This is a genomic window from Enterococcus sp. AZ091 (assembly GCF_051714805.1).
Classification (GTDB): Bacteria; Bacillota; Bacilli; order Lactobacillales; family Enterococcaceae; genus Enterococcus_D; species Enterococcus_D gallinarum.
Window position 1 is genome coordinate 920,767 of record NZ_JBIOSO010000002.1, and the last position, 115,343, is coordinate 1,036,109.

Genomic DNA, 115,343 nt, shown 5'->3' on the forward strand with positions numbered 1-115,343 from the left:
GAAGAGAAGACAGAAGCACCTGTAGTGGCTATTGACACGAAAGAAACGACGTTATCGGAGAAAGAAGTAGAAGAAACGTTCGTTGTCACGCAACCTCGGTCTACTCGTGTTCGCCGTGCTGCAATTTCTACACGTGCCACGAATGATAATATTGTTCGTGAAAATCTTGTTGGCCAAGGAATTAACTGGGCAATCGTTGATGATCCAGGACGTAAAGGTTTTACATTCGATGCCATTCCGATGTTTACGGTCAATGGGCAAGCCGCATTTTGTATTCAACCAGGAGTTGATTTTAATGGAAATGGGCAAGTCCATTCTACTGAGGCATTGGATACGTATTTGAAAGATGCCTCTAAGCGTCATAAGATTACATTGATTTCTTATTTTGGCTATGTCAATAATCCGGATAAATCGAAAGAACAATATTTTACGACGCAATTAATGATTGGAGAAGTATTAGGGCGTAAAGTCACTTGGACATATGCTCCTCTGAATTACAATGCACGTAAAGCTGCGATAAATAAATTAGTAACTGATTTTGATAATAAAACTTCTTTTAATAATCAAACAAAGACGGTAAAAGTTGGCGAAACAATTGAAGTACCAGATACCAATAATGTTTTAAAGAATATTGCGAACATTAATGTTCCAGAAGGTATTACCGCAAAGATTCAAGGAAACAACTTAGTCATCACTGCAACTAAAGCTGCACCTGAAAAAGCAAAAATTACTTTAGATCGATTAACAGTTCAAGGGGTTCCCATGGTATATAAGAAACCAGGATCACAAACAATAGGGGTATTGAATCCTATAGAGCCTGGCTCTTCTGTTTTAAACATAAATGTCTTAAAACAAGGCAACCTTGAAATTTTAAAGATTGATGCAGACACAAAAGAACCTTTAGCCAATGCAGAAATCAAAGTGACGATCAACGGCAAAGACCAAACCGTGAAAACCAATGATAAAGGAATTGCGACGATCAAGAATATAACGCATGGCACAAAAGGCACCCTTGTAGAGATCAAAGCTCCAACGGGCTACGTGTTGAATAAAACAAGCAAAAACTTCACGATCGAAGCGAATAAAACAATCAAAGTGACCCTTGAAAACAAAGAACAATTAGGCATTGCGCGCATTTTCAAACAAGATGCCGAAACTGGAAACAACGCACAAGGTGCTGCGACTTTAGAAGGCGCAGTCTATGGATTGTACCAAGCAGATGGCACAAAAATCAAATCTGTTACATTAAAAAATATCAATGGCAAAGTTCAAGCAGAAGTGAGAGATCTGAAACTCGGAGCTTATTACTTTTTAGAAGAAAAAGCGCCAGCTGGATACAATCTCAATACGAATAAGATTCATTTTGAGTTAGTCTATGGAGATCAAGACAAAGAAACCGTCACAAAAGAAGTTACGGCAAAAGACCAAGTGATCAAAGGAACGATTGAAGGGGTCAAAGTCGGTAATAAAGACTTTGTGGACACGAAAGATCCTGACAATAAACTAAAATTAGAAGGTATTGAAATTTCACTGACCTCGAAAACAACAGGTAAAGTCGTTAAAGCGGTATTGACTGACCAAGACGGTTACTTTACATTCGGTAAAAATGCGGTTGTCGTTGATACCTATATTGTTTCTGAAACGAAAGGCAAGGAAGGATACAAATTGTTTGAACCGTTCGAAGTAACGATTTCTGAACAAGGTCAAACCTTCCGTTATGTGTTAGAAGACCAAATCATTGAACAACAGCTGAAAATTGTCAAAGTCGATCAAGAAACAGGCAAAGTGATTCCACTTGCTAATACGGAGTTCAAGATCTTTGACACCTTAGCGAATGAGTATGTTACTTTTGCGATTCCAAACGATACCGAAGTAACAGATATTTTCCGAACAAATGACAAAGGCTATCTTGTTACGAACGGTACATTTACGTATGGAAACAATCGGTACCGTATCGAAGAAATCAACGCACCCAAAAACTATGTGTTGAACAAAACACCGTTGGTGTTCTCGATTACCGATGATACAGAACCGATCAAAGTAATCAATTTTGCGAACCGTCAAGCACGAAAAAACGTGAAATTGTTCAAGTATGAAGAATGGAACAAGAAGAAAACACCGCTTGCCGGTGTCACGTTTACGCTGTATAACAGCGAAGGAAAAGCTTTAGGGGAATACACCACTGATACCAACGGTGAACTTCTAGTCAAAGGCTTAGTAGCCGGGGCTTACTATTTTACCGAAAAAGCACCATTAGAAAGCTTCCAACCAAATACAGACAAACAAGCATTCACCGTCGCATTCAAACAAAATGCGCCAGATGATGGCGAAACCTTGTTGGTGTCTGTACGCAACTATTTGATTCCACCAACATTGGAAACACAAGCGTCGAATAAAGAAGATGGGGAAAAAGTGGTTGATCCGTTAGAAACGATCGTCATTAAAGACAGTGTTTCTTATACGAATTTGTTTGTCGGCAAAGAATACACCATTTCCGGCGTCTTGATGAATAAAGCCACAAATGAACCGATCTTGCAAGATGGCAAAGAAATCAGAAAAACGTTGACCTTTATTGCAGACAAAGCCAATGGCACAAAAGACCTGGAATTTGTGGTCAATGCCAGCGTCTTAAAAGGTCAAACAATCGTTGTTTTTGAAAAACTTTTCCGTGACGGTATTGAAGTTGTGGCACATGAAGATATTACCGATGAAAATCAAAGTGTTCGGGTAAACAATCCAACGGTTCATACGACTGCTGTCTTTGAAGATGGCTTGACGGTCGCAGACCCAACGGGGCTGTTCACCTTAAACGATACCGTTGAAATTACCGAGATCCTTCCAGGAAAAGCTTACTTGGTCAAAGGAATCCTAATGGACAAAGCAACCGGCAAAGCATTGCTTGTGCATGGAAATACGGTAGAAACTAGTGTTGGCTTTATTGCCAAAGCAGAAAATGAAACGGTGATCGTACCATTTACTTTTGATTTAACCGACTTAAATGGTCGTGAAATTGTTGTGTTTGAAAGCTTATTCAGAAATGACGAAGAACTGACAAATCACAAAGACATCAATGATAAAGGGCAAACGGTACGGGTAACGAATCCAGGTGTTCGTACAACGGCTACACATAAATCAACTGGCTTGAAAGTGGTCAATCCGTTAACGAAAGTGACCATTACAGACGCTGTGAAATACCATGATTTGATTGTTGGGAAAACTTACACAGTCAACGGTATTCTAATGGATAAAGCAACAGAAAAACCAGTGTTAGTGGACGACAAAGAAATCACAAGTACGTTAACGTTTGTGGCAGAAAGTACCGATGGTACAGTTAATTTAGACTTTATCCTAGACGCACGTGCGTTACGTGGAAAAGAAGTGGTTGTCTTTGAAAATCTCTTCAGAGAAGGCGTACTATTAGCCTCTCATGCGGATATTACTGACAAAGACCAAACCATCAAAATTGTTAATCCAACCATTACTACCAAAGCCACCAATGAAAATGGCGGAAAAGAGATCTTGGCCTTGCCAAATCAAACAGTATTGGAATGGGTCAAAGTAGACGGTCTAGCAATTGGTCAGTTGTACAAGCTGATTGTTCAAGGCTACTTAACACCAGACGGCATGCCATTTGAAGGCACCCATGCAGAAAAAATCTTTACGGCAGACAAAGAAACCATGGAATTCTTGTTTGAATTCTTGGTAGATGGTCGTAATCTTGCTGGAAAAGGCTTGAGTTTTGCGGAATGGCTTCAAGCGAAAACAGAAGATGAGGAAGAAACGTTCGAAGAGGTGGCGAAACACAATGTGGATCTAACGAATAAAGATCAAACCGTTCAAATTGTGGAAGCACCAAAACCGCCACAACCAGTAAAAGCAGCTTCTGTAGTGCCTATGTTGCCAAAAACAGGATCTGAAGATAACCATGTATGGGTTGTGATTGGATTAATCTTTGTCCTTGCGGCAGGATTGATTGGTTATGACTTATACAAGGTCAAAGACTAAAAAGGACGAACAAGCGGTTAGACAACTAGCCGCTTGTTTGATTGCTAAAAAGTTGAATTTGTTTCCTTTAAAAATTGGACAATTTTTTGATATTTTTTAATAGTTGCTTCGTGTATATTTAGAAAAAGTTGTTTAGTTTTTTCGGGTTTATCAGACAAACTTTTTTCCCAGAAATCAATGTCATAAATTTGTAAATCTGTAAAAGAAATTAATGTATCTGTATGATTTTCTTCTTTTGTTCCTATTTTTTGTAGAAGAGTAAGGATTTGAGTGTTATTATTGTTACCTTTTAAAACCAAAAAAGCGGTGGATATGCTATCTCTAGTAGCACCAGCATGGATTTTTGGATAAAAAATATAAACAGAATTATGCGATGTATTCCATAGCAATTTAGAACTAGAATCATAATCGAGATCTTCTATTTTTAAACTAAGGGTAGGCGTATTTTGATATTTTTGATAGAGTGTATCTAAATTGTCTGGTGTTACACTTATGGATTGTTGTGTATGAACTCGGACTTTTTCATTTCTATCGAGAGTAAGCAAAAACATATTAGTTAGTGTGCCTCCGGTATTTTTATGAAGCTTGTAATGGACAAAGGCGGACAAAGAGAAGAAGATATTATCATTTAAATCTGGATAGTATTTAGGAATATCTTCTGTTTTTGTAATAGAATAATTTAATGGTAATAATGATTCCGAATAATTTCGATTCATATTGAGGGTGACAAGGGAAATAACTATAGATATTAGAGTCGGTGCCAAATATTTCAACTTATATTTGAATGTTTTGCTTTGGGCTGCATTTTCATCTTTAAATTTTTGGACGATGTTTGCAGGAATTTTTTTAGTTGTTTTTAGTAAATCTGTTAATAAATCAATTTGTTTCCTTGATTGACTTTGTTTTTTATTTTGTATTTGAATTGCGGCTTCTTGTTTATTTTTATTTTTTTGATTCTTTTTCATAGCTTTTTATTTTTATCCTTTCTTTTTTATATTATTGTGTAGTGATTTTGTAGTTTTGTAAATATAAGTTTGTACTAAAAAAGTTAAAGTGAGGGATAATAAATGAGAGAAATGTTTTCTTGTTGTGATTGTTATACAGCAGAGGAATTACTTGAAGGCATTCGAATGTACCAAGAAGAGAATGAGTGGGCAGAGTCGCTCATGTTGTCATGGGAATATGAACCAATTTCGCTTTCCGTGATCCAAGCCATCGAAGAAGCGGGCTATTTTTGTGAAGCGCATTTTGGTGCGGATCACAAAATTATTTATTACAATTGCTACTTCATTTCTATCCCAGAAAAGCAACGAGTGTGTAACCAACAACGAATCAAAGAACAAGAAGAACAGCGCAAGAAGGAACGACGATGGGATATTCTAGAAACGTCGTTGACGATCTTTGTCCTTCTTTTTTTCATTGTCATGGGTTATGTTTTATGTGTTTAGAACAACGAGATGAGTGAAAAAGAGCTGTATTTTGCGATTTGAGACGTTTTAGTCGATCGATGAATAATTAGTCGAAAATGTTTTTAAAACGTCGGAGAAAGTGATTCTCGAGGTCGTTTTTTGGTAAAATGCAAATTTTTATTTAGAAGGAGGAGGGAAACAAATGATTGCTTTCTCAGGATTATTTTTATTTGGTATAGGATTATTTGGCGGCTATCAATTAGCCCATCTGCCTAAATGGCAGACCTTACAAAAAGAACGAGCGATTCGAGAGTATTTTGAGGTCAAACCAAATGATTATACGTATGTGGAAGAAGGACTTGATAGTTATATTCTTTCGCTAGACAATCAAGAATACCGCATCAAATTTTCAAAGAATCACCCTATACAAGTTGTTTATGCGGAAGCGCTTGGAGTGGAACCAGAGTGAAAACAAAAGAAACGATTTTTATGGCGTTTGAGACAGTGGAAACATCGATCCTTTTCGATTTACCGACCCATTGTTTATTTCCTGTGAAAAAAGGGATCCTCTTTCTCGAAAAGGCCAATCAAGAACTTTTCGCTTCTGGAAAGAATGAGGAAATCACGTGTTTTTTGTATGAAAGTGCCGAACAATCACTCCCAACATGTGAAGGTCAGATACAGTTGCCGATGACAAATGAGCCCATGTCAGAGTATTTACGGAGGACGTTTCAATCAGTCGCTCAAGAATCTGAAGAGGCAAATGCGTTTTTTCTGGCGTTTGAGCGCAGTTTGCTTAAAAAAAGAAATGAGATGCCACCTCCTAAGAAGAAACAAAAGCCATCCTTTTCGGAAGGGGGGCGTCCTCCGGAAAGAGAACCGCCTTTTTCGCACAAGATTCGAGGAGGGCGGCTTTTTTTCTTCCTTTTGATGGCCATAGTGTTGTTAGGAATCGGGGTGTGGGTAGGAAAAAATGCGGACGTCTTCCTGCCTGCTACGGATGAAACCCAAGAACGTGTCGTTTTAGAACATCAACTACAATCGCAAGGGAAACGTGATACGTTTAGTCGCTATTTTTTGACCAATTATTATACAGGTACCACGGAAAAAGAACAGGTCCAAGAAAAAGTTCGGCGATTTGTCTCCGAAGAGTTACTTGATCAGATTTCTGGGCAAGAAGCACAACTAAAAAGTGCGTTTCCTTGGGAAACGAAGGGTCAAAAAGAATCCTGGCTAGTGAGTTATATTGTGGTATTACAGACCGGAAAAGAAACGGTAACGACAAAAAAAGTGACGTTTCAATTGAAAGAAAAACAAGAAAAACTTTTTGTAACGACAATTCCAAAAGAAGAACCTTTTGAGATTAATCAATAAGTGTCAACACTTTCAATAGGAGTGTTGACACTTTTTATATTCAAATGAAGATGGAGGAATAGATAATGAAAAAAATCCTTTTTTTAAGCTTATTTAGTACGACCATTTTACTTGGAACAGCTGGTGTGGCTGCTTCGGCAGAAGAGACGACCACTGACAGTAGTCCGGCTGTTGAAATTCCTAGTGATCCTGTCGTTCCTTCGGAACCCACACCGACAACACCTAGCGTAGAACCTCCAACAGATCCTGTTGTTCCACCGACTAGTGGCGGAGAGAACCAACCAACGGTCCCAGATACTCCGGAAGTTCCTGTGACACCACCGAGTGAGCCATCAGGAGGGGAAACAGTGCCGACAACCCCAACAGATCCTGGAACAAGCACGACGGAGACACCAGGGACAACAGAAACACCAGGCAGTACAACGGGTTCTTCTACGACCGAACAGCCAACAACGCCTTCGACGAGTGAAGAGCCCGAACAACCAACAGAAGAACCGACGCAACCGTCTGAAGAACAGCCAACAGAAGAACCAAAAGAAGACAAAGACACCAAACCGAAAGAAGACAAACCAGCAGCTCCGGCAAAAGAAGTCACGGTGTCGGTGGATGCTTCTGGAAAGATTGCGACGGGTGCTGCACAAGGGACAAGTGTACCGATCGTAACCAGTGATGTGAAAGAAATCAGTCATGTACCAACGCCAACAACACCATTAAAAGCCGCAAGCGGGCAAACGATTGTTGGGGTAAAAGACGGCGTGCCATTGGTACAAGATACGCAAGGGAATTTAGTAGAGGATCCATCGATCCCTGTGAAAAAACTCCCTAGTGGGAATATTGAAGTGAAAACAGCGGATGGAAATATGAAAGTTTTACCAAAAACTGGGGAAGAAGTACAAGCGGCGTTATCACTACTAGGGGTGCTTTTGACGAGTGTTGCTGGCTTCTTTGGCTATAAGAAGAAATGTAAAGGCTAAGGCAAGTGAAGAAAAAAATCATACTTGGGGTTGCCGGGTTTCTTTTGCCCTTGTTTTTACTATTTAGTTTTTTCTTATTTGTGACGTTGTTTGTCAGCAGTTGGGATGACAAAGAGCCGCTATGCTTGGAGTTGGAACCGTATGAGGTAGAAGAATCTGATACGGTTCCACATTCAATTGATGAATTTGTCAAGACGCATAAAGATGCCTATATTCTTTCCTGGAAAGCAGGGGGATTTTTGCCGTCGGCAAGTATTGCGCAGACGATGGTGGAAAATGGGTTCAAATTTACGAATCCTTTGGGAACCAGTTTTTGGAAAGCCCACAACATGGGCGGAGGTGCGACACGTTTCTCTATAAGCGCAGATGTGTGAAACGAGAGGGTTTATCTTTAAAAAGATAAATTACAACTAATGATTCGACAGTTGGAATGAAAGCCGTCATGTTGGCTGAAACAACTGGTTTAATACTCCTGCATGCGTTCATGTGTGACAGCACATGAGGGTATGAAGCCAGGTGAAGTCGGCTGAACAATACCTAAGTGAATTGCGCAATTCATATGGTAAAGGATAAGCCGGAACGCTACAAACTATCTATGGTGAGAATGTTTCAAAGAAGAAACTGACGAACTTGCGAATGTACAGGTCTAAACCATGACGTATTGGAAACAATATTAGGTTGCGTGCGCAACGAGCATTACCGAAAAGTAAGAGTCGCCACTATGAAATTCGGGATAAGGAACAATGACTTTATAATCATGCTCAGGCTTAAAGGAAGCACCTACGGATAGATGCATAGCTAGAATCATTGGAACGTGGAAAACAAGAAATACCTATCTAAACGACTGTTATCGGGGTATTGGATATAAGGAAATATTTCCGAAATTCCTTTATTCTTGTGAGAGTAGGGGCATAGTACCGATGAAGCGAGTAATAAACGTGGAGGGATAGCCCTAAGTCTTTCAAATATAAAACACCTCGGCTAGCGAGGTTCTTCTGTTTTAAGAACTTGCTATAAAGGCAGCAATTAATATGCCTATTACAAGGGTTACTAGGATAAAATTGATATAGGTTAAGAGTGTAATAATTCCCAGTAATCCAATGCCAGTTCCTGTAATCGACCAACTAGACATATAATTAGCCATTCTAGGAATACAATTTTTCAGAAGTAGGAAAGCGATAAAAAGCAAAATAATACTAATTACCAATGCTTTTGATCCAACTATTCCTTTTTCTAAAATATCCATAGAAGCAAATTCACTAGGTGTAGAAAACATTATTTTCACCTCCTTATAGCAAGATATTTTTATTATAAAATAGCTCGAAATAGAAGACAAAAACTGAAAGATAGAACGCCGTATGAAGTGAAAATTTCATGTACGGTGTGGAGCAGGGGAAAAGCTGGAGACTACGATGATTCATTACAGAATGACTCCATTTTTTAAGGCTTACCTATTGCTATTTAAGACATCAAAACTTAGCGATTTTCCACTTACTTTGGCTACTTTTGGTCAAGATGCTGTAGATATTACAGGGACAAAACCAGGTACAAGTGTAGGAGACAATACAGGCGGTGCCTACACTTGGTTTAAAAATTATAGTGCGGGGATTGTTGGTAAAGCCGAATTCATGGCTCATCAAAGCCTTTATAAAGGCGCCATTAATAATACGGACGGCATAGGCGCACTTACGGCTATTTATCATGGTGGTTGGGCAACTGATCCAACCTATCTCGTAAAACTAATAACAACCTACAACAATTTAGGCAAAAAGTTCCAATGGTTAGATCAAGAAGCAATCGAAAAACATGGAACAACGCCTTACCAAGCAAAGGCAGATCTTCACGATGGATGGATTGATTTACCAGAAAAGCAGAGTCAAGCGACAATCAATGCATCCAAACGAAATAAGATTGTCGAATTGGCGAAAAGTCGGATTGGTGTGCCTTATGTATGGGGTGGTCGTGATTGGGAAACTGGGATGGATTGTAGCGGCTTGACGATGTTGGTGTATCAAAGAATCGGGATTGACTTGCCTCCGACTGCTGAAACACAATCAAGCGCAGTAAAAAGAATCGAACAAGACCAGGCTAAGTCAGGAGATTTGGTCTTTTGGGGACCTGCAGGACAGTCTCATCATGTGGCAATTTACATTGGAGATGGCAAGATCATTGAAGAACCGCAACCAGGTGAAACCTGTAAAGAAAATGCGTTGTATGGGGACTATTGGTTTGGTTCGCTGGATGGGTTGTCAAACGATTTAGATAGCGAAGCCGATGAAGAGGGATGTATTTTACCAAGTGCCACAGAAACCGCAACGACACAAGTAGTAGGCCAAAATTCTGCGCCGACATTAGAAGTACCAGCAGAATATAAAGGCAAATTAACGTTACCGCCACCAGATAATAAAAACTATGCTGGGAATAATTATCCTTTTGCTCAATGCACTTGGGGAGCGTATAATCGTATGGCACAGCTTGGTACACCAATTGAATGGTTTTCAGGCGACGGAGGAAATGGCGGCTCCTGGGGCGCTTCTGCACGTGCAAGAGGCTATACCGTGGTGAAAGGGAAACCACAAGTTGGTTGGGCAGCCAGTTTCTATGGCGGTTTAGCTGGATCAACGCCACCGTATGGGCATATATGTGTTGTGGAATATGTCAATCCAGATGGCAGTATGTTAGTCAGTGAAACCAATGTTGTGAATCCAGGATCTGGGATACGCTCTTGGCGAGTGATTAATAAAGAAACTGTCGCACAAACAGAATTCATTCAAGGAAGAGGAGGATAGTTGAACGATGAAGACGCGAATAAAAAAAGGCGGATTGTTTCTCCTGGGGATACTTGCGGTTTTATTCGGCGTATGGCAGATGAACACTCTCTCGCAAGAAAAGGCGACTGTTCGTCAATACGAACAGGTCATCGACAAACAAAAACAAACGGTACATGCGTTACAGAAAGAGATCGATCATCTGAGAAATCAACTAGACACGCAGGATCAAAAGGAGCGTTCAAAAAAGACGGAACCATCAGAGGATATTGCCAAAACAAGTGCTCGCTTGACGGAGACATTGTTTACGATTCTTTATTCGTATCAGAGTGAGGAGTCAAGTGTTCGTGAACGAAAAGAAAAAGTCAGTCAATTGGTGACTTCTTCTGTTTTGGAGGAGTTGTTTCCAGGAGATGTAGAGAAGCTTCCTTCTACTGTTTCTACGGTTTCTCAGTTAGAACATGCCCCAATCATTTATCTGGATCCAACAAGTAAAGAGGAGTGGAAAGGGATTGTTTTGGTAGACTACAGTGTTTCAATTGCTGGAAGTGAAACACAATCCGGTCGTTTTTTGTATCAAGTGACGATCGATCCAAAGACACAGCAATTCACTTCAATCCTCAATTTAGGAGAAGGAAATGGGTACTAGAAAAAAGAGAAGGGTGCTATGTTTGATTCTTTTCTTTGTATGTTGTTTTATTGCGCTTGGTCTAGGTGGATTTATGATTCGGATGAAGGCGCAAGAACACTCACGGGAAGTGGTTATTCTTCAAAAGGAAGAACCGCAGGTGCTCTTTTTTTATCGAGAGGACTGTCCAGATTGTCAGAAAGTCTTTCCATGGATCTATTGGCAAAGTTTATGGAAAAAAGAGGTTGTTTTTATTAATTTAAACCAGCCAAAAAATCGAAACTACATTACTGAGTATCAGTTGACCTCTGTCCCCACAGTGATGACCTCTTATGGGCGATACGCTGGAACGGATAGAAAAAAGATTGAAAAATTATGGAAGGAATGATCGTATGTATGAAGAAGAAAATCAGTTGTTGATACAGGAAAAAGGCCCATCCATTGCTAGTACCTATGCATATCAACGCCCCGCGATTCAAGCAGCACTCTTTGTTTTGTGGCGGATTCATAACAAAGTGTATCAGACAGGCGCTCGATTATTCTACGAAGAAATTCATCAACAAATTCAGACAACAAAAGGATCCTATAAAGAAGCGCTTGCATTTTTGGAAGGGGCAGGTGTCGTGGTCAATGAAGTGGTGGTAGAAAATAAAGTCCCGGCGGTATTGATTCAACGATACGGAATTCTTGAACATGACTGAACGAAAACCTGTATTTAATCCGCATGCAGCAAGCAGTAAAAAAACGACGATAAAGAAAAAAAGAATACGCGGAACCCGTATTTTTTTCTCTAAGAGACCAAAGAAACAAGCGCCCAATACAAGAACGATTCGTTTTGCGCCACGAAGTGCGCAAAGCGTGATTTCGTTCTTATTTTTTGGGTTCTTTTTGGTGATGTGTGTCGTTGTTTTAATGACTTTTGGTCGGGTAGATACCTTGTCTAGAATTGCGATGAGTAAGCAAGTAAACAAACAAGAGTTGGTAACAAACATCAATAACGCGTTAACAGATACGGAACAATTGCGTTATGAGGGCATGAAATTAGTTGATCGGTTATTTACCATTTCTCATAAAGACGAAGGGAAGAAGGTTTGGGAAGAGCAATTGTCCCCTTTTTTAGCAACTGGATTAACTCCTAGTGATCTAGGCTTTCAGACAACAAGCGTAGACCGTATTGCACGAACGGTTCGTTTTATTAAGATGGACACCATTGATGAAAAAGAATCGATCTATCGTTTGTATTACGATGTTCAGTTTACAGAAGGGGAGACGTGGCAACAAGTACAACTCATTCTTCCAGTCAGTTACGAGGGCCGAGCAATCAAATTACTAGATGTTCCCTCTTTTGTGAATCTTACACCAACTTCCGAAAAAAATACGAGTACCTACCAAGAAACTCGTTTTACGCCAAAAGGGAAAGACGTTACAGACGAAGAAAAAGAGAAAATGATCGAGTTTGTCCAACGATTCTTTGAATTGTATGTGTCTAATGATGAAAAGTTAGCTTTGATTACGAATGTTCAAGGATTAGGAAGGGCGGAATTAGTGAACGTCGAACCAAAACAAGTGCTAAAAATAGCCAATGGCAATTACTACGTTCAAGGCGTTTACACGTTTACTTTTGATGAAGGGAACCCATTAACGTCTAAGTTTACGTTAGAAATTAAACCCACCAAAGAAAGTTATTATGTGACTAAAATGAATGGAGAGTGAAACGATGTTTGATTTTAGACCCATTTGGGAGAATGTATCCGGACAAGTGATTATTATATTGTCGATTGTTGCTTTATTTTTGATTGTGGTAGGCTTGTGTACACAAGGATTTGCCCGTACGATTTGTACCGTTCTAGGTGTGTTGGTGTTAATTGCGTTGATTTTGATATTATCTGATGCAGAAAGAATAGGGATTTGGATTAGGGATAAGATATTTAACCCTAATGCAGGAATTATTTTACCACCGAAAGGAAGGATCGACGGATGGAGTATAACTATACAAGAGAGTTTAAACAGCCTATCAAGATTTATTCTATAAAGGGTCATGCGATTCCGTTAGCCCCTAATGGCATACGGTTTGAGCATATTGTTGTTGGTGGCGTGTTTCTCTTTTTAGCTTTGTTGATTTGGTTATTAGGGTTTATTGCCAAGGTGTCCTTTATCCAATCCTTGTTTACGAATTATTGGTTGATCATCATTGCAGGAGTCGGTGTTCTGGTTTGGACACTCTTTTCATTGAAATGGGATAACAAGAATTTTTTGGATTACATTCTAGGTCGGGGAAGCTACGTTCTACAGAAAAAGAAACGGTACGAGCATGAACTGTTCGTACCGTTTTTTCATGAAAAGGTGACCTATCAGGTGAAAAATTCAAGGAGGTGACTAGAGTGTTTCATATAAACAGTGTTCCTAAAGACAAAAAATTAAAGTTTCTCGTACCGAATACTTATCGAAAAGAATTAGTGAAATCAACGTCCAACGCCTTAATATACGAACGTTTAAGCAAATTGTCGTCAGACTCTCTTTAGGTTGGCTAATATGAAATAAGAAACGGGGTGATAGAGTGGCAGTGAAAATGAAAGAACCTCGCTTAGCGTTTCCAATAGAAGCAATGACCCAAAATTTTGTTTTTACAAACACACAAGATGTTTGGGCAGGATACAAAATCGCTCACCAAGTGTTTTCTTTAAACGATTTGGATTTTTTTAAGGAATACATTGAAGATGGAGAAGGGGTATTTGAACACGATAACTATGAATATCATTTTATGAATATTCCAGAATATTTTGATCTGGATGAACATATTGAAGAAACGATTGACAAACTGGTACGCGGCAGTTTTTCTGATCTTGGAAAAGTCTATTTTCGTCAAGCAGGAGAAATCATGCAAGACGAAGTCCAAATGAATCAGTATTGTACCTATTTATTTGTTCGATTTACTACCCCGATTCAAGTGGCGAATCCTTTAGAATATGTGGAATTATTTAAAGACATGTGTGTACGATTGATTCACCGTTTGACGGGTCAAAGAGTACCAAGAAGTGTGTTGCTATCCACGTTTCGCAAAGCAGAAAAACAGCTATACAATGATTTGTCCAATTACAAATCGATTGAGCGTTTAGACACGAAAACGGTGGGACGATTGTTTTATTATTTCTTCCACCGAGCCAATACACGTTTGCCCCAACGTGACTTGCTTGTAGAAGAAATGACCGAGGGAGTGATTGAAAATCATAGTGGGTATCTTACGATTGAACAGATAGGAAAGACCCATTATTTATCTTTTTTAACATTAACGGATGTTCCGACCAGTATGTTTGGCAGTGCATTTGTTCAAAACCTTCAAGACAGCTTGTCCTCGCCGATTGAAACGCATACCCGTGTGACATTTGACCATGTAGACAAAGACCGACGACATGTGCATAAGATGCGGAAGCGGATTTTTGAACAAGATAAAGATCAAGAAACCGTTGACGGTATTTTAGACGATGATGAGGTAGTGCTATTCGGGGAAGAACGACTACGAGACCTAAATGAACGATTGAAAACAAAAGAGCGACGCTTATGCCGGATGACCCTCACGTTTGTCTTAGCGGCAAAAAGTAAAAGGGAACTAGAAGAACGTGTCAAAGAAGTTGATTTTGTCCTTGATGGAACAGCGTATAAGTTGTATCGTCCGATTGTCGATCAGCTGACGCTTTTCAATCAGTGTTTAATTGGTAGTTCACAAACATTCAAAAGCTATGAACAAGTAGTAACCACAGGCTATGTTGCGGATCTGGGAATGGATTTGGAAAAAGAGGTAGGGAATCGGTATGGATTGCCTTTAGGACGTGTGATCACGTCCAAAAAGATTAAATCTGTTCAACAGGCCCTTTCATTGTCCAGTAAAATTGTTTGGTTTTTCCCAAACTTAACCAAACGTGCCATTGAGGGGGCGCAACATACTAACGGAAATACGCTGATCATTGGACCGCCAGGGCAAGGAAAGTCCGTGTTGGTAAAATATATTTTCTTGTGGTTAACATTTTTAGGACAAAAAATTCTTTATGTCGATCCAAAAAATGAAACAGAGATTTTCTTCCGAAAAGCGTTGGAAAAATTTGGGTATATCCCAGAATTTAAAGCATTGTATGAGCGGATCAATTTTATTTCTCTATCGAATGAAGAACGATATCGAGGAATGCTTGATCCGCTTTTATTTTTGCCACGAGAACAAGCGATTCAAACGGCTCGTAATGTGTTAGAAAATTTTGGAGAAGTCAATACAGACAGCCATACAGCAAGTGACAAAAAAACGTTAATTTTAGAAGCAGTAGAAAGGGTGATGAATGGCAAAGGGAAAAAGCATTTGACCAAGGTGATTGAAGTCATTCGAGAAAAAGATCCTCAGTTAGCGAAATTGATTTCGGGCCATCATATGGGATTAGGGAAAATCCTTTTAGGAAATGATTATAGCGAACCGATTCGTTTTGAAAATCAAATCAATGTTTTAGGTACGCAAGGCTTGATGATTCCAACACAAGCAGAAATCGATAGCGGACGATTGAACAATGAACAAATTGCTGGAATGTCTATTATGGAAGTCATTATGAAGATGACGTATATTTTCTCTACAGACAAAAATGAAGATGCAGCGATTATTTTTGATGAAGCCAAAGGGTTTGAAGATACCGCTCAGGGACAATTCCTTATCGAAGATAGTTTACGTAAAGGGCGGGCAAATGTGACAGATATTTACCTGGTAACGCAAGCATTTATGGATTATGACAGAGAAGATAAGAAGGAATTGTTATCGTATAAATTTGCTTTTCGTCCGAATCAAAAAGAAGCGCAAGAAAAAGTGTTAAATTTCTTCGGGATGGAATCGAACAGTGCCAATCTACAATTAATCAACGAACTCAAATCAGGTACTTGTTTGTTTCAAGACCACAGAGGACGGAATCAACCGATTGCCATTGATGTCTTATTTGATAGCTGGTTATTGGCGATTTCCTCTACGAATAAAGAAGATGAAGCCACGCAACAAGCGCTTAAGCTGGAACAAGGAGGATAAGAGGTGAGGTGTATTTGATGAAGAAATTCTTTATTGGCAGTTTTCTTTTCGTGGGTTTATTTTTGTTTACTGCTTGTGGACATTCGATGATCCAAACGTTAACAGATCAAGGTGGCACGTGGGAAGCAGATGGATTTGGGGTAGAGACGGAACTTTATTTTGTCGATGAGCATCAAGTGATCGTGACAGAAGAGGGGAGAAGTTATCCAGGTGAGTATCATTATGAAGAGGATACGCAACGTCTAACGATTTCTCTTCCTGGAATTTCCGCGACTATTTTAACGGATGTCGTTGAAAAAGATGGCATGATTCAAGCAAAAAATAATCAAAAATCGGTCTCTTTCACACGAATAGAACAAGGGGAGTGAGCGCATGAAAAAAATGAGTCGCCTCTGCCTTTTATTTTTTAGCTGTCTCTTGCTTCTATCTATTTCTACGCCAGTGTTTGCCTCTCCAGAAGGGGATAGAAATGGTGTGGTTGTGCAAGAAACGATAACGGATGTCGATCGGATTTATGAACGTTATAAAGACAATTCGTTTGAATTAATGACAAAAGAAATGCCTAAGGAATCTCTAACGGGGTTTAAAGAAACGTTGACAAATGCGACAGGAACCATGAAAAATATGGTTTGGGGAATGGTGAAAGGAATCGGGCAATTTAACGCAGAGATGGTGAAGTTTCTTTTCACATTGGACGTCATTACACCCATTAAAGAGCCGGTACAACAATTGACTGCCAGTATCGCTAGTAATATGTTAAGTATCGCTGGAAGTATCGGTATTGGGTTCGTGACGTTGATTATGGGAATCAAATTTATCGGTGAGCAGCGTTTTCGAAAAGCATTTCGTGTATTTGGCATGACGATTTTGATTTTTACAGGTCTTTCTGTTTGTAAGGATGCCACTACGTCTGATTCATTGTTTAATCAAATGTTTGAAGCAGATAAACAAATCGAAGCCGCATTTGTAAAAGTGAATCCTGTATTAAATGGCGAAAGTGTTCCGGAAAGTAAAGATGGGAACGTCGATGACCGTATGAAAAGTGCCGGTGAATTGATGGCTTCACGTATTTTTTATACAAACGTGTACGAGCCGTATTTATTGATGAATTATGGTTCGTCTGTTCCTGAGTCTATTCGAAAGAAATCCGTCGAATACAAAGGGGAATCCTATGATCGGATTCAAATTCTTTTAGATAATGACGTCAATCAGGGCAAAAATATTGAATTGCATGAAGAAGTGACGAAGTATGAGGCAGAAGAACTGAACAATCGAACCGTCCAATATTTTAAGAATTTAGACAATATGTTTTATGGTTGTTTTTACTTGATCGTTAATCTGATTCAAACGGTGGTTTATTTTCTTTTCTGTTTTATCCGACTGATCATTGCGGTGATGCAGGTGTTTTTATTGCCTTTATTACCTATTCTTTTGTTGGTAGGACTGTTTATGACAGAGATGAATGTATTTGCGAATTATTTTAAGGCATTTGGCATGACGATCTTTATGAAGGGGATGATGGGCTTTGCCTGTGTCTTTTTTGCGACATTTTTATCTTTAGGCTTTCAATTGAGTAATAAAGTAAGCAATCCATGGCAGAAGATTCTGACGATGTTGGTGTATTTATTTATGCCGTTTGGGTTATATATTTTCCGTCGATTCTTAGGCAGTTTGTTTACTGGACGTGTCTCCTTAGCGAATGCACTGGCGTTTGCGACACATCCATTTAGTACCGAAAAGAAACTGCGTACAGCGGCAAAAGAACGGGAAAAAGAAAATAAACTTCGGCGAAAAACGGCACAAGAAGAACGAAAAGATGCACTGAGAAAACGACAAGAAGAAGCACAAAAGCAAGGAAAAACCGAGCTTGGCTTAAAACAACAACCCGTGAAAGAACGAGAAGCCAAGCGCAGTGTCTTGCGACGGGAATTAAACCAAAAAGCGCAGCATAAAGCCCCAAATCGTGTAGAAAAAGCGCAACAGAACTTGCAAAATCTACACGAAAAAGGCCGTCAACAGGAATTGAAGGAACACCAACAGCTTGCCCGACAACGGCAGCGTGAGCGCTACGACAAGGAGAACCTAAAAACAGCCGCTGCACTAGTGGCCGCAAATCAACACTTGAGAAAAGGTACACCGTTAGCAGATAGCAAATCTGATCCAAGGGAGAACCCACAAGGGACACAAATCCGTCAATCCAACCGACGGATAGGACAATCAAGGAAAGGAAGAGTAGACGGTCAACGATCAACGGCACGCCGGCAAGGGCAAAAACAAGCGCCAGCTAAGACAGAAGGTACACAGACGGGAATCAAGCAGCGTCAAGCGACAAACAATCGATCCGTCGCCCGCAGTCAACATCGAACGAGTGGGCAAAAACCGATCAAACCAACCACTACACCAAACACCAACAGCCAATTAAGAGGGCGTTCTTTAAATGGCGCAGGAGGCAGTCCACTGCGACAGAAAGCACCTGTTCGTCAAAAGATGCAAGCTGTTCAACAAGTGATCCATCAACAAGCTCCGAAGAGCCAACCAACAGAACAGCGGGAAACGCCAACCATTGCCCCACCGATTACACGTATAGCCAAACGGAATGTTCCACCAATAAAAGCGAAAAAAGCAAGGAGCGGGATCGCTGTTCGTCGAACCATTAAAACGAAGACAAAACATCTTTCTGCAAGAAATCAAACGAAGGGAATGAGACAACCTCGTGCAAGAAAATAATTTTTTTAATGGACTGTTTCAGCCCAAAAAACAAAAAGGGACCAACCTCCCCCCACAACGGACAAGATACCAGCAGCTACTCGTTGGGTTCTGTTTTGTAGGTGTGATGCTCTATCCATTTTCATTTGCGGGCGTGATTCCGTTGTTAGTGGTACAACTAATTGATAAAAAGGATCAAGCAGCCCATGTCTATGATAGGAACTATGAGAGCTTCCTAAAGCGCGGAAGCTCTCTTTTTTTTGCTGTTTCTTTTGTTTTATCGATAGTAAATCTGTGTTGCTTTATCTTCTGGATTCCTCGGGGTTATTTTTCTGCGTATCTCTTTTTTCCATTGAATTTGTTGGAAACCAGCCTAACATTTAACTGGCAGACAGTGATTGCCTTAGTTCTTGGTGGTTGTGGTATGGGCAGTATTTTTCTTTCGTTTTCGGCATTTATTGCCAAACGAAAAGTCCTATCCAAGGAAGAAGAACAGAAACATATTTTGGCATCTAAAGCGTATAAAGAAAGGCGAAAAGATAAATTCAATGAATCTCAGCGATTTACAGAAGAATACGAACAAGATTATGAACAAGCGATAAAAGAAGCAGATGTAGTTCGCTACGAAGCTCTCAAACAACAATTTTTATTAGGAACTAGCGAGTATGGCTTACCTTGTATTCTTAACTTTAAAGAATTTAATCAGCACGCGATTGTTGCAGGAACGACTGGTTCAGGGAAGACAACGTTCCTTCAGTTACTCATTCAACATGCGGCGAAATTTGACATTCCGTTGATTTTAATTGACGGAAAAGGGGCGCAAGATACGTATGAAGTCATGAAAAAAGTGGCAGGAAAATACAACAGACGGGTGAAAAAATTCACCGATGAAGGAGATATGCTATACAACCCTGTAGCGAATGGAAATGCGATTTCTGTGCGTGATAAATTGGTTACTTTGGCGGAAACAGAGAGTGTGTTCTACTCCGGTGCGGCAAAGTCTTTATTGCAAGCAACAGTACAATTGCTTGATGCTTTCAAAGGAACAGCCATTAAAAAGAGAGAGAAAAACGGAAGAGAAGTAGAGAAAAAGATTGAGCGAAGCTTGCCTTTTATTCAACATTATTTACTTCCTAGAAACGTATTGGATTTATTTGCGGATGCTATATTACCAAATAATCCTAAGTTGTTTGAGGTTGAAGTAGAAGTTACAATTCCTAAAAATACAAAAAACAAACTATCAAAGGAAAAAGAGAAAGTACACGAGGATCTTATAGAAGATACCGAAGAAAATGAAACAGAAGAACCAATAGCCAATAAGCGCCACGATGACTTAGTTGAGACGGAACATACGCCTGTCGAAACGAAAATCATTCATTTAGATCGCAATATAATCCCTTTGGAAGACTATTATTTATTAGTAAAACGCAACTTGCAGTACCTTTTAAAAAAGGAAAACAATGTAGCAAATGAACCAAAGGAAGAAAGAGAGCAGCACAAAATGATTGTTGATTCTGTAAAAAAAGAATTATTCGAACGTTTATTTGTACGATACGAACATAAAAATTCTCCGTTTTATTTGTATGCCACATCGGAGGCGCTTCAAAACAATATCAATATGTTATTAGACAGTGAATTGGGACGATTATTTGACACATCAGAGCATCAAAATATCTTAAGTATTCAACAAATTGTGCGGCAAAAAGACATTGTGTATGTCTCTTTGAATGGATTGATTTACAAAGAATATATACGAACATTGGCACAAATGTTGGTGGGAGATATTAATTACTATTTGTCTGAAATGTATCAAATGAATCACCAAAAAGAACTCATTGTCCTTTTTGATGAACCAAGTTCGTATCTCAATGAGACATTTATTGATCTAGTAAATAAAGGGCGTGGTGCAGGAATGCATGCGATTTTTTCTCCACAAACAATGGCTGATATTGCGAAACTTGGGGATAAATTACAAGAACAACTCGTTGGAAATGTGAATACATTGATTATTGGAAAAACGAATGAACCAGGAGAAGCCGAGTATTGGAGTAACACGATCGGGACGTATGAAGATATCGAGTTGACGACAATGACGGAACAAGAAGATGGATATTCGGATGTTGGAAAAATCGATTGGGCAGGTCAACGTGGGACAAAACGAAACGTGAATAAGTTCAAAATCAGTCCTGATCGGATCAAAGAATTACGCAAAGGAGAGTTTATTGTCCATCGAACCGCTACAGATGAAGATATTCCACCGCAAATGGTTTATGTGCGAAATGTCCTTGAATGGTTAGAAAAAAACAAGTAATTGCGCCAAAGTATGATGAACTAGAAACCCAAAATAATTCATAAGATACAATCAATTGACAATCGTTTTGACGTCAATCCGCGATTTATTTTCATCGATTTGACAGAAAAGCGATCAACGATTCGCAGATGATTAATGTGTGAATCATCTGTCAATCGTCATCAATTTATCTGTATTTTGCATGTCAAAGGTTGATAATTTGTTATTTATTTTGTAGCAAAAAGCGCCCAAAAGGGGAATGAGGAATACGTCAAATGACTGTAACTGAGAGAGAGTTTTAATACGGGTAAGCTGTTGGTTCACTAGAAAAAAGATTATTGTTTTGTGTGTAAATCGCATGCGAATCCTCTAAAAAACATCGTTTTTTTATCTTGCTTAAAAGGGGATAAACCGGGGGTAGAAATAGGGGATAGAATAGAGGCAGAAATAAGGGATAAAATAGGGGGGAATCATTAAATCCAGAATGTTCCCGGCGCTTGGTATAAAAGGCTTTCTTCGCCTTGGCAATTCCTGACCACTTTCACTCAACGTGGGGCAAAAACCCCTCTTATGAGTGAAAGTGGTCAGGAATTGCCAAACTCCGAAAAAAATACCAAGCGCCGGGAACTGCCAAATACTAAGAGAAGGTAGGCGCATTTTTTTACTGGTAAAGGGAAGGAAAAGAAAAAGAGATCAACCCCCACCCCAATCATGGGGCCTCAAAACTATCACCCTCCGCCCTCTTTCATCCTCTTTTGAAAGAGGGAACTTACAACTTCCCCTTGCGACAACGCCCCCTCACCAATTCTTGAGAGGGCTGTCGCTAAAACCAGAAACCCATACGAGTAGTTCTATTTGAAGGATAGTGAAATATTGTTAATTCCTTTAAAGCAACAATTCCCTAAATCCCTCACCAAATCTTGAGGGACTTCAACTCCGAAAAAGAATTTCTGCACGTTGTTCCGAATTTCTTTTTCAATGAACAAATAGGCTTAGCCTATTTGTACCTTTTGAAAGGATGTGTTTGTTTGAATCTTCTATTATACAATTATTATATAGATCCAAAATCAAAATACATGAATAAATATAAAATTCTTTGTTTATTACATGAATTACGAATTGCTTCAAGGAAACAATTGTTAAACCTGATGAATACCGCTGATCATTTATGTAAAAATAATTTTGATAAAAATATTAAGTATTTAGAGAAAATGGAATTAATTGATTCTATAATAGATAAAACTAAGTCTGGAATTCCGAAATATTATTTTCTTACAAAAAAAGGATATGATAGTATCGGCGGATATTATTCGTTACCAAAGGTACCGGAATATAATTTGCAACATCATTTACAAATCAACGATTATTTAATTAAGATGCTAAAAATTTGTGAAGGGCACCCACACTTAAATGCAGTAATAAGTGAGCGAAGACAAGTATATGAGACAAAAGACTTTACGAAAAAAACAAAAGGGAAAAAATATTTTGTCGCAGATTTCATTTTCCGTTTTCGAGATAAAGAACTCGCAGATATTAATTGGTCATTTGAAATCGAATTGACGTTAAAAACAAAACGAAGATATCGAGAAGGAATTTTCCCGAAATATATTCGTGAATTAAAACGAAGAGAAGAAGCAAGACTTATTTATGTCACACCGAGTCCCATTATAAAAGATGAACTTTGGAAATTTAAAGACTATTTTATTTACGAAAACGGAAAAGAGCATGAGAAAATTTTTGATCGTCTCCATATTTTTACGGCAAATGAATTTGAAGAAGAAATGATCCGTTTGGTGAAAGAAGATCGATTTATTAATTGGTGAAAAACGGTCACCGTTTTTCATTTCCTGGTACTACGGTTCTTACGAACCTGGAACAGGAAAAAATGAGAAATAGGAAAGAGGGAAAAGAAATGATTACTGTACAAGCTACAGGGAGATTAACCAAGGAACCGCAATTGCGGTATACCAATGAAAATGGAGTTGCAGTTGCGAATTTTACACTTGCGTGCAAAAGAAATCGTCCCAATAAAGAAGGAGAAACAGAAACGACTTTTTTACAGTGTGTACTATGGGGAAATCCTGCGGAGGTTTTAGCCAAATATGTTCATAAAGGAAATTTGATTGCGGTACATGGGGAATTACAAAATCGGAGTTTTGATGACCGTCAAGGAGTTACTCGTTATGTTACGTCGTTGCTTGTTGAAAATTTTGAATTTTTAGAGAAGAAAAAGACTAGTCAAGAAAACGAAAATATGGAAAAATAGGAACAAAAAAAGAAGGGATACTTGTGAAAAAAGTTTTTATTGTTCTTATTGCCGGATTGACAATCATAGGGAGTGGTTTGTTTGTAGGAAATCTCTTTTTTTCAAAAGAGGAAGAGAAGGAACCTTCTACCATAGCTACTACAGAAGAACTAAAGCCCGAACTGCTTCTAGACATTGAAATTTTAGAGCCAAATCAAGAAGAAAGCCAACAAGAAACAACCATCAACGAGCTCTATCGAGGGGAACTGGATTTCCAACATGCCGATCCAACAAAACCGTATCTTATTACAGTTCAGTTTACAGATAAAGAAAAACGGGAATTTTTGGGACCAGATAAACAATCTTTAAGACTGGAAAAAGAAGTCACTTTAGGGAAAGAACAGGGAACCGTTTTTCTTGCAGTGAAGGGGAATAAACCGATGTTGGCACATATTCAGAAATTAAAAGATGTACAAGTTTCCGCATCATTAAAAGAAAAGGAGTAGGAGAAGATGGAGATGATGGATGATAAGAAATTTTATCAACAAATGGAACGCTTAAAACAAGGAACATTTTGGGAATACTTGTCTCATTCTTATCGATTCTTTGCTTTTGTTCCGCTCTTATGCTTGCTTGATTTTTTAATCTATCTACATTTTTCATGGTGGTTTATTCTAAAATTGTTTTTATTGTTGCTTTCTTTATTCCTTTATGTTTATTGGATATATGTTTTTTATAGAAGGATAGCTCAAAAGAGAACGATTTCTCTTCTCTTTCTTCGATTATTTTTTATGCATGCCGTATGTAATAGTGGATTCATGATGATCGTTATGACAAATTTCTATCGAACCTATGTGGAAAAAGTGGTTCTTCTTTATCATTTTATTGGTGCAGCTGTTTTTGGGATAATTGTAGGTGTTGTCTATGCAGGATGTTCTTATGAACGAATAATAGAATATTTAGGATATAATAAAAAGTAAGGTGAATTTACGTTGGATAATGAAAAAAATCGACTGGTTTATTCCTACAAAATTCTGATTAGTAAAGAGGCAGTAAGAGAAAAATATGATTCGTATTTGTTGAAAAATCATATTAGTTTTCAGTTACATGGCTATACGTATAACCCGTATGATCGGATCAACTATACGATCAAACTTTCTCTAAGAAAAATGATAGTAACGATGACTAAAAAAGATGGAAGTCCATTTTCCGCAAATGAATGGGCATTTTTTGATCGAATCCTTCCGGAATTTTTTGAGGAATTAGAAATAGCGTTCATACAAGAAAAAGAAATAAGAGGTGAATGAACGGATCGAAGCGAATGCTTCGGTCTTTTTTATTATTGTTGTAAAAATAGAGTATACTTAAACGTTACAAAACAGAACCTTGATAAATCAAGCTTCTGTTTGTAAATTATAAGTGTCAATTAATTGGAGGGAAAAATTATGCGTATTGGCTATATTCGTGTGTCCTCAAAAGACCAAAATGAACAACGCCAAATAGAAGAAATGAAAAAATTCTCAGTTGAGAAATGGTTTGTGGAGAAACAATCTGGCGCCACCATCAAAAAGCGTCCAGTGTTTCAAGAAGCAATTTTATTTGTGAGAGAAGGAGATACCTTTTTTGTCGAAGCAATCGATCGGTTAGGCAGAAATTATGACGAGATCATCGGCGTTGTCAACTATCTAAAAGAGAAAAATGTTCAACTGATTATTACTAGTTTGCCAATTATGACTGAAGCCATTGGCAATCCTTTGTTAGATAAATTTATCAAAGATTTGATCATTCAAATTTTGGCTATGGTAGCGGAACGCGAACGGGCGGAAATCAAACGAAGACAAGCACAAGGAATCGCATTAGCGCATGAAAAAGGACTGTTTAGAGGGAGAAAGCCGGATTATTCTCCAACAAGTAGAAATCGACAAAAACAAATTATTTATTATCAAATCGTCGAAATGCTAGAACAAGGAATGGGGATTTCGGAAATTTCCAGAAGAGCAGGTGTCTGTCGACCAACTGTTTATAGGATCAAAGAAAATTTAGAGAAAAACGAGACCCAGGTGGAGTAAGCGCCACCTGGGTTATCTGTTTTTTCTATAATTTTTAAATAACAAATATAATTAAATGGCTTTAAAATAAAAATAAATTAAATATTACAATTAATTTAATTATACAGTAAAAAAATAAAAATAAAAGACTGTTTTTAAAAGTATTTTTATGGAATACTTCAATTGTAAAAACTATCACAAGGATAGGAAGGAGGCGAATTAGTGAGGACAATTATTCTTGTTGATAGTAAAAGATAACAAAAAATAAACTATAGAAAGTGGGCGATAGTATGAATTTACGAGTATCACAATGTTTAAAGTTTCTTTATTTGGTAATTGGATTAGTAGCGACAGTAAGCATATTATTCGGAGTTTCTATAAAAGGATATGCTGATGAAAACTTTGTTGAAACAGAGGTTAATATTGAGAGCTTGAAGAAATATTTATATAATGAAAATGAAAAAATTTATTTTGATGTTGGTAAAGCTGAACAATATGGAGAATCAGAATTTATTTTAGAAATAGGAAATACGTACAATTTATTAGCAAAGCTTGATGATAGCACTACAGAAGGAAAACGAAGAGTTGTACGTGCTATCAGTATTCCAATATATGGGAATTACTGTGGACCAGGTACAGATTTTAACAATGCAGGAAATCCAAAAGATCAACTAGATAAGTATTGTATGTATCATGATCTGTGTTATGGTGCAAGAGGGTGGGGAAATAAACAATGTGACAAAGAGTTTGTCGCAAATCTTAAAACAGGGTTACGTAATGGTACAATAAAAGGAACTTGGGCAAAAACAGTAGCTAATGCTGCTATTTTATACTTTTCTTAATGAATAGGTTGTGATATGCGCATGAAAATATTGAAGTATATAGCTGTAAGCACTATTATCATCAATATTATTCTCAACCTTTTATTTTTCACTAGGACAACTATTGATGTCACCATACTATTATTTAGTTTTCCTATAGGAATTGTGGGGATTATAGCTAGTTGTTATCTAGAAAATAAACATATGAGGGTAGTTTTTGTTTTAGTTAATTTCTTATTGGCTATAAGCTTTTTGTATCCGTTTTTATTATGGAAATTAGCAAGTGAGCCGTGAGAAAGTAGATGAAAAATGTCAATATTTATTTGGGTTACATTGTTATTTATATTGTTCGGGCTGGTCTATAGACATTCCAATAAGACGATGACAGAGCATCAAAAAAGAATCTTGAATATTTTTTTGATTATTATTCTTTTATTGGAAATAGGGATTGTAGTAGGTGTTTGGTTTCTATAAGTATCAAAGAAAGACTTCGTTTGTATCTGAAGAGTAAGCGAAGTCTTTATTTATGATACGAGGTAGGGATAAAAGTGTTGAAAAAAATGATCGGGAAAATGGTGCCAGGAGGAATCCCATCATAAATTATTTTTAGTGCAGGGAAATGTGGGATAAAAGCTGTATGGAAATGATAAAAAAAGTGCTTGTTTTTATACTTTCGTGTACAGTAATAGCTTTGATTCTTCCACTAGGCTATTTTTTCATCAATCTGTTATTTCTAAGGGCTTCTTTTTCGGAAGCGTTTGATGATTTTCTTTTGACGTTTGGACTCATGTTTGTGGTTACGTTTATCGGATTATTATGGAGCAAAAAAATGAATAGCAACTAAAAGGAGATGTGACATAAGTTAACTGGTTACGCTCTTTAAAAACAAGGGTCACTCGAAAATCATGCGATTTTTCGAATGTTCCTTGTTTTTCTATTGATTTTTGTGTTAAATTTTACTTAAAAAAGATTTGACAAAGGAGAGACAGATGGTACTCTTGAGCACAGCACAGCACAGCACAGCACAGCACAGCACAGCACAGCACAGCACAGCACAGCACAGCACAGCACAGCACAGCACAGCACAGCACAAAACAATGGTGGACTGCGTTCTAATTTAGACTACAACGATAGTGTTAAAGCTAACACTGACTTTTTGAATACCCTAAAAGACAAACTCCCTGAGTTCTTCACGAACTCAGGGTCTTTTGACTTGGATAAATTTAAGGATAGCTTAAAAGAAAACAATGTAGAGGAATTATCTAGCGGTTACCGACTTGATTTCATTGGGAAGAATTATGCCAAGAAACAAGCTGGGGAACGCCCTACTACAGTGATTGTACCTGACCTCGAACACAATGCTAAGGACGAAAACAAAGATAGTAAGAATCTGTTCTTCACTGGTGATAACCTTGAAGTGTTGCGTCACTTGCGACAAAATTATCAAAACTCAATTGATGTAATCTATATTGATCCACCTTACAACACTGGGGCGGACGGATTTGTTTACCCTGACAAATTTGAATATAGTGATGAAAAACTCAAAGACATGTTTGGACTTGACGATGATGGGTTGCGGAGATTGAAATCTATTCAAGGTCGGGCAAGTCATTCTGCATGGTTAGCTTTCATGTATCCTAGGATATATTTAGCACGTAAATTACTTAAGGATACAGGCGTAATCTTTATCTCAATTGATGATAATGAACAAGCGAATCTGAAACTTTTGATGGATGAGGTTTTTGGTGAAGGTGAGTTGGTTTCAGAATTTGTTATCATCCGTTCAGAAGGAGGTGGACTAGCTAAACAGGCAATTATAGGTCATGATTATTTGATTAGCTATGCAAGAAGCACAAAGTCGTTTAGACCCTTGGGAAAGCCAAAAGATATTCGTGGAAAAATTGTCGAAAAAGATGGTGAACAATATTGGATTGAAACCGACTGGCTCAGAAAAGAGTTCGGCAAATATGGAACTCTGCATTACGAAGACATACTAGAAATCAAGGGTCAAGAGAAATTGGATGAGATTAATGAGGGATTAGCTTCTGGAGAATATACTCTTATTGACAAAGGAGATTTTCATATTGTTGGTCGGCTCAGAAAAGTCGCGGATGATACTACAAAATTCTATACAGTATTGAAACACTTGAACAAAGACGGAAATGCTGACCTTGAAAAGCTTGGTTTTAATGGTGAATTTTCATATCCAAAACCAGTTTCTTTGATTAAGGAATTTGTTCAAGGTGCTACTATACATTCTAAAAAAGGACTGATATTAGACTTCTTTGCAGGCTCATCAACCACAGCTGATGCCGTTATGCAACTAAATGCTGAGGATGGCGGAAATCGACAATTCATTATGGTCACTTTGCCAGAACCTACATTTTCAATCGACAAAAATGGAAATGAGGCACCTACAAAAGGTGGGAAAATTGCTTACGCTAAAGGATATCGGACGATTGATGAGATTTCGCGGAAACGTATCGAGAAAGCTGCAAAAAAAATCAAAACAGATAATCCATTGTTGTCTGATTCACTAGACCTCGGTTTCAAACATTATCGTGTAGAAGAAGTCGCAGTTAACACGATTGATAGAATGGAAGAATTCGACCCCAATGTAATGTTCACAGAAGATTTGGTTGCTGATATCCAAGGTGGCGTAGATACAATGCTTACCACCTGGATGGTCGTTGATGGTTATAAATTTGATGAACCTGTTCAAAAAGTGAGCTTTGGTGGTGCTGATGCTTATTACCTTGGTAACCAATTACTCTATATCTTGGATAATAAGTGGAATGCTACGAGCACCAAAGAATTACTTAATCAAATTGGCAATCACAAAATCAATATCAACACAATCATTGTCAGTGAGTATGCTCTGACCTTTAACCGTATGAGCGAACTCAAAACCAACATCAAACTATTAAAGGATAAAGACTTTAACGTCAAGGTGGAGGTGCGTGGCTAATGGCAAGCACCGATTTAAAAATCAATTTAGAAGAACTGGAACATCAGCGTGAAGCACTTGATGCAATTCATGATGCGTTTCCAAATTTAGACAAAGTTAGTCAAGTTGATAATAATGGATTGGTTGCTAACTCAATGTACGCTAATCCATTGATAATGAATGCTTTTACTGAAAATAAATTCATTGATGTCAAAATGGAAACTGGTACAGGTAAAACTTACACCTATACTCGCATGATGTATGAGTTGCACCGTGATTATGGAATGTTCAAGTTTATCGTAATTGTTCCAAGTTCTGCAATTAAGGAAGGTGCTAAATCTTTCTTGACCGCTGACTATGCTCGCCAGCACTTCAAAAAGTTCTTTCCAAATACTGAAATGAATGTCGGCCTCATCAATTCTGGTGATTTCTCAGCTAAAAAAGGTCGTAAAGAAATTCCAAATATCATTCGTGAATTTGCAGAAGCTGACACCAACGACCGCAACCAAATACAAGTATTGTTGCTTAATTACAGAGGGTTCTTGGATAAAGCCACATCATCACTGTTCAAAGATGATTATGATACTAACCTATTTGGTGGTGAGTCTAGCCCAGCCAACATGATTTCAAAGACACGTCCGATTGTAATTATTGATGAACCACATCGGATGCAACGTAAAGATAATGCTTACTCAAATACCCTTGAAAAGTTAAAACCAGAAATGATTGTCCGATTTGGGGCGACATTCCCAGATAGAACTGTTGGCACAGGACGAAATAAAGTCATCGAGACTGACTATTACCGTGGTGATGAGCCATCATTCAACTTAACAGCGGTTGATAGTTTTAATCGTGAATTAGTCAAAGGTGTCGCGGTCATTATTCCTGAGAATGCCAGCTCTGCGGATAGCTACAAGGTGAAATCAGCTACGAAGGATAAACTCGTTTTAGAACGTGGTGGGAAAGAATATGAAGTAGCAGTCGGCGAAGCATTGGCTAATGTAGACCCACGTTTTCAAGGTGGCTTAACGTACGATTCAAAAGGACTTTTATCAAATGAGCTAGAAGTTGAAACGGGGATGAAATTGGTAGCTGATACCTTTACTAATTCCTACCAAGAAGTTTTGATACGCCAAGCGTTAGATGCTCACTTTGATTCTGAACGAGCAAACTTCCTGCGTGAAGGCTATCCTGTAAAGACGAATGCTTTGTTCTTCATTGATAACATTGACTCTTACCGTGATCGAGGTACAGGACAAGCAACTTGGCTCAAAGATACCTTTGAACGCCTTTTGAAAGCCAAACTTGAAGAATTAATTGCTGATGAAAGTGACAATGACTACAAGGCTTTTTTACAAGAAAGTTTAAATCATATCACTGATACACATGGTGGGTATTTTGCGACCGATTCAACTGCTAAAAGTACGGATGATAAAGTTGCTGAAGAAGTTGATACCATCTTACGCAATAAAAACAAGTCGCTTCGTTTGCAGGACGAAAATGGTAACTGGAATATCTTACGTTTCTTCTTTTCTCAATGGACGTTACGTGAAGGCTGGGATAATCCAAATGTCTTCACTATTGCAAAACTACGTAGCTCAGGATCAGAATCAAGTAAGATTCAAGAAGTTGGACGTGGTTTACGTTTACCAGTCGATGTCATGGGTAACCGCTTATCATCACAAGAATGGTGGTTAAATTTTGTGATTGATGAAAGTGAAAGTGATTTTGCTGACCGCTTATTGGGTGAAATCAATGAGGAAGCCACAATTCCAGTGGTTGGTAATGAAGAAATATCAGACACAATCATCAATAAGTTAGTCGAAGCTAATTATGCTCCGAACAAACGAGAAGTCCGAGCAAAACTATATGATGCCAATATCATTGATGTCGATGATATTATCGTTGATGCACTTGCCTTGAAGAAACTATTACCAAAAGGAAAAAAGACTAATAAAGTCCGTAAAGGTAAGCCTGCTATTAAGAAAATTAAATTAGCAAAGGAAAATTGGAATCAAATCAAAGAGTTTTGGAAAGAAATATCAAAGCGCTATATGATTACATTTGAAGAAATTCCTGACTCACTTGATGATTTATTCCTAACTGCTATCCAACCAGATGCAATTTTTGATGATAACAAAAAATTATCAGTGTCTGTTCAGAAAACCAATAAAGGCGATGAAATTTCAATTGTCACTGAATACAAGGAAGTTTCAAACGTTGGGAATATAGGCACATTGCCATATAACAAGTTTGTATCAGGTATTTCTAACCAAACTAATTTACCAATGGTATTAATCCATAAAGTGCTTGTTAAGCGATTTGAGACGATTAGCAATGTCAATTCCATCATTAATGATAAAACGATGGCTAAAATCGTTGATAGCTGGCAGGCAACATTTGTTGAAAAGTATGCCTCAGCTTACCATTATGATGCTCTTAACCTCAGTGCTAAAACATCTATCTTAAAACAAGATGAATTTGTTGATGATATTGCGCAAAATGATGTCGGAACAATTCCCGTTGAAACGACTATTGATGCACGTAATTTGTTCAAAGAAATTTTTGTCGACAGTGAACATCCTGAAGGTGATATTGCAAAAATTGTGCCAGATAATGAAATCAAGGTCTTTGGTAAGATCCCAAGACGTGCCATTCAAGTACCAACCTATGTAGGTGGAACTACCACGCCAGACTTTGTGTATGCGACCAAGAATGATATGTACTTGCTTGTAGAAGGAAAATCAACAAGCACACGTGGAACTGAGGATATTGCCGTTAATGCCCAAAGAAACATGTTTGAAAAATTGAAAAATGTAAGTTGGGCGAAAGTCACGACCAAAGATGAAGTCGTTGACCTGTTGAGACGATTTGATAATTCAAATGGAATTATTTAATCTCTTTTTCCTTGCCCGCCACACTCCAACCGCCACCACCGTTTAGGCGGGCAAGGAAAAAAGCCGGCTTCGCCAGCTTTGCAGTTCCATAAAACATAAGAATATGCTATAATAGACATAGAAAAAGGACGTGCTGCAAACACGCCCCATGTAGAACCGTTAAAAAGACGGTAGCCATCGAAAAAATAGTTTTTTGACCATCTAAACGACCTGCTAAAGTGTTAGATGGTTATTTTTTTTGGTCTTTATGATCTGTAATCAGCAACACCAATGTCGCAAAAGCAATCATCAGCGTTAATGCTTCTTCAAATACAGACATGCCTACTCCCTTCTAGGGATAAAGCTATGAACCATAGGCATCACCCCTTTATTAAGAGATTAGCCACCATCTTTTCACTTTTCTACATAATCATTATACCATAAAAAGCCGCTAGAAACGTTGATTTTTCAGTGTTTCTAGCGGCTTTTTTGTTTTGTTTGGCCGGGTTCCTTCATCGCTCCAACCACCGCCGCCGCTCTTACGGAACCCTGATCTTGTTTTCTTTTTTTGGTACAGGAGAATGCATTGAACAGAAAGGAAGCCATCGCTGCTCGATGGCCTAAATGTCTTTCGACGTAGCCGTCGATATCGGCCGCCTAAGCGTCCGAATCTGCGCAAGCGCATGTGGTTCAGGCCCAAGTGCCTGAACCGGCTCGTTTTTCGGAAGCACTAGCTTGTTTGATTCTCAGTTTCCAAAGAAGTGGATGTTCAAGCGTCTCTAATCGTCTATCAGTCATCCGGCTAGTATAACCTAAACCATAACCTGCCAATTGCCAAGGGTAAAATGCACGCTGCGCGCCCTTGGCAACCGTCAGAACATGGTTTCGAGACGGTTATGCCGAACGACCGATATACGAAAAGGGACGCTAAAAAGCATTCCACTTTGATCTTTGAAAACTGAAAACCAAAATCAAACAAGCAGGGCTTCGTCTAAAAACGAGCCGAATCAAGACCTTGGGGGTTGCACCCCCAAAACCCCTGCGCCCCCGACGCAATGCCGAAAAGGTAGGGGGGAAAGGCGCAACTTTCAAAGAAAACAAAAAAATTTATTTTTAGGAGGAGTCACCTATGAGCACACAAACAAAAAACACCCCGTATCAAGTCGGAGACATCTTTTATAGCTCCTGGGGCTATGAACAAACCAATGTTACTTTCTGGCAGATCGTGAAATTAACGGAAAAAACCGCCTGGTTTCGACCATTAAAAAAGCAGACTGTCAAAACATATACTTCTATGAGTGGCGAAACAATGCCAATACCAAATGAATTTATCGATTATCCACTCGCAAGAACAAAAGACAGCATTGTTAGAAAACGAATCAACCCGAATCATCCAAATGAACTCTATGGCAATCGCAGTTGGGATACCTTTTACCGCTATGATGGAAAACCTGTTTATGAAAGTAGTTACTACTAAGAGGGACCTTTCCCTCTTAGTTCAAAATAAAAAATATTTTAAGGAGAGATTTCACATGATGAACAATACAAATTTAATTGGCAGACTAACAAAAGAACCAAACTTTCGCTACACGTCAACCGGGAAAGCAGTCGCGAATTTTACGCTTGCAGTGAATCGAAATTTTACGAATGATCAAGGCGAACGAGAAGCGGATTTTATTCCTTGCGTGATCTGGAATAAAAAAGCGGAAACACTTGCGGATCATGTCACAAAAGGAAGTTTGATCGGAGTCAGTGGTCGATTACAAACGCGCAATTATGAAGATACTACAGGGGCACGAATTTATGTGATAGAAGTAGTCGTTGAAACTTTTAGTTTGTTGGAACCAAAAGCAAAAACCAAAGAACGAGCAGCACAACAATAAGTTTGATTCCTCAGTGGGAAACATTGCTTTTCCCGCTGAGGCGAACGTAAAGGAGGAAAATACAATGCTACAGACAAAATCTATCGTTGATTGTTACGACCGGAATACTCACGACTATTTAGGATCTTTTGAACAAACGGATGAAAATATTGTGAATTATATTGCGGGGTTAAGTCCTTTCCAATCGGTTTATTTAGTGGAACAGCTGACAGATACACTTATTCTAAGCACTATCGGGAACTTTCTAGATCAAGTCCCTAATCAACAATGGCTCCAACAGATCTTGCCTTTACTTATTGCCAAACAAACAGGAGAAAGCCCGATGAAAAGCGTATCAATGATTCATGGTTAAGAAGAAATGGGGGGAAAAGTTTGAGAAAACGAAGAACGGGATTCTGGGGACTTCTAGTCCTTGTTGGGGTAGTTGTGGTTGGTTCGAGATGGAATCAACCACCCTCAGAATTAAGTGAAGTAGTTCATGAAGTCACACAGATGTTTACTGACAAGCCAGCACAAGAAGTTCCTGTAGGCAACGGCTTGTCACAAATGGAAACGATCAATCATAATCAGCCGAGTTTTTCATCGGACGATTTGTCTTTAGAAAAGGGCACCTGGCAAACCTTCTCGGATTTAGATCCATTCAACCGTGTAGGAGAGGCGAACGCCCTATTGCATAGAGACATGATGCCAACAGAAGAAAGAGAGCGGTTATTTATCAAGCCTACCGGCTGGAAACAAAAGAAAATGTCGAATGGGGACTATCTCTATAATCGCTGTCATTTGATCGGATTTCAGTTAACAGGTGAGAACAATAACCCGAAAAATCTGATGACAGGTACGCGTTCCTTTAACACGCCTGCCATGGTTGACATTGAAAATAAAGTTGCTGAGTATTTACGAAATACAGGGAATCATGTTCGTTATCGTGTCACACCTGATTTTCGAGGGGAAGAATTGGTCGCACGAGGGATACAAATAGAAGCACAAAGTATTGAAGATACGGGGATTTCATTGAATGTGTATATCCATAACACACAAGAAGGCTATACCATCGATTATTTGACGGGTTTATCAAGAGTAAAGGAAAGAGAGTGAAGAACATGTATCAATCAACCAATCGGGCTTGTTACAACAGCTATTATGTACCATTCCATACGATGGCTCATGCGAGTTGGCCACCGACGTATGTAAGATGCGATTGCGGGGAATTGGCCAAACATATCGTGCATTATCGGCGGTTGCCTTGTGGAGCACCGCATTTTCAAAAGACGTTTATTTGGGCATGTGAACATTGTGGGGCACGCTATCGACAAATAAAAGGCACATTTGATTTTGAACGCATAGATGAACCGGGAGAGTAATAGCAGCTGATGTCTACAAAAACAAACCGTATAGGGAGGAAAACAATATGATCGAAGAAGTACAACTAGGGATTCAAACAGCGGAGGCGTTTGGAGAATGGCTCGAACAGCTTCAAATCAAAGGAAATCAGGTCAAAAGTGCGTTGGTTTTCCAGGAAGAAGAAACAGGAATATTAGATGTTTGTTTGGAGATTACGTATGGCTCTACAGCGGAGGCGTTAACTGGATTTCCCATCGTTTCTCTGTCTTTAACGATTCTTGGCGAGGCATTTTTATACTATGTAGAAGCAGCATTGGCTGTTGCGAATGAATTTGAAGGGGCTGGGCTATTGACAGATATGTTGGTGTTAGTGAACCAACAGAAGAAAGAAAAAGCCTAGGGGCAACACAAGAGCCCTTGTCAAAAAACAAGGGCTTGTGAAAGGAATTTATAAAAGAGATTTAGTTTATGTGATTAGTCTAATATACGAAGGAGGAGCATGCAAGATGAATCAACGCTTAGGAATAGTTTTGTTTTTATTGGGAATGAGTATGCAATTTTTGCCCGTTCTTTTTCAATTAGGCATTGGTAGTGGATTGAGTGCATGTTTGTTTTTTGCCTGGGACGAGTATTTGTATAAACAATCGAAGAAAGAATGGGGGGAGAGGTATGATTCCACCGTATAAAGCGGTCTGTTTTCCAGCCCTTTCTCGTAGAGGCGAAGCACGCTTTGTCATTATTGATGTGAACACAGGGGAAATTATCGATGATGCCCAAGGCTATGGCTATAAAAGCAAAATGAGAGCCTATCGGTCATTTGGCTATCTACAAGCAAGAAAAAAACGAGTGTTGAGGAGGAAAGCACATGAAACAAGAAGCAATTGAGCGATTGATGACGCTTTGTTTTTCTGGAGTTGGCGTAACAATGATTCGCTGTTTGTTTTTAGGTCGATTACGGTATCGGATCCGCAAAGGCATTCGATGGATGATGACCATCGGTTTGTTCGTAGGGATTTGGTTTTTGTTTTACTATTTTTGGTAAAAGAGAGGAAGCGGAACCATTGGCAATAAAAAAAGAAAATAAGCGAGGGGTGACCACCCTTAATCCTACACAACAAGTGGCGCTTCAACGATTATCAAAGAAATATGTACTTTCAGAAAGCAAGATCCTTGCTCATGCGTTAGATCTTTTGATTGCACAAGAGGCGGCAAATTTTGATGTAGGATTAAAGAAAAAGTGTCGACACTTGGTTCAAAAGTGAGGACACTTTCTATAAGAAGATCAAAGGGAAAGAAGGGAACACAAAATGAGAAAAATCACCGCTGTACAGCTGGTAAATGAGTTATCCGTTTTCGATAAAATGGCTCAAGTGTCGGCGTATTCCGCTCGTTTTTGTTTAGATGATTACTTGATTGAGGAAGTGCAGGAAGCAATCAAAACATGTAATCGCATGTATCCAGCCTATCATTTTACACACGAACTCGTTTACGGTGGATTTGGTCATGATTTAGTTGTAGTTGATTATAAGAAAAAAGCAGCGTATGACAAGTTGCAAAAACCGTATACGTATGGTGACTGTTTTGATGCATTGAAGGAAGAATTTGGAAGGATATCTAGTGCTTGGTTTCATGGTTTGTGGAATCAGCGGCTCACTGAAGAAGAATATCAGGAAATGTTAACTTTCTATAGAGAGCTGCAGAAGAGATTGGAGGAAAAAAGGGGGAGATAATTGTGACGTATAAGTTATATCTAAACAATCAGTTCTATGGATGTGGAAGCAAAGAGTACATGCACGAATTGATTGAGGACTGGTTAATTTGTGGAATGTATGGACAGGAACAAGCAGTTTTTAAAATTGTAAAAGTCCATAGAGGGAAATAGATTGGATAAAAAATTTTATGTTGTGATACAGAACAAGAATATCAATAATAAAGAGAGGGAAAACCGATGACAAAATTTATCACAGTAAACAACAAAAAAGGCGGCACTGGAAAAACCAGTATCTCTTGTTTATTGGCTGTGTATCTTTCAATGTTTGGAAATACATGTTTGATTGATGCCGATGAAAGCGGCAATGCGACGAAACGCTTTACTTCAGAAATTCAAGAAGCGGCGAAGCTTTCACGACTGTTCCGAAAACAAGCAGTGTTTCCGATGGCTGTTCGGGACAACTTAGCTCTTGTCTGTGGGTCACCAGAGCTGGAACAAGTCAATACGGAACTCGTATCTCGATTGAATAATACGCTTGTCTTTGCGAGTTATTTGCGCCAACACACGACTTTTGACGACTATGCGTATGTGGTGATCGATACACGCAATGATAGCAATCTCACTACGAATAATATGTTGGTAGGTTCTGATTTGATTTTAGGGGTTTCTGATCCGAGTGCGGATGGATTTGAAGCATTAATGAATCTAGACGAACATGTGTCCTTTTTGGCCGAAGAATTGCGGGATCTATTTACGGGAGAAAGCTATGTGCGGGCAAAAGTGTTATTTGTAGGGAATAAAGTCGCCCATAATACCGACGTTTCTCGCCAGTTTAAGCAGGTGATTGCAGAAACACCGCAATTTTTAGGGTACTTTCAAGATCGAACAGCGTTTGATGAAGCGGGATTGCAACAAAAAACGGTGCTGGATTTGTTTGAAGAAGTAAAGTACCAACAAGAGAAATATCGAAGCTTTCGGGAAGAGACCGTGCAGGTGTTAGAAGCGATCAAAACAATGATTGATGATGTGGCAAGCCAGCGTTAGCGAGGCTTGCCATGTACTAGAATGATGTACTAGAATGATGTACTAGAATGATGTACTAGAATGATGTACTAGAATGATGTACTAGAATGATGTACTAGAATGATGTACTAGAATGATGTACTAGAATGATGTACTAGAATGATGTACTAGAATGATGTACTAGAATGATGTACTAGAATGATGTACTTATATTGTGCAATCAAATTACATACTTAATGATATGGTTGAGGAGGGAACTAAAATGAATCAATTTGCAAAAATCAAACAAGAAGCCCAGGAAAAAAAGAAGCATCGATCGGCACATATGCCCGCTCCACAAAGTATCAACAATATTAATAAAGGAAATTTGACTCTTTCCTTGGAAAAACTCAAAAAGAAAGAGAAGAAAAAACGTTATGTGTTTGCCTTATACCCAAAAGAACATGACTTATTGAAGGAATTGGCTTTTCAAGCTGGATTTACGAATCAATATGGTGAGGGCAATGTATCTGCTTTTCTTAGTGCGATCATTCAAGAGTTAGGAGGGGACAAGGAATGAAACAATTACGTATTGGTCAAGTCATTACTGCCAAGACGGTTCACGGAGAACAAGTTACTGGAAAAGTCGAACGATTGAATGAGCATACGGTGGTTTTAAGCATGGATTCTTCTTTAGAACGTGTGGTGGTATCTGAAAAAGAACTGAAAAAACAAGGATGGACATGGAAGAAACCGCATCGAAAAGGCTCGTTAAACAATGGAGGGAGCATTTAATGAATCAAGAGTGGATGGTGTTTACTGGAACATTATCAAGTCTGACTCGTGAACAAGCCCAAGCGTTGGTGGTTGCCCTTGGTGGGCATACGCAAACCATTGTCACAAGTCAGACGACGCAGCTGGTCATCGGTACCAGTCGCCCAACCTTATTTTCTGATCGACGATCAACGAAATGGGAAACAGCCGAAAGGAGACGCAAAGCGGGTCAATCAATTGGTTTTATGAATGAACGAATGTTTTTAGAAGCTGCGATCGATGTACTACAGAACCGAGTAAGAAATTTACAGACAACTGACAGGTAAAACGGAGGAGTAAAGAAAAGATGGACACATATTTCCAACAAATGGATCAGATTTTGGCGCATGAGACGATGGATCGGATCGAAAAAGAACGCCAACTTCAACTTTTGATGAATACATTCATTGGGTATTATTTCCAGCAATACATAAAATATAAGGAGAATAGCCAACGCTCGTATTATCTAGCCCATGGGTATCAGCCAGAAAAGAAAGCGGAGCGGACGATTCATTTTTTATTCGGGTCGATGACCTATGAACGAACACCGTGGAAAAAAGAAGGCAAAATTATTTATCCTGTAGACGAATGGTTAGGCGTTTCTGCCTATGATCGCTATTCTCCTGGTGTATCTTTTGCGATGGTGAAAGCAAGTAAAGATTGCCCTTACCGAAAAGTGTCAACGATCATTGAAGATTTTACGGTCATTTCGTGTTCAAAAGATACCGTAGGAAAAGCCGTCCAATTGTTTGGAGAAAAAGCAGAGCACTACTTTTCCTATCAACGAGAATATGGGGAAGCGGGAAATCGTAAGGTGCCGTATCTATTCATAGAAGGTGATGGCGTACTTGTGAATGAAAAAGGACTAGTTAACAGGGGACGGAAAAAGAAACAAGGGAATGGGAAAAAGAAAGAATTGAGCCATTTTGTGATTCATGAGGGAATAGAAGAAACAGGGCTTCAAGCCATTCCTCGTTTAAAACATGCGCGAACGATTATTTCGTCCAGTTATGCCGAGGCAGCTCACCAGGTCAAAGATTATTTGTATCAAACGTATGATCTAAAAGAAACGATCGTCGTCGCAAATACAGATGGGGGAAAAGGATTTACGAAAAGGAAGATCCAAGAATTATTGCCGGTAAAAATTGGCGGATTTGACTATTTTATCGATCGGTATCATGTGACCCAAAAATTGATTCAGCGTGTCTTTAAAACAGAATTGATCAATTCGTTTCAAGAGGCGATCAATGCCTATGATCCACGAAAACGAGATGTGTTGTTAACAACATTGGAGAGTTGTTGTGAAACGCAGGAACAGTTGTACCATTATACGAAGCTCAAAGGCTATTTGTATCGGAATTGGCCGTATCTGAAACCGTATCATCTACGGAATCTGTCAAAGAAAAAACAAGGGATCGGGATCATGGAAAGCCGTCATCGAAGTTTTACGTATCGGATGAAGAATCAAGGAAAATACTGGGGACGAGGATTAGAAGGAATGATTCAATTGATTGCCTCAGAGAAAAATCAAACGATCAAATCCATTTTCTTGCAAGAATGGCAAGAAGCCTTTGCGTTAGATGAACGGCTAAAACGTCAACCGTTGTGTGGGCTTGAACAGGCAGATGAAGAAACAGAAACGGGTATAACTAAGGGAGAAGTGCGTCTTCAAACCGATCGAGGAGCAGTCAAAGAGTATGTCAATTGGCTGAAAAGAGGAACCCCCCTAGACAAACTCTAGGAGGGAATCGTGAAAAAAGATCTCTCGATCTTGAAAAAAAGTGTTGTAAAGAGTGTCCGCTCTTTACAACACCAGTATAAAAGAAAATTTCTTGCGATACAATAAAAAATTTAATGTATTCTGCCATATTATTTTTTAGAAAAGAATTGACAAACGATTAAAAAGGGTGTAGAAATAAAGATAACAAAAGCGAGACAAAAAAAGGTGATGGAACCATTTGTCCATCACATCGATTTGTCAAAAGTTTTGTTTTAATGATAATTTATATTGAAGAGTTTATACTTGAAAAGCTGATTTGTCAATACTATTTTTTATTATTTTTTGATTCCATTTTTTCATCTATCGAAAGAATGACTATTTTCGAAGAGATAGACGACGCATTGTAAATAACAAAAACAAAAATAAAATAACAATCAAAAAACAAACTGCCAGAAGTTTGTTTTAATGTTAATTTAATTTTTCTTCTTCAGAAAAAGTGTCCGGGTAAAATACAGACACATACAAAAATAGTTTTCTGATTGACAAGGTATCCTTTTTCCGGTAAAGTACATTTCAACAAGAATAACTATCCGTTGATAAGGAAAGTAATCGTAGATACTTTAAAGAGAGACTCTGGTTGGTGGAAAGAGTTAAGTCTGAAACGTTGAAAAATGGCCTTGGAGGATTGATTGTCGATAAGTAGGCAATCACGGAATCTGCTCTACCGTTAAAAGGAGCACCAATCTCTTGATGGAATTTTCTTGATAGACGTTGGGTTGAGGGAAGGGAAACCTTCTGAACAAAAGGTGGTAACACGAGTGATCGTCCTTTTATCAGCAGATGCTGGTAAAAGGACTTTTTTTGTTTTCATCGATCTTTGAAAATAAAAAGCGGCATAAAAAATAGAGTCAACACGATGAATTGGTAAGTACAAAAGGAATGTTCCTAAACAGAGAGCTTCGGTAGCTGAAAAGAAGCAGGAAACGAATTTTGGAAAATGGCCAAGGAGTGATTCGTCCCGAGCAATGATGCAAGGCGGCGACGGCAGCATCCGTTATCTTGCTAGAGTATGATCGTACTCGAAGAGGAGCTATATGTGAATATAGCTTAAACTGAGGTGGTAACACGCAAAAAGGCGTCCTCAAGCAAGCCAGTTATGGCTTGCTTGAGGACGCCTTTTTGCTGTGAATCACTGCGATTGGTCAAAGACCAGAGCAGATGATGAACAGTACTAGGCGACCGGAGGGGGCGTAGTTGATCATCCCAAAAATCAACTAGTTAATCAATCGGCGATAATAAGGAGGAAAAAAATGATTTCATTAAAGGATGTATCGGTGACATTCACACAACCAAACAAGGAAACGGTCCAAGCGGTCAAAAATGTGTCACTAGAAGTAGATAAAGGCGATGTTTATGGGATCGTCGGCTACTCCGGCGCGGGTAAAAGTACTCTGGTACGCGTAATCAATTTATTGCAGCGTCCAACGTCAGGGAGTGTCATAGTCAATCAGACTGAATTGACCGCATTACCGGCTAAAGCATTAAGAGAAAAAAGGAAAACGATCGGAATGATCTTTCAGCATTTCAATTTGATGGATAGCCGGAATGTCTTTGACAACGTGGATTTTTCCTTGAAATATGCAGGAATCTCCAAACAGGAACGTCGTCAAAAAGTGACAGAATTGCTGTCCTTGGTTGGACTGGAAGAAAAGGCAAGTTCGTTTCCTAGTCAACTTTCAGGGGGACAAAAGCAGCGAGTCGCCATCGCACGAGCATTAGCCAACGACCCAGAGATCTTGCTCTGCGATGAGGCGACTAGCGCACTTGATCCTAAGACAACATTACAGATACTTGCATTATTGAAAAAACTCAATCGTAAATTAGGGTTGACGATCGTCATTATCACTCATGAGATGCAAGTGGTGAAAGAAATCTGTAATAAAGTCGCTGTAATGGAAAATGGCGAGATCATTGAACAAGGAAAGAGTGTTCAAATTTTTAGCCAGCCGGCAAAACCGCTGACAAAAGACTTTATTCGGACTGCTACTCATATTGATCAAGCGCTGGAAACGATTCTCGGCAGTGCGAAATTCTCCTCATTGGCTGCCAACGAATGGCTGGTGGAACTGTCTTATGTTGGGGATCAGACCAATGAACCATTGATCGCACAATTGTTTAGTCGTTATCAAGTAACGACGAATATCCTCTACGGAAACGTAGAGATTCTGCAAGATGTTCCCATCGGTAGTTTGATCGTTAGTTTATCAGGGGAATATGGGCAGCGCAAACGAGCATTAGATTTTCTCGCGGATCAAGGTGTTTACACGAATATCATTAAGCAAAATCACGCGGAACCATTGAATAACGTGATTGAAGGAGGATTTTAGATGAGCACTTTTTTTGAACGGTATTTTCCCAATGTCGTTGCTATCTCTGATGAATTTGTAGAAGCAACGATCCAAACATTATACATGACCTTTTGGACAGCACTGATTGCAGGGATTTTAGGAATCATTTTGGGCATTGTTCTTGTCGTGACCCGACCAGGAGGTATTTTGGAAAGCCGCGGATTATTTGAACTTTTGGATAAAATCATCAACATCGTACGTTCCATTCCTTTTATTATCCTATTGGCTTTGTTAGGAACGACGACTCGTTTGATCGTAGGAACAACGATTGGGGAAACAGCTGCTTTGGTTCCATTGATCGCAGGGATCATTCCTTTCTTTGCTCGTCAAATCGAAATTGCCCTATTAGAAGTTGATCCTGGGGTTATTGAAGCGGCAGAAGCAATGGGAACCAGTCCATTGGGAATTATTGTGCGGGTCTATTTACCCGAAGGGTTGGCTGGGATCATTCGCGTGTCTGCTTTAACGATCATCAATGTGATTGGACTGACCGCAATGGCTGGTGCAGTTGGTGCTGGCGGTTTAGGGAACTTGGCGATCACCCGCGGCTATAATCGTTTCCAAAACGACGTCACCATCATGGCGACACTGATCATTTTAATTTTGGTCTTTTTTAGTCAATTTGTCAGCAATCTGTTGGTTAAAAAAGTTAGCCACTAAAAAGGGCAAAAAAAACAAATAAAATTAAGTAGAAACTATTGGAGGAAGAAAATGAAAAAATTACTTAAAGCAATCGTGGTAGGTGCGGCATTATTATTTATTACTGGGTGCAGCAATAGCAATGCTGGAACAAAAGAGAAAGAAGTAACCGTCAAACTTGGAGTGATCGGTGCCGACACGGATGTTTGGGATGATGTCAAAGATCGTTTGAAAGATGAAGGTATCAACTTAGAATATGTTCAATTTTCTGATTATAATCAACCGAATGCGGCGTTGGCAGATGGTTCTATCGATATAAATTCTTTTCAACACCAGTTCTTTTTAGACAATTACAATAAAGAGTTTGGAACGGATCTTGTTTCTATCGGCAATACAGTCAATGCGCCGCTAGGGATTTATTCAGACAAGGTGAAAGATATCAAGGAATTGAAAGAAGGCGCGACAGTAGCAATTCCAAATGACGTCACCAATGGCGGCCGTGCGTTGTTGTTACTACAAAGCGCTGGCTTGATCAAAGTTGATGAAGCAGCAGGCCAGACGCCGACCGTTTCGGATATCACTGAAAACAAACAAAAGTTGAAAATCTCTGAGTTAGATGCTGCCCAAACTGCCCGCGCATTGTCAGATGTTGATATTTCAGTAATCAATAGCGGAATGGCTGTGGATGCTGGCTTTGTTCCGACAGAAGATGCGATCTTCTTAGAGCCTGTAGATGAAACGGCTCGCCCATACGTGAACATCATTGCTGCGCGTAAAGAAGATCAAGACAACGAAGTGTATCAAAAAGTTGTTGCTGCTTATCAAACGGACGAAACAAAGAAAGTTATCGAAGAAACATCGAAAGGTTCTAGCGTTCCAGCCTGGGAGACATTTGGCGCGAAGTAAAGAAGAGTATAGCAAGAATGCCTACCTTTCTGAGGCAGGAGCTGTGAGACCACTGACTATTCATACTTATTTATCCATATTAAAGGGAGAGAAAATCATATGACAACAACTGTAAAAACTTCTATTAAAGAATTTATCGCACAACGCTTACCGGAATACCAAGAACTAGCTTTGGATATTCATGATCATCCAGAAGTCAGCAACTATGAATTTTATTCTGCAGATGCGCTGATTGCCCAATTAGAAAAAGAAGGATTCACCGTGGAAAAAGAAGTGGCTGGTCATCGTACAGGGTTCGATGCCCGTTATCAAAGCGGCAAACCTGGACCAACATTAGCTTTTTTGGCAGAATATGATGCGCTGCCCGGCATCGGTCATGCCTGTGGGCACAATCTCTTTGGAACTTATTCTGTATTGGCTGCTAGTGTGTTGCAACCTTATGTAGATGAACTAGGAGGAGAAATCCGCGTTTATGGTACTCCTGGTGAAGAGGGGGGCGAAAATGGCTCAGCAAAGGGCAGTTTTGTGCGTGAAGGATTTTTTGAGGATGTCGATGCTGCATTGTGCGTGCATCCAGCTTATCGCTATGGCAAAACCACCGCATCTTTGGCTAATGATCCTGTCGATATCAAATTTTATGGTCGGGCATCCCATGCGGCAGCGGCACCAGAGAAAGGCATTAATGCGTTAGAGGCATTGATCCAAGTTTTTAATGGGATCAATGGGTTGCGTCTTCATTTGCCGAAAGATGTCAACATTCATGGCGTGATCACTGATGGTGGTGTGGCAGCGAATGTTGTTCCAGAATATGCAGCTGGACGTTTTTATTTACGAGCAGCCAATCGGGCGACACTAGATGAAGTCTATGAGAAAGTGGAGAATATCGTTAAAGGAGCAGCTTTAGCAACAGGAACGACTTATGAATTTGGACTCTTCCAGAATTCAGTCGACGATGTGATCGTAACACCAAGTTTTGATGAACTATTCTTTGCCCATACTCAGGAAGTTGGCGTTCCCCAAGCAGAGATCGATGTGGAAACAAAAGCAAGTTTAGGCTCTTCAGATGTAGGAAACGTCAGCCAAGTGATCCCCACGATCCAGCCAACTGTCTCAATTTCGGATGAATACATTGCTGGTCACTCCGAGGAATTTAAAGCGGCTGCTCGTAGTACCAAAGGACTGAACTCGATTGCGATCGCAGCGGAATTACTCGCATTGACTGCATTAGATCTTTATCAAAAGCCAAAATTGTTGTCTCAAATCAAAGCGGACCATCAAGCCAGCTTGGCAAAGGGAAATTAATCCTAATGAATGACGACTAAAGTAAACAAGAGCGCATTCCCACTTGGGAGTGCGCTCTTGTTTGCTAATCGTTAATCGATCACTAAAATTCCTTCATTTAATGAGAAAGGATTTTTTTCATTGATGTGATCATAGAACATGACACCATTCAAATGGTCGATTTCATGTTGCACGACGATAGCTGCATAGTTCTTCAAACGAACTTTTTGCTTCTTGCCTTGCATGTCATAATAGCTGATCGTGATTCGGGCGTGACGTACGACATAGCCTGGTACTTCCCGGTCTACAGACAGACAGCCTTCGCCTTCACCTAAACATGCCTCTTGTACGGAGTGGCTTAAGATTTTAGGATTGTACAACACATCTTTAAATTCAGGTTCTGGATTTTCAGGATCGCTACTAGGAACTAAAACAGCAGTGATTCTTTTAGAAATATCTAGTTGAGGTGCTGCTAAACCGACTCCGCCTCGTAAATTCAATTCTTCGGCTTTCACTGGGTCTTGGCTATTTTCTAGAAACTCCATCATGTCTTTCCCTAATTGAATGTCCGCTTCACTTAATGGAAAGGGGACTTCTTTTGCTACTTCCCGCAAAGTTGGGTTGCCTTCGCGAATAATATCATCCATTGTAATCATTGATGATGTGATTCCTCCTACTATGTAAAAATTACGCGCTCGTTGACTCCTTATAAAGTGTACCACAACTAATGGCCGAACCGCATTAGAAAGTTTAAGGGACAACTTTTTCTTAAAAAATACACCGTTATGAAATTATATTTCTTTTTATAATTATATATTATGAAATATAGTTGTAAAAACAAACAGGCCGTTGTATAATCATTTTGTAGAAAACGGTACCAGCAAGGAGGAATCAACAATGTTTGGGTTTTCAGTATTTATGAATGCCGATTTGACTACCACAGACATCGATGCCATCGAAGAAATGGCGCTTCAAGGTTTTTCTGGGATTTTTACATCCATGCATATACCAGAAGATGATGCCGCCAGTTATCGCCAACGATTGACAACACTTGGTGAAATAGCAAAAAAGAATCGGTTGTCATTAATGGTAGATATTTCAGGAGAGGCATTGGCTAAAGCAGGATTTTCCTATAAAGAGTTAAATGAACTGACGGATCGGGGAGTCACTGGGCTGCGAATGGATTACGCGATCGACAATCAGACCATTGCTCAATTATCTCGTAAAATAACTATTAGTTTAAATGCGAGTACATTGACTGAAAAAGATATTAACGAGTTGAACACCTATCAGGCAGATTTTTCTAATCTAGAAGCGTGGCACAATTACTATCCGCGTCCGGAGACGGGATTAGACAAAGAATGGTTTCAGGCCAAAAATCAGTGGTTGAAACAACAAGGTTTTCTTGTACAGGCCTTTGTTGCTGGGGATGCGAATAAAAGAGGTCCTCTTTACCAAGGATTGCCGACACTGGAAGCGCATCGCAGCATGAGCCCCTTCGCAGCAGCACTGGAGTTGTTGAGGGATTGTGCCGTTGATGCTGTCTACATTGGGGATGGTATCGTGACCCCTGCTTCTTTGAAGCAATTCAGTTCTTATCTAGCCGATCAGACCGTCCTTCTTCGCACAAAGGATATTGGTTCTGCCTATTATCAACATATTTTAGGAGAGCATGAGAACCGGCAAGATGAGGCAAGAGATGTGATTCGCAGTGCAAATGCCCGATTTGCTGAAGTCCCATTGATTTCCCCAGAAACTGCTCAAAAACGGGTTGTCGGAGCTGTGACTATCGATAATCAAGATTACTTGCGTTATATGGGGGAAATCCAAATTTGTAAGCGAATCCTGCCCGCAGATGACAAAGTCAATGTCGCTGCGCAAGTGATTGAAGAAGATCTACCCTTGCTCCAACAAATCAAAGCAGGAATGCGATTCAAAATAGAAAGAGATGAGAGAAATGACAATGATTAATTTAGAAAACTTAACGACTGAAAGACGAAATCAAGCAACATTTGGTTTGGATGAAATGACTGTGGCAGAGGCTTGTCAGAAAATGAATGCCGAAGACCAGAAAGTTGCTCAATCCGTTGAAAAGGAATTGCCAAGCATTGAAAAAGTAATTCAGCAAACGATTCAATCTTTCAAAAAAGGGGGACGATTGATCTATCTCGGTGCTGGTACCAGCGGACGACTAGGAGTTTTAGATGCCGCTGAATGTGTCCCTACTTTTGGGGTCTCACCGGATATGGTGATCGGTTTGATTGCTGGCGGTGAAGAAGCAATGACTGTAGCGGTTGAGGGGGCAGAAGATTCTGTTGAATTAGGGCGTCAAGACTTGATTGACCTGAAGCTGACGGAAAATGATATGGTCATTGGGATCGCAGCCAGCGGCCGCACACCTTATGTCATTGGAGCACTAGACTATGCAAATGAAATCGGGGCTACCACAGGAACGATCGCCTGCAACAAACAAGCAGAAATTTCAAAACATGCCAGCTTCCCGATCGAAGTGGATTGCGGACCAGAATTTCTGACAGGTTCTACCCGATTGAAATCAGGGACTGCTCAAAAATTGATTTTGAACATGATTTCCACGATTTCGATGGTAGGCATCGGAAAAGTGTACAATAATTTAATGGTCGATGTTAAACCAACGAACGACAAACTCGTTGAACGGGCCAAGAGAATCATCATGCAAGCTACCGAAGCAGATTATGAAACGGCGGCAGACTACTTTGAAAAAGCCGATCAAAATGTGAAGTTAGCGATCGTTATGCTGCTTACCAATAGTGAAAAAGAAGAAGCTGCTGCAAAGCTGGTACAATCAGAAGGGTTCGTTAAAGGAACGTTAGAAGGATAGGAGGAAAAAATCAATGGCAAAAGAAGAACTGACAGTTACACAACTAGCAGAAAAAATATTTCAAGAATCAGGCGGTATCGAGAATGTTGCCTCTGTCACTCATTGTATGACTCGAGTACGGATGACGGTTCGAGATCACAACAAGGTCAGCAAGCAAGGGTTACAAAACATTCCCGGAGTCTTAGGAGTAGTGGATGATGAACAACTGCAAGTGATCATCGGTCCTGGAAAAGTCAATAAAGTAGCAAATGCCATGGCGGCACAAGCGGGTGTTGATCTAGGGCAAGAAATTCCTGTGGCAGCCACCAGTGGAAAAGAGGCTGTGAATGCGAAAGCAGCAGAAATGAAAGCTGCTCAAAAAGCGAAACAAAAACAATCACCAATCAAGTCATTATTGAAAGATATTTCAAATATTTTTGTCCCAATGATCCCAGCGTTTGTCGGTGCTGGTCTCGTTGCTGGTATTGCTTCTGTTATGACGAACTTGATCACTGCAGGAAAAATCGATGGCGACACGTGGAATTATTATGTCATGATTTTAAATATCTTAAAAAACGGGATGTTTTCTTATTTAGTGATCTTCACAGGTGTCAATGCAGCTCAAGTATTTAAAGCGAACCCAACGCTAGGTGGTGTCATTGGGTCGGTCGTCTTATTGACTGGAATGAATCCAGAAGCCCCAATCACCAACCTCTTTACAGGAGATCCTCTGGCAGCTGGACAAGGAGGGATCATCGGTGTAATCTTTGCAGTCTGGTTGCTGGCTAAACTGGAAACTGTTTTGCACCGAGTGATTCCTGAAGCCATTGATATCATCGTTACCCCAACTTTGTGTTTGTTAGCGATCGGTTTGGCAGAGATCTTTTTGATCATGCCATTAGCTGGGTTTATTTCAGACAGTTTGGTTGGCTCAATCAATTGGGTATTAAATGTCGGCGGCGCATTCTCAGGTTTTGTTCTCGGAGCAACCTTCTTGCCAATGGTCATGTTTGGTCTACATCAAATCTTGACACCGATCCACATTCAAATGATCGAAGCAACTGGCAGCACACAGTTATTGCCAATCTTAGCAATGGCTGGCGCTGGTCAAGTAGGGGCGGCATTAGCCCTATGGATTCGTCTGCGAAAAGATAAAGAACTTTCTGAAATGATCAAAGGCGCTTTGCCAGTAGGGATTTTAGGTATTGGAGAACCATTGATCTACGGTGTAACACTGCCATTAGGCCGACCATTTATTACGGCATGTATCGGAGGCGGAATCGGTGGGGCGGTTATCGGCGCATTGTCGAATATCGGCGCTACCGCCATTGGACCTTCTGGAGTAGCTTTGATTCCGTTGATTGCAAACGGTCATTGGTTAGGCTATGTCTTTGGTTTATTAGCAGGATATGCAGGTGGCTTTGTGGCTACTTACTTCTTTGGGATTCCTAAAGACCGTTTAGCTGCTGTCAATGCTGTTGATGAAGAAGTACCGGCGGCTACTTCAACGGCGGCTACAACACCAGCAACGTCTGCAGCACCTGAAACCATTGAACTATATGCAGTTGCTGAAGGAACCGTTCATGCGATTACAGAGTCAAAGGATCCTGTTTTTTCTCAAAAAATGATGGGTGACGGATATTATGTAGCTCCTGCAAATGGAAAAATCTATGCACCAGCTGCAGGAACTGTAACAACGATCTTCCCAACCAAACATGCCATTGGAATCACGACACCAAATGGACTTGAGATTCTGCTGCATATGGGTGTCGATACCGTTGAGCTACAAGGCAAGCCTTTCAATATCCTCGTCCAAGAAGGGCAACAAGTGACTGCCGCTACACAAGTTGCTGAAGTTGATCTGGCAGAATTGGCAGCTAGCAATAAAGCAACTGATATGCTTGTGGTACTCACCAATATGGAACAAGTTATCTCAGAAACCATGACTGCTAAAGGAACAGTCACAAGTGCTAGTCCTGTGATGACTGTACAAGTCAAATAAGTAAAAAACAGCTAGATTCGAATGGTACAATTTTTTCTACCCATGTGTCATTCGGTGATTAAGAACGCTTCGTCCCGTACTGCTGAATGATGATCTCGTTAATGCTTCTGTTAATGTGAATCATCTGAAGTGGTTCGGGATTTTTTGTTAGGGAAGAAGCGGAGTGCATCGGAAGACATTGAATATCTTTTAAATTTCTTAAGGAAGTGCCTTTTTACATTGCGAATAATTTACTATTGTGTTACATTCGTGTTACAAAGAAAGCCTGAGAATCCTGAGGAGGTAGAGGAATGAAAAAGAGTATCTGGTTCATGAGCTGTCTATTATTTTTACCAATTACTGCCATTGCAGAGGAAACAACGGAATCATCAGAAACGATTCAATCTACGCAATCAACTGAAGAAATCATTTCGACAGAAGCGACGGTTTCGAATACTGAAATGGAATCAACCGCTGACACTGCACAAAGTAGTGAATCCGTGACGACACAGCCCGAGGATGTGGTAGAAGCCATTGTCGCTCAAACAGGCGTTCAAGCAAGTCCTGAGTCAGAAACCATTACAGAACAAAGTGATTTGCGCTCTGCTTTTACTAGAGGCATCACTGATGGAAGTGTGACAGCTTTCACGCAAGATGAGTTGGATCAATTGACCGATCAGCAATTAAAAGATGCAGAGACACTAGCATTACGATATAGCCAGGATGTGATGGGAATGGATATCGGCTATTTTGCTCGGATCGTTCGCGCTCTTTTTATCGATCATCTCTTATCTTGGGAGAAGATTGAACCGCAGCTAGCCTTTGATCCAAGCAGCTACTCTTCTTTTGCAGCGTTGATTCCAGAACTGGATCGCTTAAAAACATATCTGCAAGTTGTTTACCCAACAAATGGTGTTTATATTTCCCCGGAACAGCCAATTTCAGATGAATGGTTGACATCGATTTTGTCACACTTAGATGAAGAAGTAGCTGCCAGTGGTTCAGAAACATTGTTTCCAGGTCGGATTGGCTGGATCATTTACGCTGTGAATCAAGGTCATTATCTCCCAGCAGCTTCTGAAGTAACGGGGAATACCGAATCTTCTGATACGTCTGCTGCCAACACTTCGTCGGAACAAACAACAACTAGCAAAACAGAAGTAGCTAGTGCTACTTCGGACAGTCGAGCATTGCCAAAAACGGGAGAGACCGTCAATTGGTTTTTGCCAGTCGTTGGAGTCGTTTTGTTAGTCGGAGTAGGCTGTGTCCTGTGGGTTAGAAAGAAAAAATAGACGTTATTTAAAATCGAAAAACGGCTGTTGTGCAGTGGCTTCCTTTTTTAAGGAATAGCCGCTGCTTTTTTTGTTTTCAGAAAAAGACAATGAATCTATTTTCAATGAAATGAAATCACTAAGCGAATTTCCTTTTTATAAAGAAAATGACTTTCATAAAATATTCAAACTTTTTTACTTGCATTCTCTCATGAGGGGTGTATAATGACACAGTGTCATATGACAACCTGTCATAATAATTGTTGTCATTTATCATTTGAACTGAAAGGAGAGATGACGATGCCAACGGATACGTTTTTCCATTTGCCATTAGATAAGCAAAAACGCATTTTAAGCGCTGCTAAGAAAGAATTTTCTCGGGTCCCATTGAAGGATGCTTCGATTGCCAATATCATCAAAGACGCAGAAATCCCTCGGGGAAGTTTTTATCAGTATTTTGAAAATAAGGAAGACTTATACTACTACTATTTTCATACGTTGAAAAAAAACAGTCAGCGGGATTTGATTCGTTCCATTCAACACGAAAAGGGCGATCTGTTTGCTGGCTTTGAATGGTATTTTTCTCGGATGATCGAAGAAGTGTTAGAAGGAAAAAATGCAAAATTTTATCGCAATCTCTTCATGAGTATGGATTATCGTTCTTTGCGAAAAGTGATGCCGGATATCCACAAAAAACCACTCTACGGCTCTCACAAAGAGCATCAAGAAGCGAGACAGAAGTGGGAAGAAGAATTTTTTGCTGAGATCGACAAAGACTTATTACGGGTCAAGGATGATCATGAATTGAAAATGCTCGTCCAACTGTTGATGCACACCGTTTTTTCTACGATTGCTGAAGCATACCGAGAGTTAGCAGAAAATCATGCCTATGATCCTTCGCTAGCAACGACTGATTTCAATAACAAAATCAGCTGGCTAAGAGATGGCGCACAAAAAGAAAGAGGGGAAAAGAATGACAAAGTTGATTAAACGAGTTTCACTCGTTTCGGCACTGATGGCCGTGGCCTTTATGGTTGTACAAGTAATAGCAGATCTCTATTTACCGACATTAACGTCGAATATCATTAATAATGGCGTTGCAACTGGAGACATTGATTATATCTGGCGTACCGGCTTTTTAATGATCGGGTTTTCACTGATCAGTATTCTGGCTGCATTAGGCAATACATTCTTTGCTACTAGAGAATCACAAAAATTGGGGCAAAAATTACGGACAGATATTTATGAAAAAGTAGAAAATTTCTCCGCACGTTCTTTTGATAAATTCGGAACTGCCTCTTTGATCACTCGTACGACCAATGACGTCAACCAAATTCAAATGGTGGCACAAATGTTCTTGCGGATGATGATCAATGCACCGATCACTTTGATCGGAGCAAGCTTCTTGGCCTATCAAAAAGACGCTCAGTTAACCAAAATCTTTTTAGTCGTTATTCCAATTATGATCGTTTTGGTTGGTGGAATCATGTATTTTGCTGTACCACTTTTCAAAAGCATGCAGAAAAAAACTGACCGTCTGAATTTGGTCTTCCGTGAAGGATTGACTGGAGTGCGGGTCATTCGAGCTTTCGATAAGACCAGGTATGAAGCCAATCGCTTTGATGAAGCCAATAAAGACTATACCCACACGGCCATCAAAGTAAATACTATCGTGGCACTTATGATGCCTTTGATGACATTGATTATGAGTGGGACCAATATTGCCATCACTTGGTTTGGTGGACATTATATTGCTGAAATGACATTAGAAGTTGGAAATCTGATTGCATTCATGACGTATGCCATGCAAATCTTGATCAGTTTTATGATGCTGTCAATGATCTTTGTGATGGTCCCAAGAGCACAAGCCTCTGCAGATCGGATCAATGAAGTATTAGACGAAGAAGAAGAGATCGTTGATGATAAAGCACCTAAGATGATTCAACTGAAAGGTGATCAAGCCACACTTGCTTTTGATCACGTCAACTATCGTTACCACGGTGCAGAAAAATTAGCACTGCAAGACATTGATTTTCAAGCAAAATCGGGTGATTTTGTGGCAATCATTGGTGGTACGGGTTCTGGGAAGACGACATTGGTCAATTTGCTGCCTCGGCTCTATGATATCGAATCAGGAGCGATCCGCATCAATGGAGTGAATATCGCTGAAGTAACACAGCATAATTTGCGGGACTCAGTTGGTTTCGTCCCACAAAAAGCGGTTTTATTTACTGGTACGATTCGAGAAAACATGAAATACGGTAGACCAGATGCGACAGATGAAGAAATCTGGAAAGCACTGGAAATCGCACAAGCCAAAGAGTTTGTTTCAGAATTGAGCGAAGGCTTAGACAGTCATGTAGAACAAGGCGGCGGAAATTTCTCCGGCGGCCAACGTCAACGGTTAGCGATCGCTCGGGCATTAGTGAAACAAGCCGATGTGTATGTGTTTGATGATTCTTTCTCAGCGCTTGACTTTAAGACAGATGCACAGCTGCGAGCGGCATTGAAAAAAGACATGAAGAACAGCATTATGGTTGTAGTCGCACAACGGGTAAGTACAGTAATGGATGCAGACACGATTCTTGTCCTTGACGAAGGTCAATTGGTGGGTAAAGGAACCCATGAAGAATTGATGGCCTCAAACCAAACGTATCAAGAAATCGTATCATCTCAATTGAGAGAGGAGGATGTGGCATGAGTGAACGGAAAAACCAAGCACCTCGCGGCGGTGGACCGATGGGTGGCGGTCCAGGGCGCAACATTGGAGCGAAAGGACCAAAAGCAAAAAATTTCTGGGGAACGGTAAAACGACTTTTCGGTTATATGTCGAAACGTTCTATCGCAATCATTTCGGTATTTGTTTTAGCGATTGCCGCCGTAATCTTCCAGATTCAAACACCAAAGATCTTAGGGGAAGCAACAACCGAAATCTTTAAAGGTGTTATGATTGGTGCAGAGCAAATGAAAGCGGGAAAAACTGTCACCGAATTTCCGATCGATTTTGATAAAGTAGGACAAATCATTATGATCGCTATCGGTATGTATGTTATTTCTGCTATTTTCAATTTCTTGCAACAATTCATCATGACCCGTGTATCACAACGGACCGTCTATGAACTGCGTCGTGATTTAGAAGAAAAAATGAATCGCTTGCCGATTTCTTACTATGATACCCATTCAAACGGAGATATCATGTCACGGGCAATCAATGATATGGATAATATCGCCAGCACACTCCAACAAAACTTGACCCAATTTATTACCAGTATTGTTACTTTAGTCGGAGTGTTATGGATGATGCTAACGATTAGCTGGCAGTTGACATTGGTTGCATTAGCAACGGTGCCGCTAAGCTTGATCGTCGTAATGATCGTCGCACCAAAATCACAAAAATTCTTTGCTGCGCAACAAAAGAGCTTGGGATTACTGAATAATCAGGTTGAAGAAACCTATGGCGGCCATACCGTTGTCAAAACCTTTAACCATGAAGCGGCTGATCAAAAAGTATTTGAAGAAGAAAACGATCGTCTGTATAGTGCTGGTTGGAAAGCACAATTCATTTCCGCAATCATTATGCCATTGATGAACTTCATCAAGAACTTGGGCTATGTTTTTGTCGCAGTTCTGGGTGGGATCAAAGTAGCGAATGGGAACATGACTTTGGGGGATGTGCAAGCATTCTTGCAATACACGAACCAATTCTCACAACCGATCACTCAAATTGCTAGTTTATTGAATACGATCCAATCAACTGTTGCATCAGCAGAACGGGTCTTTGAGGTCTTGGATGAAGAAGAAATGTCAGATGAACCTTCTGGATTACCCGTGGAAGAAAGCGACTATAAAGTTCGTTTTGACCATGTTCAATTCGGTTATACACCAGACAACTTATTGATGACCGATTTTAATCTAGACGTCAAAGCTGGGGAAATGGTAGCTATCGTTGGACCTACCGGTGCCGGTAAAACGACATTGATTAATCTGTTGGAACGATTCTATGATGTTTCCGGCGGTAGTATTCGCTACGACGGTCGGGACACAAGAGATCTGACCCGTGATGAGCTTCGTAGCAACATATCAATGGTTCTACAAGATACATGGCTATTTACAGGATCAATCTATGACAATATCCATTACGGCAATGACAAAGCGACGAAAGAACAAGTAATCGAAGCCGCTAAAGCTGCTCACGTGGATGACTTTGTTCGCAAGCTGCCGGACGGATATGATACGGTCCTCAATGAAGAAGCTAGCAATATCTCTCAAGGACAACGACAATTGATTACGATCGCGCGCGCCTTCTTAGCTGATCCAGATGTGTTGATCTTGGATGAAGCAACATCTAGTGTGGATACTCGGACCGAGATTCTCATCCAAAAAGCCATGAACAAATTGTTGGAAAATCGGACAAGTTTTGTCGTTGCTCACCGCTTATCTACCATTCGGGATGCCGACAATATTATTGTGATGAATCATGGTTCGATTGTCGAAACCGGAAACCATGACACATTGATGGCTAAGAATGGTTTTTATGCGGACTTGTATAACAGCCAATTTTCAGAAGATGCGGCCTGATACAAGAAGACAACGAAAAGGATTCAACGATTTTATTCAATCGATTTTTGTGAATATAAACAAGAATGAAGGGAAGCATTAAGCTTCTCTTTTTTTGTGTTGGAATGAATATTTTTGTTATAAAATAAATAAATATTGCAATTTATTTGCTAAAAATGTATATTAATACATAAATATTCATAGGAGGTCGTTGATGGATGAGTCAGTTGTTTCCCAATTATACACGTTTGCCATTAGAGATTGCTGCAGGAAAGGGCAGCTATGTAACAGATACTCAAGGTCGGAGATATTTAGATTTTACAAGCGGTATTGGGGTCGTCAACCTTGGCTATGGGCAGCCTGAAATCCAGCAGGCAATGCTGCAGCAAGCGGACAAATTATGGCATGCGCCCAACCTCTACACCAATTCGTTACAAGAGACAGTCGCGCAAAAACTAGCAAAAGGTCCATATCTTGCCTATTTTTGCAATAGTGGGGCTGAAGCAAATGAAGCAGCCTTAAAACTAGCTCGAAAAGCAACTGGTCGGACAAAGATTTTAACTTTCGAGGGCTCGTTTCACGGACGAACATTTGGTGCCATGACAGCAACGGCTCAAGAAAGCATCCATCAGGATTTTGGTCCGCTCGTACCAGATTTTGAGTATTTGCCCTTCAATGAATTTTCCCCGCTGCAAGCAGCGTTGGATGAGGAAACAGCTGCGGTGATGATGGAACTGGTCCAAGGAGAAGGCGGCGTGATCCCAGCTGAAAAAGAATGGGTCCAAAAGGTGGCCGCGTTATGTCAAGAAGCAGGTGCACTGCTGATCATAGACGAAATTCAAACAGGAATGGGACGCACGGGGAGTTTTTATGCTTTTGAGCAATATGGGATCGAACCTGATATTTTTACATTAGCAAAAGGGTTGGGCAATGGGCTGCCGGTTGGTGCCATGCTAGGAAAAACTGACTTACAGCAGAGGTTTGGCCCTGGAAGTCACGGTTCAACTTTTGGTGGTAATTTGTTAGCGATGGCTGCAGCAAATGCCGTATGTACGGTCCTAACCGATTCCCCTGTGTTAGTAAATGTTACTGCCAGACATCAGCAGCTTATGGCAGGCTTAACGGATCTGGCACAGATCGTGGCTATTCGAGGGCAGGGCCTAATGATTGGCTTAGAGTTGAAGGATAGCGCTGCTCTCCAACAGGCGATGACAGAATTGCGTCAAGCAGGGTTACTGGTGTTGAAAGCTGGAACGAACGTCCTGCGTCTGCTGCCAGCATTGACTATAACGGAAGCAGAAATGGCTGAAGGACTCGCTGTTCTACGCCATGTTTTAGGAACGAAAGAAGAAACCACTGAAAGGCGAGAATGAAGAAAGAAGAGCTGCTTTGGTTGTTGAAAGGTTGTTGAAAAAGAATTTGAGAACAAGTGAAAAAGGGGTGTAGTAAGTGAAAGCAGCAATCGTCGGGTTTACCGGCTATACAGGATTGGAATTGGTTCGTTTGATCCAATTGCATCCTGTCTTGGAGATAGGAACGTTACATAGTCATTCAGTCCAAGAAAATTCAGTCAATGTTTATCCCCATCTGCAGCAACTGGTCAACCAAAGGATTTACCCGTTTGATCCGCTGCAGATTATGCAAGAAAATGAATTGGTCTTTTTTGCGACACCGGCTGGTATTAGCAAAGATTTGGTCTCGCCATTTGTCGAACAAGACTTTCCTGTGATGGATTTATCCGGAGATCTGCGTTTGAAAGAAGCAGGTGTTTATCAGCAATGGTACCAGCAGACGCCAGCTGCGGATCGTTTATTGCATGCTGCAACATATGCATTGCCAGAGTTTCAGACGTCCCACGGAAATTTAATGGCCAATCCAGGCTGCTATGCCACTGCCGCAATTTTAGCCGCTGCGCCTTTAGTCAGAAGAAAATGGTTGGCAGGCATTCCCATTTTTGACGGCAAATCTGGGCTTTCTGGTGCGGGGAAAAAACTGTCAGATACCAGTCATTTTGTGACGATTTCAGAAAATATGCGGACATATAAATTGAATCAGCATCAGCATATCCCAGAAATTGTCCAGCAGTTTCAACAATGGGATCCAGAATTGACGGCCATCCAATTTTCCACTAGTTTGATTCCGGTTAACAGAGGGATCATGATGACCCTTTATGTGCCTGTAGCGCCAGAAAGAACAGCGGAAGATATTTATCAGAGGTATCAAGAAGACTATCAAGAACAACCATTTATTCGCTTGCAGCCGTTAGGAAAGCTGCCAGAACTGCGGCAGGTGACAGGAACCAACTTTTGTGACATTGGGTTGGTCTTAAATCCGATGACCCACATCGTGACAGTCATTGCGGTGATCGATAATTTAGTAAAAGGGGCTGCCGGACAAGCAATCCAGAACGTCAATAAATGGGCTGGGCTGGAGGAAACAGCTGGATTACGACAGATCCCTTGGTATCCTTAACGATACTTGGGAATTCGATTAGTTCAGAATAAGGAGCGTGTAACATGAAAGAAATCATAGGGACAATTGCTTCACCAAAAGGTTTTTATGCAGATGGCATCCATTGTGGGGTGAAAAAAAGAAAAGCCGATCTTGGCTGGTTGTTCTCTGAAGTTCCGGCAAGTGCCGCCGCAGTTTTCACAACCAATCAAGTACAAGCGGCCCCCGTCCTAGTAACAAGAGAACAGTTGAAAACAGGAAAGCTTCGGGGAGTGATCGTGAATTCCGGGAATGCGAATGCTTGTACTGGAGAACAAGGAATAGCAGATGCCAGAGAAATGATCGCTTTGGCTGCAGCACAAGCCGGAGTGGCCTCAGAAGAGGTGGCGGTGGCATCTACGGGAATCATTGGTCGACCACTACCAATGGCAACGATTGCTGCTGGGATTCGTCAATTAAGTCATTCTGGCAGTCCTACCGGATTTCAGAAGGCCATTTTAACGACAGACCTTGTTGAAAAAAATCAAGTGATTCAGACGGAGATTGCGGGCCACACTGTCACCATGGCAGGTTGCGCCAAAGGCTCAGGGATGATTCATCCAAACATGGCGACAATGTTGGCATTCGTCACTACCGATGTCGCTATTGCACCGTCCCTTCTGCAGTCATTGCTGCGAAAACTCACGGAAGTCACTTTTAATCAAATCACAGTAGATGGCGATACCTCCACCAATGACATGGTATTGGTGCTGGCAAATGGGCAAGCGGGCAATCCGCCGATTGAAGAAAATACATTTGCTTATAAGCAATTTCAAAAAATGCTACAGACAGTCTTAACGACATTGGCCAAAGCCATCGCTAAAGACGGTGAAGGAGCGACAAAACTGATTGAAGCTGAAACAAAAGGGGCTCCCACCGACTTAGCTGCCCGCATGATCAGTAAAACGATCGTAGGTTCACCACTCGTGAAAACAGCAATCTATGGAAAAGACCCCAATTGGGGCCGGATCCTTTGTGCAATTGGGTATAGCGGACAAAGAATCGATCCTGCCAATGTGGCGATCGAATTAGCGGCGATCCCGGTTTTTGCAGGAGGATCCCCCCTTGACTACGATGAAACACTGATGGAAGAACGCTTGACAGCCTCAGAAGTAAAAATCAATGTCATTTTACAAGAAGGGGCCGGTCGCGGGAAAGCTTGGGGCTGTGATCTTACGTATGATTATGTCAAAATCAATGCACTCTATCATACGTAATGCCTATCTCATGGAGGTATCAAACGAATAGAATCGGAATCATTGGCTGTAAGAATCAAAAAATCGCCACAAGATCCAACAGGAGGAAGAACATATGGAAATCATTGTCATCAAGATGGGTGGTGTTGCTTCAGATAATCTGACCCCCGTTTTTTTTGAACAAGTCGCACAATGGCAAGCTCTAGGAAAGAAAATCGTGATTGTTCATGGTGGCGGACATTATATCTCGGAAATGCTGCAGAAATTGTCACTGCCGATTCAGATCAAAGAAGGCTTGAGGGTAACGGATGCGCAAACTCTTGAGATCACTCGCATGGTTTTGCTGGGACAAGTCCAGCCAATGATCACGACTTGTTTTCAGCAAGCTGGATTTCAGGCAATCGGCTTAAATGCTGGCTGTGATCAGTTGATCCAAGGGGAAATGATCAATCACGCCACACTTGGCTATGTTGGGAAGGCTAAGACTATTAATCAGCAGTTGCTTCAGCTGCTGATCAAAGGCAATCATATACCGATCCTTGCCCCACTTGGGATCACAGCCGAAGGCCAGTGGCTGAATATCAATGCGGACGAAGTCGCTTGTAAAGTTGCCAGCAGTCTGAGAGCAGAACGATTGATTCTGCTGACAGATGTACCGGGAATCAAGAAAGACTCCCAGTGGCTGCAGCAAGTCTCATTGACTGACATAAAAACATTGATCAATGAGAAGGTGATCACTGGCGGGATGTTGCCAAAGTTAGTCAGTGCTAAAAAAGCGCTTATGAGCGGAGTAGCAACTGTCAGTATCACCGACCGATTAGAAAAAAACGGTACTCAGATCAGAAGAATGAAAGAAACAGCCTTCCTTCAATGAATAAAGGTAGATTTAACCACAAAAAAAAGAAGTTCAGTGACCTTTTTTGTCGTTAAATCTATTTTTTTGTCAAAAAAAATGCTTGATAATGGTAGAATGATAAAGGATTTCATTTGCTAGTATAACGGTTTATCAGTACAATAAGGACAAATGCATAGATAAACGCATACATATATAGGGGGAGAAATAATGACAGATTTTGTATTGGGGAAGAGCACAAAGTTGCGGACAATCGCGATTCGAGTAAAAGATCGGGATAAAGCGATTGCTTTTTATCGTGATGTTCTAGGTTTTGATTTGAAACGGGAAGAAAACGAATTAGCCATTTTTGGTTTCAAAGGTGCAGAAGGTGAAGTCATCTGGCTAGAAGAAAGTCCACGGGCCAATGATCATTTTGGGGAAATCAAAAAAATGCAACGGATCCGCTTGACCGTCGCTTCCTTAGAAGAACTGGCAGCAATTTGTAAAAAAGCGAAAGAACAGTCTGCGACTTTTGAAGAATCTATTTTTGAAGGAAGTCAAATCGCAGTTGTTTTGGCTGATCCTGAAGAAAACCGAATCGAAGTTTTTTACGAAGGCACTCAAGAAACAGATTTGCCAAAAACGCTTGAAGCATTGATTGAAGCTGCACCAAGTGAGGTAGTCCTGTTATCAAGCAAAGCTCGCTTCAACCAAATTCATCTGAATGTCAGTGATGTAGCGAAAGAACGCGACTTTTTGGAAGAGCTGTTAGGTTTGACGACCAAAGAAGCAGATGGTTTCTTACATTTGAATGAAGATGATTTTCAAGTTGGTTTGATCGAAGGCCAAGGCGGAACCATCGATTTACCGACACATGAGGTATTGGGATTGGACTTTTTGAAGATCGCTATTGATAAAGAAGACTTATTGACTTTGGAAGCTCATTTGACTGACAGCAAGCAAGAATTCTTTATTGATAAAAAGAAAAACTTACTGACTACCTACGATACCATCGGGATCGAATGGTGGTTCGTTGCAAATAAATAATGCGATTCACCACTAAGATGCAGAAGAATTTCTCTGGAAATCTCTTCTGTATTTTTTTGTGCAATTAGGGCCTGACTGGTATAATCAAAACAGTTTAGAGGCGCACGAAAGGAGGAACTGGTATGTATCCAGAAACGATTCGGCTAATCGCTGAAAAGCAACAGGAGGGCGTCTTTCCGGGAGTTGTTTATCGATTCATCCATGGAGAGCAAATGGAGACTCATTGTTTAGGCTACGCGGCTCGGCAGCCCCAAATAGAATCACTTACGACGGAACACCTATTTGATGTGGCTTCTTTGACGAAAGTGGTTTGTACGACGACGGTGATTCTCAAACTATGGGAACAGGGAGTCCTAGCAATCGATGACCCTCTGGTCCGCTATTTGCCTGCTTTTACTGATCAGAAAGTAACGTTACGACATCTTTTAACCCACACCTCCGATATCCAGACTTGGATTCCTCGCCGCGATCAATTGTCTGCTGAAGAGCTGCGTCACGCGTATCTTCGAGTCCAAAGCGGACCACAGCTTGGCAAGCAAGTCCAGTACACGGATACGGGCACGATTCTTCTAGGCTTCATGTTGGAGGAACTTTTTGGCTGTTCTGTCACCGAGATCTTCCAGCAGGAGGTTCTGCAACCGCTAGAAATGACCAACAGTGGGTTTCCTCCTTTGCCGGCAGCAAGCAAGGTAGCAGCCACTCAGCGCCAAGAAGATGGGACTGTTCTGAAAGGAATCACCCATGATCCCAAAGCACGAGTTTTGGGCAAACATGCCGGAAACGCAGGGCTGTTTTCAACCATTGATGATTTGACTCAATTTGTACAAATGATGTTGAAGAAAGGTCAGACAGCGACGCAATCTTTTCTTTCAGCAGATACACTGGAAAGACTATATCTAGACCATACGCCCTCTGAAACAGGACATCGCTCAATCGGCTGGGACTTGAAAGGTACGCCTGTACACCTCTATCATACAGGGTATACAGGGACCTTCCTTTTGATTGGTTCTGATGGCAAAGCATTTATTTTTCTTTCGAATCGCGTACATCCAGAGGATCACAGAGACAGCTATCTGAAACATCGGGATCAAATTGTACAAAGTTATTTAAAAGAATCCGTTCGTTGAAGTTTTTCGTGCTATAATATTAGCGAATCAATAGAGAGGGGATCAACTATGGAACCATTATTTATGAAACCTGTTTTTCAAGAAAAAATTTGGGGCGGTAGCCGTTTACATTCTGTTTTCGGTTTTGATCTGCCAAATGATAAGATCGGTGAAGACTGGGCGATCAGTGCACATCCTCATGGTGTCAGCGTGATTGAAAACGGCCCATTTAAAGGGAAGACATTAGCAGACTTATGGCGGGATCACCAAGAATTGTTTGGTCATTCGGAGGCGCCGGTATTTCCTTTGCTGATCAAAATCTTGGATGCAGAAGACGATCTATCTGTGCAAGTGCATCCAGACGATGCGTACGGCATGGAACATGAAGGTGAACTAGGCAAGACAGAATGCTGGTACATCATTGATGCAGAACCTGGGGCAGAGATCATTTATGGCCACCACGCACAAACCAAAGAAGAATTAAAAGCAATGATCGAAGACGGCCGTTGGGATGATCTATTAACGAAAGTTCCTGTTAAAAAAGGCGACTTTTTCTATGTGCCAAGCGGAACGATCCATGCAATCGGTAAAGGCATCATGATTTTGGAAACACAACAAAGTTCAGATACCACTTATCGGGTTTATGACTATGATCGGACAGACGATCAAGGCAAGACCAGAGAACTGCATATCCAACAATCTGTTGATGTGACGACTGTGCCCGCTAAAGCACCAGAACTGTCGATTCGTGAAATCAAGCAAGGATCTTCGGCAATCGTGACGTATCTGGAAACCGAATTTTTCAATGTTTATGAATGGGAAGTTCGTGGCAAATTGAATCTGGAACAACAAGCAGACTATACTCTGATGACCGTGATTGACGGATATGGTCAACTTGTGATCGATGGTCATTCCTATGAATTGAAGATGGGAACAAGCTGTATTCTGCCTAATCCAATCAAAAAATGGACATTACAGGGAGAACTGACGGTGATCGCCTCTGAACCTGGCGAGAACGCATAAGTGATTGCTTCTTCTAAAAAAATACATTGAAGAACCAAATCATTCGCAGCAAGCAGAAGAAAACCTGCTTGCTGTTTTTTGCTATTCTTTTAAACTACCGGAAAATCAATCGTTAGGGATAGACGGTTGGTTTAGATTTGTTATAATGGCTTTAATAAAGGATAGGTGAAACGAATGGTTTATTTAGATCATGCAGCAACGACGCCGATGCACCCGGCTGTCATTCGAGCCATGAATGACACAATGACGACATTTTTTGGCAATCCTTCCAGTATCCATAGGTACGGTCGGGATGCCCATACCAAGCTAGAAGAAGCGCGACAAGTAATCGCCGATCAGTTAGGTGTCAAAGCCCACGAGATCATTTTTAATAGTGGCGGAACGGAAAGCGACAACACAGCGATCCTCGGCACCGCGTATGCAAAACAAGCAGTAGGAAAACACATCATTACTACGACGATCGAACATCCAGCAGTCATCGAAAGCATGAAGTTTTTGGAGAAGCAAGGGTTCGAGATCACTTACTTACCTGTCGATAAAAAAGGACAGCTCTTAGCAGAACAAGTAGCAGCGGCACTACGTCCAGATACGATCCTCGTTTCAATTATGTTCGCCAATAATGAAACGGGCAATATTTTGCCGATCCAAGAAATTGGCGAACTGCTAAAAGAACACGCCGCTGTTTTTCATACTGACGCCGTACAAGCTTACGGCAAGCTGCCCATTGATCCCGCTGCGTATGGCATCGATTTGTTGAGTATTTCAGCACATAAGATCAATGGACCTAAAGGCGTTGGTTTCTTGTACAAACGAGACGGCTTGTCACTACCCACTCTCTTACACGGTGGTGAGCAAGAAGAAAAGCGCCGTGCCGGTACAGAAAATTTGGCAGGGATCGTAGGTATGGCAAAAGCTGTTTCCTTGCTGACTCCAGAAGTACAGCGTGCGCACAGTGAGACGTATCAGCAATTTGCTGAGCAAGTTTTTTCTGTTTTGGAAGAGCAAAGCGTTGACTACCGTTTAAATGGAGATCCTGATAGCAAGCTGCCTCACATCATCAATCTGCAATTTCCTGGTGTTACTAGTGATCTACTGTTGATGAAATTGGATCTAAAAGGCATTGCGATCTCGACGGGTTCAGCTTGTACCGCAGGGAACGTGGAACCTTCTCATGTTTTAGAAGCAATGTATGGCAAAGAGCATCCCGCTGTGGGAGAATCTGTGCGGATCAGTTTTGGTCTTGGTAACACAGAAGAAGAGGTCCATAGTTTTGCAGAGTTACTTGCTCGAACCGTTTTAGGAACGAAGAAGTAGTACCCATAGTTTCGTGTTTTTAGAGGAATCGAAGGGGCTGCTCCTAGATAAGCGAAAAGAGTGCAGAAAGCAAAAAAAACTGGCACTCATGCAACCATTCATGATAATCTGAAGAAAGAAATACCGGATAGCAAAGAGACTTTCTCTAGAAAAAAGCACTTGTATTTTTTCTAGAGAAGCTTTTTCGGAAATCAAAACGTCGAACGAGGTGGAAAGCAAATGGCATTTGAAACAACAACAACTGTCTTAGGTGCAGAGACCCGCTACCAATTAGCACCAGAAGCAAAAAAGTATACACTGCGGGACAATGGATTTACTGAAACAAACAGTGGCAATTTCCAACTGATCCGCGGGTTGGAAGCAACTCCGCAAAGTAAAGAAGGCTTTAAATTAAAAATCACCGTCGCAAAGGACATCAAAACGTTTAAGATGTCGATTACGACAGCCAATGGATTGAAAGCAGTCAACATCTTTAAAGACCCGCAACACAAAATGCTGCAAGAAAAATTTTATTTCTTGATGGATGGGTTTATTAGTCGCGGATTATTCATCAAAGCGTAAACCATCGCGAACAAAATGATCCGTTATTTAGGAAAAGCAACCAAAAGATTTTCGTTTCAAAAGTGTATCTGGAAGACAATCATGAACAAATTATTCCGTGGACAATGTTGGATCGTCCACAGTAGCGAGTGTGGAGGCTAGCGCTAATCCACTACGTTAGCGGTTCCACACTATCAATGTGGATGTTGTTGTGACTTGTCCCTTGCTCTTTGGCAGAAATGAAATCGTTCGGTTGTTTTTTTGTTACAGTTGAAGGAAAGATCGTGACTTCAATCATGGCTTTTGTTTGCTGTTTTCTTTTTAGGCTAAGCGTATACTGACAGATATGTAAAACATTTACCCTGAGAAAGGAAGAGAAGATGCGCTATTTTACATCAGATACTCATTATTTTCATGAAAAATTATTAGGTTCGAATGATTTTGCCCCACGTCCGTTTGCGTCTGTCTCAGAGATGCATGAAGTCATGGTCGCTAATTGGAATCAGGTGGTTCAAGCACAAGATACGGTCTACCATCTAGGAGATATTGCACTCCATCCCGAACATGAAGCGGGGTTTGCAGAGCTTTTAGCGCTATTAGTACGGCTGCAAGGAAAGATCGCTTTTATCAAAGGCAACCATGATACGCGCGCACTCTTTCGTTATCTAGCAAAGCACGATCCCGGAATTTCCGGAGAGCCGAAGTTTTCTTTTGCGGATGTCGGTCTGTTGTTAAAATTTGATCATCACCAGTATTATTTGAGTCATTATCCGATGCTATTGGGAATGACAAAGAATAGCCGTAACCTTCATGGGCATATCCATCATCATAGTTTGCCTATCGCTGAGAATATCAATGTCGGTGTCGATGCGCCGGAATTAGCATTCCTTCCTCAACCTTGGCCGTTTGGACGACCAATTTCCGAAAACCAATTAGAAAGGATCTTTCAAGCCAAACAAGCAGAAATATACCAAACGTTTCATTGAGAAATAACAAGGAAAACAGTCGGTTAAAGAATTATAGTCATATATCTTTTTAACAATAGTTATAATAGCAAGACAAAATTTCTGCTTCTAGTAAGCTGAACATTGGTCATAGAATGAAAAAATAATCGGTTTCAAGGTTTATCATTTGAAGGATATTTAAGAAATGTGTATGCTTTAAATAGAAAGTAGTAAAGGAGGTTGCCTATGCGTAAGATTTCTAAAGTGATCATGATCATTGGGTTACTGTTATTGTTGCTCGTCTTTTTCTTTGGCATGATCGAGAATCAGCAAGCGGTAGATTTACCATTCTACTTGATTCCACTGCGTGAGTATCCGTGGGTCGGAGCTTCCATGAGCATGTTTTTGTTTTGGACATGTGTCGGCTTTGCACTGCTGACGATCATTGGTATTTTCGTTGTCTTGTTCTTTCCAAAGCGTTCGGATCGTTTGGTTATCCAGCAAAAATCCGGGGAATTGGTGATTCAAAAGAAAGCCTTGGAACATTTTGTTTTAAAGAATGTCCAACAAGCTGATTTTATCCAATCGCCATCAGTGAAGGTCAAGATTATCAAGAATAAAGTCCGAGTCATGATCGATGGAGAAATGAAACAGACCGCAGCCATCCCGCAACAACAAGAAGCATTGGTTGGTGAGATCAGCAGTAAGCTTCAAACGCTATTCGGTGTCACTCATGATATACAAACAGAAGTTGTCTTGAAAGACGCTGAAGAAACAAGAGAACATCACACACAACCCCGTGTCGTTTAGGAGGAGAAATGATGAACAAATGGTTCGAACAAAATAAGATCCCGGTTATCTTTGCTGCATTAGGACTGATACTAGCAATTCTCTTTCTGACAGTCGGCTTTTTGAAAACATTGCTACTACTGATTTTTACAGCACTAGGAGGTTACCTTGGCTTCTACCTCAAAGAGATCGGTTTCTTTGATCAATTTCAAAAGCCGCGGCGTTAGTGATCGGTAACATTTATTATTATAATTTTTATGAAGATATAGGAGGAATGTACAATGGAAAATCAAGTAAAACCAACAACTACTGCAGGTGTTAAAGGAGAATTGACTTACGAAGATAAAGTAATTCAAAAGATTGTCGGGATTGCGCTAGAATCCGTAGATGGACTATTAACGGTTGATGGTGGGTTCTTCTCAAATATCGCAGGAAAATTAGTGAATACGGATGATGTTACTTCCGGTATCAACGTTGAAGTTGGTAAAAAACAAGTAGCCGTAGATTTAGATATCGTAGCAGAATACGGTAGCGACATGACTGCCATTTACGACCAAATCAAAGAAGTCGTTTCAACACAAGTCAACAAAATGACAAACTTGGAAGTTATCGAAGTGAACGTTAATGTAGCAGATGTTAAAACTCGTGAACAATTCGAAAAAGATTCAGAAACTGTTCAAGACAAAGTTAGCAGTGCTGCAGAAACAACTGGAGAATTTGCTTCAAAACAAACACGTAAAGCCAAAGGCGCATTCAACAAAACTGCCAGCCGTATCCAAGAAAACAACGAACCACGAGTTCAATAATTACGGCAAATATAAAAACAGGCTAGCTAATCGGCTAGTCTGTTTTTTTTGGATGGTTCTCAGTCAACAGTGCAAGTCTGTAAGTTGCTTTTGAAAATCAAAGCCAAAAGCACCAATAATTCATTCCTTCAGCAGCAAGCAGTTCATTAGAGAAAGTTTTTTTGTAGTGGTTTTTATCTGGTGAATCATTTGGATCAAGCACTTGAATCCCCCCTTCTCTATTCAAAGCCAATACCATCAAATGGCCTGTGGTAGTAAATGTTCCCGGCTGTACGGAGACAATGATGGGAAAGCCTTGCTGGATCATCTTGTAAGCTTCCTCGAAAGAATTTCCCAGATCTAAGAATTGATAGCCAAAATGTTCGGCAAACTGAGGAAAGATTTGCCAGCTAGTTCCTTGATCAGCAAGATAAAATTGGTTGCCTGCCCAGTTGAGAATATTGTCTGGTTCTGGTGCCCGATTTCGCCAAAAAGAATCAATCATTGCTAAAGATGCGATGGCACAACCATTATCGGCAAAGGTATTTTGCTGTTCCCCAGAGCCGTAACGTTTCATCCCCCAACGTTCGTCTCTTTGCAAAATCAAAGGGACTTGTTGGGACTTCGGCAGCACTTCTTGCAGCACTTGATTGGCTTGCTCTGAAAATTTCTTTGGCAATAATACGATATCTTGTGAGTCGGAATGCTTTACTCTTTCAAAGACTAATTGTCGTAAAAGGAAAGAACCGGCGACAATGATCAGTAAGACAAGAATACTTTTTTTGACGGAATTTTTTGGCTTTTTTCTATTTCTGCGGTCAGTCGTTGCGTGACTGTTCATGTTCTGTTACCCCTTTTGTCATTATCTAAGAGGAGTATAGCTGATCCTTGCAACAGACATTTCTGTATTTTATGAAGAAATTCATACGATTTTATGATAGTTTCTTTTTGCTTGAAAGCAGGCTAGCATTAGGCTTAAGCAGCAGCTGTCGGAGGAACTATTTATGTGGGAAAGGTTTTTTTGAATTTAAAGAAGTATCTAAGTTTTTTACAGGAAAAGCTAAACCGATGAAACTCTCCGTGAATTTTTTGCCAATCTGTTGTATAATGCAAATTACTGAAAAGTTGCGACCTTCAAATCGTAGATGATTTCAGAATCTATAATTGAAATGATGGTGAAAAATCATGTCTAACGAAAACACCCGTGTGGTGGTTGGAATGAGTGGCGGGGTGGACTCGTCGGTAACAGCACTTTTGCTGAAAGAACAAGGGTATGATGTTGTCGGGATCTTTATGAAAAATTGGGACGATACCGATGAAAATGGTGTATGTACTGCAACGGAAGATTACAAAGATGTGGCTAAAGTAGCAGCTCAAATCGGCATTCCCTATTATTCAGTCAATTTCGAAAAAGAATATTGGGACCGCGTTTTCGAATATTTCTTAGCTGAATATCGAGCTGGACGTACACCAAACCCAGATGTTATGTGTAACAAAGAAATCAAATTCAAGGCCTTTTTAGATTATGCCATGGATCTTGGTGCTGATTATGTGGCAACTGGACACTATGCTCAAGTCGAAACGGATGAAAATGGGGTCACCCATATGCTGCGCGGAGTGGATAGCAACAAAGACCAAACGTATTTCTTGAGCCAACTGTCGCAAGCACAATTGAGTAAAACCATGTTCCCTTTAGGCGGCATGGAAAAATCTGAAGTACGGGCCATTGCTGAACGAGCTGGTTTAGCAACAGCTAAGAAAAAAGATTCTACAGGTGTTTGCTTTATCGGTGAAAAGAATTTCAAACAATTTCTAAGCAATTACTTGCCAGCAAAAAAAGGCAACATGGTCACATTAGATGGTGAAGTCAAAGGACAACATGATGGTCTGATGTACTATACCATCGGCCAACGTCAAGGATTAGGAATCGGTGGCGGCGGCACTTCACAAGAACCTTGGTTTGTTGTCGGCAAAGATTTAGCAACAAACACATTGTATGTGGGACAAGGATTCCACCATCCAGCATTGTATGCGGATCGGTTGGAAGCAAGTCAAATCCACTTTACGACAGACACGGATCGTCCAAGTGAATTCAAGTGCACAGCCAAATTCCGTTATCGTCAACAAGATGTCGGCGTCTCTGTCCGCTTGCTAGATAATGACCGTGCCGAAGTGATCTTCGATGAACCCGTTCGGGCAATCACCCCAGGACAAGCAGTGGTCTTTTATGATGGCATGGAATGTCTTGGCGGTGGCTTGATCGATGCCGCTTACCAAGAAGCAAAAGAATTGCAATATGTCTAAACGATTCGAACGATTGCAGCAGTGATAATTGAAACGATCCGAATGATCAGTGATGCCTGTGTGGATTTGCAGGCATGATCTTTCGGATCGTTTTCTGTTTGATTCTAGGAGATTCTTATTGATTGGTACGTCTTTTTTCATCTTCAAAAGCTTCTTGATGCATTTGGAAAAAGCGGTAGTAGGTCTGAACATTTTCCAACTGTGTCCAGCGACGCACATCCACCGGCTTTTGATCCAAATCGTAGATCTTTGCTTCTTTGATGGAGAGGACAAAAGGGCTGTGGGTAGCGATGACAAATTGACAATCTTCGTAGCGGGTCATGTCTTCGATAAATGTGACTAACTCAATTTGTCGTTGGGCCGACAGTGAATTTTCTGGTTCGTCTAAAAGATACAGTCCATTAGGCACGATTTTTTCTTGGAAAAAGCTTGCCGCGTTTTCTCCGTTTGAGAATTCACGGACATTATCCATCAGATTTTTACGTGTGAATTTCGATTGTGTATTGGAACGTGCGAGGTTGATTTTTTTTAATCTCTCATAGTCTTCAAAGCCTTTAAAACGAAAATTTGCATATTTGGCTTCAAAATATTCGTCGAAGACTTCTTCTCGGCGGCGATCGATGCCTTGATTCAAATTGCGAATGTCGAGCATATAGTCGAATACGTCATCGCTGGTCAAAATTTGCTTGATTTTAGGTTCGTTGGTAACTATGCAATGGCATTGATCAAGGTAATCTTCAAAGAAGTTGGAACGATTATAAGCGGCGGACCGTTGCGCGCCGATCTTCTCAGCAAGGACGTTCAGTGCGGTGGTTTTTCCTGAACCGTTGCCTCCGTAAAGGATAGTGATTGGTTCAAAATCGATTTGAGAAAAGGCGTTCTTTGACAAGACTTGATAGGGGTAATAGGAATCATAGACAGTTCGCATAATCCCCGCAAAAAATGACCCTTCGGATTCACGATCAGGAAAAGTAATTTGATTAAGGTACATCAACGCGCCAACTCCTAACAGATTTTTTGTTTAGTGTAACATAATTGTTCTTGCCATAAAAAAAATTTTCCAAGTAAAATAATTTCACCTATGTAGAGTTGTTATCTTTTCTTGTTATATTCACATTCCCTGTGTTCTATGCTAGACTAAGGGTAACATCATTTTGATGTCATCTTAAGAGACAGTATAAAAACATAAAAAAACGATGATTTTTTGAATTTTTTAAAGGGTGCTTAATTGTTGAGACTTATTCCTTGCAACTTTTGGTAAAAGTGACTAATATGGGAAAGGAATCTTGAGAGGAGCGATGGGATGTATCAAGTAATAGTCATGTATGGTGATAACGAGCCATGGTGGTTTTTTGAAGGATGGCAGGCAGATATTCAAGAGGCGTTCACATTTGCATCTTTTGCGGAAGCACAGTCATTTTACGAAGAAAAATGGCACGAGATTCGGAAAGAGTATTCGTACATAAATGCAAAAACCAACTTTATGACGGCTTTTTGGAATGAAGACGAAGAACGCTGGTGTGAAGAATGCGACGATTATCTCCAACAATATATTGGGTTGGCACTACTTAAAGAATACCAACAAGTCGTCGATGAAAGCAGGAAAGATTTTTATGAAACAACTAATTCTAGCGGAAAAGCCAAGCGTTGCCAAAGACCTCAGCAAAGTATTGGGTTGTAATCAAAAAAATAAAAATTATTACGAAGGACCCAAGGTAATCGTTACTTGGGCCCTTGGTCATTTATTAGGTCTAAAAATGCCCGAAGATTTAAACAAAGAATGGGCCTCGTGGCAGATGGAAACATTACCGATGGTTCCCAAAACGATCGGGATCAAACCATTGCCTAAGACGGGGCATCAGTTGAAAGCAATCAAACAACTGGCACATCGCAAAGATGTGTCGGAAGTCGTGATCGCTACCGATGCAGGACGAGAAGGCGAGTTGGTGGCCCGATGGATCTTAGAGTGGGTCCGCTGTGACAAACCTATCAAGCGGCTATGGATTTCCTCTCAGACCCCTAAGGCTATCAAAGAAGGGTTCTCAAAGTTGCAGCCGGCGAAGCAGTATGATAACTTGTATCATTCTGCCATTGCTCGGGCAAAAGCAGACTGGCTAGTCGGCTTGAATGTGACCCGTGCCTTAACAGTGAAATATCAGGATAATTTAAGCGCTGGCCGAGTTCAAACACCAACGCTTGCTTTGGTTCGCGCACAAGAGAAACAGATTGAAGGCTTCCGCCCCCAAACCTATTATGTCATCAACTTAGAAGTGGGCGACAGTAAAGCAAAGCGGCAACAAAGCAATCCTTATCAATTGAAAGACCGTAGCGAAGCCGAAGCACTGGTTCAAAAGATGAGTCAGCAAAATGGCCGTGTTGCGTCTATTGAAGAGAAGATCAAAACCGAAGCGGCTCCTTTACCCTATGATTTGACGGAGATTCAGCGAGAAGCCAATCAACGCTATGACTTTTCTGCCAAAAAAACGTTGTCATTGGTCCAAAGTTTGTATGAAACCCATAAAATCGTCACGTATCCGCGGACTGATTCAAAATACTTAACCAGTGACATGAAAGCAACGATGAAAGAACGGTTGCAAGCAGTGGCCGATTTTGCTCCTGAAGTCAAAAGCTATTTGAAAAATGGCGGTCAAGTTCAGCAGCAAGCTGTGTTTAATGATAAGAAAGTTACGGATCACCATGCCTTGTTGCCTACAGAGCAACGGGCACGTTATGAAAAATTGAGTAATGACGAACAGCGAATCTATCAAATGATCGTTGAACGTTTTTTGATGCTTTTTGCCAAACCGCATAAGAAGCAGCAGCAAAAAGTTACAGTCAAATTTGGTAATGAAGTGTTTGTCTTTACCCATAACACTGTGATCGAGGCAGGCTGGAAAAAGTCAAAAGAAGAAGCAACCACTGTTTCTTGGCAGGAACAAATGAGTGTCAAACCAACATTCAGTATTCAAAAGGAACTAACGACGCCGCCGAAACCATTGAATGAAGGTACGCTCTTAGGCAAAATGGAAAAACATAGCTTAGGAACGCCTGCAACGAGAGCTGAGATCATTGAGAAATTGATTAAGTCAGAGTTGATGGAGCGAACACCTAGCGGTTTACAAGTTTCGCCAAAAGGCAAGCAGCTGTTGGTGCTAGTCAACCCATCTTTAGTCACTCCGGAATTGACGGAGAAATGGGAAAAGGAATTAGAACTGATCGCTAAAGGAAAATACTCGGAACAAAAATTCCTTGCTCAGATAGAAAAAGATACCAAGCAATTAGTCAAAGAAATCAAGCAAAGCGAAAGCAAATATCAAGACTTTTCCTTAACGCAAAAACGATGTCCTGAATGCGGGGAACCATTAAGGGAAAAGAGTACCCGAGATGGCAAGATCTATGTTTGTTCAAGTCAAACCTGTAAGTATCGTCGCCGTAAAGATCCTAAAGTGTCTAACCATCGCTGTCCACAATGTCATCGAAAGATGGAGATCATTGAAGGAAAGAATGGTGCTTTCTTCCGTTGCAAGTTCGATGGGATCACCGAGAAAATGGCAGATAAGAAAGAGCGTAACAAAAAATTGACCAAACATGAAGAACGCCGATTAATGCAAAAGATCAATCAGGAAGAACCGCAAGAAAGTCCATTGGCTGCAGCATTAAAAGCGGCGATGGAGAAAAAAGAATGACGAACGGCTGAAGGCAAGACGCCAATATTGATTTTGTTCGTTCAACGATTTTGCTTCTTGCATTATTTGCTAGTCTAAAAAACCAGTCCAGCCTTATGTATAAGGTTGGGCTGGTTTTTTTTGAACTTCTGTCAATGGTGGATCTGACGATACTCTTTGGGTGAAATCTGTTCTTTTTTCTTGAATAGGAAAGAGAAGTAATTTGGATCATTGTAACCAATATCAAAGGCGATCTCGGAAAGGCGCAAATTTGTTGTGATCAGTAGTTTTTTTGCCAAAGAAAGCCGCTGTTCTGTAAGGTATTCAATGAATGTGGCATCGGTTGCTTGCGAGAAAATCGTACTGAAATGGGCGGGGCTCAAGTTGACTTTTTCTGCAACGACATTCAACGAAATATTTGGATCAGAAAAATTTTTGTCAATAAACTGTTTTGCCTGACTGATCACACTTTGATACTTTGCCATTGCCGGATTGATTTGCTGTTTGACTAAGTATGTAAGCAGTGCAGTCACTTTGTCTTGGTAGTTGTGTGGCTCACTTGTCAGTTGGGATAAATAGTCTAAATCCGCAGTTTGAGCTAGCAAGTCCTTTTGTTCTTTGCCTTCACGCTTTTTTACCAGCGCAATCAATTCTACCAGAACAAAAAAACGATACATTTGGGTTCTTTCTGAAGTTCCTTGAGCGGACATGATTTCATTGACTAAGTCATTGATCGCCTCTGGCTCAGTCTGGGAAATCCGTTCGGCAAGGTCGATTTTGAAAGGATTCGTAGGAGATAATTCTCCTTCTTTCATATCATCCTCATAGCTAATGATCTTTTCCTTGCGGATGCCGCCATAAGTTTTCAACATCCCGTTGGCTTTGTGATAGGAAGTTGGAATGTCCGAAAACCGCTCAACTACCGGTCCGATGGCAACTGCCACTTCCTCACTTGAGTCATGGGTGAGCGCTTGTGCCATTTGGTAGGCTTTCTCGAGTACAGCATCTTTGTTGAAATCAAAAAGCAGGAATTTGATGAAGCGACTGGAAATGCTGGAGAATAAGACTGTTTCATCGGAACCATAAGTAGAAGTCAACTGCTTACTGAAGCGGGTATAATCCGAAAAATTCTGATTGTATGGTGTCTTGGCCAACAAGACACAAAATTGTTTACCAGAAAAGGAACGCTTTAGCTCGGTCGCTTGCTGGAAAGCTTCTGAAATTGTGATTTTACTTGCGAAAAGAGTATTCAAAAAGAGATTCTTTCTGACCTCCATTCGCAGGAGTTCATCATCTTGTGAGAGATAGTGTTGTTCTTGGGACTGTTGGTCCAATGCAGCAATGACTTTAATCAATGTCTGTTCAAGGTCCTCATTTTTGATCGGTTTCAACAAATAGTCATCAGCTTGCAATTGTAGCGCTGTTTTTGCGTAATCAAAATCATCGAAGCCGCTAATAAAAATAATTCGAACAAGTGGCAATAATTTTTTGGCCTCTTTGGCAAAGGTCAGTCCATCCATAAAAGGCATTTTGATGTCCGTCAAAATGATATCTGGACGAATGTCAAGAATCGATGCAAGTGCCAACTCGCCATCTGCCGCTTCATTACTATAAATAATGGGGTATTTTTCAGCTAGAGAAATAATCTGATGCCGCAAGTTATCACGGATCAGGTGTTCATCTTCAACTATGAAGACTTTGTACATTAGTGGGCTCCTCCTTTTTTAGGAACGATGATCGAAATCGTTGTTCCTTGTGATTCAATACTCGAGATATCAAATTGTACGTCACTACCGTAATTTAGTAATAGACGACGATAAACATTATAAAGACCATACCCATTTTCTGGATCGGGATCTGTATTTTCTTTCAGATTATGCTGGATGGCCATTAATCGTTCGTGGGAAATGCCAATACCGTTATCACGGACAGACATCTGGATTGTCTGTTCATATTCCTGAATCGTGATGGTGATTTTTCCTACTCGGCGTACAAACTTGGTGCCATGATAGACGGCATTTTCAACTAAAGGCTGTAGGATCATCTTTAAAACTAGTAGGTCTTGGGAAGTGGTCTGCTGGTTGATTTCATAGGTCAGCATCTCCCCATAACGGATCTTTAGGATCGTTAAATAGTCAGCAACATGGCGCAACTCTTTTGAAAGAGGGATCCAGTCGTGCCCTTTGCTTAGTGAAATCCGAAAAAAATCGGAGAGGGCGTACGTCATTTCAGTTGCTTGTTCATATCGTTCTACTTCGATCAAAGAGACGATCGCATCCAAACTATTGTAAATAAAGTGAGGCGTGATCTGTGCTTGCAACACACGAACTTCACTTTGAGCCAAATGGTATTGTTTCAAAGCATTCTCTTCTAATAAACGGGTTAAATCATCCGCCATTTTATTCAAACTGCTCGTCAATGTGCGCAATTCCGGTGTATCAGGCAGGACTGCTCGAAAGCCGAGATGCCCTTGGGCAAGTTCATCAGATAATTCGACTAGACGATCCAATGGATTTTGGAGATTTTCGCGAACAAAGCGGCGATTTTTAGAAATAAAGTAAATAATCAAAAGAATCAAAAGCAATTGAAAAGCGATCAATAACAAGACAGATTGAATCAAATCTTGATTGGTTTGACTTGCCAAACTAATCTCTACACGAACAAATTCCTGCAGGATTTCAGATAATAATTCAATCACAGAATCCACTTGGACCATCACATATTGATTTTTTTCTAGTGGTTCATCGTTAGCAATATTTTCGATGAGCTTGTTTTGGTAGGTTTCTAATGAATCCAGTGTACGTAAGGCAACAGCCAACGTGTTCTTTTCTTTGGCTGTATTCGTATTTGTTTGGATATGGTCAAGATCCGCGCGCAATTCTTCAATGACGTTGTTGACTTGAACATCCGCCACGCTCTTTTGGCCAAAGACAAGATCCCACATTTCTTCTAAAACAATTGCATCCACTTTACCCGAGAGCTGATTGGCTTCTTCAATATTGTTGATCGTATTTTGATAAATAAAAATTTGGCGGGAATAAAAGATACTACTGATCAATAAAGGAAGAAAAGCGACTAAGATCATCAATTTATTGGTTTGTTGGAAGATGCCCTTTATACTTGTCTTTTTCATGAATGACTCCTTAATAATTTCGGGGTGGAATCTGGTCAAAATCCATATCACTTGAAAAAACTGTCTCGTGGACATAGATTTCTTTTGGGACTGCACTTCTGCCCCGACTTAAATAACGGGAAATAGCATTTTTAACGAAGATACCAGCATCGGGATTACATTCAACAACGCAATTAACGATGCCGTTTTTCAAATTGTCGATCATTTCTTTTTGAGCATCAATCGTAACGATAACAATGTCTTTTCCAGGGACGATATCTGTTTGTTTCAAGGCTTCTAACGCGCCGATAGTCATTTCATCGTTATGACTGAATAAAACATCGATGTCGGCCATTTTTCCTTCTGCAATATATTGTTCGATCACTTCTTTGCCTTTTCTACGAATGAAGTCGCCATTCAAGGCATCAGTTACTTGAATAGTGACATTGTTTTTCGCATAATCTCGTTTGATGGTTTCTCGAAAGCCATCTGAACGTAGTTGCGTAGGGGATGTATCACTGAGTCCGGTCAACTCCAGCACGTTGATCGTTTCATTTTCATGATGCTTGAAATAATTGCTGACATAAAGGCCAGCTCGATTGCCTTCCGCTTTGAAACTAGGACCGATATGTGTCAAAAATAAGGAAGGATCTGCCAGATCCACATGACGATCAACGATAAAAACAGGGATGCCTGCATTGGCCGCCTCTTCGAGTATTGGTTCCCAACCATCTTCTTGTAATGGGGTAAAGACGATTGCATCTACTTGGTAAACGATAAAACTGCGGATATCTTGGATCTGTCTTTCTTGATTCATATAGCCATTTCGATAAAGTACTTCATACCCTTCTTTCTCTAACTCTGTCCGAATCGATTCAGTATGACGTTTGCGCCAACTGCTTTCTGTACCAGATTGCGAAAAGCCAATGACAATGCTCTCTTTAGCAGATTCATTGGTCCCCTCAGCTGGTCGTTGGCAGGCGCTAAGACTGGTCATAAGCAGGATCGAAAGGAAGATGTGTAACCTTTTTTTATCCATAATTTCACCCCCCGACCTCTATTTTACCAAAAAAAGGTAAGCGCTTTTCTTAATTTCAAGATTCCGAAAAAAAACAAGGTAATCGAAAGAAAATCAAGGTTTGAATTCCAATGTCCCAAGAAATCAAAGAAACTACCAAAAATAGTTAATGTAAGCGATTGCTGTTTTTTCTATACTTAGCCTGTAAGTAAAAGTATGGAGGGATCAATAAATGAAAAGCACAATGAAAAAAATCGTAGGTATCGCTTCAACCGTTCTCTTGGGAGGGATGTTGGCAGCTTGCGGAAACGGCTCAGATAGTGGTGGAGCCAGCAGCGGGGACAAAGGGTTTGTGGGAATCGCTATGCCTACAAAATCAGCAGAACGTTGGATTGCCGATGGAAACAATATGGTAGATGAACTGGAAAAGTTAGGCTACAAAACAGACTTGCAATATGGCGAAGATAAGGTTGAGAATCAGGTCGCTCAAATTGAAAACATGATCACTAAAGGCGTCGATACATTAGTGATTGCTTCTATTGATGGTTCCGCGCTTACCGATGTTCTCGAAAAGGCTCATAACGAGGACATCAAAGTGATTGCTTATGATCGGTTATTGATGAATTCGGAGTACGTCGATTACTATGCAACCTTTGACAATTTCGGTGTGGGTGTTTTACAAGCTTCTTATATTGAAGACAAGCTAGGCCTGAAAGATGGAAAAGGACCCTTCAATATCGAATTGTTTGGTGGTTCACCGGATGATAACAATGCGTTGATCAATTACAATGGCGTGATGTCTGTTTTTCAACAGTATATTGATAGTGGTCAATTAGTGGTTCCTTCGGGTCAGACGAATTTCAACCAAATCGCAACACTGCGCTGGGATGGTTCTACTGCACAGGCACGGATGGACAACTTATTGAGTGCCAATTATACCGATAAAACATTAGATGCCGTTCTTTCTCCTTATGATCCAATCAGTTTAGGAATCATCTCATCCCTAAAAGGTGTGGGGTATGGTTCTTCTGAAAAACCATTACCTGTAATTACAGGACAAGATGCAACCATTGCTGGAGTTAAATCGATCATTGCTGGAGAACAAACGCAAACGATTTTCAAAGATACCCGAGTTCTAGCCAAAAACACGATCGAAATGATCGAAGCAATCGCCAATGGCGAAGAAGTCCCAGTCAATGATACCGAAACTTATGACAATGGGGTCAAAGTGGTACCGACCTATCTATCTAATCCAGTATCTGTAGATAGCAGCAATTATAAAGAAGAGCTTGTGGACAGTGACTATTACACGGAAAAAGATATGGGCTAGTTGTTGACAGCGGGGCTGTCAAAAGCACAAAAAAGGTAAAAGAGCAGCTGAAGGGATAATGATCGGGGCAGATCAGCGGATACTCCAATGTTTTGCCCTGTTCTTTCTTGTTTGTCAAAGAGCCGTTCTTTTGAATGGATCATTTTATTTCTTCTGCAGAATCTCTGACTACATAAAAAGAAAAGGGTGAAAGGACATGGCAGATTATATTCTCGAAATGAAGAATATCGTCAAAGAATTTTCAGGTGTACGAGCATTAAGCAATGTAAATCTTTCGATCGAACGTGGTGAGATCCATGCGCTATGTGGTGAAAACGGCGCAGGAAAATCTACATTGATGAATGTGCTAAGCGGTTTGTATCCACATGGCACGTATGAAGGTGAAATATATTACGAAGGAGAGCTCTGTAAATTTAAAGATTTACGAGATAGCGAAGAAAAAGGGATCGTAATCATTCATCAAGAGCTGGCATTAAGTCCTTATTTATCCATCAAAGAGAATATTTTTTTAGGAAATGAACAAGCCAAAAATGGCATCATCGATTGGGATATCACAGAAAAGAAGACCGATAATTTATTAAAAACAGTTGGCTTGCGTCTTGATCCTAATACATTGGTTTCACAAATCGGCGTAGGGCAGCAGCAGCTAGTAGAGATTGCCAAAGCATTTTCTAAATCAGTCCGATTATTGATTTTAGATGAACCAACAGCCGCTCTGAATGAAGAAGAAAGTGCCAATTTACTAGAATTGATCAAAGAATTTCGTAATCAAGGGATTACTTCCATCATTATTTCTCATAAGTTGAATGAAATAGTCAATGTCGCCGATCGCATCACGATTTTGCGCGATGGACAAACCATTGAAACGATGGCTGGCAATCAGATTTCTGAAGAGCGAATCATTCGCGGGATGGTTGGTCGTGACTTGACGAATCGCTATCCGGAACGGCATCCCCAGATTGGTGATCCTTTTTTTGAAGTGAAGAATTGGACCGTTCATCATCCTATCGATACAAATCGAATCGTGAACGAAGACCTCAATTTGATGATCCGCAAAGGAGAAATCATCGGCATTGCTGGGCTTATGGGCGCGGGACGAACAGAATTTGCGATGAGTGTCTTTGGGCATTCCTATGGCAGCAATATCACGGGCGAAGTCTATAAAGAAGGGCAACAAATCTCCGTAAAAGATGTTCCAGCTGCCGTTAGAAATGGGCTTGCGTATGTCTCAGAGGACCGTAAAGCATTAGGACTTAATCTATTGATGGACATTCGGGAGAACACAACGATTGCTAGTCTGAATAAAATCAGCCGCAACGGTGTTTTGGACAAAGAGAAAGAAGTAATTTTGGCAGAAGAATACCGCAAAAAAATGCGGACGAAAACCAATTCAATCTATCAAAATGTTGGCAGCCTTAGCGGCGGAAACCAGCAAAAAGTTGTTTTGGCTAAGTGGTTGATGACGGAACCGGATATTTTATTTTTAGATGAGCCAACACGAGGAATCGATGTTGGAGCAAAATATGAAATTTATACGATCATTGAAGAAATGGCATCTGCGGGTAAAGCAATCTGTATCATTTCCTCCGAGCTGCCGGAACTTTTGGGTATGTGTGACCGGATCTATACGATGAATGAAGGGCGTTTTACAGGAGAAGTATTGCGGCAAGATGCGGATCAAGAACTGCTGATGAACTTGATGACATTAGAAGAGAGTGGGGTTTAGGATGGAAACAACGAATAAATTAAAAAAAGTGCAAAAACATTCTATCAAAGACAAAGCGTTAGAGATTTTTAGCAAATACAGCATGATTATTATCCTGGTTGTCTTATTGATTGCCTTTCAAGCAATGACAGATGGTATTTTCTGGCGACCATTGAACATCACCAATCTTGTTTTGCAAAATAGTCATATATTGGTTTTAGCTGCGGGGATGTTACTAGTTGTCTTGTTAGGACATGTCGATTTGTCTGTCGGATCTGTCATGGCGTTTGTTGGCGCAATCGCCGGCGTTTTGATGGTCAATAATGGCATGAGTCCCTGGGTGGCTGTGCCATTATGTGTACTGATTGGTGCGTTGATTGGCGCTTGGCAAGGTTTCTGGGTAGCTTATGTGGGGATTCCTGCTTTTATTGTTACGTTGTCTGGACTGTTGATGTTCCGTGGATTGACTCAAGTCGTTCTGGGAGGACAATCTTTAGCACCATTTCCTACCTCGTTTCAAAAAATTTCAACAGGCTATTTACCTGATATTGTCAGCGGCGATCATATTCATCTCCTTTCAATGATTATCGGTGTCGGTATCACGGCACTATTGATTTTTGGCCAATGGCGAACCCGGGAACGCCGCAAGAAAAATTTGTTTGAAGTAGAGTCCACCAGTACCTTTTTGTTCAAAGCTCTTTTCATCGGCGTCGTTTTCATTGGCGCAACTTATGTGTTCGCTTCTTATCAGGGTTACCCGATCATCTTGATTTTATTAGGAGTCATCGTCGCAGCATATGGATTCTTAACAAATAAAACAGTTGCCGGTCGTCAAATCTATGCAACTGGTGGAAATAGGAAAGCCGCTGAACTGTCAGGAATCAAAACGAAAAAAATCACTTTCTGGGTCTTTGTCAATATGGGCGCGATGGCGGCATTGGCAGGTTTGGTTTTGGCTGCCCGATTGAACGCTGCGACACCACAAGCAGGAACCTCTATGGAACTGGATGCCATGGCTGCCGTTTATTTTGGCGGTGCCTCAACTTCTGGCGGAATCGGAACGATCATGGGTGCGATCGTCGGCGGATTAGTGATGGGAGTACTGAATAATGGGATGTCGATTCTAGGTGTAGGGGTCGACTGGCAACAGGCAATCAAAGGATTGATCTTGCTGTTAGCAGTTGTCTTAGATATCTATAATAAGAAAAAGAAAATATCTTAGGAGGCTGTAAGTATGGGGACAGAAGCACAAAAGACGATCTTATTGTTCTGTACAGCAGGCATCACAACAGGTCTATTAGTGAAAAACATGCAGCGAGCAGCGGACGAACAAGGAATAACTGTCCATATTTATTCAGCACCAGCAATCATTGCTGAACAAATCATTCAAAATCAGACTGTTGATGCATTACTGATTGGACCACAATCGAAATATGAAATCAATCGCTTAAAAGATTTTTTGAACTATAAAGCAGTTCCGTATAAACTAATCACACCAGAAGATTACGAGCTTCTTGATGGTGAAGCGGTCTTAGCAGATAGTTTAACATTATTGCAGTTGAATTAGCACTCGGCTATTCTGGTGTTGCAATCCTGAACGCAACCTTTGGGAACAAACTATGTGAAACAAACTAAACTATGTAATTTAGAGTAGTGGCTTGTCAATCCATGTGGCATCTACTACTCTATTTGCTGTAAAGACCAAAAACAAAACAACTGCGGTTAGTGAGCCATCGCCAGTAAGAACACTTATCTGAATGGGTTCCAGTTTGCTGACAATCAGTTGGAGAAAGGGGAAGTGCGATGAAAGTTGAAGAATTGACGGCGATACGTCCGAGTCATCGTCAACTACTATGGCAAGCACGGGAATTTTATGGCTTTATTCATTTTGGCTTGAATACCATGACGAATCGGGAATGGGGAAATGGGAGAGAATCCTTAGCACTATTTGACCCGCAAGCACTGGACTGTAAAGAGTGGGTCACGCTTTGCAAATGCAGCGGGATGAAAGGGATGATCTTAACCTGTAAGCACCATGATGGCTTCTGTTTATGGCCCAGCAGCTATTCGCAGCAGACAGTCGCTTATACACCTTGGAAAAATGGCAAAGGAGATTTAGTCAAAGAATTGTCGGAGGCTTGTCAAGAAGCAGGGATGGCGTTTGGCATCTATCTTTCTCCGTGGGATCAGCACGCCGCAAGCTACGGCACCGGACAGGCCTATAACGAGGTGTATGTGGGTCAATTGACAGAATTATTGACGCAGTATGGTGAAATAGCAGAAGTGTGGCTTGATGGAGCCAATGGAGAAGGACCTAACGGAAAGCGGCAGTTTTATGACTGGCAAAGATATTATCAACAGATTCGGCAATTACAGCCGGATGCTGTGATTGCCGTTTGCGGTCCAGATGTTCGCTGGATCGGAAATGAAGCCGGGCACACAAGGCAGAATGAGTGGAGTGTCGTTCCCCGGGAGCTATTGGATGCCGAAAAGACGGCCGAAAAATCACAACAAACAGACACAGCAGAATTCCGGACGACAATCTCAAGTATGGCAGAAGATTTAGGTAGCCGATCTGTATTGAAAAACTACGATTCCAGCAGAGATTTAGTCTGGTATCCGGCAGAGGTCAATCTATCAATCAGACCCGGCTGGTTTTATCATCCGGAAGAGGATACAGCAGTGAAAAGTGCCGAAACATTATTTTCTTTGTATCGGAAAGCGGTAGGAGGAAATGCGGTATTTTTATTAAATGTTCCGCCAATGCCCAATGGGGCGATCCACCCGAAAGATCAGCAGTCACTGATGCAATTAGGGCAATATCTACGGCCATTACAAACGGATCAGCCGTTGTACCAAGGACAGATCACAGCTTCTTCCCAAAAATCACCCTGGGATCAAGAAAGCCTGCAAAAGGTTACCCCATCAAAGAAGACGTATTGGCAACCTGCGGATAACGATCATGAGCCGTGGGTAACAGTGACTTTTGCACAACCAACACAAATCAATACAGTGATTTTACAAGAAGAAATCCGCGAGAGTCAGAGAATTGAAAAAGCAGTACTTTATTATGAAAAAGATGGCAAGGATTGCTTTTTAGCAGAATGCGGAACTGTCGGGTATAAGAAAATCATTGATGTCGACCCAGTTACTACTAAAAGAATCAAAGTTGTTTTCTTGGCGTATCGTCAATACCCAACGATCAAAAAATTTTATGTACGCTTTCTTGAGAAGAGAGCTTCAAAATAGTCCCTTCACCTAAAGAGAATCCACCCAAAAACAGACAGCCGCAGGGCTGTCTGTTTTCAGGGGATACAAATAAGGAATAAAAGTGGATATTAGTTAATTGCAACTGTCTAGGGGGCAAACCAAGGACAGTGCAAGAAAACTACAAATTAAGGTAACGTGATCACATTCTCAGATGTCTTATCAAAGAAGTGGGCTTTGTTGATGTTGAAAGCAAGATCAATCACTTCACCTGGACGATGGAAGTCACGAGCATCTACTTTAGAGATAAACTCAGTGGAACCAATCTTTGTATAAAGCATTGTTTCAGCACCAAGCAGTTCAGAAACGACTACTTCTGCACGGACAGTTGCTTCTGGTGAAGCTTCCAATGCGATTTGTTCGCTGTGGATATCTTCTGGACGGATACCAAAGACTAACTCCTTGCCTTCGTACCCTTTTTCGATAAGGACTTTGTTCTTGCCTTCAGGAATACGTAAGTTTAATCCATGGCCGTCTGAGATCATGCCGTTTTTCAAAGTAACTGTAAAGAAGTTCATAGCAGGTGAACCGATAAAGCCGGCAACAAACATATTTTTAGGTGAGTTGTACACTTCTTTCGGTGAACCGATTTGTTGAATAAATCCGTCTTTCATAATAACGATTCGGTCTGCCATTGTCATCGCTTCTGTTTGGTCATGGGTTACATAAATCGTAGTTGTTTCAAGACGTTGATGCAGTTTCGCAATCTCCGCACGCATTGCTACCCGCAATTTCGCATCTAAGTTTGACAAAGGTTCATCCATCAAGAAGACTTTGGCATCACGTACGATGGCACGACCCAAAGCTACCCGTTGACGTTGTCCACCAGATAGTGCGGCTGGTTTACGGTCTAGATATTCTGTCAATCCTAAGATCTCGGCAGCATTTTCTACGCGTTTTTTGATTTCTTCTTTATCGTATTTACGTAATTTCAATCCGAAAGCCATGTTGTTGAAAACTGTCATATGTGGATACAACGCATAGTTCTGGAATACCATGGCAATATCACGATCTTTTGGTGCGACATCGTTCATTACTTTGCCGCCGATGGATAATTCTCCTTCAGAAATATCTTCTAATCCAGCAATCATCCGCAGCGTTGTTGACTTTCCACAACCGGAAGGTCCAACAAAAACAATAAACTCGCGATCAGAAATATCTAAATTAAAATCTGTTACAGAATAATTATCATTGTTGTCGTATTTTTTATGCACGTGTTTCAGAGCCATTTCTACCATTAGGATTACCTCTTTCCATTTAGTTTACACCTGTATCATAAATGAAAACGCTTTGATTCAGCAACGGAAATATGCACAAGAAAAAAAACGTTTTCTTGTGCAAGTTGTTCAATCGGCTGGATGAGCGAAATTTTTGATAAGAAAATAGCACAGCAGCAGATCATCCATTTCTTTTAAGTTCAGATTAGTCATACTTTGGAATTTATCGATCTTATAAAGTAGTGTATTGCGATGCATGAAGAGTGACTTGGCTGTAGAACTGGCATTTCCTTGATTTTTCCACAGCGACTCGATCAAATGGATAAGATCGCTTTCCTGAAACCAATCCTGATAAAGTGTTCGAAATAATAGTTGATAGTCGGAACCGGCAGTGCTTAGCAAATGGATCAGAGATGTAGCCAGATCCAAACTTTTTAAATTGGTTTGTCGAGTCAATTGTTGAAAAAGAGTCATTTCTTCAGTCAGCAGAAGTGTGAAATCATGGCTCGAATGGTGAAACGGCCCTACAAATAAATGCGAGTAGCAGTCAAAATCCATATCTAAAGCAACAAATAAACCATCCAGTTCATCTAAGCGCAAGTTCTCACCAGCCCGCTGTTCAACAATCAACGCACTGTCTTCGGTAACAAAAAAGAGATCGACGACATGGGGGAGCATTTGCTGGATCTCTTGCAGCCACTCAGTCTGCAATAAATCGATCCCACTCGTAAATTTCACTTGCAACAAGCGATAATCACCGGTCTCATTTATCGGCTGATGTTCAAATAAAATCGGGTACCATGGTCGAAAACGGTTGTCGATTACCGGAAACAGTGCACCGCTGCCTAATTGCAGCATGATTCTTTCTTTTGCCGATAGATCGGCAGTAGGCAGCCAGATGAATTTCTGACCAAATGGAATCGATTCGATTCCTGGATCTGTTGATTTTGCTGGATGCAAAGCAGCGTTTGGGTAATTTTCTTTAATATCTTTAAAAGAGAAAATAGGAAGAACCTCCTTTGCTGTCGTTGTCATTTATTGTATAGCAATTCATCTTTTCTGAACAGTTGCAATTGATCGAATCGTGCATTTAGCAGAGGCTGCCACTGACTATTATATTTCTGCTTCAGGTAAAAAATTGATTTTTACAAAATTACATTGACAAGAAAGCGCATTCTAAATATACTATATGTACGGACAACTTTCGAAAGATGGGATTAATATGACAACGAAGTACGAACAACTTGCGAATGAATTACGGGAAAACATCCGTTTAGGAACCTATAAAGAAGGAATGACGATTCCTTCAGAGGCTGTATTACAAGAAGAATATCATTTGAGCCGACATACCGTGCGACAAGCGATTGCTTTGCTAGTAAACGAAGGCTATTTACGTAAGGAAAGAGGATCTGGTACGTACGTTTCAAAACCTGAGAATCTTCCGCAACGCAGCCATAAAACGATTGGCATCATCATGACGTATCTGTCGGATTATATCTTTCCTTCAATTATGCGCGGAGTCGAGCAGACATTGCGGGAACAAGGCTATTCTTTGCTGTTGGGATCAACAAATAATGACCATGAACAAGAACGAGCTTGCCTTCAACAAATGATGGACCAAGGAGTAGATGGCTTAATCGTTGAACCGACGAAGAGCAGTCAATACAATCCCAATTTGGCCTACTACATGGCATTGAAAGAAGCAGGGATTCCGCTAGTGATGATCAATGCCTACTATGAAGAACTGGATCTGCCTCATATTTGTGTCAATGACACTCGTTCAGGCTATCTAGCCACGAATTATTTATTGGAACAGCAGCATCAACACTTGATGCTGATCACTAAAATTGATGATTTACAAGGGAAATATCGGATGAAAGGTTTTGTCAAAGCTTTGGAACAAGCAAAGAAAACGTTTGCTGCTGAAGATGTCGTGACTTATACCACAGAAACCAAAGAGGCTGTCATTGCACAAGCGATTGACCGGTTGAACCAATCGAATGAGATCACTGGAATCGTCTGTTATAACGATGAAATTGCACATGGGTTGATCCAGCAATTAGAAGCCAATGGAAAGCATGTACCAGAAGATTATTCAATTGTAGGAAATGATGATTCACCTTTAAGTACATTGACTTCACCAGGAATAACCACACTGGCTCACCCAAAGGAAGAGATGGGGATTTTAGCGGCACAATGGGTCACCTCAGGAACTACGTTGGAAGAAACGTTTTATTATGAGCCAGAATTGATTGTTCGCGGCTCCGTCATGAGCCATTCGTGATTCATGTATATCAAAATTCAAAAGGAGAGAAGAGAAATGGAGCAGCAAATAAGTGCAGCGATTCAAGAAGGGCGCACGGCACTTGGAATCGAGTTAGGATCCACAAGAATTAAAGCTGTCTTGATCGATGAGCAATTTCAAACCATCGCAACCGGTAGTTATGAGTGGGAGAATCAGTTATTAGATGGTGTCTGGACCTATTCTTTGGCATCTGTCTGGCAAGGAATCCAAGAAAGCTATCAAGCATTAGCAGCTTCTGTTCAATCCCGATACGGGGAACCTTTGACGAGAATTGGTTCAATTGGTTTTTCCGCTATGATGCATGGGTATCTCGCTTTTGATGAGAATGATCAGTTATTGGTGCCTTTCCGCACTTGGCGCAATGCCAGCACAGAAGCAGCCGAAAAGGCTCTAACTGAATTGTTCCAATACAATATTCCGCAACGCTGGAGTATCGCTCATCTGTACCAAGCCATTTTGAATCAAGAAGCGCATATACCGGAAGTCAACTTTTTGACGACATTAGCGGGCTATGTTCATTGGCAGCTGACAGGTGAAAAAGTAATCGGTATTGGGGATGCCTCGGGAATGTTCCCAATCGACAGCCTACAAAAAGACTATGATCGACAGATGATGGCCCAGTTTGATGATCTGATCCTTCCAGAAAATTTACCTTGGCAGTTAGCAGATATTTTGCCCAAAGTCTTAGTGGCTGGTGAAGCAGCAGGCACTTTGTCGGCAGCAGGAGCTTTGCGGTTAGATCCAACAGGAACATTGTTGCCGGGTATTCCATTCTGTCCACCCGAAGGAGATGCGGGAACCGGAATGGTTGCGACGAATAGTGTTGCGCAAAGGAGTGGGAATGTCTCTGCCGGAACATCAGCTTTTGCTATGATCGTTCTTGAAAGCGGTCTCTCTAAAGTCTATCCAGAAATTGATCTGGTAACAACGCCAGCAGGAGATTTAGTTGGCATGGTTCATACGAATAATTGTACTTCGGAGATCAATGCATGGGTCAAAGTTTTTCGGGAATTTGTAGAAGCAGCAGGGGTCGAAATGAGCACAGAAGCTCTGTTTACGACATTGTTCAACCAAGCACTGAAAGGAGATCCTGACTGTGGTGGGTTGTTGTCTTATGGGTATTACTCAGGAGAGAATATTACAAAAATAGCAGCTGGTAGACCATTGTTTGTTCGCTCCCCAGAAAGCCGCTTTACTTTAGCAAACTTTATGCGGCTCCATTTGTTTAGTGCGTTTGGTGCGATGAAGATCGGGATGGATATCCTAACTAAAGAACAAGTCAAGATCGACCGAATCGTAGGACACGGAGGGATTTTCAAGACTCCGACTGTTGCGCAGCGGGTGTTGGCTGCTGCGATGGAAGCACCAGTGACGGTGATGGAAACAGCAGGAGAAGGTGGTGCTTGGGGCATCGCTTTACTGGCAGCATTTATGAAAAAAAAATCGGTAGAAGAAACACTTACAGTCTTTTTATCCAGAGTTTTCCAAGGAAAAGAAGGGACAACTTTAGCGCCATTACCTGAGGATATAGTTGGTTTTACTAAGTTTGTTAAGCGCTACCAACACGGTCTGCCGATCGAGCAAGCAGCGATCGATGGATTGATTTAAAACAAAAATAGAGGTGAGTCATTTGTTAGAACAATTGAAAGAAACCGTCTTCCAAGCCAATTTAGCTCTGCCAAAACAGGGCTTGATCAAATACACTTGGGGCAATGTGTCTGCCGTTGACCGCAGCCAGCAGCTATTTGTGATCAAACCTAGTGGAGTTGATTATGAAACGATGCAAGCTAGTGATATGGTAGTCTGCGATTTTGAGGGGAACGTTGTTGAAGGAAAGATGAATCCTTCTTCTGATACCCCTACTCACGCTGTATTGTATCGAGCGTTTCCAGAAATTGGCGGCATCGTCCATACCCACTCCACTTGGGCAACAAGTTGGGCACAGGCAGGAGTTGATTTGCCGGCAATGGGCACGACCCACGCTGACACCTTTTATGGCAGTGTCCCTTGTGCGCGCTTTTTGACACAGGAAGAAATTGACCGTGGTTATGAAGCAGAGACTGGAAACGTGATTGTTGAAACTTTTCAGGAACGCGGTATCCAACCTTTAGAGATTCCCGGCGTCTTGCTGCAGGGACATGGTCCATTCACTTGGGGCAAAGATGCTCAAAGTGCAGTCATGAACGCAGTCGTTTTAGAAGAAGTAGCAAAGATGAACGTTGTGACGCGTCAGATCAATAGTTATGCACCGGAACTGCCGCAGCGCATCCTTGACAAGCATTATCTACGAAAACATGGCAAAGATGCCTACTATGGGCAAAAATAATCAAGAAGGAGCAGACAATATGTTAGCAATCAGTAAAAAAGAATTTTGGTTCGTTGTAGGATCTCAGCACTTATATGGGGAAGAAGCCTTGCAAGAAGTCCGCGATCATGCAGCTGAAATGGTCAAACGCTTGAATGACAGTGGAAATCTGCCTTATCCAGTCGTTTTACAAGAATTGGCAGTCACTGCGGACACGATTACAAAGATCATGAAGGAAGTCAATTATCGGGATGAAGTAGCTGGTGTCATTACTTGGATGCATACCTTCTCACCAGCAAAAATGTGGATCCGGGGAACGAAACTGCTGCAAAAACCATTGCTTCATTTGGCGACCCAATACAATGAACGCATTCCTTGGGAGACCATCGATATGGACTTTATGAATTTGAATCAGGCAGCCCATGGGGATCGCGAATATGGTTTTATCAATGCGCGTTTGCAGAAACAAAACAAAATCGTTGTCGGTTATTGGAAAAAAGAGACGGTCCAAAAAGAAATCGCAGCTTGGATGGATGTGGCGGTTGCTTACAATGAAAGTTTTGCTATCAAAGTCGCTCGTTTCGGCGACAACATGCGCAATGTTGGGGTGACAGAAGGGGACAAAGTCGAAGCACAAATCCAATTTGGTTGGACCGTGGATTACTTTGGCATTGGTGATCTTGTTCAAGTAATCGATGCTGTGACCGATGAAGAGATCAATGACTTGTTTGAAGAATACCGTAATTTGTATGAGTTTGATCAGGGAGATTACGAAGCCGCAATCTGGGAAGCACATGTGAAAGTACAGGCCAAACAAGAAATCGGCATCCGCCGTTTCTTAGAAGCAGGAGGCTATAGTGCGTTTACGACCAACTTTGAAGATCTTTATGGCATGCAACAGCTACCAGGATTAGCTGTACAGCGACTCATGGCGGAAGGATACGGATTTGCTGGTGAAGGTGACTGGAAAACAGCAGCCATCGATCGTCTTATGAAGATCATGGCACATAATAAAGCAACCGGTTTTATGGAAGACTACACCTATGAGTTGACCGAAGGCAAAGAAGCCATCTTGCAGTCGCATATGATGGAAGTGGATCCAGTATTGGCTGTCAATAAACCAAAAATCGTCGTTTCGCCGCTATCAATGGGGGATCGAGAAGACCCAGCACGATTAGTCTTTGACGGACAAGGTGGCGCAGGAGTAGTTGTATCTATGGCCGACTTTGGGACTCACTATAAATTATTGATCAATGAAGTCGATGCTTTTGAGCCAACAGAAGCCGCACCTAAATTGCCGGTGGCTCGCGTGATGTGGACGCCTCGTCCCGACTTTCATCAAGGAGTCAAACAATGGATCGAAACGGGTGGCGGGCATCATACGGTTGTTTCATTAGCTTTGACGTCAGATCAAATCGAGACGTGGGCAAAACTCGTTGGTTTGGACTATGTGACGATCAAGTAGCTATTAAAAAAGTAGACAAGACAACAGAAAAGAGCCAACACTGACAAGACCAAACCCTCTCATACTGAAACATGTTGGGAGGAACTCTGGTCTTGTTTTTTCTTGTGCTGAAGCAGACAAATCATAAGAGAGATGCAAGGTGTACAATCAGCAAAATTGACTTTTAAAATCGAGACGCATAGACTTTTAATTAAGAGAAAGCAAGGAGGAGTAGTATGGAGACAACATTTGATACCCAAGAGTATTTTGACAAAATGAATGCTTGGTGGCGGGCAGCCAACTATCTTTCTGTCGGACAAATCTATTTGAAAGACAATCCACTGTTACGGCGGCCCATTGAAGAAAAAGATCTGAAAGTCAATCCGATTGGTCACTGGGGCACCATTGCTGGTCAGAATTTTATCTACACCCACTTGAATCGTGTCATCAATAAATATGATTTGAATATGTTCTACATTGAAGGACCTGGTCATGGAGGTCAGGTGATGGTTTCGAATGCCTATCTAGATGGAAGTTATACGGAAATCTATCCAGAAGTAACCCAAGATGAGGCCGGGATGCAGCATCTTTTCAAAATTTTTTCCTTCCCAGGAGGAATTGCTTCCCATGCGGCACCAGAAACACCAGGATCGATCCATGAAGGGGGCGAACTAGGTTATTCCATCGCGCATGGAACAGGGGCTGTCCTTGATAATCCTGATGTGATCGCTGCTGTTGTGGTTGGAGATGGCGAAGCTGAAACCGGTCCGTTAGCGGGCAGCTGGTTTTCTAATACATTTATCAATCCGGTAAATGATGGGGCTGTTCTGCCGATCTTACATCTGAACGGTGCTAAAATCTCTAATCCAACGATTCTGGCTCGCAAATCGGATGAAGACCTAACCAAGTATTTTGAAGGAATGGGTTGGACACCTTATTTTGTTGAGGGAGATGATCCTGCTACTGTTCATCCGCAAATGGCGAGAGCATTGGACCGCGCCGTTGAGAAGATCAAAGCGATTCAAACCAAAGCCCGTCAAGGAAAAGCTGATGAAGCAGTCATGCCCCACTGGCCTGTTCTGATCGTGCGCACACCTAAAGGCTGGACAGGACCAAAAGTTTGGGAGGGAGAGCCGATTGAAGGCGGTTTTCGCGCCCATCAAGTACCTATCCCAGTCAATGCGCATCAGATAGAGCACGTGGATGCACTAACTGATTGGCTGAAATCGTATAAGCCAGAAGAACTCTTTGATGAATCTGGCCGCATCAAGGCGGAGATTCAAGAGCTTGCGCCGAAAGGACAGCAACGGATGGCAATGAATCCCATCACTAACGGGGGAATCGATCCTCAACCGTTGAAAATCACCGATTGGCGACAGCATGCGATCGATATTGGTGTTCCTGGCTCAACCACTGCTCAAGACATGATGGAGTTCGGAAAGTTTGCTCGGGATTTGATTGTTGAAAACCCGACTAATTTTAGAATCTTTGGTCCGGATGAAGCCAAATCCAATCGTTTGAACCATGTTTTTGAAGTGACAAATCGCCAATGGTTAGAACCAAAACAGCCAAACTATGATGAATGGCTAAGTGCTACCGGACGGGTAATTGATTCCCAATTATCGGAGCATCAAGCAGAAGGCTTCCTAGAAGGCTACGTCTTAACTGGGCGTCATGGCTTTTTTGCTAGCTATGAATCTTTCTTGCGAGTGGTTGATTCCATGATCACTCAGCACTTTAAGTGGACGCGTAAATCGAAAGAATTGCCTTGGCGCCATGCCTATCCGTCATTGAATTTGATTGCTTCCTCAACCGTATTCCAGCAAGACCATAATGGGTATACCCATCAAGACCCAGGGATCATGACACATATCGCTGAGAAAAAAGCGGAATTCGTACGGGTCTATCTACCAGCAGATGCCAATAGCTTGATGGCTGTAATGGCAGAAACATTCCAAACTGAAGAACAGATCAATCTGATTGTTTCTTCGAAACATCCTCGGCCGCAGTTTTATACGGCAGAAGAAGCGGAGATATTGGTAAAAGACGGCTTAAAGATCATTGATTGGGCTTCAACAGACCAAGGAGAACCTGATTTGGTGATCGCTGCAGCAGGGACAGAGCCAAATTTAGAAGCTCTCGCTGCTGTAAGCCTGCTGAATGAGGCGTTTCCAGAGTTGAAAATCCGCTTTATCAATGTTGTTGATTTATTGAAACTACGTCATCCGGATGTCGATCCTCGTGGATTGACAGATGAAGAATTTGAGGCTTACTTTACTAAGGACAAGCCAATCATTTTTGCTTTCCATGGCTATGAAGGACTGATTCGGGACATTTTCTTCGGCCGCAAGAATCAGCGTCTGCATATTCATGGCTATCGTGAAAATGGCGATATCACCACACCATTTGACATGCGGATCTTATCTGAACTTGATCGCTTCCATTTAGCGAAAGACGGCGCTGAGTGGGTCTATGGCGAACAAGCTGCCGACTTTGCGCAACGAATGACAGAGACGGTTGCCTATCACCATGACTTTATCCGTGAGAATGGCTACGACATTGCTGAAGTCCAAGATTGGCAATGGAAACCATTGAAATAGAAGACGAATCAAACAAAAAACTGTCCAGCAACGATCAAGAGATCTGTTGTTGGACAGTTTTTTTAAACAGAAGTCAAAATGCGATAAATTCCAATGAAGAAAGCTTTGATGCCTCGAAAGAAGCGGTTCTTATCGGTCAATTCATGATAGACTTCGGCGATCGTGCGACGGGTCAATAAATAGAAGAGAAATCCAATCAAAAATGTGAAAAGGAAAAAGAAAAACAACAGTCGCATAAATCATCACCTAAATTCTTACTCATTATTTCTTTATCTTAACAAAAAAAGCAAGGATAGGCGAAGCGATTTGATTTGGAACTGTAGATAAGGTTGGAGTAAAAAGCAAATCAACTATTTCACTGTCTGGAGAAATAGTTGATTAAGAGAAAGCTGCGATGAATAGTAATATATTCAGAGAATGTAAAATAATCTATCTGTCTCAAAAACCATCCTTTTGGAGAATCAAGTAACAGGTCAACTAATAGTAGATGTCATATATTAGTGAATAGAAGTGTCCAAAAAACATGATTCTCTGGACACTTTTTATAAAGATACCTATTTTGGGCTAGACTGGTTACTTCGTTTATCCAATGTTTTCTGGACTTCGGAATCACTGCGGCATGCTTAAATGAATGTATAAGGTATAAACTTGGTTATCATTTGAATAAGTTCTTCTGGTTTTTCTTTTTGTCCCGTATTTATCCACTCTTGGAGGATGCCTAAAAAAGCATTACTAAAAAAGATGACTAAATAATGTTTTTCAATTTCATTCTTCAAGGTTAGATTGATATGTGGAAGAACATTTTTTGTTGCGTTCTGTTGGAGTACTTTTTTTACTTGATCTTGTATTTCCACAGATCCTTTATTTGAAATAAGTAGTCCTAGCAGTTGACCTTCATTTAAAAAAAGTAAAGTAATTTCACCATTGTTTCTTCCATCGAAAGTTTTTCTTTTACATTTTCCTCTATCAAATAATTGACTTGTTTCATTAGCTCCAGTTGATATTTTTCTACTAAATCGTATTTATCCATATAATGAAGATAGAAACCGCTGCGACTGATTTCTGCTTTCTCACATATATCTTTGACTGTCACATGATCAAAATGTTTGCTTTTTAGCAACTCGATCATCGCGTTTAGAATGCGCTTTTTTGTTCGATAGAAACGAATATCTTTCTTTTTCATGTGTCCACCTCATAAATGATCATTTCTTATTATCTGTCTATTAACTATGGTTTTTACTTGCTGATTTGCAAAAATAAATTATACTACAAAGAGTAAAAGATAATAAACACCATGTCTACTAAAAGGAGAAGTTGATGATGGGCCAAGTGATTGCAATAATGTCGAGTGCGACAAAATCTTTTGATAAACAAAAGGTATTAGATAATATAAATCTTGAACTGCAAGCTGGAAAAATCGTTGGAATAATAGGTCCAAGTGGAGCTGGGAAATCAACGGCTATAAGATGTTTGATGGGGATGGAGAAGTTAGATCAAGGATCTGCTGATATATTTGATACGAAGATGCCAAATCGAAAAATTTTAAAGAGAATTGGCTACATGGGCCAAAATGATGCGCTCTATGATGATCTATCTGGAAAAGAAAATTTAGTCTTTTTTGGCAGTTTGATGGGGTTAACTGGCACTGCTCTTGATCGTGCTATTGAGAAGAATATGCAACTAGTTGATTTATTGGATTTTCTAAATAAGCCAGTGAAAACTTATTCTGGAGGTATGAAAAGACGACTTTCTTTAGCGATTACTTTACTCTCTAATCCGGATCTGCTTGTATTAGATGAGCCGACAGTAGGTATTGATCCTAGTTTACGCGTAGCTATTTGGGAGCAATTAAGAGAGCTCGCAAATAATAATAAAGGAATTATCATGACAACCCATGTCATGGATGAAGCGGAAAAATGTGACTATGTTGGTCTTATCATTGAAGGAAAACTATTTGCTTTCGGCTCACCAAAAGAGTTAGAAGAGCAATTTAAAGTAACAAGTATTGAAGAAGTCTTTTTGAAAGCTGAGATGAATGCAAAATGATTCGATTTCAAGCGATAGTGATACGTGTGATCAAAGAATTGATTCGAGATAAACGTACGTTAGCATTAATGTTGATTGCACCGATCATTGTTTTAAGCTTAATGAATGTTGTCTTTGATTCAAATTCTGAGACCCATGTGAAAATTGGTTTTGATCAGACTGTTCCTTCAACACTCGTTGATCAGTTCTCCTCAGATGAAGTGAAAGTTGAACATTACACTACAAATAGGAACTATAAAGAGAAAATATTGAATGAGAATTTAGATGCATTCGTAACATTGGATCAGTCTACTTTTCACATAACTTATGCAAATGATGAGCCATCTAACACAGCCAAAGTAAAAGGGCTAGTTCAGAATGTGCTGACAGCAAATAAGGTCAAAGAACTCAGTTTGAATGTCCAAAAATTAGCAGCAGAAACAGGGCAAAAAGTAACCATAGAAGATTTTTCAGTGCAAAATTCTTATATTTATGGTGGAGCAAACAATTCCTTTTTTGACCAAATATTTCCTATCTTGATTGGCTTTTTTGTTTTCTTTTTTGTATTTTTAGTTTCTGGTATTGCCTTGTTGAGAGAACGCACCAGTGGGACTTTGGAAAGATTGCTAGCTACACCGGTCAAGCGTAGTGAAATTGTTATGGGATATTTAGTAGGGTATGGTATTTTTGCAATCATTCAGACCTTGATTATTGTTTTTTTCTCCATTTATGTCCTAGATCTTCAGATTATTGGCAGTTTGTGGTGGGTCATTGGAACAAATATTCTGATTGCATTGACGGCACTAGTCATTGGGATCTTTGTTTCAACATTTGCTAGTTCAGAATTTCAAATGGTGCAATTTATTCCATTAGTTGTCATTCCGCAAGTATTCTTTTCCGGGTTAATCGCCTTAGATAGTATGGCTAGCTGGGTAAGATATATATCATATATATTTCCATTGAGCTATGCGGGGAATGCATTGACTACTATCATGATCAAAGGGCAAGGCTGGAAAGAAATTTCCTTTGACTTAGGTATATTAATTCTGTTTATTCTTGTGTTTACATTTTTGAATATTATCGGATTAAAGAGGTATAGAAAAGTTTAAACAACTTGCTTGTCTCCGCAGCCCTTTATCGATTTATGCAAAAACGACTCAGTACTATTGAGTCGTTTTTGTTTGGCTATTAATTGATTAAGTTCCGCAAATTTCCACAGGTCAAATTTATCTGCGTAAACTCGTTCTTCCCCAAAATACATACAGGAAAAAATATGACTGCTTAGTAATATTCCTGTAATCGCTGTTTGTAAATGGCATAGCTGTTAAAATCATACCTAAAAGCAATAATATTAAAAGCTAAATTAGACTGTCAATCGTTCTTATACAGTTAGCGCAAAGGATAAGACAATGGTAATAAAAAAACATCCGCTATAATATCCACAAAAATAAAGATAAAAAGACAATATCTTTGTTATTAAACGAAGTCGGATTTTCTCCGATAGTTTGGGAATATAAGATGATTTGTTGTAGAAAAGGTAGTGAAACAGCGACTAGTAATTTTATAAAGGGAATTAGATATAAACTTTTTACCCACTAATAAAAACTCTCTATTCATAAAATGCTTTTTTGAAAGAATCTATTTGAAAGAATCTAATGGTGGCGGGATAGGTGTAAATAGTCAGAGTATCTCAAAAAAGAATAACGTACGATAATTAGTGATGCTCGATGCTAAGAGTATCTTAAAAGGGACAAAAACTGTTAAGTTTTTGTCCCTTCTTTCGTCATATTTAGGAAAACTATTCTATAGTTACTCTTTCATTGTACGCTCATCTGGTACAATATTTTCTTTGAGTAGCCATTTATGGAAGAACCATTCTGCTAAACCGATCAAAACAGCAGGAACCAGGACCATCATCCATAAGTCAGTTGTATAGTTCATTGAAGTCAGATATAGCCAGAGAATAAGCGCTGACGCACCAGCATCTGCGATTGTTGCCGCAATATTGCCGATTTTTCTTAAGATAACTAAATCCCCTAGGACGTAGATCATGACTACAATTATTACTCCAACGATCGTAGAGTCCATAAAACTGACATTATAGATTCCCGTTAAAGTAATCCACAAAATAGCCCAAATAAATAGTGCTTTTACAACCAAAGCCTTTAGATGTTTCATTTCATACACTCCTTTTTTGTTTTTATTTCAATAGCAAGACTATCGTGTTAGGACAACCCTCTAATTCAAGGCTACCATTAGTAGATAGAGGCGTCAAAATTAATGCACCGACGACTTTATCTAGTAGAAGTCAAAAATGAGAGAAGCAATGAGCTGGTGTTTTAGGTGAAGTTCAGGTAAGGTTGTTTCAAGTAATGGCATTCCGGGATAAACCTTTTGAGTACGGAAAAAAGTAATCCCGTTGACAGAGTCGAGAGGAAGATAATGGTGAAAAAAATTTATTTTCTATGTACTGGCAATTCTTGTCGCAGCCAAATGGCTGAAGGGTATGGACATAAATTTCTATCTAAGTCAGATTTTGAAATTCGTAGTGCTGGGATTGAAACCCATGGATTAAATACGAAAGCTGTACAAGTAATGGCGGAAGATGGCATTGATATCTCTAACCAGACGTCTGATTTGATTGATAAAGAATATTTTGAGAATGCAGACTTGATTATTACCCTTTGTGGAGACGCAAAAGATAAATGTCCTGCTCTTCCTAAAGAAGCTGCTCATATTCACTGGGACTTGGAAGATCCTGCGCAAGTGACGGGATCGGAAGAAGCGAGAATGGCAGCATTCAGAAAAGCAAGAGACTTGATCAAAGAAAATATCTCTAAATTAAAATAATATCTCTCTTTTTGTATTGCTCTTATAAGTGCCTGGTGAGTGTCTGGAAATGACAGATTTCTGGAGATTTTTTTTAGCTTGTTTTGGTGATGACAACTTACTTATGAAACGTGTTTGACAGTATAGGAAAGGAGCTAAAAGTATGATTTTCAAATTTCTGCAGGATTACTTTGGCTTTACACACTGATATAGGCAGCTATTTATAGGAGTCCAGAAAATAGTTAGACTTTATTCTATCAACGAAGACCATTCTGAAAGTACCAAGGATACAGGCAAAACATCTCATTCATAAAAAAACAAGAAGTGCTCAAAAAAGACGATTTTGAGTGCTTCTTGTTTTTTGGGGAGCACGATCAGCGAACGAACGAAAGTTCCTTGTAACAATCATCAAGGGTCAAATAGAACAAGTTTTAGTGAATCGAAAAATATTTCAAAAAAGTATCAGCTGGTAAATCTATGAGGGATAATCTTTTTACCAAAAGTATTCTAGTCCTGCTATTAATTTAATCAGCTATTTCTTGTTGTGTTTAATAATAGCATTTAAGTTCCAATAATTTTTCGCATTTTTTTGTTTTTAAGATAAAAAAATAGAGATTTGTTCTAGGGGAGTAAGTGATATATCTGTATTGAGATAAAAATTTTAATAAAAGAAAGGATGGGTTTTTAGAATGAAAAAAACTGATAACTTTTTTTATGATTTCTATCTTTATTTCAGGCTGAATAGAAAGGGGGAACGCATCGAAAACACCTAGACAATCAAAGATAGAAATGAATAAAGCAGTTAAACGCTTAAAGATATCGAATAAAGAATGTCACTTTAGAGATTGATGATTAGCAATGGAATCTATCAGTATTGAAGGATAATAAAAATCTAAAAAAAGGAATGAGAAAACATGAAAAAAATAAAAGTAGTATTAGGTTTATTATTAAGTACAGTTGCTTTAACAAGTTTAAGCGCCTGCTCAACAGTAGAAGAATCCGGGGAAATGATTTCTGGAACAGGAACAGAAACTTTAGTTAGCGAGTCATCGGCTGCGGCTGTTGTGGACATCAATAAACTGAGCGATATCGGCTCTTTTGAAAAAATCGTCACAAAGGGCATTGATCCAAAAGTGAAAGATGTCATTACGTATAACCTAAATTATGAAAACTCGGATTGGGACCATATTCGCTTTTTAGTGAACCATGTAAAGATCGTCAATGTGGAGAAATTTAAAGACAAAGATAAAGAATACAAGACATTGCTTTCACTTAAATACCAATTGTTTAATGAAGATTCTAAAGACAAAAAGATTAAACCAGATAAAGCCTACATGGTTTTAAAAGATGGTATGCAGGTAGAGGCAGAGATTTTTGTCGATTACTTAGATGATGAGATTTTGACACACGACAAACACAAAGATGGGTTGATTCATTTTAAAGTAGCAGAAGAGCAAAAATTATCAGAGATACAAGCGTTAGATATCGAGTTCAAAGCAGATAATGACAAAACCCATACGTATCATATTGATTTATCAATGATTGAAGAAAAATAAAGTTTAAAGCAAGGAGGGAGAAAGAATGAATACGAACACTAAGAAACTATCTTTGTTGAGTTTTTTTGCAATAACTGCTTCAATGGTTATGACGGTTTATGAGTACCCAACCTTTGCGACATCAAAGATGAATCTTGTTTTTTATTTACTCGTTGGCGGCTTCCTCTGGTTTGTTCCTGTAGCCCTTTGCTCCGCAGAGATGGCCACTGTCAAGGGATGGGAGAAAGGGGGACTTTATACCTGGGTCTCAAATACATTGGGAAGAAAGTGGGGCTTTGCAGCCATTTTCTTTCAATGGTTTCAAATTACAGTTGGCTTTATCACGATGATTTACTTTATTGTCGGTGCGCTTTCCTACGCATTGAACTGGTCGGCATTGAATACGAATAGTTGGTTGAAGCTGATTGCGACATTAGTGATTTTTTGGCTGATCACGATTTCGCAATTTGACGGTACAAAAAATACAGCTAAGATTGCAAAAGTTGGTTTCTTTGTCGGCATAGTAGCGACTGGGGTTATTCTGTTTCTCCTAGGAATAATCTATATTGCTCAAGGCAATCCGATCAAAGTCTCATTTGGTGCGGGTGCTTGGATGCCAGATTTTACGAAAATAAATACGTTGATTGTTTTTGTTTCTTTTATTTTGGCCTATGCAGGGGTCGAGTCTTCTGCCAGTCATGTTAAAGACATGGACAATCCAGGAAAAAATTATCCTAAAGCTATTTTGATCTTAGTAGCTGCAACAATCCTTTTAGACACTCTCGGCGGTGTAACTGTTGCGGCAACGATTCCGCAAAATCAGTTGTCTTTAGATACCGGTGTGATTCAAGCCTATTCGTATTTAATCCATCATTTTGGCGGAAGCGAATGGCTGGTGCGGTTCATTGCAGTGGTCATTTGTTTAGGGGTTATTGCTGAAATTGCGGCATGGGTAGTCGGACCATCGACTGCGATGCTTGAAGCAGCAGAAAATGGTCTATTGCCAAAGCAACTGGCAAAAGTCAATCAACACAATGTGCCAACCAATATCGTGTTGATTCAAGGAATCATCGTTTCTATCTGGGCTGTCATATTGACACTAGGCGGTGGTGGTGCCAACCTTTCATTCTTTGTAGCGATGGCCTTGACCGTGTGCATCTATTTGGTGGCTTATGTTCTTTTGTTTATTTCCTACATCAAATTAGTGAAGGATAAAGATAATTTAACAAGAACCTACCATATTCCTGGTGGAAAAAATGTGAAGATCACTGTAGCAGTGGTTGGTTTACTTGTTTCCATCTTTTCATTCTTTATTTCATTCTTTCCACCCAATGATATCGGTTCAGGTAAAGGCGGAACGTATTTAACTATTTTGATCATTAGTTGGCTGATTATTGTCATTATACCGTTTGTCATTTATAAATTTGTAGGTGAGAAGGCAAACGGGATAAAATAAAAAAGAGTACGTATTAGATTAGGAGGAGATACAGATGCTATTCAGTAAAAAAAATAGAAAAGAAGCTCAATATTTAGAACCTATTTTTGGCAATGAAGCAATGGATGAAGCAATTCCTATGTACAAATTACCTAACGATTCCTTAGTGCCGCGAGATGCCTATGAATTAGTGAAAGATCAATTGATCGATGAAGGCGTATCAAGACAAAATTTAGCGACATTCTGCCAAACTTACATGGAACCCGAAGCGGTCAAAATCATGAGTGAGACACTAGATAAAAATGCCATCGATAAAACGGAATACCCTCGGACAGCAGAGATAGAAAATCGCTGTGTCAACATGATTGCTGATCTGTGGCATGCACCAGATGAATCAGATTTTATTGGGACCTCAACGGTTGGCTCAAGTGAGGCCTGTATGCTAGGTGGCCTTGCATTGAAGTTTGCTTGGCGCAATCGAGCAAAAAAACTCGGATTGGACATTACTAAGCAAAAACCGAACTTAGTGATTTCTTCTGCTTATCAAGTTGTTTGGGAAAAATTCTGTGTGTATTGGGACGTTGAAATGCGTACGATCCCCATTGATGAAGAACATGGCAGCATCAATGTAGAAACAGTCACCGATTATTTAGATGAATATACGATTGGGGTAGTTGGCATCTTAGGAATCACTTATACCGGAAGATACGATGACATCAAAGCATTAGACAAAAAGCTGGAGGCATACAACAAGCATACAGATTATAAAGTATATATCCACGTGGATGCTGCAAGTGGTGGGTTGTTTGCCCCATTTATGGAGCCAGAGCTTGAGTGGGACTTCCGCTTGAAAAATGTTCGCTCCATTAGTACTTCTGGACATAAATATGGACTTGTCTATCCAGGGGTTGGCTGGGTCATCTGGAAAGAAAAAGACTTCTTACCTGAAGAACTGGTCTTCAAAGTGAGTTATCTTGGTGGCGAGATGCCTACAATGGCTATCAACTTTTCAAGAAGTGCGAGCCAGATTATCGGACAATATTACACCTTTATCCGCAATGGCTTTGAGGGGTATCGCTTGATCCATAAAAAGACAAGTGACGTTGCAAAATATTTAGCAAAAGAGATTGAACAAATGGGTTATTTTGATATTTATAACGACGGTTCTCAATTACCGATCGTCTGTTATAAATTGAAAGAAGATGTATCTATTCCATGGAATTTATACGATTTGACTGATGAATTTGCCATGAAGGGCTGGCAAGTTCCTACTTATCCATTGCCGGATAATCTATCAAACATCAATATCCAACGTTTTGTTTGCCGTGCAGACTTAAGTATGCAAATGGCAATGGATCTGGTGCAAGATATGAAAGAAGGCATTGAACGCTTGAATAATCGTCCAAGCCGTCACGTATCTTCAAACCAAACGTACGGATTTTCACATTGATTGGAAGATTTATAGCTTTTCGGTCATTAAAAGTGAGTGGTTTCTATAAGATGAAACCACTCACTTTGTAGTTGGGGAAATCATTGGAAATTTTGGGAAAGGAACAGACTAGAATGACTGGAGGAAACTTCAAAAAACGACAATCTCTAGATTCACTTAGTCTGTCGATAGTTCTACTTTATGATAGTATTAATTGTAGTTTTCTTTTGAGGGACACGATTTTCACTATGGAATCAGTAAGATAAGGGATGGTTCTGTTAAAAAAACACAGAGGGTAGGCGCATCATGTAACAAATAAAAATCAATCGTATATTCTGAATTTTCTAGTAAGCGGCGTTCTTTTTCTCTAGAGAATTGTAAATTTTCAAGAATAAAAATAGTCTGCATGGGAGGAAAAAGGAATGTATAAAGAAGACTTGCTCGATAAGAATCTAAAATTAGAGTATATCTTATTAAAATTTTTGTACTTATCTACCGGACATATTAAAAAAAGTGACGCTTGTCGGGAGTTAAAAATCACGATGCCAACTCTTGTGAAACTATCAGATGATCTTAAACTGCAACTAAAAGATGAAAAAGTTTCCTTCTCAATCAATCGTTATACTTTAGATTTGAACGTGAATGACAGCGTTTCACTCGATGATTTGACCGATGTTTTATTGAAAAAATCAATGAAATATCAACTGCTAAACTATTTATTTCATCATAACGAGTATGAACCATTTGCAATAGCTGATGAATTAAAAACAAGTGTCGGTACTTTGAATCGCTTGATCACGGAATGTAATAATTTACTACGGCATTTTGAATTAAAGATAAGGAACAAAAAGCTAGCTGGAAGTATGACACAGTGGATTTATTTTTATTATAATTTATTTAAGATGGGGCCGATAGAGATCAATTCTACGCTGATCGATGAAGTTGTTGGGGACATAGTCAAAAAAGTATCTCTGTCTATTGCTCAACAAAAGCAGTTGAAAATATGGTTATTTGTTCTTATGAAAAAAATAGGGAACAAGACACTGCTGGAAAGCTTAGGCCAAGATGAGCAAATAAAGATCAATCGCTGTCTAGATATGCCAGTTTTTAAATACATTCGGCATAGTTATTTTTCAAAAAAATATATTTGTTCATCAGATGAAGCGACAATCGTCACCTATTTTATCTGCTTATTTTTAATTACAGTTGGTGGGATCCCCTATGAGGAAATTCGACTAGGATTATATACTAGCAAAAATCCCGTCTTTGAGATAACCGATGAAATAATGGCCGCGATCCAGTCGATTTATAAACTAAAGTCAAATTCAACCATTAAATCCAGTGTCTTTTCTCTCATCGCCCAAGTTTATTATTTTCATGGGGTCAATTATTCGATCGATAAAGTCACTTTGAATTATTACCATAACTTGTTTAACAATTCGTTTAGAAATCAGTTTGTCTTAGACATAATAGAAAATATTATTGAACCGACTAAATTGTTCAACCACACGAAATTAAAGTATTTGAAAAAAAGATTAGTATTCTTAATTTACATGCTGTCTCCTAAAGAGGAGTATCAAGTGAGAATAGCGGTCTTAAATATGGGCTCTAGTATTTTGGCAGATGCCTCTATTTACTTATTAGAAAATGAGTTGAAAGGGAAACAAGACGTTGTTATCCTACCCTATACAAGTGATGAACCATTTGATTTATTGATCTCTAATGCCTACCTTCCCGCATTAGGGAACAATTACAGTCAATTCTATCAAGTAACGGCAATCGGCGCAGATTTAGAGATAAAGAAAATTTTTACTATTATCGATCAAATAGCCTATTCCAAGTATCGTTCTTTTGTTATTAAGTAATAGTTACTGTAGAAGACGTAGGATGGATGCAGCGAATGCGAGAACTAAAGAAAGGCTTAGAGTAACGGTGATTGTAAAGTGTCGCGCTCTATAACTAATTTAATAGCAGAATATTTTGTTAACATAGAGTAAGAAGAATTTTTTAATCTGATGAAATTTTATTTTAGTAGGAAGTTAATGAGCCTCAAACAATAACCCTCAAATGTTCTTTGTCATTAGTAGTATGACAAAGAACATTTTACTAGGTTCAGTTCTTTTTCTAACAAGTTCAAGGAGGGAATCAAAAAGACAAGCGAATAAAGGGATCGTTTTGTTTTTTGAGGGGTAAAGCATCTAAGTGAATCAGCTCGTCAAAAGAGTCTAGAAAATCAGGACTAGTTGAATGCGTAACTACGATAATTATCTTATCATTGAAAGAGTTGATCAAATCTTTGATAATCAGCTCATTTCCACTATCAAGCCCAGAAGTCGGTTCATCCAATAGAATGATATCGGAATTTTTAAAGACAGCGCGAGCGATTTCGATTCTCCTTAATTCCCCTCCTGAAAGAAAATTTATCCATTTGTTTTCTTGTTCTTCTAATAATTTCTCGTAGTTAAAGCGATTGGCCAAGCCACTCTTATTTAATGCATCAACAACTCTTTCAAGTTCAAAATCATTAAAAACAGAGAGATTAGAAGCAATACTGGTCTGAAAAATAGCGGTCTTTTGTTGGACAAGTGAGACTTTTTGATACAAGGAATCTCTAGAAATTTGATTCATCTCTTGTTCATTGATAAATAGTTGACGGTCACCGACAGAATAAATGCCTGCTAAAATATTCAATAGCGTGGATTTCCCGCTGCCACTCGCACCTGTAATTGCATACTTTTTCCCTCTTTCAAATTGATAGCTTAATCCATTGATTAATGTACGGGTACCATAACTATAGCTTAAGTTAGCAATCGACAAAGTTGTGATGGGACTTTCAAGAATGATTGATCGAGTCATTTCATCATCATCTGTACTATCGATAAAAGATATAAGATCATCAGCGACTTTCTTACTGGATAAAATATCGGTAATCGAGGTGCTGAAATATTCCAATGGACCGGCAATCGTACTCATTAAGGTAGTCATAGCAATGAGGTTAGGAAGGGTTATTATTTTTGCTGCAACAAAAAAAACACCAATAATCCACGTTCCAGAGTAGGCAAGGTCGCCAAGACCAAAAGAAATCGCGTAGGTAAGTCCTTGTAACGATTCAAAATGAATATTTTGCTTTTTCAGTCGCTCGCTACTTTCAGAAAAACGTGTAGCATATTTCGGGAATCCTCTGCCTACTCTTAGTGTCAGATAGCCAGAAAGAAGTTGTTCAAATAAACTGAGTGTATGATCTTGTACCTCGACCGCCGCTTTACGACGAGTTCCAAGAATTTTTTTGGCAAAATAAGGAGCTAACAAGGGGCTAAAGGCTAGCAATAGCATGACAATTGAAAAGGAAGCACTAAGTCTTAAAGAGAAAAGAAGTGAAAAAATAAAGGTAAAGATGCTTAAAATCAATCCAAATCCAGGTTTCAAAAATTCTTGCTCAATAACTTTTATTTCATTGGCTAGCTTTGAAAGGTAATAATTTTTTTCGCTTTTTAAAAACTTTTCTGGATCCATTCGGACTATCTTTTGCGAGAGGCCGACTCTAAGCTGATCCGTTATTGAGTGGACCAAGATAGATTTACTGCGTCTGGGGACAAAGTCGCTCATGGTGTTTAATAAGATATAAAAGAAGGCGAATAAGCCAACAACCATAAGCTTTTTTATATTTCCTGACATAGCAACTTCTGTGATAAGACTATAAACAAGTGCAACGCCAACCTGAATAAGCGCAGCGATTGCGCAAATAATCACATGCGTAACAAGCAGTTTTTTATTTTTTAGTACTATCTTTTTCATTTTCTCCCTCCTTAAGTAAACTATAACATAGTGATTTGATACATATATAGTGCAAAAAGATACTATTTTTTTGATTGTGTAGCATCATGGTAGGCTTACCATACAATCAAAGAAGAGTTATGGAAAAAATTTAGGATTGGTGTTACACCTTCAGTTGCTATATTAGATTTAAGTGCAGTAACATCTGTTGTAGGGAGGAGCATCAGAAATAGAACTACATAATCGTACGTCATTACTTGATATTGAAGAAATGCATACAATATAGTTCGAAAAACAATAAATGTAATTTTTTGAAAGTGTTACGTTTGGATTAAAAGCAGATAGAACGATAACTAACGAATAAAGAAAAAGCTATCTAGTTTTATGCTCTTCATTCTCCCCGTTATGGATATTGATAAGATATCAAATAATCAGTGTTCTTATTAGTAGAGACCTATCTAGGTGCATAGATCAATTATTACTTGCTTTATTTTTGATAGGACGAAAGATAAATAATACATAACGACACCTCTTCTCATATTCATAAGTATGAGAGGGGTGTCGTTATTGTTACAAGCAGAAAAGCTGTTCAAATTCCGCCTAAATTTAGGGCGTTCAGAATTGTTTTTTTGATAACTGTAGTATTTCCGGAAACCATATCTTTAAAAGAAACAGCAATGCCTTGTTTTTTTATTTCTTCGCTTAGATAGTTTGAATCCATATCATTAAAAACAAGTAAATCTGCAGCAGGAATATCATTACTTGAAATATCATAACTAATAAATTGAGTCTCAATTTCTGCTGGTAAGAGTGTCTTGATTTTTTCTTGAAATGATTTTGCTTGTCTAAGATTCATTGTTGTGCTGTAACCGAATGGTGCCATACCCCGAACATTGATAGAAAAAATCCAACAGATTTTTTTCATTGCTAAAACTCCTTTTTAAAAAGTGTATCATCTAATAAAGGGTAACTCAATAAATTTTCAAATTCATCCTTTTATTTTTAGATTTGACGAGAGAGTCTTCTTGGGTGTCTGATGCAAACTCATTAATTTATAATAAAATTAGAAATGAGATAGTTGAATAATAGATATACTTGATAAATTTTTCTAAATGAAACTACTTTGGTGGACTTTATGCATCTTCTTACAGTTCAAAGTTTTATAGTGAATGTTTACTTTGATTAAAACAGATTATAATATGATTAGAATAAGACGTCTTAGAACAGAGATCACAGGGAGTTTCTTTCTATCCTCTTTTTAGCTAAAGTGTTAAAAAATAGTTTCAATAGAACGTGTTCAAAAAAGCTAAATCTTGAAAGCAGATTTATGAGTGATAAATAAATCTTTGGATATATTTCTTTTGTAATCGTTTACACTCGAGGGCGTTAGGGGTATATTTTAGATGTTGATATGACGTCATAACGACTAGCTAATTCATTATAGAAAGGGGAATTATCATGAAAAATGAAAGGTTAGCCCAGCAGATTCTAGAGTATCTAGGCGGAACAGAAAATATTGAGTCAATTACTCACTGTGCAACAAGATTACGCCCAAGTCTGAAGAAACGTGAGTTAGTTCAAAGTGAAAAAATAGAATTATTGGATGGTGTGGCAGGAGTAGTCAATAAAGATTCCGGGTATCAAATAATTATTGGAACGAATGTAGGGGAAGTTTATGAAGACTTCTTAAAAGTATTGAATAGAGAAAATAATGAAACGACCAATGAAAAAAATTCTAAAGTCCAGACAAAAAAGAGCTTAATAAATGAGTTTGTTCAACTCGTAGTGAGTATCTTCTCGCCATTATTACCTTTATTAGCCGGATCGGGTCTTCTTCGAGGATTTACAATTCTTGCAAATGAGGTCGGAATTTTATCTACGGATAGCTCGACAAATTTGATGTTGACACTTGCTGCAACATCTGTCTTCTACTTCTTACCGTTACTAGTTTCGGTAACTGCAGCAAACCGATTTAAAACGAGTCCTTATATTGCCATTGCAGTCGCTGGTGCATTGATTATGCCAGACTTTATTAATTTGATCCAAGGGGACGGGGGCAATACGATTTCTTTCTTTGGTTTACCAGTTCCAGTCTTTAACTACACTTCGCAGATTCTGCCCGCAATTTTTACAACATGGGTACAATCGAAAATGGAACATTTCATGAAAAAAACAATTCCGAATAGTTTGCATATGATTTTGATACCAACCGTTCTTTTGTTTGTGTTAGTGCCTGTAACTGCCAGTATTTTTGGTCCCTTAGGTAACTATATTAGTATTGGTATTGCTGGATTTGTAAATTATTTAGCAGGAATCAATCAGATTATTACAGGGGCAATTACAGGTGGCATTTGGAATATTTTGATCATGTTTGGTGTTCATTGGGCATCAAATACCATGGTTATTATTCCGGAAATCGCTAGCACAGGTCACTCACCATTCATTGCGTATGGCGCAACTGCAAACTTTGGGATGGCAGGAGCAGCATTTGCAGTTTTCTTACGATCAAAAAATACCAAATTAAGGAACTTTTCTTTGACTGCAATTACTTCTGTCTTTTTATCTGGAATTGTAGAGCCTGCTATTTACGGTCTAGGAGTAAAATTTAAAACACCGTTGATTGCTGGCTGTCTTGGTGCTGCAATGGGTGGAGCTTTTATGGGTGCATTTAATGTTATTGGTAACGCCTTTGTATTTGGAGGATTAACCACCATTCCAGCTTTTGCGGGTCCTACACTTTGGGCGTACATTGTGGGTTTGGTGATTGCATTTTTTGGTGGAATGATCCTAACAATCATTTTAGGTATAAAAGACCCAGAAGCTGAAATGAAATAAAGAATAAGAGAATGGAGATAGTTTATATGAGTTTACAAATAAAAATTCAAGGTACATTGGGGGCAGCAGCTATTGCAGATGCTATGGGAGCTGCAACAGAAAATCTTACTTTTGATCAAATTAGAACAAAGTTCAATGGCAAAGTTTCTACCTTTTTAAAACCGGAGGAAGGTGCTTTTGCATTAGGGAATGAAGCTGGACAAGTCACAGATGATTTTTCGCAAATTTATACGTTGTGTCACAGTATTATAGAAAATAGAGGAGTAATTGATTCTGAAACAGTGAAGACAGCCATCTTGAAATGGTCAGAAAATACATGGTACTTCGATCGATTTGCAGGTCCAACTACGCGAAGTGCGATTGCAATGTATAAAAATCCTGATCAAAAAATGGCGCCTTTACCGGGAGCTATGGCTGTAGACTATGCTTCAAAAGCTACGAACGGAGCTGCAATGAAAATCGCACCTGCAGGGATATTAAACCCAGGAGATATTGAAAAAGCTATTCAAGAAGCGTTGATTATAACGCAAGTAACTCATGATAATGCACTGGCTATTTCTGGAGCAGCTGCAGTTGCGGCAGCAGTGTCAGCCTCTTTGTGTGACCATGCAACTATGGACCAATTAGTAGCAATAGGGATTTATGGCGCTTGTCGGGGAGAAGAATTAGGCAAAGTTTATTCCCGAGAAGTTGGCGGTCCCAGCGTTGTTGAACGCATGAAACTAGCGTATACTATAGTTAATCAATCTGGTACCCATGAAGAAAAACTACAGCGACTAGCTCAAATCATCGGTAGTGGGCTCCATATCTCAGAAGCAGTTCCGTGTGCGTTTGGAATTATCGCCCTAAACAAACAAGATCCTTTTAATGCGATCATAGATGCAGTGAATGTAGGATACGACACTGATACGATTGCGACAATTGTAGGATCCATGGTTGGGGCATTGATTGATCCAGATGATGAACGTTTTACGCCACTGTTTCGTGATGTTCAATCAGCGAATAGCTACGATTTAACTAGTTTGGCTGAATCTTTAGCAAATGTGGTGAATGAAAATGATAAGTCCAAAGGTAAAATATCTCTCGATTTATGAAGAGCTGAAAAAAGAAATCAATGAAGGAAAATATCCAGTTGGGCAACCTTTTTTGACTGAACCGGAACTTCAAGAAAAATACGGAGTAAGCCGTATTACAGTTCGTCATGCCTTGCAACTTTTAGTAGATGAAGGTTTTATCAAAAGAATTCATGGTGTAGGTACAATTGTACTCAGTACGAAAGAATTACTGCAATTACAAACCCTTCTAAGTTTTTCGGAAGAAAATAAACTGCAGTCCAATCATTCAGAGTTAATTTCTTTAAATACATCTTTGGAAGCAAATGAGGTGTTGTGTAGTAAGTTAGATTTGCCAAAAGGAGCGGAGGTCAGCAAACACGAACGCCTTCGCTACGTGGATGATCAATGTATTGGATTTCAACGAGTATATTGTCCATCATACATTGAGCTAAAAGAAAAAGATCTTGCTGACAAACATGCATCACTTTATCAAATTATGCGTAGTCAAGGTTTTATAGTAACAACAGCACAAGAAACCATTGAGTCAGTTGTGTCTGATGAAGAACTCTCCAACTTATTAAAAATTGAAATGAATACACCACTTTTATATGTCGAGCGTCTGACTAAAGACCACAAAAATCGCTTAGTTGAATATGCTGAAATTTATTATCGTGGGGACCGCTATCGCTATCATGTTCAACTGAAAGTACCATAGAGGGAATACAAAGTTGTACTGATCATTACGAAGTCTAAAGCATTTAGGGCGGATAGAATGTTTCTATTCGTCTCTTATTTTGTGAAAATGAATTTTCCGATCAACAAACTGAAAAAAAGTATTTGACTTTTTTTCAGTTTGCGTATAAAGTAATAAACAACTTAATGAAACAGACATCGAAAAGAAGAGTAGCAAGGTTTCTTCGTTTTAAGAGAGTCTCTGGCTGGTGAGAAGAGACAACAAGGACTTGTGAACCACATCTTGGAGTCGTTTTTCTGAATCGAGTAGGAAAGACCGGGAGTGCCCGTTATAGCAGCAGTCATTGTTTGATGACTTTCTGAGATCAGTTGCTGTGAAGCACTGATAAACAAAGGTGGAACCGCGTTGATAACGTCCTTTAGCTGTAATGGCTAAAGGACTTTTTTTATTTAATGGCGGTATCAGCAAATCCATCAACTGACTGCATGAGGTTTTTTCTGTGAAGGAAAAACAAATTGAGGTGGAACCACGTATTAAACGTCCTCTGGCATTAGGCCGGAGGGCGTTTTTTGTTGGGCGCCTTTCATTTTAATGATTTTAATCAAGTGGAAACACGGCAAGATGGTGCTTGGTCATTTTAAATCAAGCAAGCAGTCATTGCCGCAAAATCAAGGAGGCAAAAAGAAATGATCGATTATTTAGTAAGTGTGATGCCGCAACTGCTTTCTGGGGCAGGGATCACAATCAAATTGTTTGGATTAACGTTAATAGGATCGATTCCATTAGGGATCATCTTGGCTTTTATTCTTGCTAGTCGACTACGGATCTTGAAAGCAATCGTGCAAGTGTATGTCTGGCTGATGCGAGGAACGCCTTTACTGTTACAACTGATCTTTGTATTTTATGGTCTGCCGATCCTGAACATTGTCTTTGATCGGTTTGAAGCAGCACTGATTGCCTTTATTATCAATTATGCCGCTTATTATGCCGAGATTTTTCGGGGAGGGATCCAATCAATCCCTGCAGGGCAATACGAAGCAGCAAAAGTTCTGCGCCTATCACCTTTACAGACGATTCGCAAGATTATCATTCCGCAAGTAGTCAAGATCACGCTTCCTTCAGTAGGGAACGAAGTGATCAATTTAGTAAAAGATACTTCGCTTGTCTATATTTTAGGTTTGTCGGATGTTATGCGTATCGGTAAAATCGCAATGGAACGAGACAGCACGTTGGTACCATTACTGGGCGTTGCGCTGATTTACTTAATGATGACTGGTATTTTTACACTGATTTTGAAACAGTTAGAAACAAAACTCGATTATTACCGTTAGGAGGCGTAGGAACATGTTAGAACTGAAACAAGTATCAAAAGCATTTGGCGACAAGCAGGTTATCGATCGCTTAGACCTGACAATTGAAGAAGGCAGCATCCTAGCGGTAGTCGGACCTTCTGGCGGTGGAAAAACAACCCTGCTGCGTACCCTTGCTGGATTGGAGACCATCGATTCAGGAACTTTTTTACTAGATGGACAACCTTTTGATCCCACGGATACGAAAAAACAAGAACAAGTAGTCGGTGTCGTTTTTCAAGACTTTCAGCTATTTCCGCATTTGTCGGTATTCGATAACATCACACTGGCACCAAAAATGGTATTGAAACAAGACAAAGCTAGCTATACCGAAAAAGCTATTGCTTTGGCTAAACAGTTGGGATTATCTGAACTTTTAACGCAATATCCTTACCAACTTTCAGGAGGGCAACGCCAACGAGTAGCGATTGCGCGGGCGATGGCGATGGATCCGAAAGTATTGGCGTATGATGAACCTACGAGTGCATTAGATCCAGGTCTGCGCCAGCAAGTCGAAAAACTGATCTTAGATTTGAAAAAAGAGGGCGTTACTCAGATCGTGGTTACCCATGATCTGGTTTTTGCAAAAAATATTGCCGATCAATTATTAGAAGTTGAAGGGAACTAAGGAGGAAGAAAAATGAAAAAAATTGGATTAACGTTGTTAGCCGGAGCCAGCTTATTACTTTTTGCTGCATGTGGCAACAGTAGCGAGAAAGCAGAAAGTGCTGCAGACAAAGAGGAAGTCATCGTTGGGTTGGACGATACCTTTGTACCGATGGGCTTTCAAGATGACCAAGGGGACATCGTTGGTTTCGATGTTGACCTAGCAAAAGCCGTTTTTGATTTAACAGGAACCAAAGTCAAATTCCAAGCAATCGACTGGTCGATGAAAGAAACAGAATTAGATAATGGTACCATCGATATGATTTGGAATGGCTACACAAAAACAGAAGCCCGGGAAAAGAAAGTATTATTCAGCGATACTTATATGGAAAACAAGCAGGTTCTAGTAACTGCCAAAGACAGCAACATCACTTCATTTGATGCAATGAAAGACAAAGTTCTAGGGGCACAAGAAGGATCCTCTGGCTATGATACCTTCAACAATCAACCAGAAGTATTGAAAGACATTGTCGCCGATAATGAAGCAACTTTATATGCTAGTTTCAACGAAGCGTTTATCGATTTGGAAAATGGTCGGATCGATGGTCTTTTGATCGATCGGGTCTACGCGGAGTACTATTTGACTCAGACGAAAAAAGCGGACGATTACAATGTTATTGAAAGTCCCTTCAAAGCCGAAAATTTTGCAGTAGGAGTACGAAAAGACGATCAAGCATTGGCGGATAAAATCAATGAGGGATTAAAGAAACTGCAAGAAAATGGCACATTTGCTGAGATTTCCGAAAAATGGTTTGGAGAAGATGTTTCTCCTGAATAAATGAAAAACGATTGACGGCGACATAAGCCACAACAAAAACGATCACAGTAGCTACCTGGCATGAAGCGATTGATGAACAGGTGCAAGGTAGCTTAACTGTAGTCT

At 40.0% G+C, this 115,343-nt stretch carries 108 protein-coding genes, 2 pseudogenes and 3 other annotated features (1 of these 113 running past the window's edge); of the genes and pseudogenes, 93 read left to right on the forward strand and 17 right to left on the reverse strand.

The window, feature by feature from the left end:
- Positions 1–4,005: the 3' portion of a VaFE repeat-containing surface-anchored protein gene (locus IGJ28_RS16745; protein ID WP_438845506.1), read on the forward strand. It extends 555 nt beyond the left edge of the window; the window shows 4,005 of its 4,560 coding nt (coding positions 556–4,560); the start codon falls outside the window, past its left edge; it ends in the stop codon at positions 4,003–4,005.
- A 44-nt stretch (positions 4,006–4,049) separates the two neighbouring features.
- Here IGJ28_RS16745 and IGJ28_RS16750 read toward each other — a convergent pair whose 3' ends face one another.
- Positions 4,050–4,970 (reverse strand): hypothetical protein, encoded by a 921-nt coding sequence (locus tag IGJ28_RS16750; RefSeq protein ID WP_438845507.1) that lies wholly within the window; start codon positions 4,968–4,970, stop codon positions 4,050–4,052.
- A 102-nt stretch (positions 4,971–5,072) separates the two neighbouring features.
- On the opposite strand from IGJ28_RS16750, the gene IGJ28_RS16755 reads away from it, so the two are divergent.
- From IGJ28_RS16755 to IGJ28_RS16775, 5 genes are all read left to right on the forward strand, one after another.
- Positions 5,073–5,453, forward strand: coding sequence for a hypothetical protein (locus IGJ28_RS16755; protein ID WP_438845508.1), 381 nt, complete (start codon positions 5,073–5,075; stop codon positions 5,451–5,453).
- A gap of 163 nt (positions 5,454–5,616) precedes the next feature.
- Positions 5,617–5,883, forward strand: a complete 267-nt coding sequence (locus tag IGJ28_RS16760) for a hypothetical protein (RefSeq protein WP_438845509.1) — start codon at positions 5,617–5,619, stop codon at positions 5,881–5,883.
- A complete protein-coding gene (locus tag IGJ28_RS16765; protein ID WP_438845510.1) occupies positions 5,880–6,788 on the forward strand; it encodes a hypothetical protein in 909 nt (302 codons plus the stop codon). The genes IGJ28_RS16760 and IGJ28_RS16765 overlap by 4 nt, the downstream gene beginning before the upstream one ends.
- Positions 6,789–6,853: 65 nt before the next feature.
- A complete protein-coding gene (locus tag IGJ28_RS16770) occupies positions 6,854–7,762 on the forward strand; it encodes an LPXTG cell wall anchor domain-containing protein (protein WP_438845511.1) in 909 nt (302 codons plus the stop codon).
- Positions 7,763–7,812: 50 nt separating this feature from the next.
- Positions 7,813–8,136, forward strand: coding sequence for a hypothetical protein (locus IGJ28_RS16775; RefSeq protein WP_438845512.1), 324 nt, complete (start codon positions 7,813–7,815; stop codon positions 8,134–8,136).
- A 626-nt stretch (positions 8,137–8,762) separates the two neighbouring features.
- Here IGJ28_RS16775 and IGJ28_RS16780 read toward each other — a convergent pair.
- Positions 8,763–9,038: a hypothetical protein gene (locus tag IGJ28_RS16780; RefSeq protein ID WP_438845513.1), complete on the reverse strand. Its 276-nt coding sequence runs from the start codon at positions 9,036–9,038 to the stop codon at positions 8,763–8,765.
- Between the two features lie 136 nt (positions 9,039–9,174).
- Here IGJ28_RS16780 and IGJ28_RS16785 point away from each other — a divergent pair, with 136 nt between their 5' ends.
- From IGJ28_RS16785 to IGJ28_RS16985, 41 genes and pseudogenes are all read left to right on the forward strand, one after another.
- Positions 9,175–10,551 carry an NlpC/P60 family protein gene (locus IGJ28_RS16785; RefSeq protein ID WP_438845514.1) on the forward strand — a complete coding sequence of 459 codons (1,377 nt, stop codon included), beginning with the start codon at positions 9,175–9,177 and terminating at the stop codon, positions 10,549–10,551.
- 7 nt (positions 10,552–10,558) lie between these two features.
- Entirely contained in the window at positions 10,559–11,179 is a 621-nt protein-coding gene (locus tag IGJ28_RS16790; RefSeq protein ID WP_438845515.1) for a hypothetical protein, read from the forward strand.
- Positions 11,169–11,546, forward strand: coding sequence for a thioredoxin family protein (locus IGJ28_RS16795; protein WP_438845516.1), 378 nt, complete (start codon positions 11,169–11,171; stop codon positions 11,544–11,546). The genes IGJ28_RS16790 and IGJ28_RS16795 overlap by 11 nt, the downstream gene beginning before the upstream one ends.
- A gap of 4 nt (positions 11,547–11,550) precedes the next feature.
- Positions 11,551–11,859, forward strand: coding sequence for a hypothetical protein (locus IGJ28_RS16800; protein WP_438845517.1), 309 nt, complete (start codon positions 11,551–11,553; stop codon positions 11,857–11,859).
- Positions 11,852–12,871 carry a conjugal transfer protein gene (locus tag IGJ28_RS16805; RefSeq protein WP_438845518.1) on the forward strand — a complete coding sequence of 340 codons (1,020 nt, stop codon included), beginning with the start codon at positions 11,852–11,854 and terminating at the stop codon, positions 12,869–12,871. The genes IGJ28_RS16800 and IGJ28_RS16805 overlap by 8 nt, the downstream gene beginning before the upstream one ends.
- Before the next feature lie 4 nt (positions 12,872–12,875).
- The gene (locus tag IGJ28_RS16810; RefSeq protein ID WP_438845519.1) at positions 12,876–13,190 is read left to right on the forward strand and encodes a hypothetical protein; all 315 of its coding nucleotides are present in this window, start codon (positions 12,876–12,878) and stop codon (positions 13,188–13,190) included.
- A complete protein-coding gene (locus IGJ28_RS16815) occupies positions 13,136–13,534 on the forward strand; it encodes a TcpE family conjugal transfer membrane protein (protein WP_103458965.1) in 399 nt (132 codons plus the stop codon). The genes IGJ28_RS16810 and IGJ28_RS16815 overlap by 55 nt, the downstream gene beginning before the upstream one ends.
- A gap of 181 nt (positions 13,535–13,715) precedes the next feature.
- Complete coding sequence (locus tag IGJ28_RS16820; RefSeq protein WP_438845520.1) at positions 13,716–16,208, forward strand: ATP-binding protein; 2,493 nt, start codon at positions 13,716–13,718, stop codon at positions 16,206–16,208.
- Between the two features lie 17 nt (positions 16,209–16,225).
- Positions 16,226–16,576 carry a hypothetical protein gene (locus IGJ28_RS16825; RefSeq protein WP_252712553.1) on the forward strand — a complete coding sequence of 117 codons (351 nt, stop codon included), beginning with the start codon at positions 16,226–16,228 and terminating at the stop codon, positions 16,574–16,576.
- Positions 16,577–16,580: 4 nt separating this feature from the next.
- Entirely contained in the window at positions 16,581–18,935 is a 2,355-nt protein-coding gene (locus IGJ28_RS16830) for a CD3337/EF1877 family mobilome membrane protein (RefSeq protein ID WP_438845521.1), read from the forward strand.
- Positions 18,922–21,225, forward strand: coding sequence for a helicase HerA-like domain-containing protein (locus IGJ28_RS16835; RefSeq protein ID WP_438845522.1), 2,304 nt, complete (start codon positions 18,922–18,924; stop codon positions 21,223–21,225). The genes IGJ28_RS16830 and IGJ28_RS16835 overlap by 14 nt, the downstream gene beginning before the upstream one ends.
- Positions 21,226–22,232: 1,007 nt before the next feature.
- Positions 22,233–23,027, forward strand: coding sequence for an ArsR family transcriptional regulator (locus tag IGJ28_RS16840; RefSeq protein WP_438845523.1), 795 nt, complete (start codon positions 22,233–22,235; stop codon positions 23,025–23,027).
- A gap of 89 nt (positions 23,028–23,116) precedes the next feature.
- Positions 23,117–23,467: pseudogene (locus tag IGJ28_RS16845) on the forward strand (single-stranded DNA-binding protein); the annotation flags it as partial.
- 26 nt (positions 23,468–23,493) lie between these two features.
- On the forward strand, positions 23,494–23,955 hold the full coding sequence (locus IGJ28_RS16850; protein WP_438845524.1) for a hypothetical protein: 462 nt from the start codon (positions 23,494–23,496) through the stop codon (positions 23,953–23,955).
- A gap of 6 nt (positions 23,956–23,961) precedes the next feature.
- Positions 23,962–24,429 carry a hypothetical protein gene (locus IGJ28_RS16855; protein WP_438845525.1) on the forward strand — a complete coding sequence of 156 codons (468 nt, stop codon included), beginning with the start codon at positions 23,962–23,964 and terminating at the stop codon, positions 24,427–24,429.
- Between the two features lie 12 nt (positions 24,430–24,441).
- On the forward strand, positions 24,442–24,756 hold the full coding sequence (locus IGJ28_RS16860) for a hypothetical protein (protein WP_438845526.1): 315 nt from the start codon (positions 24,442–24,444) through the stop codon (positions 24,754–24,756).
- 138 nt (positions 24,757–24,894) lie between these two features.
- On the forward strand, positions 24,895–25,518 hold the full coding sequence (locus tag IGJ28_RS16865; protein ID WP_438845527.1) for a recombinase family protein: 624 nt from the start codon (positions 24,895–24,897) through the stop codon (positions 25,516–25,518).
- A gap of 269 nt (positions 25,519–25,787) precedes the next feature.
- Complete coding sequence (locus tag IGJ28_RS16870) at positions 25,788–26,339, forward strand: phospholipase A2 family protein (protein ID WP_438845528.1); 552 nt, start codon at positions 25,788–25,790, stop codon at positions 26,337–26,339.
- Between the two features lie 1,192 nt (positions 26,340–27,531).
- Entirely contained in the window at positions 27,532–29,286 is a 1,755-nt protein-coding gene (locus tag IGJ28_RS16875) for a DNA methyltransferase (protein WP_438845529.1), read from the forward strand.
- A complete protein-coding gene (locus tag IGJ28_RS16880) occupies positions 29,286–32,162 on the forward strand; it encodes a type III restriction-modification system endonuclease (RefSeq protein WP_438845530.1) in 2,877 nt (958 codons plus the stop codon). The genes IGJ28_RS16875 and IGJ28_RS16880 overlap by 1 nt, the downstream gene beginning before the upstream one ends.
- Positions 32,163–33,270: 1,108 nt before the next feature.
- Positions 33,271–33,618: a hypothetical protein gene (locus IGJ28_RS16885; RefSeq protein ID WP_438845531.1), complete on the forward strand. Its 348-nt coding sequence runs from the start codon at positions 33,271–33,273 to the stop codon at positions 33,616–33,618.
- A gap of 55 nt (positions 33,619–33,673) precedes the next feature.
- A pseudogene (ssb, locus tag IGJ28_RS16890) lies at positions 33,674–34,009 on the forward strand (single-stranded DNA-binding protein); the annotation flags it as partial.
- Positions 34,010–34,088: 79 nt separating this feature from the next.
- Positions 34,089–34,376: a hypothetical protein gene (locus IGJ28_RS16895; RefSeq protein ID WP_438845532.1), complete on the forward strand. Its 288-nt coding sequence runs from the start codon at positions 34,089–34,091 to the stop codon at positions 34,374–34,376.
- 20 nt (positions 34,377–34,396) lie between these two features.
- A complete protein-coding gene (locus IGJ28_RS16900; RefSeq protein ID WP_438845533.1) occupies positions 34,397–35,119 on the forward strand; it encodes a DNA/RNA non-specific endonuclease in 723 nt (240 codons plus the stop codon).
- Positions 35,120–35,124: 5 nt separating this feature from the next.
- The gene (locus tag IGJ28_RS16905; protein WP_438845534.1) at positions 35,125–35,385 is read left to right on the forward strand and encodes a hypothetical protein; all 261 of its coding nucleotides are present in this window, start codon (positions 35,125–35,127) and stop codon (positions 35,383–35,385) included.
- A gap of 47 nt (positions 35,386–35,432) precedes the next feature.
- Positions 35,433–35,765 (forward strand): hypothetical protein, encoded by a 333-nt coding sequence (locus tag IGJ28_RS16910; protein WP_438845535.1) that lies wholly within the window; start codon positions 35,433–35,435, stop codon positions 35,763–35,765.
- Positions 35,766–35,871: 106 nt separating this feature from the next.
- Positions 35,872–36,051, forward strand: a complete 180-nt coding sequence (locus IGJ28_RS16915) for a hypothetical protein (RefSeq protein ID WP_077454772.1) — start codon at positions 35,872–35,874, stop codon at positions 36,049–36,051.
- Positions 36,035–36,250, forward strand: coding sequence for a hypothetical protein (locus IGJ28_RS16920; protein ID WP_438785315.1), 216 nt, complete (start codon positions 36,035–36,037; stop codon positions 36,248–36,250). Before IGJ28_RS16915 ends, IGJ28_RS16920 begins: the two co-directional genes overlap by 17 nt.
- Entirely contained in the window at positions 36,231–36,407 is a 177-nt protein-coding gene (locus IGJ28_RS16925; protein ID WP_156424245.1) for a hypothetical protein, read from the forward strand. The genes IGJ28_RS16920 and IGJ28_RS16925 overlap by 20 nt, the downstream gene beginning before the upstream one ends.
- 19 nt (positions 36,408–36,426) lie before the next feature.
- Positions 36,427–36,627, forward strand: coding sequence for a hypothetical protein (locus tag IGJ28_RS16930; RefSeq protein WP_438845536.1), 201 nt, complete (start codon positions 36,427–36,429; stop codon positions 36,625–36,627).
- 45 nt (positions 36,628–36,672) lie between these two features.
- The gene (locus IGJ28_RS16935) at positions 36,673–37,095 is read left to right on the forward strand and encodes a hypothetical protein (protein WP_438845537.1); all 423 of its coding nucleotides are present in this window, start codon (positions 36,673–36,675) and stop codon (positions 37,093–37,095) included.
- A 2-nt stretch (positions 37,096–37,097) separates the two neighbouring features.
- Positions 37,098–37,247: a hypothetical protein gene (locus tag IGJ28_RS16940; protein WP_438845538.1), complete on the forward strand. Its 150-nt coding sequence runs from the start codon at positions 37,098–37,100 to the stop codon at positions 37,245–37,247.
- Between the two features lie 66 nt (positions 37,248–37,313).
- Positions 37,314–38,120 (forward strand): ParA family protein, encoded by an 807-nt coding sequence (locus IGJ28_RS16945; RefSeq protein WP_438845539.1) that lies wholly within the window; start codon positions 37,314–37,316, stop codon positions 38,118–38,120.
- 241 nt (positions 38,121–38,361) lie between these two features.
- Positions 38,362–38,658, forward strand: coding sequence for a hypothetical protein (locus IGJ28_RS16950; RefSeq protein ID WP_438845540.1), 297 nt, complete (start codon positions 38,362–38,364; stop codon positions 38,656–38,658).
- Positions 38,655–38,873: a hypothetical protein gene (locus tag IGJ28_RS16955; protein WP_438845541.1), complete on the forward strand. Its 219-nt coding sequence runs from the start codon at positions 38,655–38,657 to the stop codon at positions 38,871–38,873. Before IGJ28_RS16950 ends, IGJ28_RS16955 begins: the two co-directional genes overlap by 4 nt.
- Complete coding sequence (locus IGJ28_RS16960) at positions 38,873–39,178, forward strand: BRCT domain-containing protein (protein ID WP_252712746.1); 306 nt, start codon at positions 38,873–38,875, stop codon at positions 39,176–39,178. The genes IGJ28_RS16955 and IGJ28_RS16960 overlap by 1 nt, the downstream gene beginning before the upstream one ends.
- Before the next feature lie 20 nt (positions 39,179–39,198).
- Positions 39,199–40,632, forward strand: a complete 1,434-nt coding sequence (locus IGJ28_RS16965) for an ISLre2 family transposase (protein WP_438845542.1) — start codon at positions 39,199–39,201, stop codon at positions 40,630–40,632.
- 563 nt (positions 40,633–41,195) lie between these two features.
- Positions 41,196–41,444: a binding site (T-box leader), on the forward strand.
- A gap of 74 nt (positions 41,445–41,518) precedes the next feature.
- Positions 41,519–41,757 (forward strand) — a binding site (T-box leader).
- Positions 41,758–41,921: 164 nt separating this feature from the next.
- Positions 41,922–42,998: a methionine ABC transporter ATP-binding protein gene (locus IGJ28_RS16970; protein ID WP_252712229.1), complete on the forward strand. Its 1,077-nt coding sequence runs from the start codon at positions 41,922–41,924 to the stop codon at positions 42,996–42,998.
- Positions 42,999–43,679 (forward strand): methionine ABC transporter permease, encoded by a 681-nt coding sequence (locus IGJ28_RS16975; RefSeq protein ID WP_003128135.1) that lies wholly within the window; start codon positions 42,999–43,001, stop codon positions 43,677–43,679. It begins immediately after the preceding gene.
- 51 nt (positions 43,680–43,730) lie between these two features.
- Complete coding sequence (locus IGJ28_RS16980) at positions 43,731–44,564, forward strand: MetQ/NlpA family ABC transporter substrate-binding protein (protein ID WP_103300770.1); 834 nt, start codon at positions 43,731–43,733, stop codon at positions 44,562–44,564.
- 99 nt (positions 44,565–44,663) lie between these two features.
- Complete coding sequence (locus tag IGJ28_RS16985) at positions 44,664–45,866, forward strand: M20 family metallopeptidase (RefSeq protein WP_135172138.1); 1,203 nt, start codon at positions 44,664–44,666, stop codon at positions 45,864–45,866.
- Positions 45,867–45,937: 71 nt separating this feature from the next.
- Here IGJ28_RS16985 and def read toward each other — a convergent pair whose 3' ends face one another.
- Positions 45,938–46,501, reverse strand: a complete 564-nt coding sequence (def, locus tag IGJ28_RS16990; protein WP_252712228.1) for a peptide deformylase — start codon at positions 46,499–46,501, stop codon at positions 45,938–45,940.
- 241 nt (positions 46,502–46,742) lie between these two features.
- On the opposite strand from def, the gene IGJ28_RS16995 reads away from it, so the two are divergent.
- The 16 genes from IGJ28_RS16995 to IGJ28_RS17070 all read left to right on the forward strand — a co-directional run bounded on the left by IGJ28_RS16995 (position 46,743) and on the right by IGJ28_RS17070 (position 66,065).
- A complete protein-coding gene (locus IGJ28_RS16995; RefSeq protein ID WP_060813224.1) occupies positions 46,743–47,816 on the forward strand; it encodes a DUF871 domain-containing protein in 1,074 nt (357 codons plus the stop codon).
- Positions 47,803–48,705: an N-acetylmuramic acid 6-phosphate etherase gene (gene murQ, locus IGJ28_RS17000; RefSeq protein ID WP_005470111.1), complete on the forward strand. Its 903-nt coding sequence runs from the start codon at positions 47,803–47,805 to the stop codon at positions 48,703–48,705. The genes IGJ28_RS16995 and murQ overlap by 14 nt, the downstream gene beginning before the upstream one ends.
- A 13-nt stretch (positions 48,706–48,718) precedes the next feature.
- Positions 48,719–50,686, forward strand: coding sequence for a glucose PTS transporter subunit IIA (locus IGJ28_RS17005; protein ID WP_252712227.1), 1,968 nt, complete (start codon positions 48,719–48,721; stop codon positions 50,684–50,686).
- Between the two features lie 290 nt (positions 50,687–50,976).
- A complete protein-coding gene (locus IGJ28_RS17010) occupies positions 50,977–51,957 on the forward strand; it encodes an LPXTG cell wall anchor domain-containing protein (protein WP_041119883.1) in 981 nt (326 codons plus the stop codon).
- 279 nt (positions 51,958–52,236) lie between these two features.
- Positions 52,237–52,926, forward strand: a complete 690-nt coding sequence (locus IGJ28_RS17015; RefSeq protein ID WP_003128144.1) for a TetR/AcrR family transcriptional regulator — start codon at positions 52,237–52,239, stop codon at positions 52,924–52,926.
- The gene (locus tag IGJ28_RS17020; RefSeq protein WP_103300775.1) at positions 52,910–54,637 is read left to right on the forward strand and encodes an ABC transporter ATP-binding protein; all 1,728 of its coding nucleotides are present in this window, start codon (positions 52,910–52,912) and stop codon (positions 54,635–54,637) included. The genes IGJ28_RS17015 and IGJ28_RS17020 overlap by 17 nt, the downstream gene beginning before the upstream one ends.
- On the forward strand, positions 54,634–56,514 hold the full coding sequence (locus IGJ28_RS17025) for an ABC transporter ATP-binding protein (RefSeq protein ID WP_003128146.1): 1,881 nt from the start codon (positions 54,634–54,636) through the stop codon (positions 56,512–56,514). Before IGJ28_RS17020 ends, IGJ28_RS17025 begins: the two co-directional genes overlap by 4 nt.
- 197 nt (positions 56,515–56,711) lie before the next feature.
- The gene (locus IGJ28_RS17030) at positions 56,712–57,866 is read left to right on the forward strand and encodes an acetylornithine transaminase (RefSeq protein ID WP_060813220.1); all 1,155 of its coding nucleotides are present in this window, start codon (positions 56,712–56,714) and stop codon (positions 57,864–57,866) included.
- A 76-nt stretch (positions 57,867–57,942) separates the two neighbouring features.
- Positions 57,943–58,965 (forward strand): N-acetyl-gamma-glutamyl-phosphate reductase, encoded by a 1,023-nt coding sequence (argC, locus tag IGJ28_RS17035; RefSeq protein ID WP_060813219.1) that lies wholly within the window; start codon positions 57,943–57,945, stop codon positions 58,963–58,965.
- A 44-nt stretch (positions 58,966–59,009) separates the two neighbouring features.
- Positions 59,010–60,200: a bifunctional glutamate N-acetyltransferase/amino-acid acetyltransferase ArgJ gene (argJ, locus tag IGJ28_RS17040; RefSeq protein WP_060813218.1), complete on the forward strand. Its 1,191-nt coding sequence runs from the start codon at positions 59,010–59,012 to the stop codon at positions 60,198–60,200.
- Between the two features lie 94 nt (positions 60,201–60,294).
- Positions 60,295–61,053: an acetylglutamate kinase gene (gene argB, locus IGJ28_RS17045; RefSeq protein ID WP_103300778.1), complete on the forward strand. Its 759-nt coding sequence runs from the start codon at positions 60,295–60,297 to the stop codon at positions 61,051–61,053.
- 189 nt (positions 61,054–61,242) lie between these two features.
- Positions 61,243–62,061, forward strand: a complete 819-nt coding sequence (locus IGJ28_RS17050; protein WP_103300779.1) for a VOC family protein — start codon at positions 61,243–61,245, stop codon at positions 62,059–62,061.
- A gap of 122 nt (positions 62,062–62,183) precedes the next feature.
- Positions 62,184–63,188, forward strand: coding sequence for a serine hydrolase domain-containing protein (locus tag IGJ28_RS17055; protein WP_252711722.1), 1,005 nt, complete (start codon positions 62,184–62,186; stop codon positions 63,186–63,188).
- 48 nt (positions 63,189–63,236) lie between these two features.
- Positions 63,237–64,190 carry a mannose-6-phosphate isomerase, class I gene (gene manA, locus IGJ28_RS17060; protein ID WP_003128154.1) on the forward strand — a complete coding sequence of 318 codons (954 nt, stop codon included), beginning with the start codon at positions 63,237–63,239 and terminating at the stop codon, positions 64,188–64,190.
- Between the two features lie 174 nt (positions 64,191–64,364).
- Positions 64,365–65,504 (forward strand): cysteine desulfurase family protein, encoded by a 1,140-nt coding sequence (locus IGJ28_RS17065; protein WP_156247548.1) that lies wholly within the window; start codon positions 64,365–64,367, stop codon positions 65,502–65,504.
- Between the two features lie 219 nt (positions 65,505–65,723).
- On the forward strand, positions 65,724–66,065 hold the full coding sequence (locus tag IGJ28_RS17070; protein ID WP_003128156.1) for a DUF1831 domain-containing protein: 342 nt from the start codon (positions 65,724–65,726) through the stop codon (positions 66,063–66,065).
- A 151-nt stretch (positions 66,066–66,216) separates the two neighbouring features.
- On the opposite strand, the gene IGJ28_RS17075 is transcribed toward IGJ28_RS17070, so the two are convergent.
- A complete protein-coding gene (locus IGJ28_RS17075) occupies positions 66,217–66,342 on the reverse strand; it encodes a hypothetical protein (protein ID WP_021150562.1) in 126 nt (41 codons plus the stop codon).
- Positions 66,343–66,424: 82 nt separating this feature from the next.
- Here IGJ28_RS17075 and IGJ28_RS17080 point away from each other — a divergent pair, with 82 nt between their 5' ends.
- From IGJ28_RS17080 to IGJ28_RS17095, 4 genes are all read left to right on the forward strand, one after another.
- Complete coding sequence (locus IGJ28_RS17080) at positions 66,425–67,030, forward strand: metallophosphoesterase (protein ID WP_438845543.1); 606 nt, start codon at positions 66,425–66,427, stop codon at positions 67,028–67,030.
- Between the two features lie 204 nt (positions 67,031–67,234).
- Positions 67,235–67,798: an alkaline shock response membrane anchor protein AmaP gene (amaP, locus tag IGJ28_RS17085; protein ID WP_252711720.1), complete on the forward strand. Its 564-nt coding sequence runs from the start codon at positions 67,235–67,237 to the stop codon at positions 67,796–67,798.
- A gap of 11 nt (positions 67,799–67,809) precedes the next feature.
- Positions 67,810–68,004 (forward strand): DUF2273 domain-containing protein, encoded by a 195-nt coding sequence (locus IGJ28_RS17090; RefSeq protein ID WP_029486300.1) that lies wholly within the window; start codon positions 67,810–67,812, stop codon positions 68,002–68,004.
- A 54-nt stretch (positions 68,005–68,058) separates the two neighbouring features.
- Positions 68,059–68,583: an Asp23/Gls24 family envelope stress response protein gene (locus tag IGJ28_RS17095; protein ID WP_003128162.1), complete on the forward strand. Its 525-nt coding sequence runs from the start codon at positions 68,059–68,061 to the stop codon at positions 68,581–68,583.
- Positions 68,584–68,680: 97 nt separating this feature from the next.
- Here the strand turns inward: IGJ28_RS17095 and IGJ28_RS17100 are convergent, their stop codons facing one another.
- Positions 68,681–69,403 carry a C39 family peptidase gene (locus IGJ28_RS17100; RefSeq protein WP_252711715.1) on the reverse strand — a complete coding sequence of 241 codons (723 nt, stop codon included), beginning with the start codon at positions 69,401–69,403 and terminating at the stop codon, positions 68,681–68,683.
- A gap of 344 nt (positions 69,404–69,747) precedes the next feature.
- Between IGJ28_RS17100 and mnmA the strand changes: the two genes are divergently transcribed.
- Positions 69,748–70,866: a tRNA 2-thiouridine(34) synthase MnmA gene (gene mnmA, locus IGJ28_RS17105; RefSeq protein WP_003128164.1), complete on the forward strand. Its 1,119-nt coding sequence runs from the start codon at positions 69,748–69,750 to the stop codon at positions 70,864–70,866.
- A gap of 115 nt (positions 70,867–70,981) precedes the next feature.
- On the opposite strand, the gene IGJ28_RS17110 is transcribed toward mnmA, so the two are convergent.
- Positions 70,982–71,857: an AAA family ATPase gene (locus IGJ28_RS17110; protein WP_252711711.1), complete on the reverse strand. Its 876-nt coding sequence runs from the start codon at positions 71,855–71,857 to the stop codon at positions 70,982–70,984.
- Between the two features lie 312 nt (positions 71,858–72,169).
- On the opposite strand from IGJ28_RS17110, the gene IGJ28_RS17115 reads away from it, so the two are divergent.
- Both IGJ28_RS17115 and IGJ28_RS17120 read left to right on the forward strand, forming a co-directional pair.
- Entirely contained in the window at positions 72,170–72,547 is a 378-nt protein-coding gene (locus IGJ28_RS17115; RefSeq protein ID WP_003128166.1) for a DUF1033 family protein, read from the forward strand.
- On the forward strand, positions 72,480–74,552 hold the full coding sequence (locus tag IGJ28_RS17120) for a DNA topoisomerase III (protein ID WP_252711709.1): 2,073 nt from the start codon (positions 72,480–72,482) through the stop codon (positions 74,550–74,552). Before IGJ28_RS17115 ends, IGJ28_RS17120 begins: the two co-directional genes overlap by 68 nt.
- 131 nt (positions 74,553–74,683) lie before the next feature.
- Here IGJ28_RS17120 and IGJ28_RS17125 read toward each other — a convergent pair whose 3' ends face one another.
- Genes IGJ28_RS17125 through IGJ28_RS17135 form a run of 3 tightly spaced genes read right to left on the reverse strand, consistent with a single transcriptional unit; the run spans position 74,684 to position 78,640 of the window.
- Positions 74,684–76,237, reverse strand: a complete 1,554-nt coding sequence (locus IGJ28_RS17125; protein WP_252711702.1) for a response regulator — start codon at positions 76,235–76,237, stop codon at positions 74,684–74,686.
- A complete protein-coding gene (locus IGJ28_RS17130; RefSeq protein WP_252711693.1) occupies positions 76,237–77,664 on the reverse strand; it encodes a sensor histidine kinase in 1,428 nt (475 codons plus the stop codon). Before IGJ28_RS17130 ends, IGJ28_RS17125 begins: the two co-directional genes overlap by 1 nt.
- A gap of 10 nt (positions 77,665–77,674) precedes the next feature.
- A complete protein-coding gene (locus IGJ28_RS17135) occupies positions 77,675–78,640 on the reverse strand; it encodes an ABC transporter substrate-binding protein (protein WP_021150555.1) in 966 nt (321 codons plus the stop codon).
- Positions 78,641–78,893: 253 nt separating this feature from the next.
- On the opposite strand from IGJ28_RS17135, the gene chvE reads away from it, so the two are divergent.
- The 5 genes from chvE to IGJ28_RS17160 all read left to right on the forward strand — a co-directional run bounded on the left by chvE (position 78,894) and on the right by IGJ28_RS17160 (position 84,945).
- Positions 78,894–79,991: a multiple monosaccharide ABC transporter substrate-binding protein gene (chvE, locus tag IGJ28_RS17140; RefSeq protein ID WP_081131025.1), complete on the forward strand. Its 1,098-nt coding sequence runs from the start codon at positions 78,894–78,896 to the stop codon at positions 79,989–79,991.
- A 196-nt stretch (positions 79,992–80,187) separates the two neighbouring features.
- Complete coding sequence (gene mmsA / locus IGJ28_RS17145) at positions 80,188–81,717, forward strand: multiple monosaccharide ABC transporter ATP-binding protein (protein ID WP_060813205.1); 1,530 nt, start codon at positions 80,188–80,190, stop codon at positions 81,715–81,717.
- A gap of 1 nt (position 81,718) precedes the next feature.
- A complete protein-coding gene (gene mmsB, locus IGJ28_RS17150; RefSeq protein ID WP_081131024.1) occupies positions 81,719–82,918 on the forward strand; it encodes a multiple monosaccharide ABC transporter permease in 1,200 nt (399 codons plus the stop codon).
- Positions 82,919–82,930: 12 nt separating this feature from the next.
- Entirely contained in the window at positions 82,931–83,263 is a 333-nt protein-coding gene (locus IGJ28_RS17155) for a PTS sugar transporter subunit IIB (protein ID WP_252711686.1), read from the forward strand.
- Positions 83,264–83,499: 236 nt separating this feature from the next.
- Complete coding sequence (locus IGJ28_RS17160; protein WP_252711684.1) at positions 83,500–84,945, forward strand: alpha-L-fucosidase; 1,446 nt, start codon at positions 83,500–83,502, stop codon at positions 84,943–84,945.
- Positions 84,946–85,091: 146 nt separating this feature from the next.
- Here IGJ28_RS17160 and IGJ28_RS17165 read toward each other — a convergent pair whose 3' ends face one another.
- Positions 85,092–86,201 (reverse strand): ABC transporter ATP-binding protein, encoded by a 1,110-nt coding sequence (locus IGJ28_RS17165; RefSeq protein ID WP_003128181.1) that lies wholly within the window; start codon positions 86,199–86,201, stop codon positions 85,092–85,094.
- A gap of 108 nt (positions 86,202–86,309) precedes the next feature.
- Positions 86,310–87,215, reverse strand: coding sequence for a helix-turn-helix domain-containing protein (locus tag IGJ28_RS17170; RefSeq protein ID WP_003128182.1), 906 nt, complete (start codon positions 87,213–87,215; stop codon positions 86,310–86,312).
- A gap of 154 nt (positions 87,216–87,369) precedes the next feature.
- Between IGJ28_RS17170 and IGJ28_RS17175 the strand changes: the two genes are divergently transcribed.
- From IGJ28_RS17175 to IGJ28_RS17195, 5 genes are all read left to right on the forward strand, one after another.
- Positions 87,370–88,464 carry a GntR family transcriptional regulator gene (locus IGJ28_RS17175; RefSeq protein WP_138371268.1) on the forward strand — a complete coding sequence of 365 codons (1,095 nt, stop codon included), beginning with the start codon at positions 87,370–87,372 and terminating at the stop codon, positions 88,462–88,464.
- Between the two features lie 36 nt (positions 88,465–88,500).
- Positions 88,501–90,093, forward strand: a complete 1,593-nt coding sequence (locus IGJ28_RS17180) for a xylulokinase (protein ID WP_081131021.1) — start codon at positions 88,501–88,503, stop codon at positions 90,091–90,093.
- Positions 90,094–90,115: 22 nt separating this feature from the next.
- The gene (locus IGJ28_RS17185) at positions 90,116–90,811 is read left to right on the forward strand and encodes an L-ribulose-5-phosphate 4-epimerase (RefSeq protein ID WP_081131020.1); all 696 of its coding nucleotides are present in this window, start codon (positions 90,116–90,118) and stop codon (positions 90,809–90,811) included.
- A 19-nt stretch (positions 90,812–90,830) separates the two neighbouring features.
- Positions 90,831–92,255 carry an L-arabinose isomerase gene (araA, locus tag IGJ28_RS17190; RefSeq protein WP_005470136.1) on the forward strand — a complete coding sequence of 475 codons (1,425 nt, stop codon included), beginning with the start codon at positions 90,831–90,833 and terminating at the stop codon, positions 92,253–92,255.
- Between the two features lie 215 nt (positions 92,256–92,470).
- Entirely contained in the window at positions 92,471–94,834 is a 2,364-nt protein-coding gene (locus tag IGJ28_RS17195; protein ID WP_252711679.1) for a phosphoketolase family protein, read from the forward strand.
- A gap of 62 nt (positions 94,835–94,896) precedes the next feature.
- Here IGJ28_RS17195 and IGJ28_RS17200 read toward each other — a convergent pair whose 3' ends face one another.
- The 3 genes from IGJ28_RS17200 to IGJ28_RS17210 form a co-directional block, all read right to left on the reverse strand.
- Positions 94,897–95,034, reverse strand: coding sequence for a hypothetical protein (locus tag IGJ28_RS17200; RefSeq protein WP_162787452.1), 138 nt, complete (start codon positions 95,032–95,034; stop codon positions 94,897–94,899).
- Between the two features lie 423 nt (positions 95,035–95,457).
- Complete coding sequence (locus IGJ28_RS17205) at positions 95,458–95,688, reverse strand: TetR-like C-terminal domain-containing protein (protein WP_242387551.1); 231 nt, start codon at positions 95,686–95,688, stop codon at positions 95,458–95,460.
- Positions 95,689–95,732: 44 nt separating this feature from the next.
- The gene (locus tag IGJ28_RS17210) at positions 95,733–96,017 is read right to left on the reverse strand and encodes a TetR/AcrR family transcriptional regulator (protein ID WP_252711674.1); all 285 of its coding nucleotides are present in this window, start codon (positions 96,015–96,017) and stop codon (positions 95,733–95,735) included.
- A gap of 137 nt (positions 96,018–96,154) precedes the next feature.
- Between IGJ28_RS17210 and IGJ28_RS17215 the strand changes: the two genes are divergently transcribed.
- On the forward strand, positions 96,155–96,880 hold the full coding sequence (locus tag IGJ28_RS17215; protein WP_252711673.1) for an ABC transporter ATP-binding protein: 726 nt from the start codon (positions 96,155–96,157) through the stop codon (positions 96,878–96,880).
- Positions 96,877–97,968, forward strand: a complete 1,092-nt coding sequence (locus IGJ28_RS17220; RefSeq protein WP_252711671.1) for an ABC transporter permease — start codon at positions 96,877–96,879, stop codon at positions 97,966–97,968. Before IGJ28_RS17215 ends, IGJ28_RS17220 begins: the two co-directional genes overlap by 4 nt.
- 700 nt (positions 97,969–98,668) lie before the next feature.
- Here the strand turns inward: IGJ28_RS17220 and IGJ28_RS17225 are convergent.
- Positions 98,669–99,037 (reverse strand): DUF2512 family protein, encoded by a 369-nt coding sequence (locus IGJ28_RS17225; protein ID WP_103301041.1) that lies wholly within the window; start codon positions 99,035–99,037, stop codon positions 98,669–98,671.
- A 267-nt stretch (positions 99,038–99,304) separates the two neighbouring features.
- Here IGJ28_RS17225 and arsC point away from each other — a divergent pair, with 267 nt between their 5' ends.
- The 5 genes from arsC (at position 99,305) to IGJ28_RS17250 (ending at position 105,952) form a co-directional block, all read left to right on the forward strand.
- Positions 99,305–99,709 carry an arsenate reductase (thioredoxin) gene (gene arsC, locus IGJ28_RS17230; RefSeq protein ID WP_252711670.1) on the forward strand — a complete coding sequence of 135 codons (405 nt, stop codon included), beginning with the start codon at positions 99,305–99,307 and terminating at the stop codon, positions 99,707–99,709.
- Between the two features lie 893 nt (positions 99,710–100,602).
- Positions 100,603–101,244: a hypothetical protein gene (locus tag IGJ28_RS17235; protein WP_113849178.1), complete on the forward strand. Its 642-nt coding sequence runs from the start codon at positions 100,603–100,605 to the stop codon at positions 101,242–101,244.
- A gap of 25 nt (positions 101,245–101,269) precedes the next feature.
- Complete coding sequence (locus tag IGJ28_RS17240; protein ID WP_438845545.1) at positions 101,270–102,679, forward strand: amino acid permease; 1,410 nt, start codon at positions 101,270–101,272, stop codon at positions 102,677–102,679.
- 34 nt (positions 102,680–102,713) lie between these two features.
- Positions 102,714–104,108, forward strand: a complete 1,395-nt coding sequence (locus IGJ28_RS17245) for a glutamate decarboxylase (RefSeq protein ID WP_252711666.1) — start codon at positions 102,714–102,716, stop codon at positions 104,106–104,108.
- 401 nt (positions 104,109–104,509) lie between these two features.
- Positions 104,510–105,952, forward strand: coding sequence for a helix-turn-helix domain-containing protein (locus IGJ28_RS17250; RefSeq protein ID WP_081131010.1), 1,443 nt, complete (start codon positions 104,510–104,512; stop codon positions 105,950–105,952).
- Between the two features lie 280 nt (positions 105,953–106,232).
- Here the strand turns inward: IGJ28_RS17250 and IGJ28_RS17255 are convergent, their stop codons facing one another.
- Together IGJ28_RS17255 and IGJ28_RS17260 are read right to left on the reverse strand one after the other, a co-directional pair.
- Entirely contained in the window at positions 106,233–107,882 is a 1,650-nt protein-coding gene (locus IGJ28_RS17255; RefSeq protein WP_438845546.1) for an ATP-binding cassette domain-containing protein, read from the reverse strand.
- A 568-nt stretch (positions 107,883–108,450) separates the two neighbouring features.
- Positions 108,451–108,786 carry a hypothetical protein gene (locus tag IGJ28_RS17260; protein WP_103301055.1) on the reverse strand — a complete coding sequence of 112 codons (336 nt, stop codon included), beginning with the start codon at positions 108,784–108,786 and terminating at the stop codon, positions 108,451–108,453.
- Positions 108,787–109,319: 533 nt separating this feature from the next.
- On the opposite strand from IGJ28_RS17260, the gene IGJ28_RS17265 reads away from it, so the two are divergent.
- The 6 genes from IGJ28_RS17265 (at position 109,320) to IGJ28_RS17290 (ending at position 115,238) form a co-directional block, all read left to right on the forward strand.
- Entirely contained in the window at positions 109,320–110,696 is a 1,377-nt protein-coding gene (locus IGJ28_RS17265) for a PTS transporter subunit EIIC (RefSeq protein ID WP_252711663.1), read from the forward strand.
- A 26-nt stretch (positions 110,697–110,722) separates the two neighbouring features.
- A complete protein-coding gene (locus IGJ28_RS17270; RefSeq protein ID WP_252711658.1) occupies positions 110,723–111,790 on the forward strand; it encodes an ADP-ribosylglycohydrolase family protein in 1,068 nt (355 codons plus the stop codon).
- Complete coding sequence (locus tag IGJ28_RS17275; protein WP_225585883.1) at positions 111,747–112,466, forward strand: GntR family transcriptional regulator; 720 nt, start codon at positions 111,747–111,749, stop codon at positions 112,464–112,466. The genes IGJ28_RS17270 and IGJ28_RS17275 overlap by 44 nt, the downstream gene beginning before the upstream one ends.
- Before the next feature lie 167 nt (positions 112,467–112,633).
- Positions 112,634–112,867, forward strand: a binding site (T-box leader).
- A gap of 264 nt (positions 112,868–113,131) precedes the next feature.
- Entirely contained in the window at positions 113,132–113,776 is a 645-nt protein-coding gene (locus IGJ28_RS17280; RefSeq protein ID WP_171917870.1) for an amino acid ABC transporter permease, read from the forward strand.
- 13 nt (positions 113,777–113,789) lie between these two features.
- Positions 113,790–114,422 carry an amino acid ABC transporter ATP-binding protein gene (locus tag IGJ28_RS17285; RefSeq protein ID WP_438845547.1) on the forward strand — a complete coding sequence of 211 codons (633 nt, stop codon included), beginning with the start codon at positions 113,790–113,792 and terminating at the stop codon, positions 114,420–114,422.
- A gap of 12 nt (positions 114,423–114,434) precedes the next feature.
- Complete coding sequence (locus IGJ28_RS17290) at positions 114,435–115,238, forward strand: amino acid ABC transporter substrate-binding protein (protein ID WP_003128218.1); 804 nt, start codon at positions 114,435–114,437, stop codon at positions 115,236–115,238.
- Positions 115,239–115,343 lie beyond the last annotated feature (105 nt).

Bases quoted from the DNA above. Each gene is read 5' to 3' on its own strand.
- murQ (WP_005470111.1), top strand. From the start codon at position 47,803: ATGACAATGATTAATTTAGAAAACTTAACGACTGAAAGACGAAATCAA.
- IGJ28_RS16800 (WP_438845517.1), top strand. From the start codon at position 11,551: ATGTATGAAGAAGAAAATCAGTTGTTGATACAGGAAAAAGGCCCATCC.
- IGJ28_RS16825 (WP_252712553.1), top strand. From the start codon at position 16,226: ATGAAGAAATTCTTTATTGGCAGTTTTCTTTTCGTGGGTTTATTTTTG.
- IGJ28_RS17220 (WP_252711671.1), top strand. From the start codon at position 96,877: ATGATTCGATTTCAAGCGATAGTGATACGTGTGATCAAAGAATTGATT.
- IGJ28_RS16750 (WP_438845507.1), bottom strand. From the start codon at position 4,970: ATGAAAAAGAATCAAAAAAATAAAAATAAACAAGAAGCCGCAATTCAA.
- IGJ28_RS17070 (WP_003128156.1), top strand. From the start codon at position 65,724: ATGGCATTTGAAACAACAACAACTGTCTTAGGTGCAGAGACCCGCTAC.
- IGJ28_RS16920 (WP_438785315.1), top strand. From the start codon at position 36,035: ATGATTCCACCGTATAAAGCGGTCTGTTTTCCAGCCCTTTCTCGTAGA.
- IGJ28_RS17210 (WP_252711674.1), bottom strand. From the start codon at position 96,017: ATGAAAAAGAAAGATATTCGTTTCTATCGAACAAAAAAGCGCATTCTA.
- amaP (WP_252711720.1), top strand. From the start codon at position 67,235: ATGCGTAAGATTTCTAAAGTGATCATGATCATTGGGTTACTGTTATTG.
- IGJ28_RS16895 (WP_438845532.1), top strand. From the start codon at position 34,089: ATGCTACAGACAAAATCTATCGTTGATTGTTACGACCGGAATACTCAC.
- argJ (WP_060813218.1), top strand. From the start codon at position 59,010: ATGAAAGAAATCATAGGGACAATTGCTTCACCAAAAGGTTTTTATGCA.
- IGJ28_RS17225 (WP_103301041.1), bottom strand. From the start codon at position 99,037: ATGAAACATCTAAAGGCTTTGGTTGTAAAAGCACTATTTATTTGGGCT.
- IGJ28_RS16910 (WP_438845535.1), top strand. From the start codon at position 35,433: ATGATCGAAGAAGTACAACTAGGGATTCAAACAGCGGAGGCGTTTGGA.
- araA (WP_005470136.1), top strand. From the start codon at position 90,831: ATGTTAGCAATCAGTAAAAAAGAATTTTGGTTCGTTGTAGGATCTCAG.
- IGJ28_RS17180 (WP_081131021.1), top strand. From the start codon at position 88,501: ATGGAGCAGCAAATAAGTGCAGCGATTCAAGAAGGGCGCACGGCACTT.
- IGJ28_RS17235 (WP_113849178.1), top strand. From the start codon at position 100,603: ATGAAAAAAATAAAAGTAGTATTAGGTTTATTATTAAGTACAGTTGCT.
- mmsA (WP_060813205.1), top strand. From the start codon at position 80,188: ATGGCAGATTATATTCTCGAAATGAAGAATATCGTCAAAGAATTTTCA.
- IGJ28_RS16905 (WP_438845534.1), top strand. From the start codon at position 35,125: ATGTATCAATCAACCAATCGGGCTTGTTACAACAGCTATTATGTACCA.
- IGJ28_RS16865 (WP_438845527.1), top strand. From the start codon at position 24,895: ATGCGTATTGGCTATATTCGTGTGTCCTCAAAAGACCAAAATGAACAA.
- IGJ28_RS17095 (WP_003128162.1), top strand. From the start codon at position 68,059: ATGGAAAATCAAGTAAAACCAACAACTACTGCAGGTGTTAAAGGAGAA.
- IGJ28_RS16955 (WP_438845541.1), top strand. From the start codon at position 38,655: ATGAAACAATTACGTATTGGTCAAGTCATTACTGCCAAGACGGTTCAC.
- IGJ28_RS17160 (WP_252711684.1), top strand. From the start codon at position 83,500: ATGAAAGTTGAAGAATTGACGGCGATACGTCCGAGTCATCGTCAACTA.
- IGJ28_RS17245 (WP_252711666.1), top strand. From the start codon at position 102,714: ATGCTATTCAGTAAAAAAAATAGAAAAGAAGCTCAATATTTAGAACCT.
- IGJ28_RS16975 (WP_003128135.1), top strand. From the start codon at position 42,999: ATGAGCACTTTTTTTGAACGGTATTTTCCCAATGTCGTTGCTATCTCT.
- IGJ28_RS17100 (WP_252711715.1), bottom strand. From the start codon at position 69,403: ATGAACAGTCACGCAACGACTGACCGCAGAAATAGAAAAAAGCCAAAA.
- mnmA (WP_003128164.1), top strand. From the start codon at position 69,748: ATGTCTAACGAAAACACCCGTGTGGTGGTTGGAATGAGTGGCGGGGTG.
- IGJ28_RS17110 (WP_252711711.1), bottom strand. From the start codon at position 71,857: ATGTACCTTAATCAAATTACTTTTCCTGATCGTGAATCCGAAGGGTCA.
- def (WP_252712228.1), bottom strand. From the start codon at position 46,501: ATGATTACAATGGATGATATTATTCGCGAAGGCAACCCAACTTTGCGG.
- IGJ28_RS17135 (WP_021150555.1), bottom strand. From the start codon at position 78,640: ATGACCAGTCTTAGCGCCTGCCAACGACCAGCTGAGGGGACCAATGAA.
- IGJ28_RS16950 (WP_438845540.1), top strand. From the start codon at position 38,362: ATGAATCAATTTGCAAAAATCAAACAAGAAGCCCAGGAAAAAAAGAAG.
- IGJ28_RS16880 (WP_438845530.1), top strand. From the start codon at position 29,286: ATGGCAAGCACCGATTTAAAAATCAATTTAGAAGAACTGGAACATCAG.
- IGJ28_RS17195 (WP_252711679.1), top strand. From the start codon at position 92,471: ATGGAGACAACATTTGATACCCAAGAGTATTTTGACAAAATGAATGCT.
- IGJ28_RS17115 (WP_003128166.1), top strand. From the start codon at position 72,170: ATGTATCAAGTAATAGTCATGTATGGTGATAACGAGCCATGGTGGTTT.
- IGJ28_RS17030 (WP_060813220.1), top strand. From the start codon at position 56,712: ATGAGTCAGTTGTTTCCCAATTATACACGTTTGCCATTAGAGATTGCT.
- argB (WP_103300778.1), top strand. From the start codon at position 60,295: ATGGAAATCATTGTCATCAAGATGGGTGGTGTTGCTTCAGATAATCTG.
- IGJ28_RS16870 (WP_438845528.1), top strand. From the start codon at position 25,788: ATGAATTTACGAGTATCACAATGTTTAAAGTTTCTTTATTTGGTAATT.
- IGJ28_RS16965 (WP_438845542.1), top strand. From the start codon at position 39,199: ATGGACACATATTTCCAACAAATGGATCAGATTTTGGCGCATGAGACG.
- IGJ28_RS17055 (WP_252711722.1), top strand. From the start codon at position 62,184: ATGTATCCAGAAACGATTCGGCTAATCGCTGAAAAGCAACAGGAGGGC.
- IGJ28_RS16885 (WP_438845531.1), top strand. From the start codon at position 33,271: ATGAGCACACAAACAAAAAACACCCCGTATCAAGTCGGAGACATCTTT.
- IGJ28_RS17170 (WP_003128182.1), bottom strand. From the start codon at position 87,215: ATGACAACGACAGCAAAGGAGGTTCTTCCTATTTTCTCTTTTAAAGAT.
- IGJ28_RS17155 (WP_252711686.1), top strand. From the start codon at position 82,931: ATGGGGACAGAAGCACAAAAGACGATCTTATTGTTCTGTACAGCAGGC.
- IGJ28_RS17165 (WP_003128181.1), bottom strand. From the start codon at position 86,201: ATGGTAGAAATGGCTCTGAAACACGTGCATAAAAAATACGACAACAAT.
- IGJ28_RS16830 (WP_438845521.1), top strand. From the start codon at position 16,581: ATGAAAAAAATGAGTCGCCTCTGCCTTTTATTTTTTAGCTGTCTCTTG.
- IGJ28_RS16915 (WP_077454772.1), top strand. From the start codon at position 35,872: ATGAATCAACGCTTAGGAATAGTTTTGTTTTTATTGGGAATGAGTATG.
- IGJ28_RS17175 (WP_138371268.1), top strand. From the start codon at position 87,370: ATGTACGGACAACTTTCGAAAGATGGGATTAATATGACAACGAAGTAC.
- IGJ28_RS16995 (WP_060813224.1), top strand. From the start codon at position 46,743: ATGTTTGGGTTTTCAGTATTTATGAATGCCGATTTGACTACCACAGAC.
- IGJ28_RS17240 (WP_438845545.1), top strand. From the start codon at position 101,270: ATGAATACGAACACTAAGAAACTATCTTTGTTGAGTTTTTTTGCAATA.
- IGJ28_RS17285 (WP_438845547.1), top strand. From the start codon at position 113,790: ATGTTAGAACTGAAACAAGTATCAAAAGCATTTGGCGACAAGCAGGTT.
- IGJ28_RS16815 (WP_103458965.1), top strand. From the start codon at position 13,136: ATGGAGTATAACTATACAAGAGAGTTTAAACAGCCTATCAAGATTTAT.
- IGJ28_RS16945 (WP_438845539.1), top strand. From the start codon at position 37,314: ATGACAAAATTTATCACAGTAAACAACAAAAAAGGCGGCACTGGAAAA.
- IGJ28_RS17120 (WP_252711709.1), top strand. From the start codon at position 72,480: ATGAAACAACTAATTCTAGCGGAAAAGCCAAGCGTTGCCAAAGACCTC.
- IGJ28_RS16770 (WP_438845511.1), top strand. From the start codon at position 6,854: ATGAAAAAAATCCTTTTTTTAAGCTTATTTAGTACGACCATTTTACTT.
- mmsB (WP_081131024.1), top strand. From the start codon at position 81,719: ATGGAAACAACGAATAAATTAAAAAAAGTGCAAAAACATTCTATCAAA.
- IGJ28_RS16790 (WP_438845515.1), top strand. From the start codon at position 10,559: ATGAAGACGCGAATAAAAAAAGGCGGATTGTTTCTCCTGGGGATACTT.
- IGJ28_RS17275 (WP_225585883.1), top strand. From the start codon at position 111,747: ATGAAAATGATAAGTCCAAAGGTAAAATATCTCTCGATTTATGAAGAG.
- IGJ28_RS16980 (WP_103300770.1), top strand. From the start codon at position 43,731: ATGAAAAAATTACTTAAAGCAATCGTGGTAGGTGCGGCATTATTATTT.
- IGJ28_RS17005 (WP_252712227.1), top strand. From the start codon at position 48,719: ATGGCAAAAGAAGAACTGACAGTTACACAACTAGCAGAAAAAATATTT.
- IGJ28_RS17050 (WP_103300779.1), top strand. From the start codon at position 61,243: ATGACAGATTTTGTATTGGGGAAGAGCACAAAGTTGCGGACAATCGCG.
- IGJ28_RS16985 (WP_135172138.1), top strand. From the start codon at position 44,664: ATGACAACAACTGTAAAAACTTCTATTAAAGAATTTATCGCACAACGC.
- IGJ28_RS17255 (WP_438845546.1), bottom strand. From the start codon at position 107,882: ATGAAAAAGATAGTACTAAAAAATAAAAAACTGCTTGTTACGCATGTG.
- IGJ28_RS16960 (WP_252712746.1), top strand. From the start codon at position 38,873: ATGAATCAAGAGTGGATGGTGTTTACTGGAACATTATCAAGTCTGACT.
- IGJ28_RS16805 (WP_438845518.1), top strand. From the start codon at position 11,852: ATGACTGAACGAAAACCTGTATTTAATCCGCATGCAGCAAGCAGTAAA.
- IGJ28_RS16760 (WP_438845509.1), top strand. From the start codon at position 5,617: ATGATTGCTTTCTCAGGATTATTTTTATTTGGTATAGGATTATTTGGC.
- IGJ28_RS16780 (WP_438845513.1), bottom strand. From the start codon at position 9,038: ATGTTTTCTACACCTAGTGAATTTGCTTCTATGGATATTTTAGAAAAA.
- chvE (WP_081131025.1), top strand. From the start codon at position 78,894: ATGAAAAGCACAATGAAAAAAATCGTAGGTATCGCTTCAACCGTTCTC.
- IGJ28_RS16755 (WP_438845508.1), top strand. From the start codon at position 5,073: ATGAGAGAAATGTTTTCTTGTTGTGATTGTTATACAGCAGAGGAATTA.
- IGJ28_RS17130 (WP_252711693.1), bottom strand. From the start codon at position 77,664: ATGAAAAAGACAAGTATAAAGGGCATCTTCCAACAAACCAATAAATTG.
- IGJ28_RS17080 (WP_438845543.1), top strand. From the start codon at position 66,425: ATGCGCTATTTTACATCAGATACTCATTATTTTCATGAAAAATTATTA.
- IGJ28_RS17065 (WP_156247548.1), top strand. From the start codon at position 64,365: ATGGTTTATTTAGATCATGCAGCAACGACGCCGATGCACCCGGCTGTC.
- IGJ28_RS16855 (WP_438845525.1), top strand. From the start codon at position 23,962: ATGGAGATGATGGATGATAAGAAATTTTATCAACAAATGGAACGCTTA.
- IGJ28_RS17020 (WP_103300775.1), top strand. From the start codon at position 52,910: ATGACAAAGTTGATTAAACGAGTTTCACTCGTTTCGGCACTGATGGCC.
- manA (WP_003128154.1), top strand. From the start codon at position 63,237: ATGGAACCATTATTTATGAAACCTGTTTTTCAAGAAAAAATTTGGGGC.
- IGJ28_RS17250 (WP_081131010.1), top strand. From the start codon at position 104,510: ATGTATAAAGAAGACTTGCTCGATAAGAATCTAAAATTAGAGTATATC.
- IGJ28_RS17010 (WP_041119883.1), top strand. From the start codon at position 50,977: ATGAAAAAGAGTATCTGGTTCATGAGCTGTCTATTATTTTTACCAATT.
- IGJ28_RS16810 (WP_438845519.1), top strand. From the start codon at position 12,876: ATGTTTGATTTTAGACCCATTTGGGAGAATGTATCCGGACAAGTGATT.
- IGJ28_RS17090 (WP_029486300.1), top strand. From the start codon at position 67,810: ATGAACAAATGGTTCGAACAAAATAAGATCCCGGTTATCTTTGCTGCA.
- IGJ28_RS16795 (WP_438845516.1), top strand. From the start codon at position 11,169: ATGGGTACTAGAAAAAAGAGAAGGGTGCTATGTTTGATTCTTTTCTTT.
- IGJ28_RS17260 (WP_103301055.1), bottom strand. From the start codon at position 108,786: ATGAAAAAAATCTGTTGGATTTTTTCTATCAATGTTCGGGGTATGGCA.
- IGJ28_RS16935 (WP_438845537.1), top strand. From the start codon at position 36,673: ATGAGAAAAATCACCGCTGTACAGCTGGTAAATGAGTTATCCGTTTTC.
- IGJ28_RS17270 (WP_252711658.1), top strand. From the start codon at position 110,723: ATGAGTTTACAAATAAAAATTCAAGGTACATTGGGGGCAGCAGCTATT.
- IGJ28_RS17075 (WP_021150562.1), bottom strand. From the start codon at position 66,342: ATGATTGAAGTCACGATCTTTCCTTCAACTGTAACAAAAAAACAACCG.
- IGJ28_RS17015 (WP_003128144.1), top strand. From the start codon at position 52,237: ATGCCAACGGATACGTTTTTCCATTTGCCATTAGATAAGCAAAAACGC.
- IGJ28_RS17290 (WP_003128218.1), top strand. From the start codon at position 114,435: ATGAAAAAAATTGGATTAACGTTGTTAGCCGGAGCCAGCTTATTACTT.
- IGJ28_RS17280 (WP_171917870.1), top strand. From the start codon at position 113,132: ATGATCGATTATTTAGTAAGTGTGATGCCGCAACTGCTTTCTGGGGCA.
- IGJ28_RS17025 (WP_003128146.1), top strand. From the start codon at position 54,634: ATGAGTGAACGGAAAAACCAAGCACCTCGCGGCGGTGGACCGATGGGT.
- IGJ28_RS17125 (WP_252711702.1), bottom strand. From the start codon at position 76,237: ATGTACAAAGTCTTCATAGTTGAAGATGAACACCTGATCCGTGATAAC.
- IGJ28_RS16970 (WP_252712229.1), top strand. From the start codon at position 41,922: ATGATTTCATTAAAGGATGTATCGGTGACATTCACACAACCAAACAAG.
- IGJ28_RS16925 (WP_156424245.1), top strand. From the start codon at position 36,231: ATGAAACAAGAAGCAATTGAGCGATTGATGACGCTTTGTTTTTCTGGA.
- IGJ28_RS16785 (WP_438845514.1), top strand. From the start codon at position 9,175: ATGATTCATTACAGAATGACTCCATTTTTTAAGGCTTACCTATTGCTA.
- IGJ28_RS17265 (WP_252711663.1), top strand. From the start codon at position 109,320: ATGAAAAATGAAAGGTTAGCCCAGCAGATTCTAGAGTATCTAGGCGGA.
- IGJ28_RS17215 (WP_252711673.1), top strand. From the start codon at position 96,155: ATGGGCCAAGTGATTGCAATAATGTCGAGTGCGACAAAATCTTTTGAT.